The sequence below is a fragment of the Streptomyces lydicamycinicus genome, assembly GCF_000829715.2.
Taxonomy (GTDB): domain Bacteria; phylum Actinomycetota; class Actinomycetes; order Streptomycetales; family Streptomycetaceae; genus Streptomyces; species Streptomyces lydicamycinicus.
Window position 1 is genome coordinate 112,806 of the sequence record NZ_BBNO01000002.1, and the last position, 115,343, is coordinate 228,148.

The following is a 115,343-nucleotide window of genomic DNA, read 5'->3' on the forward strand; positions in this document are numbered from 1 at the left end:
GCCCCGGCGAGGAGCTGGAGCGGAACCTTGCCGATGGCGAGGCAGGGCTTGTTCAGCGAGCCCTGGATCAGGCCGATCTGCGGGCTCATGTAGCCGTACGTGGTCGAATTGCCGAAGTACTGCGCGGCACCGTTGCCGTTGACGGTTGACGTACCGTGCTGGTTACCGATCGCCATCGCCTCGGGGGCGGCAGCGGCGGCCACGCCAACGATGGACGCAGCCGCGGCGGCGGTCGCCAGAGCCTTCTTGATCATTTTGTTCCTTCGTGTTTCAGGATTCCATTGGGCCGGGCAGTCTGCCCAACTCATAAGGATGTTCTTGGTTGTTCTCATTCACTCAAACGGCTGCGTGCCCTGAACTGCGTTTTCCCGACCGGCTTCCGATCGCACCCGGCATTCGGAATGAGAAATGATCGAGGTGTACTGCGGCGCCAGGTCCGCGGCCCTCGCGACTACTTGAGCGGAAGCCCGCCGAGCAGCGAAGTCTTCTTCGTCGCCGCCCCGGTGACACCACGGAGCAGCTTCTTCGCATTAGTCGACCTGACCTTGCTCTCCGTGGCCTTGACCGTTTTGACCAGCGGCGTGATCTGGTGGCCGTCCAGCTGCTTGTTGCTCAGCACGTCGGCCAGCCCACCGTTGAGGCTCATGGACGGAGCGTCGGGCCGTGCGGCGAAAGCGGGGGTGGCGGCGGCCAGCGCCATGACGGAACCGGCGACAACCGCGGCAGACTTTGCGTACTTCACTTCAACTGTCCTTTCTCGGGCGGTGCTTCAACGGTTCGGCGACATCAGCGCCGCGCGAGCAGTCGATGCGCTGCTCGGCTCACCGCTTCAGCGTGACTAAGGAGTGCCTCCGCCCGGAGAAACCCTGAAGTGGTGTTCTTCTCGGTCAATCCGCCCGAAAATCCGGCTTGTTGTGCGTGTGCCCACCGGAGGCGAAGGGCGACCGGCCCCGGTTCGCAGTGGTCCGCGCACCGGGGCCGGGTCACATGGACACAGCTCGAATTTCTTCGAGTCAGTGGTTCAGGCAGGTGTTGCCGAACGCCGGGTTCAGCAGAGCGACGATGTTGATGGTGTTGCCGCAGAGGTTGATCGGGATGTGGATCGGCACCTGGATGGCGTTGCCGGAAAGCACACCCGGGGAGTTCTTGGCGCCACCCGCGGCACCCGCGTCGGCGAACGCAGGCGTTGCCGAGCCCACCGCCATGAGAGTTCCGGCAGTGATCGCTGCGACCTTTGCGTACTTCACTTTCAGCCCTTCCTTGCAGCGGGTCCGTAGCGAACACGACCGTCGTGTCGCTCGGGCGCTGAGCTGCTCGCCCGTAACACCGCTGACGATATTGGTAACGAGTTGCCCTCGGGGACGAAACTCTCGCCCGGAGGTTTTCGGAGGAATCGCCCGATGGGTGCAAGACCGCTTCGAGAGATTGCCACCATGCATACGACGAGGAAAAAACACCGGAGTTCAAACGGACGAGGCACCCGCCGAATACGGATTCCTACCGGTAGGGGGATCGAGAAATTCCGTCCCTACGGTTCCTGACGGGGTGCCGCAGGCGCCGAACCGCTCTGTAGGCGAGAGCCGGCGGTCCGGGCCTGCGGCCCATGGCCGGCTCAGTGGTTGCCGACGCCGTTCCCGGACAGGATCGGGATGTCGCTGAGGATGTGCGACAGCGGGTCGTCGCCCTTTGCCTGAGTCGAATTTTCGGTGCACTGCTGGTTCTGCGAGCTGGACAGCACATTGATGTCCTGCAGCGCGATCGGCACCGCACCGGGAATGACCTGCGCGACCACCTTGCCCACAGCGAGGCAGGGCTTGTTCAGCGAGCCCTGGATGAGCTCCAGCTGCGGGCTCATGCTGCCGTAGGTCGTGGAGTTGCCGAACGCGCTCTTGGCTCCGTTGCCGTTGACGGTCGACGTACCGTGGTGGTTCCCGATCGCCATCGCCTGGGGAGCGGCCGTCGCCGAGATTCCCACGACGGACGCGGCTACGGCCGTCGTGGCCAGGACCTTCTTGATCACGATTTACCCTTCTCGAAGCGGAGTGCCCGTATCCGGAGCGCACTGGTCAACTCGCTTCTGAGGGTGCGGTTTCGCCGTTTCACCCGAATGCCACGAAACCATAGATACATATCACTGCGGATGGCCAACATTGCGGCCCGCACCGGGCTTTGCACGGCAAAGGCCGGTACGAATTCTTCGTACCGGCCTTTGCCGTGGAGTGCGCCGGCTGAAAGCGGCCGGGCCTCAAGAGCTATACGTTCATCAGACGTTGAGGCAGGTGTTGCCGAACGCCGGGTTCAGCAGAGCAACGATGTTGAGGGTGTTACCGCAGACGTTGACCGGCACATCGACCGGGACCTGGATGAGGTTGCCGGAGAGCACACCAGGGGAGTTCTGGGCAACTCCCGCCGCGCCGGCGCCGCCGTATGCACTGGCCACACCGGCTCCGCCCACAACGGCGACGCCCGCCGCGGCGGACAGGACGGCGGCCTTGGAAACAAACTTCACGGTGAACCTCTTCACTTGGCAGCAAGCAGAAATCTGTACGCGCCGCTTAGAGCGACAAGCTGCTCAACTCATCAACCGTGCCGCAGGTAGCGGTTCAATCGGGTGAATGCGCGGGCCCAAGTCCGGGAGGGGTGGGCGGTATTGGCGAGGGGGATATTTCCGTGTCCGGTGACATCCCAACCGGACGCCGGACAAAGCAGATTGTCGGTCGGATCGCGTGTAAGGGCGGCAATGGCGGTGGCCTGTGGGCCGGTAATGGGGCGGCGATTGCGGAAGGGGCGGGAGCAGAGGGTGTCTGGTCTGGTCCGCGGCGTGGGGGCGCGGGCGGCCCCTCGTGGTGGGGCGGGTCCGGTCGTGGCTCCGCCGGAGTGGGCGGTTCGCGGCGGGTGCCGCCGTGGGGGCGTCCGTGCTGGTCAGGGCGATTGTCAGACCCTGGTGGAAGACTCACAGGCATGAGATGGGCGGTGGTGGAGACGGGTGACGGGGGTGCTCGTCTCTGCCCGCTCGGGGCGGACGGGCGAGCTGCGGGGCCGGTGGTGCGGGAGCCGTCGCTCGCGGCGGCGGTGCGGTCCCGGCCCGAGGTGGAGCGGTGGGTGTGGCGGTCCACCGCGGAGATCTACCGGCGGCTGCTGGCGGCGGGGGTGCGGGTCGAGCGCTGCTATGACGTGGAGGCCGCGGAGGCGCTGCTGATCGGCCACGAGGAGGGCCAGTCGGGCCAGCCGCGTTCGCTGGCCGCCGCCTGGGCGCGGCTGCACGGCCTGCCCGTGCCCGTGGACGCGCCGGTCCGTACCGCCGAGACCCAGCCGTCGCTGTTCGATCCGGGCCCGGTGCCGCTGCCGCCCGGCACGGACGAGCTGACCGCGCTGCTGGAGGTCTACGCGGGGCAGGTGGCGCGTGCGGAGAAGGCCGCACACCCGGACCGGATGCGGCTGCTGCTGGCCTCGGAGTCCGCGGGCATGCTGGTCGCCACGGAGATGGGGCGGGCCGGGGTGCCCTGGCGGGCGGATGTGCACCGCGAGCTGCTCGACGGGCTGCTGGGCGAGCGCTATCCGGGCGGGCTGGAGCCGCGCCGGATGGCGGAGCTGGCCGATGAGGTGTCCCGGGCGTTCGGGGCGGGTGCGCGGGTGCGCCCGGATCTGCCGAACGAGATCCTCAAGGCCTTTGCCCGTGCCGGGATTTCCCTCACGTCCACCCGCAAATGGGAGCTCCAGCAGATCGATCACCCGGCGGTGGCGCCGCTGCTGGAGTACAAGAAGCTCTACCGTCTGCACACGGCCCATGGGTGGGCCTGGCTCCAGCAGTGGGTGCACGACGGCCGGTTCCGCCCCGAGTATCTGCCCGGTGGCACGGTCTCCGGCCGCTGGACCGCCAACGGCGGCGGCGCGCTCCAGATTCCCAAGGTGATCCGGCAGGCCGTGCGCGCCGATCCGGGGTGGCGGCTGGTGGTGGCCGACGCCGACCAGATGGAGCCTCGGGTGCTGGCGGCGGTCTCGCGTGACCGGGGGCTGATGGAGGTGGCCGGCAGCGGCGAGGATCTGTACGCGGATCTGGCGGCCCGGGCGTTCGGCGGGGACCGCGCGCGGGCCAAGCTGGGGCTGCTGGGCGCCATTTACGGGCAGACGTCCGGCGACGCCCTCAAGCACATGGCCGATCTGCGCCGCCGCTATCCGGCCGCGGTGGCGTATGTGGACGAGGCGGCGCGCGCGGGGGAAGAAGGACGGCTGGTGCGCACCTGGATGGGCCGTACCTGCCCGCCCGTGTCCGTGGCGCCGCCCGACGAGGCGGGGCTGCCCCAGGAGGAGCCCACGGGGTACGGCGGCAGTTCGGCGGCCGCCCGGGCCCGTGGCCGGTTCACCCGCAACTTCGTCGTACAGGGCAGCGCCGCCGACTGGGCGTTGCTGATGCTGGCCGCGCTGCGGCACTCGCTGTGGGAGGGCGGACTCCGCGCCGAGCTGGTCTTCTTCCAGCACGACGAGGTGATCGTGCACTGCCCCGCGGAGGAGGCGGCGGCGGTTGCCGGGGCGATCTCGGCGGCGGCCGATACGGCGGGGCGGATCGCGTTCGGGGAGACTCCGGTCCGCTTCCCGTTCACCACGGCGGTGGTGGAGTGCTATGCGGAGGCGAAGTGAGGCGGGACGGGGGTGCGCGGCGGGGCGGGAGAACACCGGCGGGGCGGGCCGGGGGGCGTGGCGTGGCGGGAAAGCACCGGCAGGGCGGGGGGTGCGTGCAGAGTGAAGATCGCGAGCAGAAGGCCGCTGTCCGTCCGTCATGAACGAGGAGTGCCCGTATGAGCGCCCAGCCCGAGATGCCGCACCGGACCGCGATGGAGCAGCGGACCGCGATGGAGCACGGGACCGCGATGCGGGTGCATCCCGAACTCCGCCCGGCCTTCGAGTCGTTGCCGCAGTTCTCCGATCCGTACGAGGACATCGAGGCCACGCGCGAGGGGTTCCACGCGATGCTGGCCGCCGTTCCTGCCGACCGTACGGGCGTGGACAGCGAGCGGTTCGAGATCCTGCGGGCGGACGGCAGTGCGCTGACGGTGGAGGTCTACCGTCCGGAGGGCGGGGCAGGCAGCGGCGGGGGCGAGGACGCCGCGGCGGGACAGGATGCGCGGACAGCCGCCCACGGTGCCGGAGGCGCCTTGCCCGCCGTGCTGCACTTCCACGGTGGCGGGTACGCGCTCGGGCGGTCGCTGCCGGGGCAGGACCATGCGGCGATCGCGCTCTGCCGTGAGCTGCCGGCCGTCGTCATCACCGTCGAATACCGCCTCGCCCCGGAGCACCGCTATCCGGCCGGGGTGGAGGACTGCTATCTGGCCCTGGAGTGGGCGGCGGAGCGAGCCGGCGGGCTGGGCATCGATCCCGCGCGGATCGCCCTCGCGGGCAAGTCCGCGGGCGGCGGGCTCAGCGCCGCGGTCGCCCTGATGGCCCGGGACCGCGGCGGCCCGGCGATCGTCCACCAGTCGCTGTACGTCCCGGATCTGGACGACCGGGTCGGGGCGGACGAGACAGCGGATGCCGGAGGGGCGAATGCCGAAGGGGCGTTGAGCGCGCGGGTCTCCACCGGGCGGAGCGTCCAGAGGTCGTGGAAGCACTATCTGCCGGAGGGGATGGTCGCGGCCGATGCGTATGCTGCGGCGGCCCGCGCCACCGATCTGTCCGGGCTGCCGCCGGCCTATGTGCTGGTCTGTGACCTCGATCCGATGCGCGATGCCGGGCTGGCGTATGCCCGGCGGCTGATGGACGCCGGGGTTCCGGTCACCGTCCGCAATGTGCCCGGTGCCTGGCACGGCTTCGAGCTGTTCGCGCCGGAGACGCGGGTGGCGAAGGAGATGACGGCGCACTGGACGGGGCAGTTGCGGGCGGCGCTGTATCCGGTGGTGGGCTGAACTCCTCATCCGGTGGTGGCCTGAACCGGGCGCCGGGCCCCGTCCCGCACGGAGCGCCGGGGCTCAGTCCGCGGTACCCGGCGCTCCGGTGCTCGGGCGCTCGACGGTGGAGATCAGGCCACGGGTGATCCGCGTCATCGTCGCGACCAGCAGCTCGCGTGGCTGCTCGGGGCGCTCCAGCCACCACAGGGCGAGCCCGTAGAGCGCGCTGCGGATCGCCTCGCCGAGGGGCTCCAGCTCGGCCTCGGGGAGACCGGGCACGAACTCACGGAGCAGCGCCATGTCCGTCTCGCGCTGCCGGCGCTGGAGCTCACGGTGGAAGGCCACCACCTCGGCGTCCCCCGTGGTGTCGCGGAACATCATCCGCCAGGTGTACGGGTGGCTCTCCACATACCCGAACCAGGCGTCGTACATCGCCGTCATCCGCGTGTCCAGATCGCCCGCGCCGTGCAGGAGTTCGCGGACCGGGGCGGCGGCCAGCTCATCGCGGTGCCGCTCCAGCAGGGCGAGGTGCAGCTCCTGCTTGGAGTCGAAGTGACGGTAGAGCATCGGCTTGCTCAGGCCCGCCTCTGCGGCGATCTCCCCGATGGTCGTGCCCGCGAAGCCGCGCTCGGCGAACAGCCGGGCCGCGGTGTCCTCGATACGGGTCCGGGCCTCGGCGCGCGCGGCGCGGTTCCGGTCGATCTCGCTCATGGGGTCCCCTCCCTGCGATCTGGCTCATTTTCGATGGTGAATTCGGCTCGCCACGGCCGTTGCGATGAAGGATACTGGGTCGTGTACCGCTTGGTATGCGCAGAAGTAACTTCGAGTTGCGGGGGCTCGTCATGATCGTTTCCGTACACTTCGCCGACGTCGGCGTCCGCACCGTCCGCAGCGTGCTCCGTGAGCGCCCACGGCCGGGTGAGACCCCCGGTCTCCGGTATGCCGAGACCACGCTCACCGGTGCCATCGCGGCCGGTCCGCCCAAGGTCCGCCCCGGTCGCGCCGCGCTGCTCGCCGCGTGGGACGACGATGCCGCGCTCGACCGCTTTCTAGACGAGGCCCCGCTGGCGCGGCGGCTGGCCGGCGGCTGGCATGTGCGGTTGCGGCCGCTGCGGTTCTCCGGTTCCTGGGGCCCGATGCCGGTCGAGGTCGAGCCCGGCATCGCGCGCGACGAGGAGGACGGGCCGGTCGCCGTGATCACCCTCGGCCGGCTGCGGCTTCGCCGCGCGCTGCCGTTCCTGCGCGCCAATTCCCGGGCCGCCGGCCGGGCCGCCGACGACCCCGCGATGACCGCTTCGGTCGCCCTGGCCCGACCGCCCCGCTTCGTCGGCACGTTCTCCCTGTGGCAGAGCACCTCGGCGATGCAGCGCTACGCCTACGGCTCCGCGGAGCCCGAGCACAAGAACGTGATCACGGATCACCAGGCGAAGCCGTTCCACCATGAGGCCGGGTTCCTGCGGTGCCGCCCCTACGGCGCCCAGGGCACGCTGGACGGCCAGGAGCCGGTGTCGGCGGCCGCCATGGCCCCGCGCATACCGTGAGCCGCACCCACGGGCCGGACGGGTCCTACGGGGGTGGGTCCGTGTGCCTGTGGGGGCGGTGCGCGTGGGGTGGTGGCGGTGCCCGGGGGTAGGTCGGGTGCACCGTGCTTGTGAGCCCGAGGGGTCCTACAGCGGTGGGCCCCTCGGACCTGGGGGCGTAGTGGGCGGGGTGGGGCGTGCCCGGTCTGGGCGCCAGTCGGGCGGGGGGGGCCCGGCCCGGCCGTGCCGGGCCGGGCCGTCTGGAGTCGTGCCGTCCGGGCATGTCGTCGCCCACGCCGATCCGCCGGGCAGACCCTAAACTCGCCGGGAGATGCCGAGGCTGGCCGGCGGCAGGCGGCAGGCGGCAGGCGGCAGGCGGCAGGCGGCAGGCGGCAGGCGGCAGGCGGCAGGCGGCAGGCGAGACGATCTTCGCGCCGGACGGGCCGTGAGGGGCCGTGCTCGTGCGGGTGCTCGCCCTCTCGGAGCAGGGCTTCCCCAGGAGGAGCGGAACGCGCTTCAATCCCTGGACGGGCGAGAAGAGTTGGCGGCGGAGGGAGTCGGCCGGATGAGTGCCGGGACCGGAACGAGCGCTGGATCGGAGCGGCCTGCCGAGCACGGGGCGGGTGCGGAAGCAGGCGCGGACGGAGGTGCGGACGCGGAGGCACGCACGGGCACGAGCGGGGCCGCCAACGCAGGCATGACCCCGGAGGCACGTACCGAAGCAGGTGCGGACGCGGAGGCACGCGCGGGCACGAGCAGGGCCGCCAACGCAGGCATGGCCCCGGAGGCACGCACGGACGCGGGGGCAAGTGCGGCCGCCGACGCGGGCACCGGTGACGACTCAGGCACGTACGCCGACGCGAGGCCGGACGGGCGCGGCCGTGGGCTGGAGCGGGTCAATCCACCGCATCTCGCGCCGCCGACCGGGTTCAGTCATGGTGTGCGGGCGGCGGCCGGCACGATGGTTTTTTTGGCTGGTCAGACCGCTCTGGATGGGGCGGGGCGGATCGTTGGCGAAGGCATTGTGGAGCAGTTCGAGCGGGCGCTGCGGAATCTTCTGGATGTCGCGGCGGCGGCCGGGGCCGGGCCGGGCGACCTTGCCAAGCTCACTGTCTTCGCCGTCGATGTCGCGGACTACCGGCGGCATGCCCGGGAGATCGGCCGGGTGTGGAAGCGACTGGTCGGCGGCGAGTATCCGGCGATGGCCGTGATCGGTGCGACCCGGCTGTGGGACGAGACCGCCCTGGTGGAGATCGAAGGTATCGCCGTCGTCCGCTGAGGGCTGGGTCCCGCTGTCCCGTCCCGGTAGCTTCGAGCCTGGCCGGGCGGCTCCGAGCAGGGCCGAACGACACCGAGCCGGGGAGAACGACCCCAAGACCAGCCGGGCGACTCCGAGCCGGGGAGAACGACCCCAAGACCAGCCGAACGACACCGAGCCGGGAAGAACGGCTCCGAGACCAGCCGGGAGACTCCAAGCCGGACCGGGCAACTCCGAGCCGGGCTTTAGCGGCACCACTCCGGGCCTAGCAACACCGCTCCACTACACACCAAGGGCGCCCGTCCCGCCGGTCTTCCGGCGGGGCGGGCGCCCTTGGTGCTGTTCGTGGACGTACGCCCTGTCCTGACGCGGTGACGCGTCACCCCGTGTGGTGCGGTTCACGGCCGTTCAGTTGCGGCTGCGGGCCATTCCCACCGGGTCCTTCTTGAAGGCCCAGGTCATCTTGGGCTCCATCGCCCAGCGGAAGACCCGCTGTACGGGCGGTGTGCACAGCACCGTGACCACGGTGCCCGCGATCAGCGTCAGCACGATCGCACCCCACGGCGTGTGCATCCACGGGTTGTCGTACCAGTCCCAGAAGCGCGACCCCTTGGCGAGGAAGCCGTGCAGCAGATAGCCGTAGAGGGTGCCCGCGCCCAGCGCCGTGCACCACATCGTGCGGCCCGGAATCCAGGCGAAGAAGCAGGCCACCAGCACGAGTGAACAGCCGAACATCGCCAGCGTCATCACCGCACCGCTCCACCACGGGGCGGCGAGTTCCTGTGCGGCGTCGCGGTGGTAGAACCACGCGGCGTTCATCCGCGGGGCCGCCCAGTACGCGAAGACCAGTGCGGCCGCGAAGACCGGTACGGCCAGGATCCGCGCCTTCTTGCGGCGTACGAGCTTGAAGTGCTCCGGCCGCAGCGACAGCCCGATCACGAAGAACGGCAGGAACTGCAGCACCCGCTGGAGGTCCATGTCGTCGCCGATGTCCGGGGACAGCGACGCGAGGACGGCGATGGTCAGCGCCAGCGGGACCGGCCAGCGGACGATCTTCCACAGCGGGGTGGTCAGCCGCCAGACGAACAGCGCCAGCAGGAACCAGGTCAGGTACCAGGGGTCCGTCAGGCTTATCGGGTAACCCGGATCGTCGTCCGCCCACTTCTTGAAGAGCGTGTAGGCGACTTCGAAGAGGATGTACGGCACGGCGACGCCGGTAATGAGCCGCTGCAGCCGGTCCTTGCGCATATCGAAACTGCGCGAGAAATAGCCGGAGATGATGATGAACGCCGGCATGTGGAAGGCATAGACGGTGATGTAGAGCGCCGCCGCGGAGCGGCTGCCGTCGCGCAGCGGCTCCCAGGAGTGCCCCATCGCCACCAGCACGATGGCCAGATACTTCGCATTGTCGAAGAAGGCATCGCGCGGCTTCGCCTTGGCATCGGCCTTCGTGTCGGCCTGCGCTTCGGCCTTCGCACGGTCCTTGCCCCGGCCCCTGGCATGGGCTCTGGGCTTGGCGTGCGCGCTGCCGCCCGCGGCCGGACGGCCGGCCGTCGCCGTGCCGGAGGCGGTCTGTGCCGGGGCCATCGTCGCCGTGGCCGTGGCTCCGCCGGCATCCGACGGCGCCGGTGTGCCCGTCCGGTTCAGCGTGTCATGCGACATCTGCCGCGGCTGGGGAAGCGGCACCCGCCGTTCGCCGTATGCCGGAAATTCGTTGTTCAAGGAGCCTCCCGAAAGGATCCCAGGGGAGGAGCTGGAGCCTGGCCCGCGCCGGGCCGCAAATCGGAACCCAAAAGCCAAATCCTGCGTCTTAGTTCTTTTACGGGGAGTGTGGCGGCGTCGAACATCTCAGGCACCTTAGCCCCGCGGCGGGAATCACGTAAATCCCCGCCTGCCGCTGCCACACACGGCGCATCCGCCCTCCACAGCTCCTTCACGCACCGCGGGCGGCAGGGCGGGCCGCAGCGCGGCCCGGCACCCTCGGAGATCTGGACAATGCTGCCTGAATCTCCGTCCGTTGCCCGCTATTCAATAACACCTTCGACCCCTCTGGCCCGCACGGACCGGGCGGTCGTGTTCTTCGCCACGTCCCACGCATAGACCTCCAACGTCCGGCCGTGCGGCCCGCGGAGCCGGTGCACGGCCGCCAGCCAGCGTGAACTGAGCGCGGAAACACGCGGGTTGATCTGGTCGGCGAACCGCGCATAGCCCGCCAGTTTCCGCACATCGGGCGCGCCGAGAATACCCGTAAGGACCTGTGGCGCCAGTTCATGGACGGTTTTTACGCACATCACACAGAAGCTCTGGACCACCAGCCGGCTCCGGACATGGGCGCGATCCAGCCACCCTCGTGCCCGTAGTTCACGGAGGACCTGCGCCTCGATTCCGGGATACTTCTCGGGGGCCTTGATCTCCAGCAAAAGACGCTGCCCGTTATGGTCCAAACGGCGCAAGTAGTCGGCGAGCGTGGGCACCCGCTCCCCCTTGAAGCGCTTGCCGAACCAGCTGCCGGCGTCCAGCCGCGCGATCTCGGCGGCGGTGAAATCCCCGACCCGCCACGGCGCCCGCCCGGGAAACAGCCGGGCGGCGTCCGTCGTCCGCCGCAGCGTGGTGTCGTGCAGCACCACCAGCCGGCCGTCCTTGCTCCGCTGCACATCGTTCTCGACCCAGACGAACCCGCGGCGGTGGGCGGCGTCGACGGCGGCGAGGGTGTTCTCGGGGGCGTAACGGGAGGCGCCGCGATGGGCGATGACCCGGGTCGCCGCGGTGCCGGGGCCGGCCCGGGTCCCGCTGCGCGCGAATAAATCGGCGAACCCGTCCGGCCCGAACGCCATCGCGGAGGACGACACCGCGGCCGTCAGCAGGTAGGCGGCGCCGGCGGCGGGGATCCGCAGTGATCTCCGAAGCATGCGGCAGCCTCCTGGTCCGCTCACCCGACGGCGCCGGCCGCGTCAGGCATGCCCCCGCAAGGCCCTTCCTCCCGTCCAGGAATGCCGCCGTCTCCTCAACATGCCCGCATCCCACGCCACCCGCCACGCGAGCGGCCGCCGGGGCCGGGCCCCAGAACCCGCCCCGGCAGCAGACTTTGCGCAGGTCAAGAGGGGTGGGAAGGGAGGTGGAGCGGGTGCGCGGCGGCTTCCCTGGCGGCCCTCCATCCGTGCGGTCGGCGGCTTCCGGGGCGGTCCCGGGCGGCGATACCGGGGGCGGTCCCATACGGGCGGGCGGCGGCTCCCGGGACGCCCCCTCCGTCTCCGTACGGGCGGCGATCCGCGCAGCGCGGCCCCCGCCCCGTCCCGTACGGCAGAATCCCTGCCCGTGACGATTCGCTTATTGATCGCCGACGACCAGGAGATGGTCCGCCGGGGGATACGCCGCATCGTGGAGAGCCAGCCCGATATGGAAGTGGTCGGGGAGGCGGCGAACGGGCTGGACGCCGTGGCGATGGGGCACGCGCTGAAGCCGGATGTGGCGCTGGTGGACATCCGGATGCCGCGGATGGACGGCCTGGAGGTGACCCGCCGACTGGCCGACCCCGCGCTGGCCGATCCGGTCCGGATCGTCGTCGTGACCACCTTCGACCTCGATGAGTACGTCTATCCCGCGCTGCGCTTCGGCGCCTCGGGGTTCCTGCTCAAACGCTCGGGGCCGACGCTGCTGATCGAGGCGGTCCGGGCGGCGATGGCCGGCGACAGTCTGATCAGCCCGTCGATCACCGTGCGGCTGCTGGAGCATGTCACCGGCCCCACGGCCGGCCGCCGCCCCCGCCGTCGCGATGCGGTGCTGACCGAGCGGGAGGTGGAGATCGCCGGCAAGGTCGCCGAGGGCAAGACCAATGCCGATATCGCCCGGGAGTTGTTCATCTCCGCGGGCACCGTGAAGACCCATGTGGCGAGCATCCAGCGCAAGCTTCAGGTCCGGAACCGGGTCGGAGTGGCGGTGCGGGCCTGGGAGTTGGGCTACGCGACGGGGCGGACCCCGGGGTGAGGGGCGAGGAGGGCGGCCGGGCGGCCGGGCCCGGGGTGTCGCCGGGCGCCGCGGGTGGCGTCGCCATGACGGGCGGCGTTCCGGCGACGCGGCGCAGACGGGGCAAGGGGTGGTGCGGTGCGGCCGCGGCGGCGATGCTGCTGCCCGCCCTCGTCTCGCCGCCCGGCGCCTGGCTTCCGGCGGTCATGGCGGCACTGGCGCTGGCCGTGGCGATATCGGTGTGGCCGGTGGGCCCGGTCTCGCTCGCGCGGGCGGCCGCCGGGCTCGCGGTGCTCTCCCTCGCCGCGGACACCGTCTCTTTCGGGAAGGCCGGCCTGGCCCTCCTCTGGCTTCCGTTCGAGGCGGTCGCGCTGCTCGTCCTCCTGGAGCGGGTGGTACGGCATGTGCCGGGTCCCCGGGTGGGCCTTGTCGGCGGGCTGACCGGCGCCGCCGTGGTCCTGCTGCCGCTGCGCTTCACCCTGCACGCGCCCCAGACCGGGCTCAGGGAGTCCGTCTTCCTGGCCGCGCTGGCCTTCGTCCCGGCCGCCGGGGCGACGGGCGTCGGGCTCTATCTGCGATCGCTGGACCGGCGGCGGGCCGATGCCGTGGCGCTGGCCCGACGTGAGCAGCGTCTCGAAGTCGCCCGCGATCTGCATGACTTCGTGGCCCATGAGGTGACCGGCATCGTGCTGGAGGCCCAGGCGGCCCAGCTGGGCGAGGACGGCGGGCCCGTCGAGCACCGTGCGCTGCTGCACCGCATCGAGCAGGCCGGGCTGCGGGCGCTGGACTCCATGGACCGGACGGTGGCGACACTCCGCGAGGGGGACGGCCGTACCGAGGAGCCGCCGCCCACCCGGCCGCACGGGCTGGCCGATCTGCCCGAACTCCTGGACCGCTTCGGCTCGATGGCGGCGGCCGAGGTGACGCTCTCCCTGGAGGACGAGGTGGCCGGCGCGCTCTCACGGGAGGCCGAGGACACCGCGTACCGGGTGGTGCTGGAGGCGCTGACCAACGTACGGCGGCATGCGCCGCGGGCCGGGCGGGTCGAGGTGCGCGCCGCACGGGGCGCCGACGGGGCGGTGGAGGTCTCGGTCACGGACGGCGCGCCCGCCGGCGCCCTCCCCCGGGCTCCGCAGGAGCCGGGCGGACGCCCGGGCGGCGGTACCGGTCTGGCGGCCCTGGCCGAGCGGGTCGGCGCCGTCGGGGGCGTCCTGGAGGCTGGCCCGTACGGGCAGGGGTGGCGGGTCAGCTGCCGGCTGCCGCTGCCCGCCGGGCGCTGAACCCGGGTACAGCGGGATCGCCTTCCGTGACGCCACGTTCAAGTCCGAGACGCCCAGGGGCCGCACCGTGAACCGGGAGGGCACGGCGGACGAACCGCCGGTTGCCGCGGCGCCAACGCCCTGACCTGGCCTTTCCCTTGAGCCGACGGCTCAACTGGGGCCGCTCTCCCGTGTGTAGATCAGGTAACAGCGGTCGATGGGCGGCTGTTACACAGCTGACAGGCCACCGAGAAACGTCGCTCCTAGCTTCATTCGTGCCCCAATGATCAACACGATGGAGCGAGAGCTATGAAGCGCACGAGCACCCCCCGGCGTCACCGGACGGCCATCGCCGCGGCACTGGCCTGTGCCGCCGCCCTCGGTACGGTCGCCACCGCCGCCGGGGCGCAGGCCGCCGCGCCGCAGCACACCGTGAAGGCCGACACCCCCTACGTCATGAACCACATCGGCGAGGAGCACGCGGACAAGGGGAAGGCCGAGCGCAAGCCCGAGAGCCTGGTGCTCTCCGAGTTCACCTCGGCCGGGGACCTGCACTGGAAGCAGTGGGACAACAAGAAGGCCGTCGCCACCGGTGACGTCACCGGCATGTGGTGCCTGGACACCTGCCAGGACAAGCCGCTGAAGGCGACCATCACGCTCTCCGACCCCAAGTCCGTGCACGGCAAGAAGGTGTACTCCTCCTTCACCGTGAAGCTGGCCGGCGGCAACGGTGCGTACGATTCCGAGGACCTCAAGGGCAAGCAGCCGCTCGCCACCAGCTGACGGAGAAGGCTCCCGATGAACAAGCCCACGGCCCTGGCCACCACGTGCGCACTGGTGCTGGCGGCCGTGGGCCTCTCGGCGTGCGGCAGCCCCGAACAGCCCCAGGTCGAGGGCCCCGCCCCGAGCCCCACCCAGGCCCGGGGTCCGGTCTATGTCTCCGACACCCTGGGCCATCCGCTGACCCGCCCCACGGGTTTCGGCCTCACCGAATTCTCCTCGGTCTCCGGCTTGAGCTGGCGCTCCTGGGGAGCGGCGAAGGCCGTGGCCACCGGCAGGCTGCGCGGTATGTGGTGCATTCCGCACTGCCCCCGCAACGGCTATCCGGCCACCATCGAACTCAGCCGCCTCCAGCGTCGTGAGAACGTCTCGTACTACACCTTCGCCACCGTGCGGTCCGCCCACCTCCCGCCTCGTGACACCGATGACCTCAGCGCGGTGCGGCTGCCCCTCCCCGAGCCCTAGGGCGTGTCGTTTGGATCAAGGCGGGCTCGCGGGGTCTGGCACGCACGCTCGCCGCGTTGTCGTCCCTCGCCGACGCTCCGCGTCGACTCCCTCCTCCGCCTTGCGATCGCACGCACCAGACCCCGCTCCCGGATCCGCCCTGATCCAAAGGACACGCCCTAGGACGCCCCGATGACCGACGTGCTGCTCGTGGAGGACGACCCGCTGCTGCGGGAGGCCACCCAACTGTCCCTGGAGCGCTACGGATACGAGGTGCGGGCGGTCTCCGACGGGCAGGCCGGGCTGGCGGAGTTCCGGCACCGGGTGCCCGATGTCGCCGTGCTGGACGTCATGCTGCCGCGCCTCGACGGGGTCGCCCTGGTGCGCCTCATCCGGGCGGAGAGCCGGCTGCCGGTGCTGATGGTGTCGGCGCGCACCGACCCGGTGGATGTCGTCGTCGGTCTGGAGGCGGGTGCCGACGACTACCTCACCAAGCCGTACGACATTCCGGTGCTGGTCGCCCGCATACGCTCGGCGCTGCGGCGCGCCACGGACACCGCCCGGAGCGCGCCGCCCGAGGACGACCCGGTGCTGCGGTTCGGCGACCTGAGTGTGGACACCGCCTCCATGGAGGTCCGCCGGGAGGGCAGGCTGCTCGGCCTGCCCCCCACCGAGCGCAGGCTGGTGCTGGAGTTCGCGGCCGAGCCCGGTGTGGTGCTGTCGCGGATGACCCTGCTGGAGCGGGTGTGGGATTACGCGTGCGGTGGTGACCCCCGGGTCGTGGACGTCCATGTGAAGCGTCTCCGCGTCAAGATCGGCCACGAACGCATCGTGACCGTCCGCGGGTTCGGCTACAAGCTGGCGCCCTGACCGCCGTGGGACTCCGTACCAAGACCGCCCTGGTCATCGCCGGTACCGCCGCGCTCGTCGCCACGCTCATCGGGCTGCTGGTGCATCAGCTCACCGCCGAGGACCAGCGGAAGAACGCCGCTCATGCGCTGGACGCCCGGCTCGTCGAAGCGGTGAGCGCCTACGCCTCCGGAGTCGACAACGGTGCCCTGGTGAACCCGCGGGAGCTGCCCGCCACGCTCCGCAGGACGGTCACCGAGCGCCCCGTGCGGGCCACCTGCCTCCAGCACCCCGACGGCGCCGAGCCGGTGTTGTGGGCCGCGACCCGCAGTGGCCGTGACCTCATCGCCGTCCGGCGCTCCTACGCGCCCCAGGCCCGGGCCCTCGCCGAACTCGACCGGGTGCTGGTCGGCTCGGGTGCGGCCGTCACCGCGCTCGGCAGTGTGCTGGGCATCGTCGCGGCGGCCGGCGCGGGGCGGCGGATCACCGCGTCCGCGCGCACCGCGCAGCGGATCGCGGACGGCGATCTGACCGACCGGGTGGAGCCCCGCGGCAAGGACGAGATCGCCCGGCTGGGCGCCGCCGTCAACACCATGGCCGACGCCCTGAGCGCCCGCCTGGAGGCCGAGCGACGGGTCACCGCCGATATCGCGCATGAGCTGCGCACCCCGGTGGCCGGTCTGGTGACCGCCGTCGGACTGCTGCCGCCGGGCCGCCCGGCCGAGCTGGTCAGCGGCGGTGTGGACACCTTGCGCAGCGTGGTGGAGAACGTCCTGGAGGTGGCCCGGCTCGATGTGCCGGGCGTCGAGCGGGCGCAGTGCGAGGAAGTGCTGCCGAGTGCCCTGGCGCACCGGGCGGCCGCTCTGGCGGAGGGGGACGTCGAGGTGCTGGTGCGGGGCGAGTCGACGGTGACGACCGACCACCGCCGGGTCGAACGGATCCTGGTCAACCTGATCGCCAATGCCCGGCTGCACGGCGCCCCGCCGGTGACCCTGGAGGTGGCGGGGTCGGCGGTGCGGGTACGCGACCACGGGCCCGGTTTCCCCGCCGAGCTGCTGAGCCACGGCCCCCAGCGCTTCCGTACCGGCGCCCGCGAGCGCGGTGCCGGGGTGGGGCTGGGCCTGACCATCGTCGACGGTCAGGCGCGGGTGCTGGGCGCCCGGGTGAGCTATGAGAACCCGCCGGACGGCGGCGCCCTGGCCACGCTGGACCTCGCGCCTGACAGCTGACGGACAGGTCCCGCGTCTCCCGGCGTGCGACTGCGGGGGTGCCCGCCTGTAGGCCAAGCAGCCGTACCCGACGCCCTACCGCGGTACGGGTGCGGGGACACCGCCGGGGGGTGACGCGGGTGGGCGCGGGGCGAACTTACTGTCCCGGCATGACGAACCGACCCCCCGCCGCCGTACGGCGTCCGGACCGCTCCTCGGGCCCGCCCCGGCTGGCCGCGGCGGCCCGGCACGCCGGTCTCGCGGTGACCCTGTTCCCCGCCGGTGCCCTGGCAGTCTGCTCCACCCTCACCGGCCACCGGGAGGCCGCCCGGCGGCGGTGGCTGCGCGCCGGACCGCTGCCGCTCGGCGCCCCCGCACCGGGCGCCCTCCGGCTGGTGCTGCACGGCGCGCTGACCATACTTCTCGGCGTGCTGGCCCTGCTGCTGGCCGCCGCGCTCGCGCTGGCGATCGCCCGGGGGCTGCTGTACGGGTTCGTCGACCAGGCCCCGCACGACCATTCCTGGGGTGGCCCCTCACTGGCCGGCGCCTGGCTGGCGCACTTCGCCGTATCACTGCCCTGCGTCGCCCTCGCCCTGGTCATACTGACCGGCCTCACCCGGCTGAACCGCCATACGACGGCTCCGCTGCGCGGCGAGCGCCGCCCGGCCTGGGCGCTGCCCATCGCGGCCGTGTCCTGCGCACTCGGCCTGCTCCTCGTCATCGCCTTCGTGCACCAGCTGCCGTAGCCCCGCACACCACGAAGTCCCCCCTCCCGGCGCCGGGAGGGGGGACTTCGTCAGATGCCGTGAACGGGCTCAGCTCTGCGGGAGGTTGAAGTAGATCATCGGGTTGTGGCGGCTCTCGCGGACCGGCTCGCTGAGTTTCAGCTCCTTCTTCACCTCGGCCAGTCGCGCCGTCACCTCGGGGGCCTTCGCCACGGACGGGGTGAAGTACTCGACGTTCTGGGCGGCCAGCCACTTGATGATGACCGAGCCCTCGCTCATCGGCTTCGGGCGGCGGCCGTGGAAGACGTCGTGGACGCTGGTCGGGGTCCCGGGGCGGACCACCGGGAAGAGGTTGTCGATGTACCAGCGCGCGAAGCGGGCACCGTGGTCGGCGTCGATGAAGAGGTAGTCGGTCTCCGTCGGGACCTTGGCGATGGTGTCCCGCAGGTCGCCCTTGGTGAACGTCCAGCGGCCCTCGGAGAGTTCGGCCGGCACGTTCTTCACGACGTTGTCGACGATGTCGAAGGAGTACAGGTGGCCCGTGCCGTTGTCCCGCAGCGCGCTCAGGATCCAGGTGGTGGACCAGCCGCGGAAGGTGCCCACCTCCACGACGACCTCGGGCGCCAGGTCCCGCAGGAGCAGGTAGGTGATCTCCGCCTCGTAGTCGTCGAGCTGGGCCTTCACCGTCTCCTTGTTGTCCTGGAGGAACTTCCGCTGCTGGTCGCGCACCGCCCTCAAGTCGTCCGCGTACTTCACGTAAAGCGTGCTTATGGATTCGAGCGTGAGGGTGGACATCAATCCTCCGGAGGGGAGACGAGTGCGGGTGGTGCTGACGTACGGACAGAAGGGCTTCGACGGGCCGACGCGGTGGCGAACTACCTTCTCATATCTCGTTATTGTTCAGTTATTGCTTCGGTGTGCGCGGGTGGCGTCCCGGTCCCGGAAGGCCGTTCCGAGCACGACGAGGACCACCGCGAACACCGGAATCCATCCGCACCGCGCCGCGAGCCAGCCCGCGGAATCCGGGCTGGTGTGCAGACCGGGGAAGGTGTGCCCGAGGCCCAGCGAGATGACGGTGGTGGTGAGCATCGCGGTCTGGTGCCAGAGGAAGACGGTGATCGCCGAGAGGTTGAGCAGCGCCACCGCCGCCCAGAGGAACTGCGCCGGGGTCGCGCGGGTCCGGGGCGTGGCGGTGGCGGCCGGAGCGGTCACCGCGCTGCGCAGGGGGGCGCGCAGCAGCAGGGCCGCGCCCGCCTGCGCCAGGCCGAAGGCGACCGCCGCGACGGTGGGCGGGTTGAGGTTGGAGAGGGCGGAGCCCGGGACGCCGACCATGCTCGCGGGATAGCCGCCCCAGACGATCAGCGCCGCCAGGGCACCGCCCCCGCCGAGCAGCAGCGCCACCGCGCTCCGGCGGCGGGCGAACCCGCCGGCCGCCCAGACCGCGCCCAGGCAGTACGGGACCAGCCAGCCCGCCGGGAGGTTCAGCAGGCGCAGGGCGTCGGCCCAGCCGCTGTCCGGGAACGCCATGTGCGAGCCGTCCAGCGCGGCCACGACGAGGCAGGCCGCCACCGCGAGGCGGGCACCTGCCCGGTGCACCAGCGGAGTTGCCGCGATCAGCAGCGCGTAGACGCCGAGGAACCAGAGGGGGGAGTACGCCAGCCACATCAGCGTGTGGATCGTCTCGTGCGCGGTGCCGGCCAGCACCAGGCCCAGCCAGACGAGTCCCCAGGTGAGGGCGAACGCCGTCGCCGGGCGGAGCAGACTCGCCAGCCGCTGCCGCAGCCAGGTCCGGTAGGCGGTCCCGCGGGCCAGCGCCGCCTCATAGCTGCGGGCGCTGACCCGGCCGCCCACCAGGAAGAACACGGCCAGCGGCTGCAATAACCAGGTCACCGGGGCGAGTCCGGGCCGATCGCCCAGCGGGCTGCCCCCGACCAGGTGGCCGCCGGCCTGGAGGACGACACCGCTCACCAGCCAGTGGCCCAGGACCACCCCCGTGATCGCCAGCGCGCGCAGCACATCCGCTGCCCGGTCCCGTCCGGCCGGGGTCGCCGCGTCGATGCGCAGCACCGCCGCGTGCAGGGCCTGCCAGGGGGTGCGCCGCGGGGGAAGGGGGCGCAGGGGGGCCGTGGGCAGTGGGGGCTTTTGGGCCGGTGCCGGTGGGCGCAGTTCCAGATCAGTCATCGGAGACCTCCGTGCCCCGGCCGAGCGCGATCAGGGATATGTTGCGCAGCGGGAGTCCGCCGGGGCGGAGGTAGTCGCTGTGGCTGCCGGGGCCCGCGGGAAAGATCCGCGCTCCGAACGCGTCGGTGACCGGGTCGGTGCCGAACCCGACCTGTTCGCCCAGCAGATCGAGGCTGACGTGGGGCACGCCTTCGATCCAGTCGGTGGCTCCCCGGCCCGCCCAGACCGGGACCCGGGTGCGCAGTTCGGCCCGGGAGCGCACGCCCGTCCCCGGGCTGCCGAAGAGCACCACGTCCGCGAGGGAGGACTCGGCCGGGGCGTCCATACGGCGCAGGGCGGTCGCGCACACCACGGATCCGTAGGAGTGGCAGAGCAGGGTCACGGGGGCCGCGGCATTCACCGTCCGCAGGTCCCCGAGCAGTCCGGCCAGCCGGCGTCCGCCGTCCAGGGCGCGGTCGGTGGACACGATGTCCCGACTCATGGTGCGGGGCGCCGGGTAGCCGTACCAGGCCACCACCGCGGTCTTCCGCCGCGGCTGGAGCTTGGTCATCTCGGCGTGCAGCGCGCGGGCGCCGCCGTTCAGCGAGGCGTAGACGGTGCCCAGTTGGTCAAAGGTGTCGACGGTGGTGTCCGAACCGGGCACCACGACCGCGATCCGGTCGGCGTGGGCGAGGTCGCCGAGCACCTCCACGACCTGACCGTCGCCCCGCGGGCTGAACGAGAGGAAGTGGCGGTCCTTCCGCGCGAGTTGGCCGAGGACCTTCGCCCGGCCGTCGTCGCCCATGTCGCGGGCCGCGCGTTGTGACGCGGCGATGAAGCGGTGGTTGGCCGCGTACCGCGCCGCCAGGTTGTCCGCCCGGACGGCGGGGAGTTCGGGCCGCACCGGCGTGCCCGGCACGGTGGACCGTGCCGCGGCGGCGACCGTCACCACGATGGAGCATGCGGTGAGGGCCATCGCCAGCCCACGCCTGAGACGTGCAGCGCGCATCGCCGGCCGTCCTTCCTGTCCGTTCGGGGAACTGGAAGAGGAGGTTAATGACAGGACCGGCGGGAGGAATCACGCTGAGGAACGCTCTTCGCGGTAGCTCTCAGGTAGGGGGTCGACTACCCGGTGCGGGCCGGGGGCCGCCCCGGCCAGGGCACGGACGGGCCCGGCGAGCGGGCCCCGGGCCCCCTGCCCCGCTGTCACACCCAGTCCTGGTTGCCCAGGGGATACGCGGATACGGCCTGGTGCGGGACGCGGACGGTATCGGGGAACTCTAAGGTGGCGCAGGCGATAAGGGCCGGTGCGAGCACGAGAATGACACGCTGGGTAGTGGCGCCAAGTATCGCAGTCATGATTCCCCCTAGTGAATACGTGCACGAACGGTGGTCGACCGTCGATGCCATGAGGCATAAATTTATCCGGAGACGGCTTCACATCGTTATTGGCCGACTTTCCCGGGTCGGCCGGGAGGAAGCCGTGGGCCTTCAGTCCGACAGGACGGGGCTGCGTGCGGGTGTCGGTACGGTGAACTCCGGTGCAACGAGGCCCAATTCGGAAATTGATCGACCGATGCGGCTTTTGTCAAACGGTTTTGATTGGCCGTCAGTGCCATGCGACTGTCTGCCACCCTCCGGCCGGATCACCCCGCCCGGCACCCGCAGGACACCCTCCCCTCCTCGACGGTGCTCCGCAACGGCGGTTCCCGGCCAGCACCCCGCCGCTGCGATGCCCCGTTCGGCAACAAAAATCACGGCGCGAAAGCCCGCAAAAGTGGTGGAGTAGACCTCTGGCCAGGCCTTCGGCAGGAGCCACGCTCAGTGATCGCGTTACGATCCCTATAGTGGCTGGATCACGGGCCTAGCGGTCGTGCTACACGGGGGGTAACACAGCCATGCCAGAAGACCGTTCCATACCTCGCGCCGTCAAATACTCCGTACTCCGACCGCTATTGGTCATCACCGACAGTGGCCGGATCGTAGGGGTCCACGGTCCCCGGCAGCGCACCATTCTCACCATGCTGATCCTCGCCTGGGGTCGTGTCGTATCGGTCGACAGCCTGGTCGACGCGGTATGGGGAGATGAGCCTCCGGCCACGGCCAGGACACAGGTGGCAATTTGCATCGGGGCGCTGCGCAAGTCCTTCAAACAGGCGGGCGTCGACGGCGATGTCATTCTGACGACCCATCCCGGCTATCGGCTGGAGACCGCCGGGAGCGAACTCGACGCCCTCCAGTTCACCTCCCTCGTCGCCGAGGCCGCCGCGCAGGTCAAGCAGGGCCGCCACGAACAGGGCCGGGTCCTCTACCGGCAGGCCCTCGACCTGTGGAAGGGGCCGGCGCTCGCGGGAGTGACGGGGCGGCCGGTCGAGGACGAGGCGACCCGGCTCGACGAGCGGCGCTACGCGGCCTATGAGGCCTGGTCCGAGGTCGAACTCGCCCTGGGCCACCACCAGGACATCATCTCCGAGCTGACCACGATCGCGAACAGTTCCCCGCTGCACGAACAGCTCCGGTACAACCTCATGCTCGCCCAGTACCGCGCCGGACTCCGGGCCGAGGCGACCGAGGGTTTCCGGATGTGGCGGCGCAACTTCGTCGATGAACTGGGCCTCGAACCGAGCGTGGCAATAAAGGAATTGCACGCGTCCATTCTTCAGGACGACCCGGGACTGACGCTTCCGGTGCAAGTCAAGCCCATGGTGGTGCCCGCGCAGCTGCCGCCGGACGTCGATCTTTTCCAGGGCCGGGCGGCGGAACTCGCGCGGCTCGACCGGCTGCTCGGGGAGAAATCCCCGCGTATCGGCCTGATCACCGGAGTGGCCGGAGTCGGCAAGACCGGCCTCATCGTGCACTGGGCCCATAAGGTCGCCGCGGAATTCCCGGACGGTCAGCTGTACGCCGATCTGGCGCAGTACGACGGCAAGGAGCCGGCCTTCGTCGCGGCCGCCCTTCAGGGGCGTTTCCTGCGGGCGCTCGGTGTGCCCGGGGATCAGATACCGTCCGATCCCGCCGAGCTCGCCTCGCTCTACCGCAGTGTGCTCGCCGACCGGAAGTCGCTCATCGTGCTTGACAACGTTCGCGCGATGCACCAGATCACACCGCTCCTGCCGGGCAGCGGCCGCAGCAGTGTCCTCGCGGCCAGCCGGGAACAGCTCGCGGCCGATTCCGGCACGGTCCGGGTCGATCTGGGGCTGATGACCTCCCACGAGTCCCAGACCCTGATCACCAAGATCGCCGGTGCGGACCGGGCCACCGCGGAGCGGGCCGCGGTCAACGAGCTCTGCCGGCTGTGCGACGGGCTTCCGCTCGCCCTGCGGATCGCCGCCGCCCGTCTGGTCGCCAAGCAGCACTGGTCCGTACAGCACCTGGTGGACCGGCTCCGCGACGAGCACCGCCGGCTCGACGAACTCAGCACCGGCGGCCTGGAGGTGCGCGCCAGCTTCGCCCTCAGCTACCGCGGCCTGACCGAACAGACGGCGCGGATGTACCGCCTGCTCGGTCTGCTCGACGTACCGGACTTCCCGGCGTGGGTGGGCGGCGCGCTGCTCGATGTCTCACCGGCCGACGCCGAGGACATGATCGAGCGGCTGGTGGACGCCCATCTGCTCACCCCGATCGGCAGCGACGCCACCGGCACCATGCGCTACCGCTTCCACGATCTGCTGCGGCTGTACGCACGGGAGCGGGCCGAGTCCGACGAGTCCGAGGACAAGCGCCGCGCCGCGCTGCACCGGGTCTTCCGTACCTATCTCACGCTGGCGGAGCAGGGCCATATCCGGGAGTACGGCGGCGATTTCGCGATCATCCACGGGTCGACGCCGCGCCGGCACCTCGATGCCCCGCTCGTCGCCAGGCTCCTCAGGTCGCCGCTCGACTGGTTCGAGGCCGAGCGCCCGTCCCTGGTCGCCTCGATCCTCCAGTCCTGCACGCTCCGGATGGAGGAGCTCGCCTGGGACCTGGCGATGTCCAGCGTGGTGCTCTTCGAGACGCGCAACTACTACGACGACTGGCGGGCGGTCAGCGAGAAGGCGCTGGAGGCGAACCGGAACGCGGGCAACGTCCGCGGTGAGGCGGCGATGTGCTACGAACTCGCCTCCGTGGAGATGTTCCAGCAGCGCTTCGACGCCGCCATGCCGCTCTTCAACCGGGCCTACCAGCTCTTCGACAGCGTGCGGGAGGTGCACGGGCGCGCACTGACGCTGCGCAACATGGCGATCACCGACCGGGTGCAGGGCGGGCTCCGGTCGGCCATGAGCCGGCTGGACGAGGCACGCAACACCTTCCGGGTGGTGGGCGACGCGTCCGCCGAGGCACACACCCTCAACCAGATGTCCCAGATCGAACTGGAGTGGGGGAACCCGGACGCCGCGGTACGGCTCTCGCTGGAGGCCGTGCGGATCGCCACCGCACTGGGCGAGACCCGCGGCGCCGCCCAGGCGCTCAACCGGCTGGCCGCCGCCTATGTGAAGCAGCGCCGTTTCGAGGCCGCCAAGCAGTCGTACGACGGGGTGCTGCGGATCGTGCGCAGCAAGGGCGACACCCGCGGTGAGGCGTATGCGCTGATGGGTCTCGGGGAGACCCTGGTGGCCTGGGGCCAGTACGTCGAGGCGGAGAGCATTCTGGCGGACGCCCTGGAGATCGCGGAGCGGGTCGACGACCTCTTCCTCCTCGCCAAGGTCCATCTGGCGCTCGGCGCGTGCAGCCAGCAGCTGAACCAGCTCACCCGGGCGAGCCAGCATCTGCTGATCGCGCGCAACACCTTCCACGAGATCGGTTCCGTGTGGGGGGAGTTGCAGGCGAGCGCGGACATCAGCCGGCTGTCGGCGGAGACCTGTGGGGGGCGGACGCTGCCCGGGCGGTGACCCGGGGGGCGGCGGGGGGTGCCGTGCCGATAACGCGCGGAAAACGGTGCGGGGTAGCGTCCGCTGCCGTTCGAGCCGGCACCACCGATAGAGGTTCAGATGACTGTGCGCGACGAGATCGCCGTCCCGGATGCCGACGGCAGCAACGAGTTGTTCGACTGGCTCGGCAGGATGCGGTCCGAGCACCCCGTGTGGCAGGAGGGCGACGGGCCGTATCACGTCTTCCGCTACGAGGACGTGCAGCAGGTCATCTCCGACCCGAAGACCTTCTCCAACGACTCCAGCCGGGTCATGCCCCATCTGAAGCCGCTGACCGAGGGCCACATCAACTCGATGGACCCGCCGGACCACGGCAAGCTGCGCCGGCTGGTCAATCAGGCCTTCACCCCGAAGACGGTGGCCGGGCTCGAACCCCGTATCGCGGCGGTGACGAACGAGCTGCTGACCGCGGTCGACGCGGAGCGGTTCGACCTGGTGGACGTGCTGACGTATCCGCTGCCGGTGATCGTCATCAGTGAGCTGCTGGGGGTGCCCGCCTCGGACCGTGATCTGTTCCGGGTGTGGGCGGACCGGTTCATCGCGCTCGGCGACCAGCCGATCGCGCCGGAGGATTTCGTCGCCACGTTCCAGGCCGCGACCCGCGAGATGGACGAGTATCTGCTGGGGCATTGCCAAAAGCGCCGGACGGACCCGAAGGACGACCTGATCAGCCGGCTGGCCACCGCCGAGATCGACGGGGAACGGCTCACCGACGACGAAGTCGTGAAATTCACCGGAATCCTCTTTCTGACCGGGCATCTCACGACGACACTGCTGATCGGCAATGCCATGCAGTGCCTCGACAGCCATCCGGACGCCTATGCGGAATTGCGCGCCGACCGCTCACTGATCCCCTCCGCGATTGAGGAAGTGCTGCGGTTCCGCTCGCCTTTCACCACGGTCAGCCGGGTCACCGTGACCGATGTCGAGGTGGGCGGCCATCTCATCCCGGCCGACCGGATGGTCACGCCGTGGGTGATTTCGGCGAATCATGACGAGGACCAGTTCCCGGACGCGCACCGCTTCGATATCCGGCGGACGCCCAACCGGCATGTCGCCTTCGGGCGCGGCGGACACTTCTGTGTGGGGGCGCCGCTGGCCCGGCTGGAGGCGGAGGTGGCGCTCAATGCCCTGCTGGACACCTTCCGTGAACTGCGCGTCGACCACGGCCGCGACGTCGCCTATCACGCCCGCGGAATGTATGGCGCGAAGAATCTGCCGATGACGGCCCGGCGTGACTAATATAGATCGCCCGTTTCCCGATAACGAAGTAAAAATGCACCTGTCTAACTTCTGTGCGTGAATCAGCCCACCCGCCCTTCTGAGGCCCGTTCACGAACAACAGGAGTCACAGCGTGATTAATTCAGTGGTCATTGTCGGCGGCGGCACTGCGGGATGGATGAGCGCCTCGTACCTCAAGGCGGCGTACGGTGACCGCATCAACGTCACTCTGGTGGAATCCGACCGCGTCGCGACCATCGGCGTCGGTGAAGCGACCTTCAGCACGGTCCGGCATTTCTTCGACTATCTCGGCCTGGACGAGCGCGAATGGATGCCGGAGTGCTCCGGTTCGTACAAGCTGGGCATCCGGTTCGAGAACTGGCGTGAGCCCGGCCAGCACTTCTACCACCCCTTCGAGCGGCTGCGGACCTCCGACGGGTACACCCTGGCCGACTGGTGGCTTCAGGAGGGCGACCGCAGCGAGCCGTTCGACCGTTCCTGCTTCATCACGCCGGCGCTGTGCGAGGCCAAGCGCTCGCCGCGGCTGCTCGACGGTTCCCTGTTCGCGGGCGGTCTCGACGGCTCGCTGGGCCGCTCGACGCTGGAGGAGCAGCGGGCCCAGTTCCCGTACGCGTACCACTTCGACGCGGCCCTGCTGGCGAAGTTCCTGACCAAGTACGGCACCGACCGCGGCGTCCGCCATGTCGTCGACGACGTGACCCAGGTGGGCCGCGACGAGCGCGGCTGGATCAGCCATGTCGCCACCCGCGAGCACGGCGACCTCACCGGTGACCTGTTCATCGACTGCACCGGCTTCAAGGGCATGCTGATCAACGAGACCCTGGAGGAGCCGTTCGAGTCCTTCCAGGACGTACTGCCGAACAACCGCGCCGTCGCACTGCGCGTCCCGCAGCCCGACCAGGCCACCACGGGGATGAACCCGTACACCACGGCGACCGCGATGGACGCCGGCTGGATCTGGAACATCCCGCTGTTCGGGCGGAACGGCAACGGCTATGTGTACTCCGACGAGTTCTGCACCCCGGAGGAGGCGGAGCGCACCCTGCGTGCGCACGTCGCCCCCGGCCAGGACGACCTGGAGGCCAACCACATCCGGATGCGCATCGGGCGCAACCGCCGCTCGTGGGTCAACAACTGTGTGGCCATCGGTCTGTCGAGCGCCTTCGTCGAGCCGCTGGAGTCCACCGGCATCTTCTTCATCCAGCACGGCATCGAGCAGCTGGTGAAGAACTTCCCGGACGAGCGCTGGGACCCGGCCCTGGCCGACGACTACAACAACCGGGTCGCCGAGGTCCTGGACGGGGTCAAGGAGTTCCTGGTCCTGCACTACAAGGCGGCGCAGCGCGAGGACACCCCGTACTGGAAGGAGGCCAAGACCCGCGCCCTGCCCGACGGGCTCGCCGAGCGCCTCGCCATCGGCACCTCGCACCTGCTCGACGAGCGCACCATCTACCAGCCGTACCACGGCTTCGAGCAGTACTCCTGGATCACGATGATGCTGGGCCTCGGCCACGAGCCGGAGCGGCCGCGCCCCTCCCTCGCGCACATCGACCCGACGAACGCGCGCGCCGAGCTCGCGCGGCTCCGGGCGGACGCGGACGAGCTGGTCGCCGCCCTGCCCAGCTGCTACGAGTACATCGCCTCGCTCAACAGCTGAGCCACCGGGCTCACTTCCGCTGCCGACGCCCCTACCCCCATCCCCCCGGCGGGTACGGGCGTCGGCGCTTCACCCGCCCGTGCGGCCGGGAGTCCGGGGCCGGTCCCGGGACGAACCGGCGCCCAACCGGAGGACGACCTCACCATGGCTAGCCTTCCCCCACCCTCGTCCGCACCGGACACGGCCACCCGCCCGGTGCCGGCCGACGACTTCCGTTCGCTGATGGGCGCCTTTCCCACCGGCGTCGCGGTGATCACCACATACGGGACGGACGACCGGCCCCGCGGGCTGACGTGCAGTTCGCTGTCGAGCGTGACCGCCGCGCCGCCGACCCTCTCGGTCTGGCTGACCACCCGGGGCGAGACCCTGGGTGCGCTGCGCGCCTACGGCGCCTTCGCGGTGAACCTGCTGCACGACCGCGGGGAGCGGGCCGGTGAGGTCTTCGCGCACCAGGTCGCGGACCGCTTCGCCCAGGTCGGCTGGCGGCGCTCGCCGGACGCCGGGCTGCCGTGGCTGGTCGACGACGCCTTCGCGGTCGCCGAGTGTCGGGTGACGAAGCTGGTCGAGGTGAGCGACCACACCCTGGTGGTGGGCGCGGTCACCGGTGTCACCCAGCGCCCCGGGACGCCGCTGCTGTACGGGGCGCGGCGCTTCGCGTCCTGGCCCGGCGGCGAGGTCCCCGCCTCGGCGCTCGCCGTCGGCACCCCGGTGACGTCATGCTGAAGGTCGTCGCAGGCGTCGTCCTGCTGCTCGGTGCCGTGGGGCTGTGGTGGGGCCGGCTGGGCTCCGGAGGGTCGTCGACCGAGGTCGACACGACGGCCAGGTTCCTGCTCGCCGTCATGGTGATCATCCTGCTCAGCCATCTGCTGGGCGCGCTGCTGGGCCGTCTCGGCCAGCCCCTGGTGATCGGGGAGATCCTCGGCGGTCTGCTGCTCGGCCCCTCGCTGCTGGGCTGGTTGTGGCCGTCCGGGCAGTCCTGGCTGCTCTCCCCCGATGTCGTCTCCGCCCTCAACACGGTGGCGCAGCTCGGGCTGATCGTCTTCATGTTCCTGCTCGGCTGCGAGTTGCGCATGGAGAGCCCCAAGAAGGCCGTCGGGACGCTCGGGGTGAGCGTGCTCGGCGCGATGGGCCTGCCGTTCGTGGCCGGGCTCGGGCTCGCCGCGGCGGCCCCCGACATGTTGCAGGGCTCGTCCCCGCACGCCGTCGGCTACCTCTGCTTCTTCGGGCTGGCCCTGTCGGTGACCGCCCTGCCGGTGCTCGCCAGGATCCTCACCGACCTGCGGCTGGACCGCACCCCCATCGGCCAGTTCGCGCTGGCCAGTGCGGCGGTGGGCGACGGGATCGCCTGGCTCGCGCTGACCGTGATCCTCGCCGCGACCGGGTCCGGTGCCGCCTCCGACATGGGCAGCACCATCGCGCTGGTGGTGGCCCTGGTGGTGTTCACGGCGCTGGTCGTGCGTCCGCTGCTGGCGACCGCGGTGCGCCGGGCGGAGGAGCGGCCCGGCAAGGGGACGCTGCTGCCGCTGCTGCTGGTCGGCGCCATCAGCTATGCCGTGCTGACGCATCTGCTGGGGCTGCACGCGGTCATCGGGGCGTTCCTGTTCGGTACGGCGATCCCGCGTGACTCCAAGGTCACCGAGCGGATGAACCAGCAGCTCCAGGGCTTCACGCTGACCGTGCTGCTGCCGCTGTTCTTCGCCGGTGTGGGGCTCAATGTGTCGGTCGGGGCCCTGGGGCGGGACCCGTGGCACTGGCTGGTTCTCGCCGCTGTCATCGTCGTGGCGACGCTGACGAAGCTCGTCGGTGCGGGGGGCGCCGCCCGGATGATGGGCTACCGGCCGAAGGAAGCGCTGCGCTTCGGCACGCTGATGAACTGCCGCGGCGTCACCGAGCTGGTGGTCGCCGGCATCGGCTGGCAGCGCCATCTGATCAGCACGACGGGCCTGACGGTGCTGGTCCTCATGGCGGTCGGCACCACCGCGATGACCGGCCCGATGCTCAAACTGCTGGGCACGAAACCGCCGGAGCCCCCGCCCGGGGAGAGCGACGGTCCGCCCGCGGATTCCGACGGCCCGGCCGTCCCCGCCCTCCAGGGCGCTCCGCTCCGGGCGGACGGCTGAGGCGGGCGCCCGCGCGGCCGGTCGCCTTTTCCCGGCCCGTGCCCTTCGGAGTATCGCCTGTGGTCGGCGGCACGATATCTGGCCAATAAGCCGCCGACCTAGCGTCTTGTTCGCTCATGGACAGTACCGAGCCATGACAACCGGCATGGCCACAAGGGAGGTTGCGGTGACGGCTGCGGACCGCGCATTCTGGCAAAGAGTTCTCGGCGGCGGATACACCCCCTTGCCCCGGTGGTCGAGGAATCCGGCGGATTCCCCTGCCGTATGCCGCACCGCGATACCCGCCGGCACCGCGAAAGCCCTGCTTCTCCGGTCGGAACGGCAGGGCCTTTCCCCCGACACCCTGCTGCTGACCGCCTATGTACGGGTGCTGGCGGCGGTCACGGGTGATTCCTCCGTGGTGACCGGATATCTGCCCGGAAAGGGAGCGCGGAAAGACCGGCAAGAAGCCCCGGAGAACGGCCCGTTGCCGCTCTGGGCCGCGCTTCCCGGCGGCTCGTGGGCGGAACTCGCCACCGAGGTCGCCCAGTGGGCGGACGGGGTGCGGCGGCACTCCCCGCGGGTCCTCGACGAACTGCGCACCGAGACGGGCCGCACGGAGCCGCTGTTCGACACCGTCCTGGTCGACGGCCGGGCGGCCGGCCCCGAGGACCTGACCGCCGGCACCGTGCTCGCCGCCGGCCTCTCCCGGACCGGGGACCGGCTGGACCTGGTGCTGAGCCACCGCCCCGGCGCACTGGACGGCGAGCAGGCCGGCCGGTTCGCCGGCTATCTGCTCGCCGCGCTGCGCGAACTGGCCGAGCGGCCCGAGGCGGACCACCAGGAGTGGAGCCCGGTGCCGGAGCGGGAGATCGCCCAGCAGCTGGCCGAGTTCGCGGGCCCGCGGCGGGAGCTGCCCGACCGCCGGGTGCATGAACTGTTCGAGGACCAGGTGCGGTTGCGGCCGGACGACATCGCCGCCGTCCACGGCACCGAGTCCTGGAGCTACCGGGAACTCAACGAGCGCGCCAACCGCGTCGCCCACGCGCTGCGCCACGGCGGGCTGCGCGACGAGGACGTCGTCGCGGTGGTCACCGAGCGCAATCTCCCCTGGCTGGTCGCCGTGCTGGCCGTCTTCAAGGCGGGTGGCGTCTATCTGCCGGTGGAGCCGCACTTCCCGGCCGACCGGATCACCGGCATGCTGGTGCGCGCCGACTGCCGCCGGGTGCTGACCGAGCGGGACGCGTCCCCGGGCCTGGCCGAGGCGCTGGCCGGGCTGCCGGGCGTGCGCGCGGACCATCTGGCGGAGCTGCTCGCCGGGGACCATCCGGTCACCGACCCCGGTGTGCCGGTGGCCGCCGGGCAGAGCGCGTACATCTACTTCACCTCGGGCTCGACCGGGGCGCCCAAGGGTGCCGTGTGCGAGCACGCGGGTTTCCTCAACCATCTGCTCGCCAAGATCGACGATCTGGAGATCACCGAGGGCCGGGTGGTCGCACAGACCGCGCCGCAGTGCTTCGACATCTCCCTGTGGCAGCTGGTGGCCGCGTTGGCCGTCGGCGGACGCACCCTGATCATCGGGCAGCCGGACATCCTGGACACGGCACGCTTCATCGAGACGCTCGCCACCGGCGGTGTCGAGGTCCTCCAGGCCGTGCCCTCCTATCTCGAAGTGGTGCTGACGGAGCTGGAGCGCAGCCCCCGCGCGCTGCCCCGGCTGCGCCATGTGTCGGCGACCGGCGAGGCGCTCAAGAAGGAGCTGGTGGAGCGCTGGTTCGCCACGTTCCCCGACGTCGCGCTGGTCAACGCGTACGGCCTGACCGAGACGTCGGACGACACCAACCACGAGGTGATGCGCCGGGTGCCCGAACAGGCCTCGGTGCCGTTGGGCCGGCCGGTCGCCAATGTGCGGATCCATATCGTCGACGAACGGCTGCGTCCGGTGCCGCTCGGCTCCCCGGGCGAGATCCTGTTCTCCGGCGTCTGCGTCGGCCGGGGGTACGTCAACGACGAGGAGCGCACCCGGGCCGCCTTCATGCCCGATCCGCTGCTGCCCGGTGAACGGATGTACCGCTCCGGGGACTTCGGCCGGTGGCTGCCGGACGGGCGGCTGGAGTTCCTCGGCCGCCGGGACGCCCAGGTCAAGATCCGCGGCTTCCGGATCGAGATCGGCGAGGTGGAGAACCAGCTGCTCCGGGTCGACGGGGTGCGGGACAGTGCCGTCGTCGTCACGGGGGAGGGCGAGAGCCGGCAGCTGGTGGCCTTCCACAGCGGCGAGGAACTCTCCGACGAACGGCTCCTGAAGGCACTCGGCGCGGCGCTGCCCGGCTACATGATCCCCAGCCGGTTCCGCCGGCTCGACGTACTGCCGCTCACCGCCAACGGCAAGATCGACCGCAAGGCGCTGACCCGGCTCGCCGGGCAGGAGGAGTCCGCGGACGGCGGCGTGGAGCTGCGCACCGGCACCGAGCGGCGGCTCGCCGAGCTGTGGTCCCAGGTCCTGAAGGTGCCGGCCGGCCGGATCGGCCGGGACTCCCATTTCTTCGACAGCGGCGGGACCTCGCTGTCCATGCTGCGGCTGGCGATCGCGCTGGACCGTGTGGTGACGCCCGTCGAACTCCAGCAGCACCCGGTTCTCGCGGACTGCGCGGCGTTGCTCGACCGCCGGGCCGCCGAGGCTCCGAACCCAGGAAGGCAGCCAGTTGACAGCCACGTTTGACGGCCCGGCCGTCCCCGAAACCCTCGGCGAAGGCGCCGAGTTGCTCCTCGGCGAGGGCCGGACGCCGGTCCTCCGGCTGACCGGTCCGGACCTCCCCGACGGGACCGTCCGCGATCTGCTCGCCCGGCACGGCGCCCTGCTCGTCCGGGGCCTGGGTCTGGCGGCCCCCGCCGATCTGGGCCGCGCCGCGCGGGCGCTCGGGGTGACCCCGATGACCGAGCGGGAGGGCTTCACCGGCCGGACCGACTTCGGCGACGGGGTGTACGGCGCCTCGGAGTGGCCGGCCGACGAGCCGATGTGCATGCACCATGAGCGCAGTTACGGCGACGAGGTGCCCGGCATCGCGCTGTTCGGCTGTCTGACGGCGCCCCGCTCCGGTGGCGCGACCGCCGTGGCCGACGCCCGGACGGTGCTGGCGGCACTGCCCGACGGCCTGGTGGAGCGCTTCGCCCGCGACGGCTGGCGGCTGGCCCGCAACTACCGTGACATCGGCGTCAGCTGGAGCGAATCGTTCGGCACCGAGGACCCCGGGCAGGTCGACGCGTACTGCCGGGCGCACGCCCTGGACCACGAGTGGCTGCCGGACGGCTCGCTGCGGACCGTGCAGCACCGCGCGGCGGTGGTGCGCCACCCCGCCACCGGCGAGCGGCTCTGGTTCAACCAGATCGCCTTCCTCAACGAGCTGACCATGGACCCGGCGGTGCGCGAGTACCTGGTGTCCCTGTACGGGCCGGACGCGCTGCCGTTCACCACCTTCCACGGCGACGGCGAGCCGGTCCCGGCGCAGGTCGTCGAGACCATCAACGAGGCGTACACGGCGGCGACCGTACGGGAGCCGTGGCAGGCCGGCGACCTGCTCGTGGTCGACAACCTGCGGATGGCGCACAGCCGCGAGGCGTACGAGGGCGACCGCGAGATCGTGGCGCTCTTCGGCGACCCGGTGCGCCTCGACGGACACGTCCTGCCGTCCGCCACCTGACAGGCCGGGCCGGGCCGGAAGACCGGCCCTCCCTCCTCTCCTCTACGGTTCCACGGAGCTTCACATGCCCCAGCAGCACGCTGCGCCTTCGTTCTCCGTCATCTCCGGAGCCCAGGTGCACCGGGTCCTCGACGCGCACCACCAGGGCGTCGTCGACCTGATCGAGACGGCCTACCGGCTGCACGGCGGAGGCGAGACGGTGAACCCGCCGTCGTACTTCCTCCGCTTCCCCGACCGCCCGTCCTCCCGGATCATCGCGCTGCCCGCCTCGATCGGCGGCGAGCGGCCCACGGACGGCCTGAAGTGGATCTCCAGCTTCCCGGAGAACGTCGGGGCCGGTATCCCGCGCGCCTCGGCGGTACTGATCCTCAACGACCATGACACCGGCTACCCGCTGGCGTGTCTGGAGAGCTCCATCATCAGCGCGGCGCGCACCGCGGCCTCCGCGGCGCTCGCCGCCGACCGGATCTCCGCCGCGCGCGGCACCCGGCCGGCCCGGATCGGGTTCTTCGGCGTCGGGCTGATCGCCCGCTACATCCACACCTATCTGGCGCGCACCGGCTGGGAGTTCGACGAGATCGGGGTGCACGATCTGTCAGCGGCACACGCGGGAGGCTTCGCCGACTACCTCCGCCAGTCAGGCGAGTCCGGCACGGTCACCGTGCACGGCTCCGCCGAGGAGCTGATCCGCTCCTGCGACCTCGTGGTCTTCGCCACCGTCGCCGGCACCCCGCATGTCACCGAGCCCGGCTGGTTCGCGCACAACCCGCTGGTACTGCATGTCTCGCTGCGCGATCTGTCACCCGAGGTGGTGCTCGGCGCGGCCAACATCGTGGACGACGTGGAGCACTGCCTGAAGGCGGACACCTCGGTGCACCTGGCGGAACAGCGGGTGGGCCACCGGGACTTCCTCGACGGCACGCTGTACGACGTCCTCACGGGGAAGGTGCAGCCGCCGGCCGACCGGCCGGTGATCTTCTCCCCGTTCGGCCTGGGAGTGCTGGATCTGGCACTCGGCAGGCATGTCTACGAATCCGTGAAGGAATCCGGCGAGTTGCAGATCGTCGACGATTTCTTTCACGAGATGCGCCGTTACGGCTAGGGCGGGAGGCACCCGTGCCGACTATTTCGGCTCCACAGGAATTCAACGAGGAAGACCTGTACGTCGATCTCGACGCCGTACTCGGAATCCCGCTCCACCTCAAGTGCGAGGGCTTCAATTTCACCGGATCGGTGAAGCAGAAGGCCGCGCTGGAAATGGTCGAGGCCGCGGAGGAGGCCGGGCGGCTGTCCCCCGGTTCCGTTCTGGTGGAATCCTCGTCCGGCAATCTGGGCGTCGCACTGAGCGTCATCGCGGCCAGCAAGGGCTACCGCTTCGTCTGCGTCACCGACTCCCGGTGCAATCTGGCCTCCAAGCGGCTGATGGAGGCGCTCGGCGCCACCGTCCACACCATCGCGGAGCCCGCACCCGAAGGGGGCTTCCTCGGGGCGCGGATCGCCTACGTACGCAAGCTGTGCGAGGAGGACGCGCGGTACGTCTGGCTCAACCAGTACGTCAACCCCGCCAACTGGCGGGCGCACTACCGGTACACGGCCCCCGGCATCCACCGCAGTTACCCCGAGCTGGACGTGCTCTTCGTCGGGGCGGGGACCACCGGGACCCTGATGGGCTGCGCCCGCTGGTACAAGGAGCACCGGCCCGGGGTCCGCATCGTGGCCGTCGACAGTGTCGGCTCGGTCGCCTTCGGCCACCCGCCGTCCCCCCGGATGATCCCGGGCCTGGGCTCCGGGGTCCGTCCGGCGCTGCTGGACGAGGACTTCATCGACGATGTGGTGCTCGTCCCGGAGCCGGACACCGTGCGCATGTGCCACCGGCTGGCCGGGCGCGGCTTTCTGTTCGGCGGCTCCACCGGGACGGTCGTCAGCGGCGCCGACCGGTGGCTGGCGGAGCGCGGCGGACCGGCGGGGCTCTCCTCGGTCGCCATCTCGCCCGATATGGGCGAGCGCTATCTCGACACCGTTTACCACACCAACTGGGTGCAGGGCGTCTACGGCGAGGACACGCTCGGGCCCGCGCACCCCAGTCATGAGACGAGAGAGGCAATACGATGACCAACCCGTTCGAGGACGCCGAGGGCCGCTACCTGGCCCTGGTCAACGACGAGGGCCAGTACTCCCTCTGGCCGGCGTTCGCCGAGGTCCCGGACGGCTGGAAGGCCGCCCTGCCCGAGACCGGCCGCGCCGAGGCCCTGGAGTACATCGCCGCGCAGTGGACCGATATGCGTCCGCTGAGTCTCGTCCGTGCGATGGAGGACTCCGCCGGCACCGCGAAGGCGGCCTCCTGATGACCGTGACCCTCGATACCGGGGCGGCGGCGCGGGTCGCGTCGCTGACCCCGGACGAATCCGTGGCGGCGGAGCAGGCCGCCCGCCGGGTGATGTCCGCCGGTGCCGCCCTGGTGGACAGCGCCGAGTGGGTCGATGCCGCGCGCACCGGCTGGTCGGAGCTGCCGCTCGGGCTGCGCCGGCCGCTGCACGAGTTCCGCCGCGACTCCGGGCGCAGCGGTGTGCTGCTGCTGCGCGGTCTGCCGGTGGACGAGGCCGCGCTGCCCGACACCCCGTCCGGCGCCGGTTCCGTACAGCGGGCGGGCTCGGTGGCCGCCGCGGTGCTGACGATGGTGGCCTGCGGTCTCGGCGACCCGGCCGCCTTCCGGCCGGAGAAGACCGGCGCCCTGGTGCAGGACGTGGTGCCGGTTCCGGGGAAGGAGGAGTTCCAGGGGAACGCGGGCTCGGTCCTGCTGACCTTCCACAACGAGAACGCCTTCCATCCGCACCGCCCCGACTTCGTCATGCTGCTGTGCCTGCGCGCCGACCACGAGAAGGTCGCCGCGCTGCGCACCGCCGGTATCCGCGCGGCGATGCCGCTGCTGAGCGAGGAGACCCGGGCGGTGCTGGCCGCACCGGAGTTCGTCACCGCTCCCCCGCCGTCCTTCGGTGGGTCGGACGGCGGCACCGCACCGCACCCGGTGATCTTCGGGGCGCCCGAGGACCCGGATCTGCGGATCGACTTCGCGGCCACCAAGCCGGTCACCGACCGGGCCCGCCGGGCGATGGACGAGCTCGGGGACGCCTTCGAGCGGACCGGCCAGAGCACGGTGCTGGCCCCCGGCGATCTGGCGATCGTGGACAACCGGGTTACCACCCATGGACGCAGCGCCTTCCAGCCCCGCTACGACGGCCGCGACCGCTGGCTCCAGCGCACCTTCGTCCTCACCGATCTGCGCCGCTCCCGCGGGTCCCGGTCCGGAGACGGTTACGTCCTTGACTGACAGCCTCCGTACCGCAACTCCCGAAAGGACCTGGAGCACATGACCCCTGCCATCCGGATCGAGAATCTGGCGAAGAACTTCGGCAGTACGCCGGCGATCCGGGGGGTCAGCCTGGAGGTCCCGGCCGGCCGGGTGCTCGGGCTGCTGGGCCCCAACGGCGCCGGCAAGACCACGCTGGTGCGCATGGTCTCGACGCTCATCCGGCCGGACAGCGGGCGCATCCTGGTGCACGGGCACGATGTCGTGCGCGAGGCCGCCCGGGTGCGCCCGCTGATCGGACTCACCGGCCAGTACGCCTCGGTGGACGAGGACATCTCCGGCTGGGAGAACCTCTATCTGATCGCCCGGCTGTTCAATCTGCGCGGGCGCAAGGCCCGGGCCCGTGCCGACGAGATGCTGGAGCGGTTCAGCCTGACCGAGGCCGGCAAACGGCCCGTCGGCGGCTACTCGGGCGGGATGCGCCGACGGCTCGACCTGGCGGCCAGCCTCACCGGCGACCCCCGCGTCCTGGTCCTCGACGAACCGACCACGGGCCTCGATCCGCACAGCCGCAACAGCCTCTGGGCGGAGGTGAACCGGCTCGCCGGACAGGGCACCACCGTGCTGCTCACCACCCAGTACATGGAGGAGGCGGAGGCGCTCGCCGACGCCCTGGTGGTGATCGACAGCGGCCGGGTCATCGCGTCCGGCTCCACCGCCGAGCTGCGGGCGCGCCTGGGCGGCCAGATGCTCCGCATCCAGCCCGAGGCACCCGGCGATCTGGCGCGGATCCGGCAGGTCCTGGTGGCCGCCGGTCACACCGAGGCCACCGTCATGACGGACGAGGGACGGCTCCAACTGCCGCTCACCGGCGGGGGCAGCCAGCTCACCGCCGTGGTCCGCACCCTCGGCGAGGCAGATATCCCGCTCGCCTCACTGGACACCCACATTCCGAGCCTTGACGAGGTCTTCCTCAAGCTCACCGGACCCGCGGCCAGGGAACCCGTCGCCGCTAGGAGCGCGGCATGAGTTCACTGGTACGTCACTCGCTGGCGCTCTCGCGCCGCAATCTGCGCAAGTCGCTGGCCAGCCCGGGGCAGGTGCTGGACACCGCCCTGATGCCGGTCGTCCTCTCCGTGATCTTCATCTACGCCTTCGGCGGCGCCATCGCCGGGAACAGCGCGGACTACCGGCAGTACCTGATGCCCGGCATCATGGCGCTGAACCACACCATCGTCTCCCGCACCGCGGGCATCGCGCTCAACACCGATTTCTCCTCCGGGGTGATGGACCGCTACCGGTCGATGCCCGTCGCCCGCTCCGCCGTCCTCATCGGCCGGGTCTCGGCGGACACGGTACGGCTGCTGATCAGCCAGCTCGCGGTGTTCGCGTTCGCCCTGCTCATCGGCTTCCGCGCGGACAACGGCCTGCTGCCCACCCTCGCCGCCTTCGGTCTGCTGCTGCTGTACGGGATCGCGCTGTGCTGGGTGAACGCCTTCATCGGCCTGGCCGCCCGGAGCATCGACACCGTGCAGAGCGTGAGCACCATCGCCATGCTGCCGCTCCAGTTCGGCAGTTCGGTGTTCGTCGCGCCCACCACCATGCCCGACTGGCTGCGGGTCTTCGTCGAGCACAACCCGATGACCCTGGTCGTCGACGCGTCCCGGAACCTGATGATCGGCGGCCCCGTTGCGGCCTCCGCCCAGGGCGCCCTGCTGTGGATCGCCGGACTGATCGCGGTGTTCCTGCCGCTGTCGGTGTGGAAGTACCGGTCCCGGGTCTGAGCGGGCCGCGCGGGGGGGCCGTCGCCGGCCTGACACCGGCGACGGCCCGTCCACACAGGGATTACTCGCCGTCCCCGCCCTGCGGCTGCGGCTCGCGGGGTGCCTCCGGGGGCATGGGCCCGCCGTCGTGCTTGCCGCCGTCCGCCTCCATGTCCGCGGGGTGCCGGAACGGGACTCCGCGCCAGCCTTCGGCGTCGGGCGTGCGCGTCTCATACGTCTCGACAGCCAAGGCGCTCATCTACCAGCCTCCTCTTTCGTAAGGGGCCATGCCGCCGTACGGTCGAGGGCATGACCCGTGGGCCGCGGAGGTTTTCCTCCGCGGTTGGTCACCCGTCCCGGCGCTCACCTGTCCAGGGTTTTGGACGCCGGGGCGGGAGTCACTGCCCCTCGTGCTCGGGGTGGTTCCTGAGCTCGATGTTCAGGTCAGCAACCTTGCTCTTGTCGCCCCGTGCCTCTGCCAACTGCCGCTCGTTTACCAGCACCTGGCAGATATCGCACTCTGCCGCGGGTTTCGGGGCGGGCCGGGGTTCGCCGAGCTGTACGGGTGGGGTCAGGCTGCCGGACACGGCTACTCCTCTCCGTAGTGGTTCCACTACCAGGAGTCCTCAGCGTGGCCTACAGTCAGGGGCCATTCAACGTGTCACTTGCGGACGGAAGGACAGTGAAGGCCCTTTGAATCGCAACGACTTGAACCCGGACGCCTCCCCTGAAGCGGCCTACGGGGCACGTCTGCGCAGCCTGCGAGAGGGGCGCGGGTGGACTCAAGAGGAGCTGGCCGAACGCGCGGAGTATTCGAGCGTGCATGTTTCGGCCGTCGAAAACGGTCGGAAACCTCCAACTCTCCGGTTCGCGCGTAGCGTGGACCGTGTCTTCGGCCTTGAGGGCACAGCGGACTCGTTCGAGCGTGAGTACCGCGAGATCAAACACGGCAGCCTGTTGGAAGGATTCCCCGAGTACGTCGGGTACGAGGGCCGGGCGGTAGAGATCCGGCTTTACAACATCGGGATCATCCCCGGCTTGTTGCAGACACCGGAGTACGCGCGCGTGCTGGCGGACAGCGCCGTGCGGCGGGGCGCCATCACGCCCGAACAGGCTGATGAACGTGTCGGGTTCCTGGCAGAGCGGCAGGCGGCGCTGGAGCGCCCCCGGCCGCCCATGGTGTTTGTGACCATGGACGAAAGCTGCATCCGTCGGCCGGTCGGCGGCTCCACTGTCATGGACGCACAGTTGGCGCGGCTGGTCGAGTTTGCCGACCTGCCGAACACGCTCTTGCAGGTGGCACCGTACGACATAGGGGAGCGCCGCACGTTTGACCTGCCCGTCAACCTCTTGACGCTGCCGGACCGGTCCCTGATTTGTTACGCCAAATCTCAGGCTCAGGGAAACCTGGACCGGGAAAGTACCTCCGTGGTGCCCGTGTTGACGGCATACCATCAATTGCAGGCCGAAGCGTTGTCGCAGGCGGCATCTGTGGCCATGATCGAGCAGGTACGAAAGGGCACCCCGTGACAACCGACTCCCTCCGCTGGTTCAAGTCCTCCTACAGCAACAACGGCGGCGACTGCATCGAGGTCGCCGGCAACGTCCCCGGCGCTGTCCCCGTCCGCGACAGCAAGGACCCCAACGGCCCGGCGCTCACCTTCTCCGTGAACGGCTGGTCGTCGTTCGTCGCTGCCGTCAAGGATGGGGAGTTCCCCGCCTGATCCCGCACCAGTCCCTGAGTAACCGGCCCTCGCCACGTGGCGGGGGCCGTTGTCATACGCGGAGAAACCCCAGCTCAGCAAGCGAAATGGCTTCAATAGCGCACTGAAACCCGAGGTTCTTAGCCTCCCGTCGGTGATGTGCCGCGTTTCTGCTGATGCACAAGGAGTTCCCCGATGAGTGGTCCGAAGGCCCAGGCGCAGTGGCAGGGAATGGAGCGGCCGTTCGCCGCGCTGACGCTTCCCGAGCTCTTCGAGGACCAGGTGCGGCGTACTCCTGACGCCCCGGCCCTCGGCTGTGGTGACGAGCAGCTCAGCTACCGGGAGTTGAACGCCCGCGCCAACCGGCTGGCCCGGCTGCTGACGGAGCGGGGCGTGGGCCCCGAGCGGATCGTCGCGGTCCTGGTGCCCCGGTCCGTCGATCTCGTGGTGTCGCTGCTGGCGGTGGCGAAGACCGGGGCCGCCTATCTGCCGATGGACACCGACTACCCGGCGGACCGGGTGGCGTTCATGCTGTCCGACGCCCGTCCGGCCTGCCTGCTCACCACGGCCGGGGCCGGGGCGGCGGCGGAGGGCTTCGCCGGGCAGGCGGTGCTGCTGGACGCTCCGGACGTGGCGCAGGCGCTGTCGCGGGCCGCGGAGAACGACCTCGACGACGGGGGGCGGACCACCCCGCTGCGTCCGGCGCACCCGGCCTACGTCATCTACACCTCGGGCTCGACCGGTGTGCCCAAGGCGGTGGTGATCGAGCACCGGGCGCTCGCCGACTATCTCGGCTGGTCCCGGCAGACGTACCCGAGCGCCCGTGGCACCTCGCTGTGGCACTCGTCGGTGTCCTTCGACATGACCGTCACCTCGCTGTGGGTGCCGCTGGTCAGCGGTGGCCGGGTGCTGGCGGGCCCGCTGGAGGAGGACGCGTTCGGCGGCACGCCGGAGTGCACCTTCCTCAAGGCCACCCCCAGTCATCTGCCGCTGCTCGATGTGCTCCCGGAGGGCTTCTCCCCCACCGAGGAGCTGATGCTGGGCGGTGAGGCGCTGATCGGTTCGGTGCTGGACGTGTGGCGGCGGCGTCACCCGGCGGCCACCGTGCTGAATGTGTACGGGCCGACCGAAGTGACCGTCAACGCGGCCGAGTTCCGGCTGGAGCCCGGTGAGCCGACCCCGGACGGTGTGCTGCCGCTGGGCCGGCTGATGGACAACGCCCGCGGCTATGTCCTCGATGCCGGTCTGCGGCCGGTCGGGGAGGGTGTCGCGGGTGAGCTCTACATCGCCGGGCCGGGGCTCGCACGGGGTTATCTGGGGCGGCCGGGGCTGACGTCGGAGCGGTTCGTGGCCGATCCGTACGGTGCGCCGGGCAGCCGGATGTACCGCACGGGTGACCTGGCGCGCTGGCGGGCCGACGGGCAGCTGGAGTTCCTCGGCCGCACCGACCACCAGGTGAAGGTGCGCGGGCACCGGGTGGAGCTGGGGGAGATCGAGGCGGCGCTGCTGCGGCATCCGCTGGTCTCCCGGACCGTGGTGCTGGTCCGCGAGGACCGTGAGGGCGACCAGCGGATCGTTGCCTATGTGACGGGGACGGGCGGTGCGGAAGCGCCCGATCCGGCGGTGCTGCGGGAGCTGGTCGGGGAATCGCTGCCGGACTACATGGTGCCGTCGGCCGTGGTCGTGCTGGAGCAGTGGCCGCTGACGCCCAATGGCAAGGTGGACCGGGGCCAACTGCCCGCTCCTGACTACGCCGCGCACGCGGAGAGCGGCGGCCGGGCGCCCCGTAACGCCACCGAAGAGACCCTCACCGCGCTCTTCGCCGATGTGCTGGGCCTGCCCGCCGTCACCATCGACGACAACTTCTTCCACCTCGGCGGGCACTCCCTGCTCGCCACCCGCCTCATCAGCCGGATCCGCGCCACGCTGCACGCCGACCTCACCGTCCGCGCGCTCTTCGAGCACCCCACCGTCGCCGCGCTCGCGCCCGAGCTCCCCACCGCCCCCACCACCCGCAGCCCGCTCGCGCCCGTCACCCCGCGTCCGCCGCATCTCCCCCTCTCCCCCGCGCAGCGCCGGCTGTGGTTCGCCTACCAGCTCGAAGGCCCCAGCCCCACCTACAACATCCCGCACGCGTTCCGGATCGGCGGTCCGCTCGACCACCCGACGCTGGCCACCGCCCTGGCGGACCTCACCGGCCGGCACGAGATCCTCCGCACCCGTATCGCCGAACACGACGGGGAGCCCCACCAGATCGTCCTGCCGGCCGAGCAGGCGCGTCCCGAGCTGCCGCTCGTCGGCACCACCGAGGACCAGCTCCCCCGGCACCTCGCGGAGCAGGCCGCCCATGCCTTCGACCTCACCCACGAGCACCCGCTCCGCGCCGTGCTCTACCGGCTGGCCGAGGACGAGCACGTTCTGCTGCTGCTGACCCACCACATCGCCAGCGACGGCTGGTCCACGGGCCCGCTGCTCCAGGACCTCGGCGCCGCCTACACCGCGCGCCGGGGCGGCACCGCGCCCGCCTGGCAGCCCCTCACCGTCCAGTACGCCGACTACACCCTGTGGCAGCGGGAGATCCTGGGCTCCGAGGACGACCCCACGAGCCTGGCCGGGCGTCAACTCGACTTCTGGCGTGAGCAGTTGGCGGGTCTGCCGGAGCTGTTGGAGCTGCCGCTCGACCGGCCCCGGCCCGCTGTCGCCAGCCACCGCGGCGCGAGTGTGCGCTTCGCCCTGGACAGCGAGCTGCACCAGGGGGTGGCACGGCTGGCCCGGCAGTGTGACGTCACCGTCTTCATGGTCTTCCAGGCCGCGGTCGCCGCGCTGCTGTCGCGGCTCGGCGCGGGCACCGACATCCCCCTGGGCACCGCCGTCGCCGGACGTACCGATGACGCCCTCGACGACCTCGTCGGCTTCTTCGTCAACACGCTGGTGCTGCGCACCGATGTCTCCGGCGACCCGACCTTCCGCGAACTCCTCACCCGGGTCCGGGACACCGACCTGGCCGCCTACGCCCACCAGGACGTGCCCTTCGAGCGCGTCGTCGAGGCGGTCAACCCGGTGCGCACGCTCTCCCACACCCCGCTGTTCCAGACGATGCTCACCTCGCAGAACACCCCGGACCACGGCGCCGCCACGGCCGGGCTGAACGCCGTGCCCGAGGAGGTGCCGCGGCGGACCGCGCGGTTCGATCTGTCCTTCCACACCTGGGAGCGCCAGGCCGCCGACGGCTCCTGGACGGGGGTGGACGGTCTGCTGGAGTACGCCACCGACCTCTTCGACGAGGCCACCGCCGAGGCGCTGGCCGCCCGGCTGGTCCGGCTGCTCGGCGCGGCGGTCGCCGGGCCCGATCTGCCGGTCGGGGAGCTGAATCTGCTGACCGCCGACGAGCGGGACCGGCTGCTGCACGCCTGGCAGGGCGAAGCGCGCGAGCTGTCCGGGCGGACGGTGCCGGAGCTGTTCGAGGACCGGGCCGCGCAGCTCCCGGACGCCCCCGCCGTCGTGCACGAGGGCACCGCGCTGACCTACCGCGAGCTGAACGAGCGGGCCAACCGGCTGGCCCGGGTGCTGGCCGCGCGGGGTGTGGGACCGGAGAGCTATGTCGCCGTGGCGATGCCGCGGTCGGTGGAGCTGGTGGTCGCGCTGCTGGCCGTGCTGAAGGCAGGCGGCGCGTATCTGCCGCTGGACCCGACCTATCCGGCGGACCGGCTCGGCTTCATGCTGGCGGACGTCGACCCGGTGCTGGTGCTGACCGGGCGCGGGGTGATGGAGGAGGTCCCGGCCCCGTGCCCGCTGCTGCGGCTCGACGATCCCGGTACGGCCGCCGAGGTGGCGGCGGTGTCCGCCGCCGACCTCACCGACGCGGACCGGGGCGGCCCGCTGTCGCTGGACAACGCCGCCTTCGTGATCTTCACCTCGGGCTCCACCGGCCGCCCCAAGGGCGTCACGGTCCAGCACCGCTCCCTCGACGGCTATCTGTCCTGGACCCGGTCCGCCTACCCCGGCGTCGCGGGCACCGCGCTGGTGCACTCGCCCGTCGCCTTCGACCTCACGGCGACCGGTCTGTTCGCCCCGCTCACCTCGGGCGGCTGTGTGCAGCTGATCGAGCTGGACGCGTCGAGCGCGGCGGCCGAGGGCCAGCGCAGCCCCAGCTTCGTCAAGGCGACCCCGAGCCATCTGCCGCTGCTGATCGAGCTCCCCGACGCGTTCTCGCCCGACGAGCAGCTGGTGCTCGGCGGGGAGTCGCTGATGGGTGAGGTGCTGGACGAGTGGCGGGGCCGGCACCCCGGGGCGACCGTCATCAACGAGTACGGGCCGACGGAGACCACCGTCGGCTGCTCGGAGTACCGGATCGAGCCGGGGGACACCGTTCCGGCGGGTGTGGTCACCATCGGCCGGCCGGTCTGGAACACCCAGATGTTCGTGCTGGACGCGCGGCTCCAGCCCGTCCCGGTGGGCAGCCCCGGTGAGCTGTACATCGCCGGGGACCTGGTGACCCGCGGCTACCACCGGCGCCCCGATCTGACCTCCACCCGCTTCGTCGCCAACCCCTTCGGTCCGCCCGGCAGCCGGATGTACCGGTCGGGCGACCTCGGCCGCTGGCGGGCGGACGGACAGCTGGAGTTCATCGCCCGGGTCGACGACCAGGTCAAGCTCCGGGGCTTCAGGATCGAGCTCGGCGAGATCGAGGGCGTCCTCGGCGCCCACCCCGAACTCGCCCAGGCCGCGGTGATCGTGCGGGAGGACCGGCCCGGCGACAAGCGGCTGGTCGGCTATGCGGTCCCGGCCCCCGGCTGCTCCCCGGACCCGGCGGAGCTGCGCCGGTACGCCGCCCGGCAACTGCCCGACTACATGGTGCCGGTGGCCTTCGTGCTGCTCGACGAGCTGCCGCTGACCGTCAACCGGAAGCTGGACCGCCGGGCGCTGCCGGTGCCGGACTACGGCTCGGCGCGCGCCCCGGGCCGGGGTCCGCGCACCGCGCACGAGGAGATCCTGAGCGGTGCGTTCGCCGAGGTCCTGGGCCTGCCGCGGGTGGGCGTGGACGACAACTTCTTCGATCTGGGCGGCCATTCGCTGCTGGCGACCCGGCTGATCGCCGGGCTGCGCGGCACGCTGGGCGTGGAACTGTCCATCCGGGCGGTCTTCGAGACGCCCACGGTGGCGGGGCTCGCGGCCCGGCTCGACGAGGCCGAGCGGGCCCGTCCCGCGCTGGTGGCGGCGGACCGCCCGGAGCGGGTGCCGCTGTCGTTCGCCCAGCGGCGGCTGTGGTTCATCCACCGCCTCCAGGGCTCCAGCGTCACCTACAACATCCCCACCTGGATACGGCTGTCCGGCCCGCTGGACCACGACGCGCTGCAGGCCGCGGTCGCGGACGTGGTGGCCCGGCACGAGGTGCTGCGCACCGTCTACCCGGAGGCGGACGGTGAGCCGTATCAGCAGGTCCTGCCGGCCGGTGAGCTGACGCCGGAGGTGTCCTTCGTCCCGGTGGCGGGGGAGGCGGGGCTGACCGAGGCGCTCGCGCAGGCCGCGCTGCACCCCTTCGGGCTGGTCGGCGAACTCCCCCTCCAGGTCAGTGTGTTCTCGCTGAACGAGCGGGAGCATGTGCTGGCGGTGGTGATGCACCACATCGCCAGCGACGGCTGGTCGATGGCGCCGCTGGCCCGCGATCTGTCGGAGGCGTACGGCGCGCGCCTGGCGGGCCGGAGCCCGGAGCGGGACGCGCTGCCCGTCCAGTACGCGGACTACGCGCTGTGGCACCGGGAGCTGCTGGGCTCGGAGGACACCCCGGGCAGTGTGATCTCGCAGCAGCTGGCGTTCTGGGAACGGGAGCTGGCCGGCGCGCCCGAGCTGCTCGCCCTGCCGCTGGACCGGCCCCGCCCCGCGGTGGCCAGTCACCACGGCGGCAGTGTGCAGCTGGAGCTGGACCCCGAGCTGCACCGTCAGCTGGTCGCGCTGGCGCAGAGTTCCGGTGCCACGCTGTTCATGGTGCTGCACGCGGCGATCGCGGCGCTGCTGTCGCGGCTCGGGGCCGGTACCGACATCCCGGTCGGGACCGCCGTGGCGGGCCGTACGGACGAGGCGCTGGACGACCTCGTCGGCTTCTTCATCAACACGCTGGTGCTGCGCACCGATCTGTCCGGCGACCCGACGTTCCGCGAGCTGCTGGCCCGCGCCCGGAAGACCGACCTGGCGGCCTACGCCCACCAGGACGTGCCCTTCGAGCGGGTCGTCGAGGCGGTCAACCCGGACCGGGTGCTGTCCCACTCCCCGCTCGTCCAGGTCGTGACGACGCTCCAGAGCTACCAGCGGGGCGCGCTGGACTTCCCCGGCACCGAGGCGACCGCACCGAAGGTCACCAATGAGATCGCCAAGTTCGACCTGATCTTCTTCTGGGAGGAGCGGCAGGACGCGGACCTGGTCCCGGACGGGATCGGTCTCGAAGTGAAGTACGCGACCGACCTGTTCGACCACGGGACCGCGGTGACCCTCGCGGACCGGCTGCTGCGGGTGCTGCGGGCGGCCGTCGCCGACCCGGACCGCACGGTCGGGCAGATCGAGATCCTCGCGCCGCAGGAGCGCGACCGGCTGCTCTCCGGCTGGAACGACACCGCCCGCGGCACGGCCGCGGCGACCCTGCCCGCGCTCTTCGAGGAGCGGGTGGCGCAGGCTCCGGACGCCCCGGCACTGGTCCACCGGGGCCGTACGTACCGGTACGCGGAGGTGGCGGAGCGGGTCAACCGCCTGGCGCGGCTGCTGATGCGGCACGGGGTGGGCCCGGAGCGGGTGGTGGCGCTGGCGCTGCCGAAGTCGGCGGACCTGATCGTGGCGATGCTGGCGGTGGTCACGGCGGGCGGGGCGTATCTGCCCGTCGACCCGGAGTACCCCGCCGAGCGGATCGCCTACATGCTCGACGACGCCCGCCCCACCTGCCTGCTCAGCCTCACCGGCACCCCCCTCCCCGAAACCGACTGCCCCCGCCTGCTCCTGGACGACCCCACCGTCGTCGCCGGCCTCAACGACCTGCCCGCCACCCCGCTCGACGCCCGCGCCGGCCTCCAGCACCCCGCCTACGTCATCTACACCTCCGGCTCCACCGGCCGCCCCAAGGGCGTCGAGGTCACCCACGCCGGAGTGGCCGATCTGTCCGCCTCCGCGCGGGAGAACTACCTGCTGGACGGCGACAGCCGGGTGCTCCAGCTCTCCTCGCCCAGCTTCGACGCCTCGGTGATCGAGCTGGTCATGGCGCTCACCACCGGCGCCGCCCTGGTGGTCCCGGACGGCCAGCCGCTGGCCGGTGAGGCGCTGGCCGAGGTCCTGCGGGACACCCGGATCACCCACGCGCTGATCCCGCCGGCCACCCTGGCGACGGTCCCGGACGGTGCCTTCCCGGACCTGCGCACCCTGGTGACCGGCGCGGACGCGGTGAGCGTGGAGCTGGCGGGCCGCTGGGCCACCCGGTACCGCATGATCAACTCGTACGGTCCGACCGAGTCCACCGTCGCCGCCACGATGAGCCGCCCGCTGTCCGGTGAGGGCGTGCCGCCCATCGGTGTCCCGGTCGCCAACACCCGGGTGTACGTGCTGGACGCGGGGCTGCGGCCGGTGCCCGCCGGTATCCCCGGCGAGCTGTACCTCGCCGGGAACGGCCTCGCACGGGGCTACCGGAACCGGGCGGCGCTGACCGCGGAGCGCTTCGTGGCGAACCCGTACGGGGCGCCCGGGGAGCGGATGTACCGCACCGGGGACCTGGTGCGCTGGCGCGCCGACGGCGAGCTGGAGTACGTCGGCCGGACGGACGCCCAGGTGAAGGTGCGCGGTTTCCGTATCGAACTCGGTGAGATCGAGGCGGTGCTGGACGCTCACCCGCGGGTCAAGCAGACGGTGGCGCTGGTCCGTGAGGACAGCCCCGGCGACAAGCGCATCGTGGCGTACACCGAGCTGCTGCCGGACCTGTCCGGTCCGCTGCCCGCCGAGGAGCTGCTGGAGCAGATCTCCGGCAGTCTGCCCCGGCACATGGTGCCGTCCGCGGTCGTCGTGGTGGAGCAGTGGCCGCTGATGCCGAACGGCAAGGTCGACCGCAAGGCGCTGCCCGTGCCGGGCCGTCCGGCGCCGTCCGCCGGATCCGAGGGACCACGGACCCCGCGCGAGGAGACGCTCTGCGGCCTCTTCGCCGAGCTGCTGGGGCTCCCGGAGGTCGGCATCCACGACAGCTTCTTCCGGCTGGGCGGGCACTCCCTGCTGGCGACCAGGCTGATCAGCGGCATCCGGGCCGAGCTCGGCGCCGAGGTCACGGTCCGGACGATCTTCGAGAATCCGACGGTCGCCCAGCTCGCGCAGCAGCTCGACGGTGCCCGCAGGGCCCGCCCGTCCCTCCGTGCCATGCGCCGCCGGCCGTCCTGAACCACCGGTGGTGCAGTCCGCCCGGCCGGTCCCCTCTTCTGTGAGTTCCTGAAGGAGTCCCTTTGTTCCCCATGTCGTTCGCCCAGCGCCGGCTGTGGTTCGCGTTCCAGCTGGAGGGACCCAGCCCGACGTACAACTGCCCGCTGTACGTGCGCCTGTCGGGCGAGCTGAACCGGGACGCGCTGGTGGCCGCGGTCGCGGATGTGACCGGCCGGCACGAGGTGCTGCGGACCCGGTTCGCGGAGGAGGCCGGCGAGCCCTGCCAGGTGGTGCTGTCCCCCGAGGACGGGCGCCCGGAGGTCCGGTTCGTGGAGCTGGCCGGGGAGGCGGCGCTGACCGGGGCGCTGGCGGAGCAGGCGCGCTACTGCTTCGACCTCACCGCCGAGGTGCCGCTGCGGGTCACCCTCTACCGGGTCGCCGAGCGGGAGCACGTCCTGCTGCTGCTGATGCACCACATCGCGAGCGACGGCTGGTCGATGGCGCCGCTGGCCCGGGATCTGTCGGAGGCGTACGCGGCCCGGTGCGCGGACGCCGGGCCGCAGTGGGAGCCGCTGCCGGTCCAGTACGCCGATTACGCGCTGTGGCAGCAGGACGTGCTGGGCTCCGAGGACGACCCGGAGAGCCTGCTGTCGGAGCAACTCGGTTACTGGAAGGAGCAGTTGGCGGACGCGCCGGAGCTCCTCGAACTGCCGCTGGACCATCCGCGTCCGGCGGTGGCGAGCCACCGGGGCGCGACCGTGCGCTACACCCTGGACGCGGACCTGCACCGGCGGCTGGTGGAGCTGGCCCGCGGGTGCGACGCCACGGTCTTCATGGTCGTCCAGGCCGGGCTCGCGGTCCTGCTGTCGCGGCTGGGGGCCGGGCGGGACATCCCGGTCGGGACCGCCGTGGCGGGCCGTACGGACGAGGCGCTGGACGACCTCGTCGGCTTCTTCGTCAACACCCTGGTGCTGCGCACCGATCTCTCCGGCGACCCGACCTTCCGCGAACTCGTGGCCCGGGTCCGGGAAACCGACCTGGCCGCCTACGCCCACCAGGACGTGCCCTTCGAGCGGGTCGTCGAGGAGGTCAACCCGAGCCGGTCGCTGTCCCACACCCCGCTCTTCCAGGTGCTGCTGACCCTCCAGAGCAACGCGGACAGCACCTTCTCCATCCCGGGCGTCGAGGCCTCCTTCGGCGATGTGGCGACCGGGGTGGCCAAGACGGATCTCACCTTCTACCTGGAGGAGCGGTACACCCCCGAGCAGACTCCGGCGGGCATGGTCGGCGAGATCCAGTACGCCGTCGACCTGTTCCGGGAGGAGAGCGCGGAGATCCTGGCGCAGCGGCTGATCCGGGTGCTCGATGCGGTGACCGCGGCCCCGGACCGGGCCGTGAGCCAGGCTCCGGTGCTCGACGCGGCCGAGCACCGGCAGCTGATCGTGGAGCGCAACGCGACCGGCCACCCGGTGCCGCCGGCGACCATGCCGGAGCTCTTCGACACCTGGGTGGGCACCGATCCGCAGGCGCCCGCCGTGGTGTTCGAGGACCTCGTGCTGAGCTACGCGGAGGTGGCGGAGCGGGCCAACCGGCTGGCCCGGCTGCTGATCCGCCACGGCGTGGGCCCGGAGCGGGTGGTGGCGCTCGCCGTGCCGCGCTCACCGGAGATGGTGATCGCGGCGCTGGCGGTGCACAAGGCGGGCGCGGCGTATCTGCCCGTCGACCCGGAGTACCCCGCCGAGCGGATCGCCTACATGCTCGACGACGCCCGTCCCGCCTGCCTGCTCACCGTCGGCGGCGTCGCCCTGCCCGAAACCGGCTGCCCCCGCCTGCTCCTGGACGACCCCGCCGTCGTCGCCGAGCTGAACGACCTGCCCGCCACCCCGCTGGGCCCCCGCGCCGGCCTCCAACACCCCGCCTACGTCATCTACACCTCCGGCTCCACCGGCCGCCCCAAGGGCGTCGAGGTCACCCACGCCGGAGTGGCGTCGCTGGCGGCCACCCACGCCGAGGCCTTCGCGGTGGGGCCCCGGTCCCGGGTGCTCCAGTTCGCCTCGCTGAGCTTCGACGCCGCGGCCTGGGAACTGATCATGGCGCTGACCACCGGCGCCGCCCTGGTGGTGGCCCCCGCGCCCCGGCTGGCGCCCGGCGAGCCGCTGGCCCGGCTGCTGGCGGAACAGCGGGTCACCCATGCCACGCTGCCGCCCGCCGCGCTCGGCGTCCTGCCGCCGGACGGCCTGCCGGCCGGGATGACGCTGGTGGTGGCGGGCGAGGCCACCGCCCCGGAGCTGGTGGGGCGCTGGTCGGCCGGGCGACGGATGGTGAACGCCTACGGCCCGACCGAGGCCACCGTCTGCGCCACCATGAGCGAACCGCTGTCGGGCGCCCAGGTGCCGCCGATCGGCGGCCCGATCCGCAATGCCCGGGTCTATGTCCTGGACGCCTCGCTGCGCCCGGTGCCCGCGGGGGTCGCGGGCGAGCTGTATGTCACGGGTCCGGGGCTCGCGCGGGGCTATCTCGGGCGGCCGGGGCTGACGTCGGAGCGGTTCGTCGCCGATCCGTACGGTGCGCCGGGCAGCCGGATGTACCGCACGGGCGACCTGGCGCGCTGGCGGGCCGACGGACAGCTGGAGTTCCTGGGCCGCACCGACCACCAGGTGAAGATCCGGGGCTTCCGCATCGAACTCGGCGAGATCGAGGCCGCGCTGAGCGCCACCGGGCGGGTGGCCGAGGCGCTGGTCACGGTGCATGAGGACGCGGCCGCCGGGCGCCGGCTGGTGGCCTATGTGACGGCCGCGGGCGGTGCGGACGCACCCGAGCCCGCGGCGTTGCGGGAGGTGGTCGCGGAGTCGCTGCCGGACTACATGGTGCCGTCCGCCGTGGTCGTCCTGGAGCAGTGGCCGCTGACCCCGAACGGGAAGGTGGACAGGGACCGACTGCCCGCCCCCGACTACGCCTCCCGCGCCGGGAGCGGCGGCCGGGCGCCCCGTGACGCCACCGAGGAAACCCTCACCGCGCTCTTCGCCGAGGTCCTGGGCCTGCCCGCGGTCACCATCGACGACAGCTTCTTCCACCTCGGCGGCCACTCCCTGCTCGCCACCCGCCTCATCAGCCGGATCCGCACCGCCCTGCACGCCGAGATCCCGCTCCGCGCGCTCTTCGAGCACCCCACCGTCGCCGCGCTCGCCCCTCAGATCACCGGCGCCCACACGGCACGCACCCCCCTCACGGCCGCCGACCCGCGCCCCGCGCACCTCCCCCTCTCCCCCGCGCAGCGCCGCCTCTGGTTCGCCTACCGGCTCGAAGGCCCCAGCCCCACCTACAACATCCCGCACGCCCTGCGCCTGACCGGGCCGCTCGACCACGCCACCCTCACCCGGGCCCTCGCCGACCTCACCGACCGCCACGAGACCCTGCGCACCCGCATCACCGAGTACGACGGGGAGCCCCGGCAGACCGTCGTCCCCGCCGACGAAGCGCGTCCCGGGCTCCCCCTCGTGACCACCACCGAGGACCGGCTCCCCCACCACCTCGCCGAACAGGCCGCCCACGCCTTCGACCTCACCCACGAGAACCCGCTCCGCGCCACCCTCTACCGCCTGGGCGAGCAGGACCACGTCCTGCTGCTCCTCCTGCACCACATCGCGGGCGACGGCTGGTCCATCGCCCCGCTCCTCAACGACCTGTCCACCGCCTACACCGCCCGCCACCGGGGCACCGCCCCGGCCTGGCAGCCCCTCGCCGTCCAGTACGCCGACTACACCCTGTGGCAGCGGGAGGTGCTGGGCTCCGAAGCCGACCCCGACAGCCTGATATCGCAGCAACTGGACTACTGGCGCGCACAGTTGGCGGGCGCCCCGGAGCTGCTGGAGCTGCCGCTCGACCACCCCCGGCCCGCCGTCGCCTCCCACCGGGGCAGCACGGTCGGGCTGGCCGTCGACGCCGAGGTGCACCAGGGGCTGGTCGCGCTCGCGCAGGCCACGGACTCCACGCTGTTCATGGTGCTGCACACGGCGGTCGCCGCACTGCTGTCGCGGCTCGGCGCGGGCACCGACATCCCCCTGGGCACCGCCGTCGCCGGACGCACCGACGACGCCCTCGACGACCTCGTCGGCTTCTTCGTCAACACGCTGGTGCTGCGCACCGATGTCTCCGGCGACCCGACCTTCCGCGAACTCCTCACCCGGGTCCGGGACACCGACCTGGCCGCCTACGCCCACCAGGACGTGCCCTTCGAGCGCGTCGTCGAGGCGGCGCAGGTCTCCCGGGTGCTCTCACACATCCCGCTCGCCCAGGTGATGCTGCACCTCCAGAACAACGCGGACGCCCCGCGCAGCCTGCACGACGACGTGCGGATGGCGACCGAACCGACCACGCTGGAGGCGGCCAAGTCCGATCTGTCCTTCGGGCTGCGCGAGCGGTTCACCGAGGCCGGCGCACCCGCGGGCCTGACCGGCTCCCTGGAGTACGCCGAGGACCTCTTCGGCCGCGACGGGGCGCGGGCGATCGCCGAGCGGCTGGAGCGGATGCTGACGGCCGCCGCCGCAGCACCGGACCGCCCCGTGAGCGAGGCCGACCTGCTGGCGCCCGGTGAACGGCACCGGCTGCTGGTGGAGTGGAACGGCGCCGCCGGGGAGGCGGCCCCGGCCTCGCTGCCGGAGCTGTTCGAGGCTCAGGTGGCGCGTACCCCCGATGCCGTGGCAGTGGTGTACGAGGGCGCGTCGCTGACATACCGCGAGCTCAACGCGCGGGCGAACCGGCTGGCCCGGCTGCTGGTGGCGCACGGCGCCGGCCCGGAGCGCTTCGTGGCGCTGGCGCTGCCGCGGACCGCCCAGCTGGTCGTGGCGCTGCTGGCGGTGGTGAAGTCCGGGGCGGCGTATGTCCCGGTGGACCCGTCCTATCCGGCGGACCGGACCGCGTACATGCTCGCCGACTCCGGCCCCGAGCTGCTGCTGACCACCGCCGGAGCCGCGGCCGGACTGCCGGAGTCCCGGCCCCGGACCCTGCTGCTGGACGACCCCGGCACCGCCCGTGCGCTGGCGGGGTACGGCGACGGCGATCTGACCGACGCGGACCGCGGCGGCCCGCTGTCGCCGTCGAACGCCGCGTATGTCATCTACACCTCGGGCTCCACGGGCCGCCCCAAGGGCGTCGTCGTCCCGCACCGCAATGTCGCGCGGCTCTTCGCGGCGACCGAGGAGTGGTTCGGCTTCGGCCCGGACGACGTGTGGACGCTGTTCCACTCGTACGCCTTCGACTTCTCGGTGTGGGAGCTGTGGGGTCCGCTGCTGTACGGCGGCCGGCTGGTCGTGGTGCCGTACGCGGTGAGCCGTTCCCCGGAGGACTTCCTGCGGCTGCTGGCCGACGAGCGGGTGACGGTCCTCAACCAGACGCCGTCGGCCTTCTACCAGCTGATGCAGGCCGACGCGGAACACCCCGGCCTCGGCGCTCAACTGACCCTGCGCCGCGTGGTGTTCGGCGGCGAGGCGCTGGACCTGGGCCGGATGGCCGAGTGGTACCGCCGCCACGGGGACACCGCGCCGGTCCTGGTGAACATGTACGGGATCACCGAGACCACCGTGCACGTCAGCCATCTGCCGCTGGACGAGCGGGCGGCGGCCGGGCAGACCCGGAGCCTGATCGGCCGGGGCATCCCGGATCTGCGGATCTATGTGCTGGGCGACCGGCTGGAGCTGCTGCCGCCGAACGTGCCCGGCGAGATGTACGTGGCGGGCGCGGGCCTGGCCCGCGGCTATCTGCACCAGCCCGCGCTCAGCGCCGGGCGGTTCGTGGCCGACCCGTTCGGCCCGCCGGGCTCCCGGATGTACCGCACCGGCGACGTGGCCCGCTGGACGGCCGACGGGCAGCTCGAATACCTCGGGCGCGCCGACGACCAGGTGAAGGTGCGCGGCTTCCGGATCGAACTCGGCGAGATCGAGGCCGCGTTGGAGTCGCATCCGGCGGTGGCGCAGGCCCGGGTCGTCGTCCGGGAGGACGGGCCCGGCGAGAAGCGGCTGGTCGGCTATGCGGTCCCGGAGGCCGGGCCGGGCGGGCTGCCCGCCGCTGGCGTGCTGCGGGAGCACCTGTCCGGCGCGCTGCCGGACTACATGGTCCCGGCCGCCGTCGTCGCCCTGGACGCCCTGCCGCTGACCGCCAACGGCAAGCTCGACCACAAGGCGCTGCCCGCGCCCGAGTACACCGGCAGCACCACCGGGCGGGCCCCGCGCACCGCCCGCGAGGAGACCCTGTGCCGGGTCTTCGCCGAGGTGCTCGGCGTCGCGCACGCCGGGATCGACGACAGCTTCTTCGAGCTCGGCGGCGACAGCATCAGCTCCATCCGGCTGGTCTCCCAGGCCCGTGCCGCGGGGCTGGACGTGACGGTCCGGCAGGTCTTCGAGTGCCGTACGGCCGCCGCGCTCGCCGCCGTCGCCACCGAGATCACCCAGGACGCCGGACCGCGCCCGGCGGACGACGGTTTGGGCGGCTTCCCGATGACGCCGATCATGCACTGGCTGTACGAGCAGGACGGACCCACGGCGGGCTTCAACCAGTCGGTGACGGTCCGGGTCCCGGCCGGGCTCGGGGAGCAGCGGCTCACCGACGCCGTACAGAGCTGGCTCGACCACCACGACGTGCTGCGGCTGCGGATGGCGGGGGACGGGGACGGTGCGGACCGGCCCACGGTCGGCGCGCCCGGGTCCGTCCCCGCGGACTCCGTCCTGCACCGGGTGGAGATCGCCGGACTGGCGGCCGACGCCCGGGACCTGGCGCTCGCCGAGCACGGGGAGAAGGCCCGGCTGCGGCTCTCCCCGCACGACGGCGCCGTGATCCAGCTCGTCTGGTACGACGCCGGGGACGCTACGCCGGGGCTGCTCCAGATCCTGATCCACCACCTCGCGGTGGACGGTGTCTCCTGGCGCATCCTGCTGCCGGATCTGCGCACGGCATGGGAGGCCGCCGCGGACGGGCGGGTACCGGCGTTCGCCGAGGTGCGCACCTCGTTCCGCCAGTGGGCACACCGGCTGAACGAGAGCGCGCAGGAGCCCCGTTGGGAGGACGGCCTCGGGGTGTGGACCTCGGTCCTGAGCGACCCGGCGGCGGCCGCGCTGCCCGGCGTACGGCCGGTGGACCCGCGGACGGACACCGCGGAGACCGTGCGCCATCTGACCCTCGGCCTGCCGGCGGAGCGCCTCGAACCGCTGCTGACGACGGTCCCGGCCGCGTTCCACGCGAACGTGAACGACGTGCTGCTGACCGGCTTCGCACTCGCCGTCCTGGAGTGGCGCCGCCGGCGCGGCGACCGCTCGGCGGCAGGTGTCCTGGTCGACCTGGAGGGCCATGGCCGCGAGGACATCCTCGAAGGCGCGGACCTGTCCGCCACCGTCGGCTGGTTCACCAGCCTCTACCCGGCGCTGCTGGCCCCCGCGGCCGTCGACTGGGCGGAGCTGCGGGCGGGCGGCCCCGGCGTGGGCGCGGCCCTGAAGGCGGTCAAGGAGCAGCTGCGCGCGCTGCCGGGCAACGGGGTCTCGTACGGCATGCTCCGCTACCTCAACCCGCGTACCGCACCGCGCCTCGCCGAACTCCCCGCCCCCCGCCTCGGGTTCAACTACCTGGGCCGGTTCGCGGCGGCGGGCGGGAGCGACGGCGGGCTGTGGACCATGGCGAACGGGCTGCCCTCCCCCGCCCCGCGGGACGCCGGGGCCGCGGTCCCGCACGCGCTGGAGGTCAACGCCCTCACCGAGGACCTGCCCGGCGGTCCGCGGCTGAACGCCACCTGGTCCTGGCCGGCCGGCCTCCTCCCGGAGCCGGCCGTGCGCGAACTCGCCGAGCTCTGGTTCGAGGCGCTGGACGCCCTGGTCGTCCACACCGCCGGCGCCGAAACCGGCGGTCACACACCCTCCGATCTCTCCCTCGGGCTCTCCCAGGACGAGATCGACGCACTTGAAGCAGAACTGGGGATGCTCTGATGAAAAAGCAGTCCGCGCTGGAAGACGTCCTTCCGCTGACGCCGCTCCAGGGAGGCATGTTCTTCCACTCCTGGTACGACGACGAGGCGGTCGACGTCTACGGCGTCCAGATGGTCCTCGCCCTCGACGGACCGCTGCGCCCGGACCTGCTCAAGGCATCGGTGGCGGCGCTCCTGACGCGCCACCCCAACCTGCGGGCGGGCTTCCGGCAGCGGGCGAACGGCCAGCCGTTCCAGGTGATCCACCGCGAGGTGCCGCTCCCCTGGGAGGAACTCGACCTCACGGCACAGGACGACGCCCCGCGGCGGCTGGCGGAGTTCCTCACCGCCGACCGCGCCCGCCGCTTCCCGCTCGACCGCCCGCCGCTGATGCGGTTCACCCTGGTGCGGCTCGGGCCCGACCGGCACCGGCTGGTGGTCTCCAACCACCATCTGCTGCTGGACGGCTGGTCCACCCCGATCCTCGTACGGGAGCTGTTCACCCTGTACGAGCACGGGGGCGACGACCGGGCCCTGCCGCCGGTCGTGCCGCAGCGCCACTACTTCAGCTGGCTGGCCGCCCAGGACGACGCCGGATGCGAGCGGGCCTGGCAGCAGGCGCTCGACGCGCTGCCCGGCCCCTCGCTGGTGGCGCCCGCCGACCCGGGCCGGGTGCCGGTCGCGCCGGAGCGGGTGGCGGCCGCGTTCCCCGAGGGCTTCGGCGGGGACCTCGACCACTTCGCCCGGCAGCGCGGGCTGACCGTGAACACCCTGGTCCAGGGCGCCTGGGCGGTGGTCCTCAGCCGGCTCACCGGCCGCGACGACGTGGTCTTCGGGACCCTGGTCTCCGGCCGCCCGCCGGAGATCGCCGGGATCGAGTCGATGGTCGGGATGTTCATCAACACCGTCCCGGTCCGGGTACGGCTCGACGCGGGCGCCCCGGTCGCGGACAACCTCGCACGGCTCCAGGACGAACAGACGGCGCTGCTCAGCCGGCACCACCTCAGCCTGGCCCGGATCCAGCGCCTGGCCGGGACCGGCGATCTCTTCGACACCTTCGTGGTGTTCGAGAACGCTCCCGGGGACGACGGCACCCGGCCCTCGTACGCGGGGGTGCGGGTCGAGGTCGCCGAGGGCCATGACTCCGCGCACTACCCGCTGCGGGTGGTCGCCGGTCTCACCGGGCAGCGGCTCCAGATCGAGCTGGAGTACCGTCCCGACCTCTTCGACCGGGACGAGGCCGCGGCCGTACTCAGCGCGCTGGAAGGCGTACTGGGCGAGATCGTCGCCGGTCCCGGGCAGCCCGTGGCCGGCCTCGCCTGCCCGCTGCCGGCCGCCTTCCGGCGACTGGACGCCGCCGCCCCGGCTCCCGAGCCGGGCGCCGACGACGACGCCGAGGTGCTGCCCCCGGTCGCCAGGACGGCGTTCTCGGCCACCGAGGAAATCCTCCGCGGCCTCTTCGAGAGTGTGCTGGGCCGCCCCTGCCCGGGTGTCGACGACAGCTTCTTCACGCTGGGCGGGCAGTCGCTCACCGCGATCCGGCTGCTCAGCCGGATCCGCGCGGCCTTCGGCGTGGAGCTGCCGGTGCGGTCCGTCTTCGAGTCGCCGACCGTGGCCGGGCTGGCCGCCCGGCTGGCGCGGGCGGACACCACCCGCCCGGCCCTGGTGCGGGCCGCGCGCCCGGACCGGCTGCCGATGTCGTACGCCCAGCGCGGTCTGTGGTTCGCCTTCCAGCTGGAGGGCACGAGCCCGACGTACAACATCCCGCTGCCGCTGCGGCTGCGCGGAACCCTGGACCGGGACGCGCTGCGGGCCGCGGTGGGCGATGTGATCGAGCGGCACGAGGCGCTGCGCACCCGCTTCGCGGAGGTGGCCGGAGCGCCCTGCCAGATCGTGCTCCCCGCCGAGGACGCCCGTCCGGAGCTGGAGTATGTGACGCTCGACGGCGAGGAGCAGCTGGCCGCCGCCCTGGCCGCGCGGACCGGGCGCGGCTTCGACCTGGCCGGGGAACTCCCGCTGCGGGCCACCCTGCTGCGGATCTCGGACCGGGAGCATGTGCTGTTGCTCCTCATGCACCACATCGTGAGCGACGGTTCCTCGCTGGCGCCGCTGGTCCGGGACCTGTCGGTGGCCTACGGGGCGCGGCAGCGGGGCGGCGCGCCCCGGTGGCAGCCGCTGCCGGTGCAGTACGCCGACTACGCGCTGTGGCAGCGGGAGCTGCTGGGTGCCGAGGACGACCCGGACAGCCTGCTCGCGCAGCAACTCACGTACTGGCGTGAGCAGTTGGCGGGTGCGCCGGAGCTGCTGGACCTGCCGCTGGACCGGCCCCGCCCGGCGGTCGCCAGTCACCGCGGCGCGACCGCGCCGTTCACCCTGGACGCCGCGACGCACGAGCGGCTGGTCGAGCTGGCCCGGCGGTCCGACGCCACGGTCTTCATGGTGCTCCAGGCCGGACTCGCCCTCCTGCTGTCGCGGCTCGGCGCGGGCAGCGACATCCCGGTCAGCACGGTGGTGGCGGGGCGCACCGACGAGTCGCTGGAGGAGCTGGTCGGCTACTTCGTCAACAACCTCGTGCTGCGCACCGATGTGTCCGGCGACCCGACCTTCCTGGAGCTGCTGGGGCGCGTCCGGGAGACGGATCTGGCCGCGTACGCGCACCAGGACGTGCCCTTCGAGCGGGTCGTCGAGGCGGTCAACCCCACCCGGACGCTGTCCCACGCACCGCTCGCCCAGGTGGCGCTGATCCTCCAGAACACCGGCAGCGCCACGCTCGAACTGCCGGGCCTCGACGTCTCCTTCGAGGGCGAGGCCGAAGGGGCCGCCAAGGTCGACCTCGCGTTCAACCTGAGCGAGTCCCGTACGGCCGAGGGCCGCCCGGCGGGGATCGGCGGTCTGCTCGAATTCGCCGCGGACCTCTTCGACCCGGCGACCGCCCGGCTGCTCACCGCACGTCTGGCCCGGGTGCTGGCCGAGGCCTGTGCCGGCCCCGAACTGCCGGTCAGCCGCCTGGAGGTGCTCTCCCCCGACGAGCGCGACGCCCTGCTCCAGGACGGGCCGCACCGGCGCCCGGCCCCGCCGGCCGCCACCTTCGCCGAGCTCTTCGAGCGCCAGGTGCGCCGCACCCCGGACCGTCCCGCGCTGGAGACGGACCGCGTCATCGGCTACGCGGAACTCAACGAGCGGGCCAACAGGCTGGCGCGGCTGCTCGCCGCGCGGGGCGCGGGTCCCGAGCGTGCGGTCGCGGTCGCGCTGCCGCCGTCCGGGCACCTCGCGGAGGCCGTCCTCGCCGTGCAGAAGGCCGGTGCGGTGTATCTGCCGCTGGACCCGGGCTATCCGGCCGAGCGGCTGACCGCGATGGTCTCGGACGCCGCGCCCGTCCTGCTGCTGACCACGGCCGCGCTCGCGGACCGGCTGCCGGAGACCGGTGCTGTGCCGGTGCTGCTGGTGGACGACGCCGCCACCGCGGCCGCGTGCGCCGCACTGTCCGGCGCGGACCTGACCGACGCCGAGCGGACCGCCCCGCTGCGGCTCGACCACCCGGCGTACACCATCTTCACCTCCGGCACCACGGGCCGTCCCAAGGGCGTCGTGGTCACCCACACCGGGCTGGCCGCGTTCGCCGCCAACCAGGCCGCGCACTACGGCGTCGAGGAGCGCAGCCGGGCGCTCCAGCTCGCCTCGCCCAGCTTCGACGTCTCGGTGGCGGAGTTCTTCTGGTCGCTGCTGTGCGGCGGGTGCCTGGTCGTACCGGAGGGCACTCCCACGGGCGCGGAGCTGGTCGAGGTGCTCCGGGAGCGCCGGATCACCCATCTGATGATCCCGCCGTCGGTGCTGGCCGAAGTGCCCCGGACCGCGCTGCCGGAGCTGCGGGTGATGATCACCGGCGCGGAGGTGCTGCCCGCGGAGCTGGCCGCGTTCTGGGGCCGGGACCGGACGCTGATCAACGCCTACGGCCCCACCGAGGCCACCTGCGATGTCAGCTTCGCGATCCGCGACCCGCGGACCGCGGACGGCACCGCGGTGATCGGGCGGCCGATCGACGGCGCGCGGGTGTATCTGCTCGACGCGGCCCTTCAGCCGGTGCCGTCCGGCGTGGTCGGCGAGCTGTATGTCTCCGGCACCGGCGTGGCCCGCGGGTATCTGCACCAGCCGGCGGTGACCGCGGACCGCTTCGTCGCCGACCCGTTCGGTGCCCCGGGCTCCCGGATGTACCGCACCGGTGACCTGGCGTACTGGGACGGCGATGGACAGCTCCGCTTCTGCGGCCGGGCCGACAGCCAGGTCAAGGTGCGCGGCTTCCGGATCGAACTCGGCGAGGTGCGGGCGGCGGTGAGCCGGTGCGCCGGGGTGGGCCGCGCCGTGGTGACCGTACGCGAGGACCGGCCGGGCGACCGGCGTCTGGTGGCCTATGTCCAGCAGGCGCCGGACGGACCGCCGTTGAGCCCGGCCGCCGTACGGGACGAGACCTCCACGCTGCTCCCCTCGTACATGACGCCCTCGGCGTTCGTCGTCGTCGACAGCTGGCCGCTGACGCCGAACGGCAAGCTCGACCACCGGGCGCTGCCGGCGCCCGCCCCGGTCACCGGCCGGGCCACCCGGCCGCCGGCCTCCCCGCAGGAGGAGCTGCTGTGCCGGCTCTTCGCGGAGGTCCTGGGGGCCGAAGAGGTCGGCGTGGACGACAACTTCTTCGAGCTGGGCGGCCATTCGCTGCTGGCCACCCGGCTGGTGAGCCGGCTCGCGGCGCTGCTGGGCGGCGCCCCGGCGCTGCGCGATGTGTTCGCCGCACCGACCCCGGCCCGGCTCGCCGCCCAGCTCGACGGCGGCGGCAGCAGCGCGTTCGAGGTGATGCTGCCGCTGCGCACGGCGGGCAGCACCGCGCCGCTGTTCTGTGTGCACCCGGTCGCCGGATTCAGCTGGCGCTACTCGGCGCTGCTCGGCGCCCTGAGCACCGACCACCCGGTGTACGCCCTCCAGTCCCGGGGCCTGGACGGCACACAGCCGCCCGCCCGTTCCCTCGACGCGATGGCCGAGGACTACGTCCGCGAGATCCGCCGGGTGCAGCCGGAGGGCCCGTACCACCTGCTGGGCTGGTCGCTCGGCGGGATCATGGCGCATGCGGTGGCCACCGCGCTCCAGGCACAGGGCCAGGAGGTGGCGCTGCTCGCGGTGCTCGACGCCTACCCGGCGCCGGCCGACGGCCCCGGCACCGGCGGCCCCGAGGAGATCCTCACGCAGATGTACGAGGGCTACGCCGGGATCTACGGCCTGCCCGAGGGCGCCTCGCCGGAGCTGCCGGACACCGAGGTGATGCGGGCCCGGATCACCGACTGGCTGGGCCGCGGCGAGAGCGAGCTGCGCCATCTCGACGACGCGCAGCGGGCCGTGGCGCTGGACATCATGGTGAACAACGTGACGCTCACCAACGCGCGCCGGCTCGACCGGTTCCGCGGCACGATGCTGCTGGTGGTGGCCACGCAGAAGCAGCAGGAGTGGACCAGCCCGCAGGCCTGGAAGGAGTTCCTCGACGGCGAGCTGGAGATCCACGAGGTGGACTGCGAGCACTCCAGGATGCTGGAGCCGGAGCCGGCCGCCGACATCTGCGCCCTCCTCGCGCCGCGGATCGCCGGGCCGCGGGACGCCACGGCCGGCCCGGTGGCGGGGAGTACCCGATGACCACCCCGGTGCTCCCCGCCGCGGCGGTCCTCGGCGTCCTGGGCGGGATGGGCCCGCTGGCCTCGGCCGAGTTCCTCCGGACGCTGTACGCGGGCGAGTGGCACGGGCCGGAGCAGTCCCGCCCGCGGGTGCTGCTGGACTCCGATCCGGCCTTCCCCGACCGCACCGAGGCCATCCGGCAGGGCAGGGCCCGGGAGATGACCGAGCGGCTGGAGGACCGGCTGGCGCAACTGCTGGAGCGGGGCGCCGATCAGGTGGTCGTGGTGTGCTTCACGGCGCACCACTTCCTCCCGCTGGTCGATCCGGCGCTGCGCGGGCGGGTGGTGTCCCTGGTGGAGACCACGGCGGCCGAACTGGCCGGTGCCACCGGCCGGTTCCTGATGCTGTCCACGGAGGGCAGCCGCCGGGCGCGGATCTTCGAGTCGCAGCCCGGCTGGGACGCCGTGGCCCACCGGGTGGTGCGCCCCGACGAGGACGCGCAGGCCCGGGTCCACCGGCTGATCTACCGGATGAAGCGCTACGGTCCGCTGCCGCACGAGGCGCTGCCGGAAGTGGAGCACCTCATGCGGCGCCATGACTGCACCGGCGTCGTGCTGGGCTGCACCGAATTCCACCTGGTGTCGCGGGATCTGACGGAACGGTACGGCCCGGACCGGACGGTGGACGCCCTGCGCACCCTCGCGGTCCGCTTCTCGGCGGGTCTGCCGGCCCCTCAGCCGCTGGTGAGCAGCCTGCCCACCTCGGCCACCAGAGAGGGCGCCTGCTCCAGCAGGTAGAAGTGGTCCCCGGAGCGGACCCGCAGCCCGAAGTCCCCCTCGGTCACCTCCGCCCAGGCCCGCATGTCCGCCTCCTGGACATGCGGGTCCCGGTCGCCGAGCACGGCGGTCACCGGCACCCCGAGCCGGGGCAGCGGAACGGGCGGCCGGTAGTCGTCGATCAGCCGGTAGTCGGCGCGGATGGCGGGCAGCAGCAGCTCCCGCAGACCGGGGTGGTCGAGGGCGGCGGAGAACGTCCCGCCGAGCGCCATGACATCGGCCACCAGCACCTCGTCGCTCTCCCGGGAGATCCCGGAGGGCCGCAGCCGGGACGGTGCGCTGCGGCTGGAGACCAGCAGCCGGCGCAGCACGCGCCCGTGCCGCCGCTCGATCCGCAGCGCCACCTCGTGCGCGACCGACGCCCCCATGCTGTGTCCGAAGAAGGCCAGCGGCCGGTCCAGGGCTGGCACCAGCTCCTCGGCGATCCGGCCGGCGAGCTCGTCCATCGTCTCGACGGGGGGCAGCGCTATCCGGTCCTCCCGGCCGGGATAACAGACCGCGACGACCTCGATATCCGCCGGCAGCCACTGCGGCCAGTCCCGGAAGAAGCTGGCCGCGCCGCCGGCGTGCGGAAAGCAGACCAGCCGCAGCCGGGGGTCCGGCACCGGCCGGGGACGGCGGAACCACTCCTGGTCGAGGGCGCGGTGCGCGCCCCTCGCGGCACGGGAAACAGTCATGGTCAACCCTTCGGGGAGATACGGCACAGGGGAGGTACGACCGGGGCCGGACTCGGCCGGGACGCTAGCGGGCGCCCCTATCGACGCCGTATCAAGACCCCGCCGGCCGCACGGAAACCGGCCAGGAATAACGACACAATGACGCGGCGATTGCCGCCCTCCCTAACGTCCCGGTCAGGAACTCGGCCCGCCCAACCGCGGGTCACGAGCGGGTCAGGGAGTCGACTGTGTACGACGTCATCGTGGTCGGGGCGCGCTGCGCCGGGGCTTCTACGGCCATGCTCTTCGCACGTGCCGGATATCAGGTGCTGATGGTGGACCGCGCCGAGTTCCCCCGGGACACGCTCAGCACGCTCTACATCCACCAGCCCGGCGTGGCGCTGCTGCGGCGCTGGGGGGTGCTCGACAAGGTGATCGCCACCGGCTGCCCGCCGCTGGACCGGGCGGTCTACCGGATCGCGGACATCCGCATCGAGGGGTGCTCGATCCCGGTCGACGGCCACCGCGCCGCGTACGCCCCGCGCCGCTATCTGCTGGACGAGATCCTCGCGGACGCCGCGGTCGCCGCGGGCGTGGAGTTCCGCCAGGGCTGCACCGTCACCGAGGTGCTGTCCGACGAGGAGGGCCAGGCCATCGGGGTGCGCTGCCGTACCTCCGACGGCGGGACCACCGAGGAGCACGCCCGGCTGGTGGTCGGCGCCGACGGGATGCGCTCCCGTTTCGCCACGATGGTCGACTCCCGCATCACCACCGAGCACCCGCCCGCGACCTGCGCCTACTACACGTACTGGGAAGGCGTCACCGACCGCTTCGAGCTCTACGAGGCACCGGGCCGCTGGGTCGGCACCGTGCCCACGAACGACAACACCACGCTGATCGCGGCGTACTTCCCGCAGTCCGAGTTCGAGCGGGTCCGCAAGGACGCGATGGGCGCCTACCTGGAGGCGGTCCGCGGCACGGCTCCGGAGCTGTACGCGAAGATCGAGTCACAGACCCCGCTGGAGCGGCTGCACGGCACCGGCGACCAGCGCAACTACTTCCGGGAGGCGGCCGGGCTCGGCTGGGCGCTGGTGGGCGACGCCGGGCACCACAAGGACTCCATCACCGCCCGCGGCATCACCGACGCCTTCCGCCAGGCGCAGCTGCTGGTGGACTGCGTCGGCACCGGTCTGCGCGACCCGGAGAAGCTGCTCGACGGGCTGGAGGAGTACGCCTACCAGCGCGACGAGATCCTCATCGACGCCTACCACTCGACGCTGTCCGTCGCGGAACTCGAAGTGCCCGAGCACCGGCTGTCCATGCTGCGCACCGTCGCCGGTGACCAGGAGCTGATGGACCGCTACTTCGCCACGCTGGCCGGTGTCATCGGGGTGGAGGAGTTCTTCACCCCCGAACTGGAAGCGCGCCAGGAACTCACGCGCCAGTAGGAGCCCGCCACCCCGGCGCGCTCCCCGCCAACATCCGTCCGGCAGCGGCCCGTTCACCTCACCACGAACCGCACCGGACGGCTGCTGAAACGTCGTGCCCCGCTCAGAGCGGGGCACGCACGGACACCTCGGCCGGGATCGGTCAGCAGTGTGCTCAAGACCCGGCAGAGGTGCCGACTTACCGCAGGTGGCCGCATGTCCACCTGCTTTCACTGAAGGAGGCTGTGATGGAAGAGCAGAACGAGCTGTCCACCGTGGAGCCCTACGCCGCCCCGATGCTGGTCGAGGTCGGTGAGTTCAACGAGGACACCCTGGGCTTCATCGGCTGGGGCAAGGACATCTTCGGCCACTACGGCGGCTGACCGTCCCGTCCCTGATCACTCTCAGGAGTAGATGTAGATGACCGGTGCCGGATTCGTGGTCCTGCCGGACACGGCGGCCGCCGCCGAGGCTCACACGGTGGCGCCCTGGGCGTCCCCGCGGGTGCTCTCGCATGCGTCGGGGCGGCCGTGGCTGGTGGGTGTCTGGTCACCCGCGGAACTGCGGGTGGCCACCGCGGGCCCGGTGCAGGTGGCGGTGGCCGGGGTCTGCCCGGTCACCGCCACCCGGTTGTCCGAACTCACCGCCCGGATACGGACGGTGTCCGACGTGGACGCGCTGGCCGCCGCCCTGCCGGGCGCCTGTCATGTGGTGGCCTCGGTCGGCGGACAGGTCCGCGTCCAGGGCAGCCTGACCGGACTGCGCCGGGTCTTCCACACCCGGATCGCCGGGGTGGACATCGCCGCGGACCGGGCCGATGTGCTCGCCGCGATGACCGGTGCCGGAATCGACACCGGCGCCCTGGCCGTACGCATCGCCTGCGGCGGCCTCCTCCCGTCCCCGCTCGCCGATCAGCCCCTGTGGTCCGGCATCGACGCCCTGGCCCCGGACCACTGCCTGGTCTGGGACCGTGAACGGGCCCGCACGCTGCGCTGGTGGCGGCCGTCCGCCCCCGAAGCCCCGCTGCCGGCAGGGGCGGAAGCCGTGCGGGACGCGCTCACCACGGCACTCCACGACCGCACGCCCGACGGGGGCCGGCTCAGCAGCGACCTCTCCGGAGGCATGGACTCCACCTCCCTCTGCTTCCTCGCCGCCCGGAACACCCCGGAGTTGCTGACGTTCCGCTGGGGCGAGGCCGAGGCGGGCAACGACGACGCCGCCTTCGCCGCCCACTCCATCAGCGCCCTCGACCGCGCCGAACACCTCGTGGTTCCCCCCGGCGACCTCCCACCGCTGTTCGCCGACCCGGACGCCCTCATGGACACGGAGGAGCCCTACCCCTTCGTCCGCACCGCCGCGCGCACCCGGCACACCGCCCGGCTCCTCGCCGATCGCGGCGCCCGCCGCCATCTCGCCGGCCACGGCGGCGACGAACTCTTCACCCCCTTCCCCGGCTATCTGCACCCGCTGCTCCGCCGCCGTCCACTGACCGCCCTCCGGCACGTCCGCGGCTACGCCGCCCTCAAACGCTGGCCCGTGCTGCACACCCTGGCCGCGCTGACCCGCCCCGGCGACGAAGCGGCCTGGTGGCGCGCCCAGGCGGAGCACCTCACCGACCCGCCGCTGCGCAAGCGCCGCCCCAGCCTCGGCTGGGGCCTGTGGCCGCTGCGCGCACCGTCCTGGGCCACCGGCACGGCCACCGACGCGGCCCGCGAGGCACTCCGGCGGACCGCCGACCGGTCCCGCCCCCTCTCCACCGACCTGGGCCAGCACCAGACCCTGGTCGCACTGCGCACCAGCGCGCCCTGGTACCGCCTGCTGGCCCGCCCGTTCGCCGAGGCCGGAGTGCAGCTGGACTCCCCCTTCTTCGACGACCGGGTCGTCGAAGCCGTCCTGGGCGTCCGGGTGCACGAGCACGCCGGCCCATGGCGCTACAAGCCGCTGCTGGCCGACGCGATGCGCGGCATCGTCCCCGCGAGCGTGCTGGGCCGCGGCACCAAGGGCGAATTCAGCGACGAGGCGAGCACCGGGCTGCGCCGCAACCTCCCCGCGATCCTCGACCTGTTCACCGACTCCGCCCTGGCCGCCCACGACCTGATCGACCCGGGAAGGCTGCGCACCCAACTCCTCTCCCCCCAGGCCGACAACGCCATGGGCATCGCGCTGGAGCCCTTGATCGGCTGCGAACTCTGGCTGCGCGCCGCCACCCGCCCCACCCCTGCTTGGAGGTCCGACGATGCCCGTACGCCTGCACCCTGACGTGGTGTCCACCGACACCGACGACGGCACAGTCCTGCTCAACGAACGCACCGGCCGGTACTGGCAGCTCAACGCCACCGGCGGCCAGGTCCTGCGCCAACTGCTCGACGGCCACGAGGCCCCCCGGATCGCCGCCGAGGTCGCGGCCCGGCACCGCATCGCCCTTCACCGGGCCGAGCGCGACGTGACCGCGGTGATCGAGCAACTCCGCACCGCCCAGCTGGTGATCGCGTGAGCCTGCCCGTCGCCCTGTCCGAACGGCGCAGACTCCCCCTGCACCGCCGCCTCCTCCCCCTGCTGGCCGTCGGCATCGCCCGCCTGCTGGCCAAGGCCAAACCCGCGCGACTGCGGAAGGTCCTGGAATTCGCCCGCCGCGGCGCACCCCCGGCCACCCCCGACCAGGCCCTCGCCGCCCGCGACGCCGTCGTCTCGGTAAGCCTGCGCTGCGCCGGCCAGGGCTGCCTTCAACGCTCCATCGCCACCGCCCTCCTCTGCCGCGCCCACGGCACCTGGCCCACCTGGTGCACCGGCATCCGCACCCACCCCTTCGCCGCCCACGCCTGGGTAGAAGCCCACAACCACCCCATCGGCGAACCCCACCCCAAGGGCCACTACAAGCCGCTGATCGCCATACCGGCGGTGGGGGTGGGGGGCGGCGAGCGCGAGGAGGGCGCCGCTGCCTAGCAGTCACGGCCCGGGACGCTGCTGATGCGGGGCGGAGCCGACGGCCGGGGTCGCCACCGCTCCGCCCCGATGTCACTGCCGCAGGTAGGCCAGAACCGCCAGGACGCGCCGGTGATCGGCGCCGCTCTCGGGGAGACCGAGCTTGTCGAAGATGTTCCCGATGTGTTTCGACACCGCTGCCTGGCTGACGGACAGGGAGTTCGCTATGGAGGCGTTGGAGCGGCCTTCGGCCATCAGGGCCAGCACCTCCTTCTCACGCGGTGTCAGACTCTGCACCGAGGACTGGCCCCTGCGACGGCCCAGCAGCCGGCGGATGATCTCCGTGTCGATGACGGTCTCGCCGTCGGCCACGCGCTGCACCGAGCCGAGGAATTCCGGGATGTCGCCCACCCGGTCCTTGAGGAGGTACCCCACTCCCGACGGGTTCGTCTCCAGCAACTCCGCCGCGTAGTCCGCGTCGAGGTACTGCGAGAGCACCAGCACGCCGAGGCCGGGGTGCTCCGCGCGCAGGGCGATGGCCGCGCGCAGGCCCTCGTCCTTGAAGCCCGGCGGCAAACGGACGTCCACCAGGGCGAGTTCAGGCCGGTGTTCCCGCACCGCGGCGATGAGGGACGGCGCATTGTCGACGGCGGCGACGACCTGGTGACCGAACTTGGTGAGGATCTGCACCAGGCCCTCCCTGAGCAGGGAGGAATCCTCAGCCATCACGATCCGCATGGAATCTCCACATGCAAGAGGGTCGGCCCGCCGACCGGGCTCGACAGATGAACGGTTCCGCCGAAGACCGCGACCCGGTCCGCAAGCCCCAGCAGACCGGTCCCGGACTCCGCGTCGGCGCCACCGACGCCATTGTCGCGCACCTCCAGCACGAGCCCGGTGCCCGTCCGGCGCAGCGACAGCCGGACCTCGGTGGCGGCGCTGTGCTTGGTGACGTTGGTCATCGCCTCGCACGCCACGAAGTACGTCGCGGCCTCCACGGCCTCCGGCGGACGCTCGGCCAGCTCGACCTCGGCCTCCACCGGCAGGACGGCATCCTCCGCGAGTTCGGCGAGCGCGGCGGACAGGCCCCGGTCCGTGAGCGTCGCGGGGTAGATGCCGTGGACGAGTTCCCGGAGTTCCCGAAGGGTGGTCCGCGCCTCCCCGGCCGCCTTGTCGACGAGTTCACGGGCCGCGGCGTCGCCCCCGGCGAGCTCCAGCTGCGCGAGACCGAGCGTCATGATCAGGCCGGTGAGGCGCTGCTGGGCACCGTCGTGCAGATCACGCTCGATCCGGCGGCGCTCCGCATCGTAGGCGTCCAGGATGCGGGCCCTGGACCGGACGAGTTGGCCGATGCGTTCGTCGTGATCGGCACCGGCGCCGCCGTCACGTCTCGTCAGGACCCGAGTGGCCAGTCGGGCACGGGCGGCCGCGTACCTGGTCAGCGTCAGGTAGGTCAGCGCCAGCAGGACCGCGCCGCACAGCACCAGCAGGACGGCCTGCGCGTCCGAGTGCGCCTGGAAGACAGCCATCCGGACCTGCCCGTCCGGGGTGAAGCGGCGCAGGAGCGGCGCGGCGAGCAGTGCCAGGGACAGCGTCAGGCTTCCCGTCACCAGGACGAAGTCGCAGACCGACAGCGCACAGTGGACCACCGCGTAGGCCAGTTCCCACCACGTCGCCCGCTCGGTCGCTCGCTGCCGGAGCCAGGCGCGCGGCCCGCCACCGGAGACCGGGGCGTGCGGCGAGGGAACGGCGGTGCCGGTGAACATCCGCAGCCGGGCCCGCTCGACCGCACCCAGCGGGATGCCCGACAGCAGCACGGCAGCGATCAGCGGAATGCCCACGAGGAACAGCACGGTCGCCAGACCCAGCACCAGCAGGACCGCGCAGCAGATCAGCCACACCAGCCCGACGGGGAAGCCGCAGACCAGATAGAGCACCGACCGGGCCGGCCGCGCGCTCCCGATGCGTAATCGCCCGTACACCGCCTCGTACCGCTGCCGGTCCGCCATCCGTCCCCAACTCGCCCTCGCCGCCGTCCCTTTGCCCTTCGCCGGCAGAGGAGTGGACCGAGGGTAGACCTCGCTCTACCCCGGCTGTCCAGCTCACTCCACCGACATCGCCCCCCGGGAAGGATTGACTCGTGCCATGAAGACAACGCAGCCGCCCCCCACCGTCCACAGGCCGGCGACCGGCAGGAGTCCGGCCGTCGACCTGCGGTCCCTCCAGAAGACGCACGGCAGGGGCCGGCAGGCGGTCACCGCCCTGCACGGCATCGACCACGCCATCCCCAGCGGGTCTTTCACGGCGGTGATGGGCCCTTCGGGCTCCGGGAAGTCCACGCTGCTGCACTGTGCGGCAGGCCTTGAGCGCCCGTCCTCCGGCTCTGTGACGCTGGCCGGGCAGAATCTCGCCGGGCTGTCCGAGCGGCAGTTGACGCTGCTGCGGCGGGACCGCATCGGGTTCGTCTTCCAGGACTTCCACCTGGTCCCCGCGCTGAGCGTCGCCGCCAACGTGGCGCTGCCGCTGCGCCTGGCGGGGCGCCGGCCGGACCCGCACCGGCTGGAGGAACTGCTCACCAACGTGGGCCTGTTGGACAAGCGCCACCGCCGGCCGGCCGAGTTGTCGGGCGGTCAGCAGCAGCGTGCCGCCCTGGCCCGGGCACTGGTCACCCACCCCGAGGTGGTCTTCGCGGACGAGCCGACCGGCGCCCTGGACCGGGCCTCGGGCCGCGACGTGCTCAACCTGCTGCGGGACGCGGTCGACGACCTGGGCACCACCGTGGTCATGGTGACGCATGACCCGCAGGCGGCAGCCTGGGCGGACGAGGTGCTGGTGCTCGCCGACGGCCGGCTCGTGGACCGCCTCACCGGACCCGAGGTCACCGCCGAGACCATCGCGGCCCGCATGGCCGCTCTGGGGGTCTGACGGTGTTCTTCCTCGTGCTGGGTTCCCTGCGCACACGGCTGTGGCAGTACGCCGGAGTGCTCGTGGTGGTGGTGATGAGTTCGGCGCTGGTCACCACGCTGGCGACGGTGCTGGACCGGGTGCACCAAGTGAGTGCCGAGGGCGGTGCCGAGAAAGCCGCCGGGTCGTTACTGGGCCTTGTGGGCGGCACCTCCGGGCTGACCGCCTGGCTGCTCGTCGTCAACACCATGTCCCTGGTGGTGCAGCAGCGCCGCCGTGAGATCGGGGCACTGCGGACCATCGGGGCCACGCCCCGGCAACTGCGGCTGGAGATCGTCGGCGAGTCCTTGGTGATCTCTCTCGCCGGAGCTGCGGCGGGCGCCGGCATCGGCCTGGCCACGGCCGGGCCCACGCTGGCCTGGCTCATCCGCAACGGCATTCTGGAGCCCGGGCCCACGGGCGGGCCGTCCCTGCCGGGCTTCACCGCGGGCGTGCTGGGCACGACGTGCATCGCCGTGCTCGCCGCGTGGGCCGCAACGAACGGCCCGATGCGGATCTCGCCGATCGCCGCCCTGCGCGAGGCCGAGGTGGAGCGGCGCGCGATGCCGACCGGGCGTGCCGTCGGCGCGCTCGTCATGCTCGGGCTCGCCTGGGCGTCCTGGGACTGGTACGGGCGCCGCAGCGGCCCGCACGAGGCGATCAACGGCACCATGGCGCTGTGCCTGCTGCTGATCCTGTCCGCCTGGCTGCTCCTCCCGCTCCTCGTCCGCCCGATCGCCGCACTGAGCGCCGTCCCGGGCCGCCTGCTCTCCCGTTACTCCGGCACCCTGGCCGCGGCGAACAGCGCGGCGGCCACCCGCCGCGTGGCCGCCATGGCCGGCCCCGTACTCATCGCCGCGGGCCTCAGCGCGATACTGCTGTGCGGCAACTCCGTTTCGCAGCACACGGATTCCCGCCCGGCCGTCGTGTCGGCATCGACCCGGACCACTGAACCGGCGGCTCCGGAAACAGCCAACGAACGTGCCGCCAAGGAAACCCGACAGCACCAGGCACCGGCCGACACCCGCCAAGAGCGCAACGCCGTCGGCCTGCGCATCCTGATGGTCCCCCTCATCACGTTCTCCGCCATCGGCATCCTGAACACCCTGCTGCTCGCCACGCGCCGGCGCCGACAGGAGTTCGCCACCCTGCGGCTCACCGGAAGCACCCGCGGCCAGCTCCTGCGCATGCTCGGCTGGGAGTCCGCAGCCGTCGTACTCAGCGGACTCAGCACCGCCACCGCAGTGGTGTCCGTCTCCCTCGCGGGCCTCGCCTCGCGGCTGTCCCTCCCGACGCCGGACCTACTGACCCTCCTCCCGTGGGGCCCCCTGGCCCAGGTAGCCCTCGGCTGCGCCGCCCTGGGCCTGCTGGGCGTCCTCGTCCCCGGCCTGCTCGTCCTGCGCGTACACCCTTCCCAGGTGGCGCGCGCCGACTGAGGCGCTGCGGGGGTCGGGTCGCCGAGGTCCGAGGTGTCCGCCGATAGTCCGTCAAGGTCTCCCCTCGACGCGAGATTGGACCGCCGTGCGTCTGCCCCCTCGGTACGTGTCCGCTCCAAGACTCCAAGACTCTCCATATCCCTGCTACCCCCGCAGCCATGTATCGGGAGGTGAGCAAGTGAGCCTGCGAACCAACGAGCAGGACCGCTTCCCACGTCGGCAAGGCCGACGCCGGGGCGTGACGCGAGCGGCTCGCCGACGACGCGCTCGACGGCGCCCTCGCTCAAGCCGAACGGGTCGGCGCCGCCGGTCCCGCCCGTGACCAGGCGACCGGCGCCCGAGCCCTGACCGAGGTGCACGCCAAGGTCGCCGAGCTCGCCAAGAACACCAAGCCGACGAGCGCCGGTATCGGGACTGATCCTGACCGTGGGACGGTCGCTCGCCACGACCAAGCGGAACGTGATCGAGCCACGGCAAGACCCCGAGCCCCCATTCAGGAGCCCACTGAGACCAGAACTGAGACCGCCGACACCCGCGCGACCGGTTCCCGCCGACGTCGCCGCATCCACTGAACGACAAAACCCCAGGTCGGAGTCGATCCGACCTGGGGTTTCAGGCAGAGCCGCCTTCGGGATTCGAACCCGAGACCTACGCATTACGAGTGCGTTGCTCTGGCCAACTGAGCTAAGGCGGCTTGGTGCGCGGCCCAGTCTACACATCGTGGCGGGGTGCTCTGTAACCGGATGATGAGCTGGTCAGGGGTTGGCGGGAGAGCGCGGGGGCGGGTGTGCTGTGGGTCACTTGCAGTGTTTGCCCTTGGGGGGAACGGTGCCGTTGAGGAGGTAGTTGTTGATCGTCTTGTCGATGCAGGTGCTGCCGCGGCCGTAGGCGGTGTGGCCGTCGCCGTCGTAGGTGAGGAGGGTGGCGCTGGAGAGCTGGGCGGCGAGGGCCTTGGCCCAGACGTAGGGGGTGGCCGGGTCGCGGGTGGTGCCCACGACGAGGATCGGGGCGGCGCCCTTGGCCTCGATGCGGTGGGCCGTGCCGGTGGGCTTGACCGGCCAGTACGCGCAGTTCAGGGCGGCCCAGGCGAAGTTTTCGCCGAAGACCGGGGAGGCCTTGCGGAAGCTGGGCAGGGCGGCGCGGACCTGCGCGGGGCTGTTGAAGGCGGAGGCGAGGTCGAGGCAGTTGACGGCGGGGTTGGCGTACATCTGGTTGGCGTAGGTGCCGTTCGGGTCGCGCTCGTAGTAGCTGTCGGAGAGCGTGAGCAGCCCGCGGCCGTTGCCGTCCTCGGCCTGGGCGAGGTATTCGCGCAGGACGGGCCAGGCGCGCTGGTCGTACATGGCGGCGACGACGCCCGTGGTCGCGAGGGATTCGGTGAGCTTGCGCTCCTCGCCCGTGGCCGCCGGGTGGGCGTCCAGCTTCTTGAAGAGGGCGGAGAGCTGCCGGCCGGCGTCGTCGACGCTCTTGGTGCCGAGCGGGCAGTCCTTGTGCTTGATGCAGTCCGCGGCGAAGGCCCTGAAGGCGGTGTCGAAGCCGGCGGTCTGGTTGAGGTTGACGGTGCGGGAGTCGAGCTCCGGGTTCATCGCGCCGTCCAGAACCATCCGGCCGACGCGGGACGGGTAGAGGCCGGCGTAGGTCGCGCCGAGGAAGGTGCCGTAGGAAGCGCCCACGTAGGTGAGCTTCTTGTCGCCCAGGACGGCGCGCAGCACGTCCATGTCGCGGGCGGCCTCGATGGTGGAGACATGGCGGAGCAGTTGGCCGGCGCGAGAGGCGCAGCCCTTGGCGAAGCTGCGGTAGGCGCTGGTGAGCTGATTGACCTCGGCCGGTGAGTCCGGGGTCACATCGGTCTGGGTGTAGCGGTCCATCTGCTTGTCGGTCAGGCACTCGACCGGTTCGCTGCGGCCCACGCCGCGGGGGTCCATCGCCACCATGTCGTAGCGCGCGCGGACCGCGGCGGGCTGGGGCGCGTACCGCTGGAGGTACTCGATCGCCGAACCGCCGGGGCCGCCGGGATTGACCTGGAGGGAGCCGATCTTGCTACCGGGGCCGGTGGCCTTCTTGCGGGCCACCGTGAGCTTGAGGTCGGTGTCCGCACTGGGCTTGGAGTAGTCCAGGGGCGCCTTCATCGTGGCGCACTCGAAGCCCGCCACCCCACAGGGATGCCAGCTCAGCTTCTGGTCGTAATACGGGCGAAGGGTGGCCGGGGTGGCGGCCGGGAGGGGCGCGAGGGAGGCGGCCTCGGCGGGGCGCTGGGCGCCGGCCGCCGTCCCGCGGCCCGGGGACGCCTCACCGTCGGGGGACGAACTCCCCGAGGAGCAGCCGGAGATCAGCAGAGCGGTGGCCGCGAGGGCGGCGGCAGAGGTGCGGAGCGGGCGGCTGGTGGCCATTGGGCGGTCCCTTGGTCTCGGTCCCTGGAGAGTGGGGTGGAGTGTGCTGTGCGGTGTCGGTCCTTGGGGTGGGGTGCGGTGGAGCCCGTACGTACTGGCGGCGGGTGGAGCGTGAGGTGGCGTGCGGGGCGGGCGCTGAGCGGTGGCCCGGCCGGGGTGGCGGCCGGGGAACGGCTCGGCAGGAGTCGGCTGAGGAGAGGGAGGCGGATGCGGGAGGTGGAGGCGGAAGGCAGCGGGCGGGTGGCGGTGGCAGGTGGCAGGTGTTCGGCGAGGCTCTCGCACGGAGAGTATCCGGCCGAGGACGTGGTGTGTGCGGCTCGTGGAGTGAAGGCTCGGGCAGCCGGCGGGGGCCGGTGCCGTGGACCGTGTGGGGTCGGGCGGGGGCGGGCGGCCGGCGGGGGCCACCGCGGTGAGTCGGGATCGGGCGGCCGGCGGGGGCCACCGCGGTGGGTGGGGTCGGGCGGCCGGCGGGCCGGCGCCATGGATGAGTGGGGGGTCAGCCCGCCCGGAGAGCCACCGTCATCGCCTCGACCGCGAGGAGGGGGGCCACATTGCGGTCCAGGGCCTCCCGGCAGGCGATGACGGCTTCTATCCGGCGGAGGGTGCGTTCGGGGGTCGAGGCGGTGGCGATGCGCTGGACGCTGTCGCGGACCTCGTCGTTGGCGAGGGGTACCGAGGCGCCCATCTGGAGGGCGAGGACGTCGCGGTAGAAGCCGGTGAGGTCGACCAGGGCCAGATCGAGGCTGTCGCGCTGGGTACGGGTCGAGCGGCGCTTCTGCTTGTCCTGGAGTTCCTTCATGGCGCCGGCCGTGCCACGCGGCAGCCGTCCGTTGGTGCCGGCTGCGGCGCCGAGCGCGGCGCGCAGCTCCTCGGTCTCCTTGGTGTCGACCTCCTCCGCGACCTGCTTGGCGTCCTCCCCCGCGGCGTCGATCAGCTCCTGGGCGGCCTTGAGGCAGCCGCCGATGTCGTCGACGCGGAGGGGGAGTTTCAGTACGGCCGTCCGGCGGGCCCGGGCGCGCTCGTCGGTGGCGAGGCGGCGGGCCCGGCCGATGTGCCCCTGGGTGGCGCGGGCGGCCCGGGCGGCGGCGTCCGGCTCGATGCCGTCCCGCCGGACGAGGACGTCGGCGACCGCGTCGACCGGTGGCGTACGCAGCGAGAGCAGGCGGCAGCGCGAGCGGATGGTGGGGAGGACGTCCTCCACTGAGGGGGCGCAGAGCAGCCAGACCGTACGGGGCGCGGGCTCCTCGACGGCCTTGAGGAGGACATTGCCGGCGCCTTCGGTGAGGCGGTCGGCGTCCTCCAGGACGATCACCTGCCAGCGGCCGCCGGACGGGGAGAGCGAGGACCGGCGGACCAGGTCGCGGGTCTCCTTGACGCCGATGGACAGCAGGTCCGTACGGACGATCTCGACATCGGCGTGGGTGCCGATCAGGGCCGTGTGGCAGCCGTCGCAGAAACCGCAGCCGGGGGCGCCGCCGAGGGCGCGGTCCGGGCTGACGCACTGAAGGGCGGCGGCGAAGGCGCGGGCCGCGGTGGCCCGGCCGGAGCCGGGCGGGCCCGTGAACAGCCAGGCGTGCGTCATCTGGGAGGCGCCGCCGGGCTCAGCGGACGGCGGCTCCTCACCGCGCGCGGGCTCCGGCCCCGCCTGCTCCGCGGAGACCAGGGCGTCCGCATCGCGCGCGGCCGCGGCCAGCTGCGCCGTCACCCGGTCCTGGCCGACCACGTCGTCCCATACCGCCATCGCTGTCCGCCGTTCCTGTGCCGTTCCGTCCTGCCCGTGCCGCGCCGAGTGCGGGTGTGCCCGGCCCCGCACACCGCGCAGTGCTCCGCGCCCGACCCATTGTGGTGCAACCCACTGACAAACGAATCCGGAAGCCGGCGCCGGGCGGCCGGACGGTGCCCTCCGGAAGCGGAAAACGGCCGTGGCCGCAGCGGGGAGGCTGCGGCCACGGCCGTTCGTACGAGGGCGTCCCGGCCGGCTAGCCGCGCCGCCCTTGGCCGCCGCGACGGCCGTCCTCGCCCCTGCCGTCCGCGTCCTCGTCGGCGCGCGGGCCCAGCAGCTCGTCGGCGAGCGTGGGCAGATCATCCAGCGGGGTCTCCTCCGCCCATTCGGGGCGGCGGCGGGCGCGCTGCGGGATCTCGACGGGGTGACCGGTCTCCGGGTCGATCTGCGGGAGTTCGCGGGTGCGCTCGGCGCGCGACTCCGCGGGGGCGGACGCCGCGCCGTTCCTCCCGGCCGCCGCGTCCGGCGTCTCCTTGCGGAACATCCACGGCGGCACCCGGTCGGCGGGGTCACCGCTCCGCCCGTGTTCGCCGCGTGCGTCGTCCCGTACGGGCGGCAGCACGGCGGTCTCCTCGGCGTCCCGTACGGGCGGCAGCACGGCGGTCTCCTCCGGGTCCGCGCCGGTGTCCAGCCCGTGCCAGGGGTCCTGGGCGTCCCGCACCGGAGGCAGCACCGCCGTCTCGTCCGCCGCACGGGAGCCCGCGTCGCCCGCCGTTCCGGGCCGCGGCAGTGACTCCTCGGTCCGCTCGCCGTCCGAGCCGGAGCCGGAGGACGGGGACGCCTCGTCGGGGGCGCTCTCGCCGAGCCGCTTGCGCAGATCCGCGACGTAGGTCTCCGCCGTGGGCGCGTCGGCCGCCTCCGCCGCCTCGGCCGCGGCCTTGGCCTCCGCCGCCGCAGCCGCCTCGGCGGCCGCCTTCCGCGCCTCCTCGGCACGCACCAGCGCCGCCTCGGCCTTGCGCTGCTTCTCCAGGCGGCGCTCCTCGGCCTCCTTGCGCAGCCGCGCCTCTTCCTCGTGCTGCTTGCGCAGCCGCTCCTGCTCGGCCTGGCGGGCGCGTTCCTCGGCCTCGCGGCGGGCCCGCTCCGCCTCCGCGGCCTGCCGGGCCTCCTCGGCGCGCTTGCGGGCCTCCTCGGCCTGGCGGGCCTCCTCGCGCGCCCTGGCCGCCTCGGCCTCCTGCCGCTTGCGCTCTTCCTCCTCGGCGCGCAGCTTGGCCAGCTGCTCCTGGCGCTCGCGCTCCAGGCGCTCCTCCTCCGCCTTGCGCGCCGCTTCCTCCTCGGCCTTGCGGCGGGCCTCTTCCTCGGCGGCCTTACGGGCCTCGGCCTGCGCCTGGACCTCGGCCTCGGACAGCGGGAGCACCTGGTCGAGGCGGTGCCGTACGACGGTGGTGACGGCTTCCGGTTCCTGGCCTGCGTCGACGACCAGATAGCGGGCGGGGTCGGCGGCGGCCAGTGTGAGGAAGCCGGACCGTACCCGCTCGTGGAATGCGGCGGGCTCGGACTCCAGCCGGTCCGGCGCCTCGGTGAAGCGTTCCCGCGCGGTCTCCGGGGAGATGTCGAGCAGCACCGTCAGATGCGGCACCAGACCGTCGGTGGCCCAGCGGGAGATCCGGGCGATCTCCGTGGGGGCGAGATTGCGCCCGGCGCCCTGGTAGGCGACCGAGGAGTCGATGTACCGGTCGGTGATGACGACCGCACCGCGCTCCAGGGCCGGCCGGATGACGCTGTTGACGTGCTCGGCCCGGTCGGCGGCGAACATCAGCGCCTCGGCGCGGTCCGAGAGCCCGGACGTCGAGACGTCCAGGATGATCGAGCGCAGCCGCTTGCCGATGGCGGTGGCGCCCGGCTCGCGGGTCACCACGACCTCGTGGCCCTTGCCGCGGATCCACTCCGCGAGCGCCTCGACCTGCGTGGACTTACCGGCGCCGTCGCCGCCTTCCAGGGCGATGAAGAAGCCGGTGGGGGCGGGCGCCTGCGCCGGTTCGCCGCCGCGCAGCGCCTCCCACAGATCGCTCCGCAGCGGTACGCCCTGCCGGTCGTCGACCTTGCCGAGCACCAGCGCGGCGACCGGCAGCAGCAGCGCACCGGCCAGCATCAGGGTGTAGGCGGCGCCGCCGTACGCGAAGTTGAATTCACCGTCGCCGAGGTGGTGCGGGCCGATGACAGCCGCGAGCAGCGGCGCGACGATGGCGGCCACGGCGATGGAGAGCCGTACGACGGCGTGCAGATGCTCGGTCGTACGGGCGGCACGGAATTCCTCGGACTCCTGGTCCAGGAGCACATGCCCCGTATTGGCGGCGATCCCGGCACTGACGCCGGCCAGCAGGGCGAGCAGCAGCACCGTCGTCTGGTCCGGGACCAGGCCCATGGCCAGCAGCGCGAGGCCGGTGGCGGCCACCGCGAGGGCGAGCAGCCGGCGCCGGGAGAGCGTGGGCAGCACCCGGTGGGCGCCGCGGATGCCGACGGCCGTACCGCCGGTGAGCGCGAGCACCAGCAGCGCGTAGGCGGCCGGGCCGCCGCTCAGGTCGTAGCCGTGCAGGACGGCCAGCGAGACGGCCGCGGCGAGGGCCGCCGCCACCGCGGCGCAGGCGGTCACCAGCAGCGGGATCGCGCCCGTGCGGCCCTTGTCGGCGGTCGGCCGGGCCGGGCCGCTGTCCGCCTTCTCGCCCTGGGCCGGCTGCCCGGAGGCCGCTCCTGCGGCCTTGGGGCGGCGCAGTCCCTCCAGAGGGGAGCGCGGCCGCGGCGTCGGCACACCGGGGAGCTCGATGAAGTAGAGGATCGATACGGAAGCGGCGAAGAGCCCGGCGGCGACATAGGAGCCGAGCGCGGCCTGGTGGAGGCGGAACCAGTCGATGCCGGTGCCCAGCAGCTTGCTGATGAGCGTGCCGACCACCAGGACGGCGGCCGCGATCGGCAGCGAGACGAAGGTGGTGCGCAGCGAGAGGCGGCGCAGGGCGTCCATGTTGTCGGGCAGCGGGCGGACCGCGGCGCCCTCGGGGGGCGGAGTGGGCAGCAGCCCGGGTGCGGCGCTCTCCCGTACGACGGTCCAGAAGCGTTCGGCGACGCCGGTGACGAAGACCGTGACCAGCAGCCAGGCCAGTGCGTTGTCCGGCGTCCAGTCGATCCAGAGGGGGGCGATGACCAGCAGCGCGAGCCGCAGCACATCCGCGCCGATCATCGTCCAGCGCCGGTCCAGCGGTCCGGCGGGTGCGGTGAGGGCGGACAGCGGGCCCAGCAGGACGGCTCCGAAGAGGAGCATCGCCAGCATCCGGGCCGCGAAGACCACGGTGACCGCGAGGGCGGCTCCCCGATAACCGCCGCCGAAGGCGGCCTCGCCGCCCAGGGGGACGTACAGCGCCGCCTGTAGGGCGAGCAGTACGAGGACAAGCATGGACAGGGCATCGCCGATGCCCCCGACAAATTGGGCGCTCCACAGTCGCTTCAGTGGGGGGAAGCGGAGCAGGGCTCGCACGGCGCGCTCGCGGGAATCCGCCGCTAGGGCGCCTGAAGTGGGGGTCACGACCGTTGGCTGCTCGGCACGCGTCATCTCGCCAGCCTATCGATACGGTGCGGGGCGTCGAGCGCCTGCCCGAACAAATGGGCGGGCACGACGGAACGTGTCCGCCTTGCCCGCCCTTGTCCTGCGGCTTCGCCGGCCGGGACCGGCCGGTGCCGCCTCAGTCCTCGGCCGACACCGCCGTCTTCTTTGCCGCCGCCGTCTTCGCGGTGGCCTTCTTGGCGGTCGTCTTCTTCGCCGTGGTCGTCTTCTTCGCCGCGGTCTTCTTGGCGGCCGTCTTCTTCGCGGTGGTCTTCTTCGCCGCCGTCTTCTTGGCCGGCGCCTTCTTGGCCGCCTTCTTCGCGGTCTTCTTCGCCGGCCCCTTGGCGCGCTTCTCCGCCAGCAGCTCGTAGCCCCGCTCGGCGGTGATCGTCTCGACGTCGTCGTCCCGCCGCAGCGTCGCGTTGGTCTCGCCGTCGGTGACATACGCGCCGAAGCGGCCGTCCTTGACCACCACGGGCTTACCGCTCACCGGGTCCGTACCCAGTTCCTTCAGCGGCGGCTTGGCGGCGGCCCGCCCACGCTGCTTGGGCTGGGCGTAGATCGCCAGCGCCTCCTCGACGGTGATCGTGAAGAGCTGCTCCTCACTCTCCAGGGAGCGCGAGTCGGTGCCCTTCTTCAGATACGGGCCGTAGCGGCCGTTCTGCGCGGTGATCTCCACGCCCTCGGGGTCGGTGCCGACGACGCGCGGCAGCGACATCAGCTTGAGCGCGTCCTCCAGCGTCACCGTGTCCAGGGCCATCGACTTGAAGAGCGAGGCGGTGCGCGGCTTGACCGCGTTCTTGCCGGTCTTCGGGGTGCCCTCGGGCAGGATCTCGGTGACGTACGGGCCGTAGCGGCCGTCCTTGGCGACGATCTGGTGGCCGCTGACCGGGTCCATCCCCAGCTCGAAGTCGCCGCTCGGCTTGGCGAGCAGCTCCTCCGCGTACTCCACGGTCAGCTCGTCGGGCGCCAGGTCGTCGGGGACGTCGGCGCGCTGGTGGCCCTCGGCGTCCTTCTCGCCGCGCTCCACATACGGGCCGTAGCGGCCGACCCGCAGCTTGATGTCGTCGCTGACCGGGAAGGACGAGATCTCCCGGGCGTCGATCGCACCGAGGTCGGTGACCAGTTCCTTGAGCCCGCCGAGGTGGTCGCCGTCGCCGTTGCCGGCGTCCGCTGCACCGCCCTCGCCGTGGCCCTCGCCGAAGTAGAAGCGCCGCAGCCACGGCACGGACTGCGCCTCACCACGGGCGATGCGGTCGAGGTCGTCCTCCATCTTGGCGGTGAAGCTGTAGTCGACCAGCCGGCCGAAGTGCTTCTCCAGGAGGTTGACCACCGCGAAGGACAGGAAGGAGGGGACGAGCGCGGTGCCCTTCTTGAAGACATAGCCGCGGTCGAGGATCGTGCCGATGATCGACGCATAGGTCGACGGGCGCCCGATCTCGCGCTCTTCCAGCTCCTTGACCAGCGTGGCCTCGGTGTAACGGGCGGGCGGCTTGGTGGCGTGCCCGTCGGCGGTGATCTCCCGCGCGGCCAGCGCATCGCCCTCGGCGACCTGCGGCAGCCGGCGCTCGCGGTCGTCGAGCTCGGCGTTCGGGTCGTCGGCGCCCTCCACGTAGGCCTTCAGGAAGCCGTGGAAGGTGATGGTCTTGCCGGACGCGCTGAACTCGGCGTCCCGGCCGTCGCTGGCCCGGCCACCGATCTTGACCGTGACGGAGTTACCGGTCGCGTCCTTCATCTGGGAGGCGACGGTCCGCTTCCAGATCAGCTCGTAGAGCTTGAACTGGTCGCCGGTCAGCCCCGTCTCTGCCGGGGTGCGGAAGCGGTCGCCGGACGGGCGGATCGCCTCGTGCGCCTCCTGGGCGTTCTTGACCTTGCCGGCGTAGGTGCGCGGCTTGTCCGGCAGGTAGTTCGCACCGTACAGATGCGTCACCTGCGCCCGGGCCGCGGCGACCGCGGTGTCCGAGAGCGTGGTGGAGTCCGTACGCATATAGGTGATGAAGCCGTTCTCGTACAGCTTCTGCGCCACCTGCATGGTGGCCTTGGCGCCGAAGCCGAGCTTGCGGCTGGCCTCCTGCTGGAGGGTGGTCGTACGGAACGGGGCATACGGCGAGCGGCGGTAGGGCTTGGACTCGACCGAGCGCACCGCGAAGTCGGTGTTCTCCAGGGCGGCGGCGAGCGCGCGGGCGTTCGCCTCGTCCAGATGGAGCACATCGTTCTTGAGCTGCCCGTTGGAGCCGAAGTCACGGCCCTGGGCGATACGGCGGCCGTCGACGGTGTTCAGCCGCGCGGTCAGCGTCGAGGGGTCGCTCGCGTCCCCGGCCCTACCCGTGGCGAAGGTGCCGGTCAGGTCCCAGTACTCGGCGGAGCGGAAGGCGATGCGCTCGCGCTCCCGCTCGACGACGAGACGGGTCGCGACGGACTGCACCCGGCCGGCCGACAGCCGCGGCATGACCTTCTTCCACAGGACCGGCGAGACCTCGTAGCCGTAGAGGCGGTCGAGGATCCGGCGGGTCTCCTGGGCGTCGACCAGCTTCTGGTTCAGATCGCGCGGATTGGCGACGGCCTCGCGGATCGCGTCCTTGGTGATCTCGTGGAAGACCATCCGGTGGACGGGGACCTTGGGCTTGAGGATCTCCTGGAGGTGCCAGGCGATGGCCTCGCCCTCGCGGTCCTCATCTGTGGCGAGATAGAGCTCATCGGACTCGGCCAGCAGCTCCTTGAGCTTCTTGACCTGGTCCTTCTTGTCACTGTTGACGACGTAGATCGGCTGGAACTCGGCGTCGACGTTCACGCCGAGGCGGGCCCAGGGCTCGCCCTTGTACTTCGCCGGGACCTCTGCGGCGCCGTTCGGCAGGTCGCGGATGTGTCCGACGCTGGCCTCGACCACGTAGCCAGGGCCGAGGTAGCCCTTGATCGTCTTCGCCTTGGCAGGCGACTCGACGATGACGAGTCGGCGGCCGCCGCCGTCTGTGGTCTCGCTGGTCGGGGACAACTTCGCTCTTCTCTCCGGTCGACGCTGGGATTGCCTCCCGGCCGGACGCCGGGACGCACTGCGGTGACGCTTGACGCTGCGGAGTGTGACGGTACCTCCCGGCCCCGTGTCAAACGGAAAAACCCCGCAACGCCACTCGAACGGTAACCCGACTACATGCCTTCATGTCGCCTGGACCGCATCAGGCGCCTGCCACGGGCCCCGGGGGCGGTCCTATGGATCATGACGGGGCCGACCTGCTCCCCGGTGTCCACGCCGGCCGTTCCCCGCGCGCCGCAGCCCCGGCACCTTCGGTGATCTCACACAGTGACGGTTCCCCGACGGTTCATCGCTCGCCCGGGGCCGCGCACCGCACCGTCCGCCGGCCGGCGACTGTCACAAGGCGGCGCCGGATGCCGTCATTGCCTTGATACAGCACGTGAGCGGGCTGGCAGGATGGACACGGCACGGCTCGCCGTTCGAGCCGGGTACTGCCGTCGTCACGCACACTCGGGGGGATCACCACCCATGGCCAACCAGCACCCCGGACCGCCTCCGGAACAGCCGCCCGGCCAGCCCGGTCAGAACCCTTACGCCACACCGGAGAGCGGCAAGCCCGCCGACCCCGGTTACGGCTATCCGCAGGGCGGCCGCCCCGGGGAGCCCGGATACGGCTATCCCCAGACGCCCGCGCAGCCGCAGCCGCAGCCCGGTTACGGGTACCCCCAGGCCGGCGCCCAGCCGGCACCCCCGCCCGGTTTCCCGCCGGGCGCGCCGCCGCAGCCGGCGCCCGGCGGCTTCCAGCCCGGGGCCCAGACCGGCGGGATGGCGCTGTCGCTCGGCGATATCGCGGTGACCGGCGACACGGTCATGACGCCGGCCGGACCGATGCCGCTCAAGGGCGCGGTGTGGACGGCGACCGATATGTCGCGGACGGAGGAGAAGATTCCGGCGCACGCGGTCGTGCTCGCCATCGTCTTCTTCCTCTTCTGTCTGCTCGGCCTGCTCTTCCTCCTGATGAAGGAGCGGGTGACGACCGGGTTCGTACAGGTCACGGTGAACAGCGGCGGCCGGCACCACTCCACGATGATCCCGGTGCAGTCCCGCGAGCAGGTGATGTTCGTGCTCAACCAGGTCAACTACGCCCGGTCGCTGAGCGTGTGAGCACCGGGGAGTCCTGGGGTCCCGCCGAGCCCGCGGGACCCACGGGGGCGGCGGTCCGGAAGCGCGCCCTCCGCCGGGCGGCGGTCGCACTCGGCGGCGGCGCGGCGGCCGCCGTCTACCTCTGGCACACCGATCCGCACCAGCCGGGGCAGCTGCTGATCCCCTGCCCCTTCAAATGGGCCACCGGGCTGCTGTGCCCGCTGTGCGGCGGGACCCGGATGGCGTACGACCTGATGCACGGCGAGGTCGTGACGGCCTTCCACGACAACGCCGTGCTGCTCACCCTGGGCGGGCCGGTGGTGGCGTACGCCGTCGGACGCCGGCTGGTCGCCGGCCTCCGCGGCCGGGTGTACCGGCCCCGACTGTCGGGCCGCGGCAATGCCGTGGTGCTCGGCATCGCCGCGGTGTGGATGCTCGCCCGCAATCTCGTCGGCTAAGGGCTGTCCCGTAGGCGACGCGCCACAGGGCGGCCTGACGGTCCGGCAACGGTCCGGACCGTCAGGCGTCCGTGCGCCGTGTCAGGGCGTCAGCACCTCAACGCGGCAGCGCCTCAGCGCACGGTGACCGAGACCACCGGCGAGACGGTGCTGCCGGTGGCCATGCGGAGCTGGTTGACGCCCTTGATGCCGAGCTTGACCCGCACCGCGTACGCGCCGCTGGAGTTGACCGGCGTCTGCGCGGGCAGCGAGACCCACTTCTTGCCCTGCTTCTGCTGGACGGTGAGCTTGGTGCCGGCCTTGATGCCCTTGGCGATGCCGGTGATCCGGAACTGCTCCCAGGCCTTGACCGTCGTCGCACTGGCCTTGGCCGTCAGGGAGGCGGCGGCCGGCGCGGTGGCCACGGTCGGCGCGGGCGTGTGCAGGTCCTGCGGTGCGGCGAAGGCCGCGGCCGAGCCGCCGGCGAGCAGGGAGACAGCGATGACACCGACGGTGGCGTAGCGGAGTGCACGGTTCATTGGGGTTCCTCCCTGAGGGGGCCGGCCCATGGGCCGACCGGCCTGTTGGTGACCTTCACTGAGGGAGATGCCCTGATGGCACCGAAAAGTTCCCGCGTACCGGCACACACCGGCCATTTATGACAGAACTGGCCGGAAGTGAACGGAACGCCTTCCTACGGCAGTTGAGGACGACGTCCCGGCACCAGGGTGCCGACGCGGCGGGCGGCAGGACGACGGGGCGACGCGGGCGGCTACAACGCCATCAGCAGCCAGCAGCCGGTGGCCAGGAACGCCACCCCGGACAGCAGCGCGGTCACGGCGGCGACCGGACGGCTGACACCGTCGGCGACCGGGGAACCGGTCCGCGCACACACGCCCGTCCACACCAGAAGTCCGGCGCCGAACAGCGCGAACGCCACACCGGCGAATGCCTCGGGTCCACTCTCCATGCGGGCAGCGTGGCACCCCGGGGCGGCATCCCGGCGAACGCCGGATGAACGCCACCGGTATGTCGCCCGCCGCTCCCCCGTCCGCGTCAGCCGCCCGCGTCAGCCGCCCCCGTCAGCCGTCCGCGTCACCCGGCCGCGGCCACCGGCTCCAGGAACCCCTGCTCCACCAGCATCCGGATCGAGGCCGGGGTGCGGTCCCGCAGCAGGACCGGGTCCTCGCCGACGAGTTGGGCGATGGCGTCCAGAATCCGCCCGGCGGGCAGGGTGCCGTCACACACCCCGGCGAAGCCCGCGCCGACCGTGTCCACCTTCGTGGCGCGCCGCATACCGCGGTTCTGACGCAGCACCACATGCTCCGGGTCCTCCGCCCCGGGCAGCCCGACCTGCTCCTGGACCACCTCGTCGGCGAGCTTGAAGTGGCCGGCCAGCAGCGCCGCGTCATCCGTGGCCCGCAGATAGTCCTGGCGGTCGAAGTGCGCCACGACCGCCTCCCCGAGCGGCTGCTCGACCGGATGCGGCCATTCCTCGACGGTGATGGAAGAAGCCTCCGAACCGGACTTGCGCAGCGTGATCCAGCCGAAGCCGATGGCCTTGGTCCCGCGCGCCTCGAACTCGTCGAGCCAGGCGTCGTACCGCGCGGCGTATGCCTCGTCGCCCGCCCGGTGGTCGCCCGCGTCGCGCAGCCACAGCTCGGCGTACTGGGTGATGTCCTGCACCTCGCGCTGCACGATCCAGGCGTCACAGCCCTGCGGCACCCAGGACCGCAGCCGGTCCTGCCACTCCTCGCCCGCCACATGCTGCCAATTGGCCAGCAGCTGGCAGTAGCCGCCGTCGTTGAGGTACGCGGCGGACTGCTGGACCAGCGTCCGGCACAGGTCGTCGCCGCCCATGCCGCCGTCCCGGTAGGTGAGGCGGGCGCCCGGGGAGATCACGAACGGCGGGTTGGACACGATCAGGTCGTACGTCTCGTCACCGGCCGGCTCGAACAGCGAGCCCTCCCGCAGGTCCGCCGCCTCCGCCCCGGAGAGCGCCAGCGTCAGCGCGGCGATCCGCAGCGCCCGGGGGTTGAGGTCGGTGGCCGTGACGCGGGTGGCGTGCTGGGCGGCGTGCAGCGCCTGGATGCCGGAGCCGGTGCCGAGGTCGAGCGCCTTGCCGACCGGGCGGCGCACGGTGATCCCGGCCAGGGTCGTGGACGCCCCGCCGACGCCGAGCACCAGCTCCGCGCGGTCCGCCTCCCCGACGCCCCGGATACCGCCGGCCCCGCCGACCGCACAGCCCAGGTCGGAGACGATCCACCAGTCCTGCCCCTCGGGGCCGCCGTACGGCCGCACGTCCACACTGGCGCGCAGCTCGTCGCCGTCCTGCACCAGCCAGCCGTCGGCGAGGCAGTCCGCGACCGGCAGCGCGGCCTGCGCGCGCCGCCGCTCCACCGGGCGCTGGAGCAGGAACAGCCGCACCAGGGTCTCCAGCGGGCTGTCACCGCGCGTCGCCCGCAGGGCGGGGACGGTCTCGCTGCGCGCCAGCGCGGCATAGGCGGGCGCGCCGAGCAGCTCCAGCAGCCCGTCGGCGGTGAAGGCGGCGGCCAGCAGGGCCTCGCGCAGCCGGGCGGTACGGGCGTTGCTCTCGGGGTCCTGGGCATCTGCGGTGGGGAGGTGCGTACTCACGCCCACCATTGTCGGCCCTGCCACTGACAAACGGCGACGGCCCGGCGCCACGCCCGCTCCGGGCGCGTCGCCGGGCCGTCGGAGCCCGTGCCGGTCCGCGGCCACCGCGGCGTCCCGGCCCGTCCGACTCCCGTGGCCGCTACGACTTCTTCGACTGCGTCGGCGCCGGGGAACCGGACGCGGCGGGGTTCTGACAGCCCTTCTGGGCGGCCATCGCCGTGCCGACGTCACCGGCCTCCAGGTTCTTGAAGGCGGCCTCGCTCTGCTTGTTGAGCTTGTTGATGCCGTTGGACAGGTCGCGCAGCCCGTCCGCGAACTTGAGCTTGTCCTTGGTGTCGAGGCTGTCGACCTGCTTCTGGAGGTCCGCGTAGCCCTTGGAGAGCGAGTTGAGCTCCTTGACGGCGTTCTGCTGGGCCTGCTTGCCCTGGTCGGTCGGCGGGGGCCCGGCCTTCTCCAGGGACTTGGCCAGCGAGGCGTAGGCGCCGGAAATCTTCTGGAAGGCGGCCGAGTCGGTCTGCTGGACCTTCTTGGAGTCCGTGCTGCCGTTGTCGGCCGTCTGCATGGCGCCGTTGGCGTCCTGGATCTTCTTGAACTGAGCCTGCGCAGGGTCGCAGAAACTCTTCGCCCAGTCATTGAGCTTCTTGCTGCTGTCGTCGCTGCAACCGGTCAGCGCGAGTACCAGTGCGGCACCGCCGGACAGTGCAGCCACAAGCTTCTTGTTCACCGGATTGGTCCCTTCCATGGCTCTCGGCCCCGGAACATACACGCCGAAAGGGCCCGGCCCACCGGTCGGGCATCCCGCCCTGCCCTCATTGCAGCCATTTGCACCAAGGACCGCAGGGCCACCCGGGCACACGGAAGGCGGGTGGCCGGCGTCCGCAAAATACGCCGTCCACCCGCCCAGTTGAGCGGTCCGCGCGCCCTGTTGGTGCTCCTCGGCGGCTAGGACGCCACCGCCGTCTTGGCCGACTTGGCGATGCTTTCCGGATCTTCGGAGTTGTCTTCGTCACCCACGGCGATTCCGCGCCGCTTGGAGACGTAGACCGCACCGACGATGACGGCGATCGCCAGCAGCGCGACCACGAGCCGGACGCCCGTGCTCTTGTCCTGGCCGTAGGAGAACTTGACCACCGCGGGGGCGATCAGCAGCGCCACCAGGTTCATGACCTTCAGCAGCGGGTTGATCGCCGGGCCCGCGGTGTCCTTGAACGGGTCGCCGACGGTGTCACCGATGACCGTCGCGGCATGCGCCTCGCTGCCCTTGCCGCCGTGGTGCCCGTCCTCGACCAGCTTCTTGGCGTTGTCCCACGCGCCACCGGAGTTGGCGAGAAAGACCGCCATCAGCGTGCCGGTGCCGATCGCACCCGCCAGGAACGAGCCGAGCGCGCCGACGCCGAGCGAGAAGCCGACCGCGATCGGGGTGAGCACGGCCAGCAGCCCGGGAGTGGCCAGCTCACGCAGCGCGTCCTTGGTGCAGATGTCCACGACCCGCCCGTACTCGGGCTTCTCGCTGTAGTCCATGATCCCGGGGTGCTCCCGGAACTGCCGGCGCACCTCGAAGACCACCGCGCCCGCCGACCGCGAGACCGCGTTGATCGCCAGCCCGGAGAACAGGAAGACGACCGAGGCGCCGAGGACCAGCCCGACCAGGTTGTTGGGCTGCGAGATGTCCAGGCTGAGGCCCATGCCGGTGGCGGCGTTGCCGACCTCCCGTACGGCGGTGGCGATCGCGTCCCGGTACGAGCCGAAGAGCGCGGCCGCGGCCAATACGGCCGTCGCGATGGCGATGCCCTTGGTGATGGCCTTGGTCGTGTTGCCGACCGCGTCCAGGTCGGTCAGCACCTGCGCGCCGTCACCGGTGACATCACCGGACATCTCGGCGATGCCCTGCGCGTTGTCGGAGACCGGGCCGAAGGTGTCCATCGCCACGATCACGCCGACAGTGGTCAGCAGGCCGGTGCCGGCCAGCGCCACCGCGAACAGCGCCAGCATGATGGAGGCGCCGCCCAGCAGGAACGCCCCGTAGACGGCCAGACCGATCAGCACCGCCGAGTAGACGGCCGACTCCAGGCCGATCGAGATACCGGAGAGCACGACCGTGGCCGGTCCGGTCAGCGAGGTCTTCCCGATGTCCCGTACGGGCCGGCGGTTGGTCTCGGTGAAGTAGCCGGTCAGCTGCTGGATCAGCGCGGCCAGCACGATGCCGATGGCGACCGCCACCAGCGCCAGCATCCGCGGGTCGCCGCTGGTGCTCAGGATCTCGACGTCGGTGACGCCCTTCAGGCCCTGGTAGCTGGACGGCAGGTAGATGAACACCGCGGCGGCCACCAGGACCAGCGAGATGCCCGCGGAGATGAAGAAGCCGCGGTTGATGGCCGTCATGCCGCTGCGGTCGCTGCGCCGGGGCGCGACCACGAAGATGCCGATCATCGCGGTGAGCACACCGATGGCCGGGACCAGCAGCGGGAAGGCCAGCCCGGCGTCGCCGAAGGCCGCCATGCCCAGGATGAGCGCGGCGACCAGGGTCACCGCGTACGACTCGAAGAGGTCGGCGGCCATACCGGCGCAGTCACCGACGTTGTCGCCCACGTTGTCCGCGATGGTCGCGGCGTTGCGCGGGTCGTCCTCGGGGATGCCCTGCTCGACCTTCCCGACGAGATCCGCGCCGACGTCCGCGGCCTTGGTGAAGATGCCGCCGCCGACCCTCATGAACATCGCGATCAGCGCGGCGCCGAGACCGAAGCCCTCCAGCACCTTGGGCGCGTCGACCGCGTACACGAGCACCACGCAGGAGGCACCGAGCAGTCCCAGCCCCACGGTGAACATTCCGACGACGCCACCGGTACGGAAAGCGATCTTCATCGCCTTGTGCGAGACGGCCGTAAGATCCTTTGTCTTGGTTTCACCCTCGGCCGGAGTGGCTTCCCGGGCGGCCGCCGCGACGCGCACATTGCTGCGTACGGCGAGCCACATGCCGATATAGCCGGTGGCCGCCGAGAATCCGGCGCCGATCAAGAAGAAGGCGCTGCGTCCGGCGCGCTGCGTCCAATTGTCCGCAGGCAGCAGCATGAGCAGGAAGAACACCACGACGGCGAATACACCGAGGGTCCGCAACTGCCGGGCCAGGTAGGCATTTGCGCCTTCCTGCACGGCCTCCGCGATCTTCTTCATTCTGTCGGTTCCCTCACCGGCCGCGAGCACTTGGCGGACCAGCACCGCCGCGACAGCCAGCGCCGCCAGGGCGACCACGGCGATCACCAGCACGATGCCGCGGTTGCCCGCCGTAAGGGACGGCCCGGCCAGAAAAGTGGGGGTGTCAAGCAACTGAGGGGTGTAAGGCCCCGCCATTCGTCCTCCTTGACGTTTGGCACATGGGCGCGCGGAAGCACGCTCAGGCGTCCTGAGCAAGATGTGGACGGATTGTAGGGAGCCGCGGTTGATCAAAACAGTACGCGTCAAAGGGAATTCGCCGGTAGCGGCGAAGATCAAAAGGCCGACGCGGTACGGAATTCGCCCGGACGAAGGAAAGCCACGAATTCGCTGACCACTGCACGATGATCTCTCTGTCGTACTGATCGCCTTTGGACCGCCCACTGATCGCCGCTGCTCAAAGACGCGGCCTCGGCGACTGGGCCGATTGAGGTGCGCGTGATACCGGAGAGAATTGATCCACCCGCCTACCGCCGAACGGGTGACCCGGGCCGCACGGCCCCCTCCCCGGCACCCCATGAAGCGCCGTCAGATCGAGTCCGGATCGCAACGCCTGAGACGGAAGCGGAGACCGGGACGAGCCGGTACGGGGGAGGCTGTGGCGGGGGCTGTGGGGACTGCGGGGACGGGGCTGCGGGGGCGGTCCGGGGGGTGTGCGCCGGGCATCCGGGGTGGGGACGGTCCTGGGCGGGCGCGCGGCGGTCCTGGGCGGGCGCGGGAGCAGCAGCGCCCGAGCGCCTCAGGCGAACGGGGGCAGAGCCCTCACCGGGCGGAGCCGTCATGAGTCCTCAGAGGAGACCGGCGACCTCATGGGGCCTGAGCGCGGCAGAAGGCCGTACGCACGCCTCTCCGGCGATCTCGCGGCCCGGGGCGTCGCCCTCGTGAAGCAAGGCCGCCACAGCCGCCGTCATCGCCCTCGGGGCGTCGGCGCGTGGATGAACCATGGACTGCAGATGTGACGTGACGTGACGGTTCGTGCCGCCTCACCTACGGACAGCACGGCTGGGAGACGTCTCGCTGACGGGGCCGCCGGACCGGAGCCCTACGGCAGGACCGCGGTCGTCGTGGTGGGCCAGGTCATGCGGATCAGCCCGCCGTCCTTGCCGGCGGTCACCTCGACATCGTCGACCAGCCCGCTGATCACGGCGAGGCCCATTTCGTCCTCGCCCTCGGCGTCGCTCTCCGCGACACCCTCGGCCGCGTCGGCGCCCCGCGCCGTACCGGAGTCGCCGGTCACCCCGTCGCCCACCTCGATCGAGAACTTCTTCTCGTCCTCGATCAGCAGGACCCGCACGGGCGCGGCGATGTCATGGCTCTCGTGCAGGCCCACGGCCCGGCTGCACGCCTCTCCGACGGCGAGCCGCACCTCGTCCAGCACGGCCTCGTCCACTCCCGCGCGCCGTGCCACGGCAGCCGCGACCAGACGCGCGGTGCGGACATGCTCGGGAAGGGCGCTGAAGCGAAGTTCGACGGTGGCCATGCCATCCCCCTCGTTATGCGGGCGTGCGACGCAGGGGGCCGGACCTCCGTCCGGTACCCCCCACTTCTTCCTCCCCCGCGCCTGGTGGCGCGGGGGAACCGGCAAGACCGTCAGTCAGTCGCCGAGACGGCTTCCTCGACCGAGGTGTGAATCGGGAACACCTTGGTCAGTCCGGTGATACGGAAGATCTTGAGAATGCGCTCCTGGTTGCAGACCAGGCGCAGCGAGCCCTCATGGGCACGCACCCGCTTGAGTCCGCCGACCAGCACGCCGAGCCCAGTGGAGTCCAGGAAGTCGACACGTTCCATGTCCACCACGAGGTGGTAGCTTCCGTCGTTCACAAGCTCGACCAGCTGCTCCCGCAGCTTGGGCGCGGTGTATACATCAATCTCGCCACCGACCTCGACGACCGTACGGTCGCCAACGGTCCGGGTCGACAGGGACAGGTCCACGGATCCTCCAGCACCTTGCTATCGAGCGGTCGCCCCCCTGGGGCCTCCCCACCGAAGGTAGGGGCGGATCTGGCAGCCGCCATGGCATTCAATCACTTACCAGCGGGCGTGCACGACGCCCTTTCAGCATTGTCCGTCACTCCGGTGACACACTCGGTGCCGATGGCCTCCAATCCACTCCCGCCGGATGCGGGTGCGCGCCCGTCCCCAGGCATGATTCTCGAACGTCTCGCCCGGGGCGCGACCCGCGCTGCGCGCATCACTCATACGGAGCACTTGCCCCCACGCATCGGCAGCCATGCCGACTGGCCGGAACAGATCCGGCCGGAAGTGATCGCCGCCATCCGCTCGGCCGGAATCGAGCGTCCCTGGGCTCACCAGGCACGGACGTCCGAACACGCACTGCGCGGCGAATCGGTCGTCGTCGCCACCGGCACCGCCTCGGGGAAGTCCCTGGCGTATCTCGCGCCGGTCCTCTCCACGCTCCTGGACGGCTCCGAGGCCCCGAACGGGAGAGGGGCCACGGCCCTGTATCTGGCCCCCACGAAGGCGCTGGCGGCCGATCAGCGGCGCGCCGTACGCGATCTGGCCGCCCCGCTGGGCTCAGCCGTCCGGCCGGCGGTCTACGACGGCGACACCCCCGTCGAGGAGCGCGAATGGGTCCGCCAGTACGGCAACTACGTCCTGACCAACCCCGACATGCTCCATCGCGGCATCCTGCCGTCGCACCCCCGCTGGTCCTCCTTCCTGCGGGCGCTGCGCTATGTCGTCATCGATGAATGCCACAGCTACCGCGGTGTCTTCGGCTCCCATGTCGCGCAGGTCGTCCGCCGACTGCGCCGTATCTGCGCCCGGTACGGCTCCGAGCCGGTCTTTCTGCTCGCCTCCGCCACGGCCGCGGAGCCGGGCCGGGCCGCGACCCGGCTCACCGGGCTGCCCGTGGTGGAGATCACCGAGGACACCTCGCCGCGCGGCGAGTTGGTCTTCGCGCTGTGGGAACCGCCGCTGACCGAACTCCACGGCGAGCAGGGTGCCCCGGTCCGCCGGACCGCCACCGCCGAGAGCGCGGATCTGCTCACCGATCTCGCCGTCCAGGGCGTACGCACCGTCGCCTTCGTCCGCTCCCGGCGCGGCGCCGAACTGATCGCGCTGATCGCGCAGGAGCGGCTCGCGGAGGTGGACCGCTCGCTGCCCGGCCGGGTCGCCGCCTACCGGGGCGGATATCTGCCCGAGGAACGCCGCGCCCTGGAACGCGCCCTGCACAGCGGTGAGCTGCTCGGGCTGGCCGCCACCACCGCGCTCGAACTGGGCGTGGACGTCTCCGGTCTGGATGCCGTGGTCATCGCCGGATATCCGGGGACCCGGGCGTCCTTGTGGCAGCAGGCCGGACGGGCGGGCCGCTCCGGGCAGGGCGCGCTCGCCGTGCTCGTGGCCCGCGACGACCCGCTGGACACCTATCTCGTCCACCATCCCGAGGCGCTCTTCGACCAGCCCGTCGAGTCCACCGTCCTGGACCCCGACAACCCGTACGTGCTCGCCCCGCACCTGTGCGCGGCCGCCGCCGAACTCCCGCTCACCGAATCCGACTTCCCGCTCTTCGGGCCGGCGACCGGCGGGCTGATGCCGCAGCTGGAGGCCGCGAGCCTGCTGCGCCGGCGGGCCAAGGCCTGGCACTGGACGCGCCGCGAGCGCGCCGCCGACCTCACCGACATCCGCGGGCAGGGCGGCTCGCCGGTGCAGATCGTGGAGGCCGGGACCGGGCGGCTGCTGGGCACCGTGGATGCCGCCGCCGCGCACACCACCGTCCACGACGGCGCGGTGCACCTCCACCAGGGCCGTACCTATGTCGTGCAGCAGCTCGATCTCGCCGACGACGTGGCGCTGGTCGAGGAGGCCAGCCCGCCCTATTCCACGACCGCCCGGGACACCACCGCGATCACCATCCTGGAGACCGACACCGAGATCCCCTGGGGCGACGCCCGGCTCTGCTTCGGGTCCGTCGAGGTCACCAACCAGGTCGTCTCCTTCCTGCGCCGCAAGCTGATCACCGGCGAGGTCCTGGGCGAGACCAAGCTCGATCTGCCGCCCCGTACGCTGCGCACCCGCGCGGTGTGGTGGACGGTCACCGAGGACCAACTCGACGCCGCCCGGGTCAATCCCGAGCAGCTGGGCGGCGCCCTGCACGCCGCGGAACACGCCTCCATCGGCATGCTGCCGCTCTTCGCCACCTGCGACCGCTGGGACATCGGCGGCGTCTCCGTGCCGCTCCACCCGGACACCCTCCTGCCGACCGTCTTCGTCTACGACGGCCACCCTGGCGGCGCCGGATTCGCCGAGCGCGCTTTCCACACGGCCGCCGACTGGCTCACCGCCACCCGTCACGCCATCGCCTCCTGCGAATGCGAGGCCGGCTGCCCTTCCTGCATCCAGTCGCCCAAGTGCGGCAACGGCAACGACCCGCTCCACAAGCGGGGAGCCATCCGGTTGTTGAGCGAGCTGCTGCGCGGGGCGCGGCAGGGGGCGTAGGCGGGGAGCCGGCACGGCGGGGCGTCGTGGGGGTGCCTGCGCCACGGGGCGTCGCCGGGGCGGCGGTGTGGCGGGACGGAGCCGGGGTGGCGGGCGGAGCCGCGGGGCCGGTGTGGCCCGGGCTCGGACCGTGGTGGCCGGGGCCGGTTCGGTTCGGGGCCGCGCCGGGTCGCCGCGCCCCGGTGGCCCGGCCCGGGCCCGTACCCGGGAGGTGAACGGGCGGCTGCCGGCCTCGGCCGAGACATCGGCGACCTGCCCGGTCACCGCGCAGCGCACCAGGCGGGTGTGCTGCGCGGCCGCCACCCGACGGGCCGCCGCGCAGGCCACGGCCGGGCCCTGAAGGGCATGATCCGCGGCGGCCAGCGCCGCCAGGTCCGCGGCGCCACCCGCCCGGTGTCGCGCCGCGACGGCCTGGCCCACGCCCATCAGGGCCACGAAGACCGCGCAGAGCGCCGCCGCGGCGAAGACCGTCCAGACCGTCGCCGAGCCCTCATCGCCGTACCGTCTCTTCCGCAAGAGCCACCGCCTCCCCCGTGACCTGCGCCGTCAGCCGCCACACGCCGGGCAGCTCGGCCGCGACCCGTACGCGCACCAGCGCGCCCTCCCGTGCCAGGGCGATCCGCGCGCCCCGTGGAGCCGCGCTCCGGGCCGCCGAGATCACCGCCGCCCGTGGTTCCGACCGCGCCGCGGCACGCGCCCCGGCCCGCGCCGCGTCCACACACTCGATACGGGCGCAGACCGCCATCAGCCCCCAGATGAGCGCCGCCACCACCGCCACCAGGACGGGTATGACCACTGCCGTCTCCGCCGTCACGAATCCGGCGTCGTGAGCCCGCGGGGTGCCCCGGGCCCGCAGGCCCGGGGCACCGCCGTCAGAACTGCACATTGATCGCCCTCTCGAGCGTCGACCGCAGCAACGCCTGGACCGGTCCACTCGTCACGACCTTGTAGAGCACCGCGGCGAGAGCGCAGGCCGCGAGCGTCCCGACGGCGTACTCCGCCGTGGTCATCCCCCGGTCGTCGCCCCCGATCGCGCGCAGCTTCGCCCACCACCGTCGCAACATTCCGCCCCGAAACATTCGAACCCCCTTTGAACGGCCCCTAGGAAGGGCCACTGATCTTTGACTTCTGGTGCATGGCTTCTTCTGGTTCTGGTGAATGGCTTCTTCTGATGAGTGACTTCTGAGGAACGGTCTGTGAGGACCGCTTGTGAGGAGCGGCTTCTGACATGCCGGTGGCTGGGCTTCCGGCGTGTCCGGTGAGCCGGTTTGCCCGTGCCGGCCCACCCGGCAAGTCGGCCCACCCGGCAGGTCGGCCCGACGGCCCGGCGGCCCGGCGGCCCGGCGGCCCGGCGGCCCGGTACATCGGTACGGCCTCGCCACCCCACCCCGCCGCGCGCCCCCGCACCGGCCCACGAACGCCACGCGTCCGCCGCTCAGTTACGTCCCAGCAGGCCGCCTGCCAGGCCGATCAGCACGGGTGCCACCCCGAGCGTCAGGAACGCCGGCAGAAAGCACGCCGACAGCGGCAGGGTGACGAGCACCCCGGCCCGTCGGGCCTGTGCGGTCGCCGTCCGGGCCTGCTCCGCCCGGAGTTCGGCGGTGATCCGGGACGCCGACTCGACGGCCGGTACCCCGGATATCCCGGCGCGCTCCATACAGCGCGCCAGCCCTTCGGCGCCGGGGAGCGCGGCCAACCGTGGCCATACGACCGCCGGTTCACCACCCAGGCGCAATTCCGCCGCCACCTGGCGCAGCCGCTCGGCGACCGGCCCGTCGAGCGACCGGCCCACCGCCTCGGCCGATTCCCGTGGTCCGGCCCCGGCCGCGAGGCAGGCCGCCAGCAGATCGCCGGCCGGCGCCAGCTCCGCCCGTACCTCCGCGGCCGCCGACCGAACCGCCTCCGCGCCCCGTTGCCGGACCAGGTGACGGTGCGCCCCGTAGCCCACGGCGAGTCCCACCAGGACTCCCGTCATGCCACCGACGAGGATGAAGACGAGTAGGGCCGCCGCCAGGGACCCGACCCAGTCCAGCGGGCGGCCGTTCCGTGGTGCGCCGTTCGTCGCCCTCGCTGTTCGCCGCCGCCATCGGCCTCGGGCAGACGGACCCGTCCGGGCCCCGTCCCTGTCGCGCCGGACCTGTCCACCGGCCCACACCACCGAGAGCCGTCTCCGTACGGCACGTCCGGCGCGCGCCTCCCGTACCAGCGCCAGGGCGCACCACACCGCAACCATGGCGGCGACTGCCATCCCCACCCTGTGGACAACTTCCGCACTCACACCGATCCCCTCCTACGCGCCTTCCGCTGCCGCGACGATCCGGGCCGTCCAGGCCACCCCGCCCCACTCCAGGAGCCCGCCGACCACCAGGCAGCCCCACCCTGCGGGCGTGTGCAGCAGCACCCGCAGCGGGTCGGCGCCCAGCGCACTGCCCATCAGGAGCCCGGCCGCCGGCAGCAGTGCGAGCATCAGCGCGGTGGCCCGGGGCCCGGCCAACTGGGCGCGCAGCTCGTCGCGTTGATCCCGCTGCGCCCTGAGGCCGGCCGCGATCCGCTCCAGCCCCGAGGCCAGCCCCGCGCCGCCCTCCACGGCCACCTGCCAGCACGCCGCCATACCGGTCAGCCCCGCTGCCCCCGGCTGCCGCGCCGCCACACGCAACGCCTGGGGGACGTCCCCGCCGTACCGCGCGGCCGCCAGCACCGCCGAGCCCGCCGCTCCGAGCCCCGGCGCGCCCGCGGCGAGCAGGGCCTGCGCGGGCTGCCACCCGGCCCGCAGCTCCCCCGCCACGGCCGCGCACAGCGCGATCACCGCGGCCGCCCGCCTCTCGCGCACCCGCCCCGCGCCGCGGGTGGCCAGCCACCGGCGGACGAGGAACGCCGCGACCACGGAGGCTGCCACCGGGAACACGGATCCGCCCAGAACCCCCAGCACCAGCCCCACCGGCAGACACCAGACCTCCCGCCCGATGTCTCCCCGGAGGCCGAGCCGCCAACGGCGCCCCGCGTCCCCCTCGACCAGCCGCCCCGCGCACCACTTCCGCACCCCCTCGCCGCGCAACCGGGCCGGCCATCCCCGTTCCGGGTCCGCTGCCCCGTCCCCGCCGAGCAGCGCCCGGGCCCGTCGCCGTACGTCGTCCGGCCGGCCACCGGCCGACCGGAGGGCGGCGCCCGCGCAGAGCACCGCGACCACCAGCGCCACTCCGGCCAACGTCATCCGGACGCACCCCCGCCCCGCTCACACAGCTGCCTCAACCGCCCCCAGCCGCGCCCTTCCTGGAAGCCGCCCGGGCCCCAGACGGCGGCCGGCACGGTCACCACGAAGCCGTCGCGGTCCCGCTCCAGGACATGGACCTCGGCGATCCGGCGCCGCCCGGTCCGGTCGCGTACGAGATGCAGCACGACCGAGAGCGCGGCCGCCAACTGGCTGTGCAGCGCGGCGCGGTCCAGGCCCGCGGTCGAACCGAGGGCCTCCAGTCGCGCGGGCACATCGCAGGCGGCGTTGGCATGGACCGTGCCGCAGCCGCCCTCATGGCCCGTATTCAGAGCCGCGAGCAGGTCCGTCACCTCGGCACCGCGCACCTCCCCGACCACCAGCCGGTCCGGGCGCATCCGCAGCGCCTGCCGTACGAGGTCCCGCAGCGTCACCCGGCCGACGCCCTCCTGGTTGGCGGGCCGGCTCTCCAGCCGCACCACATGGGGGTGGTCCGGCCGCAGCTCCGCCGAGTCCTCGGCCAGGACGATCCGCTCGGCGGGGCCTACCAGGCCGAGCAGCGTGCTGAGCAGCGTGGTCTTGCCGCAGCCCGTACCGCCGCTGATCAGGAAAGACAGCCGGGCCGCCAGCAGCGCCCGGAGCAGCCGGTCGCCACCCGGCGGGACCGTGCCGGCCGCCACCAGCTCCGCGAGGTCGAAGGCCCGCGGCCGCAGCACCCGCAGGGACAGACAGGTCCCTGCGACGGCCACCGGGGGCAGCACGGCATGCAGCCGGGTGCCGTCCGGGAGGCGGGCGTCCACCCATGGCCGGGCATCGTCCAGCCGCCGGCCGGCCACCGCCGCCAGCCGCTGGGCGAGTCTGCGCACCTCCGCCGCGTCCCGGAAGCGGACGTCCGTACGCTCCAGCCCGCCACCGCGGTCCACCCACACCTCGTCGGGCGCGGTGACCAGGACGTCCGTGACATCGGGCGCGGCCAGCAGCGGCTCCAGCGGCCCGCTGCCCACCATCTCGGACCGCAACGCGGCCACCACGCCCAGCACTTCGGCATCTCCCAGCAGCCGCCCCTGCTCGCGCAATGCCACAGCCACCCGCGCGGGCGTCGGCTCCGCCCCGGCCTCGGCGAGCCGCCGGCGCACCACCTCCAGCAGATCCGGCCCCTGGCTCATCCCCGGCCTCCGCCCCGGCCGACCGCATGGGAAGCCATCGGCGCATTCGCCGGCCCGGTCGCACCGGTCCCGGGCCTTGTGCTCCACCCCGGCCCACCGCCCGGTCCCGTCCCGGTGGCGGACGCCGGCCCGCCACCGTCGCCCCCGCTCTCGGTCATCCGCTCCCAGAACGCCGTGCAGAACCTCGCCAGCGGTCCGCGGACCTGCGCCCCCGGTGGCACCCCTCGCGACAGATCGGCCAACAGACCGGGCTCCCAGGGCACTTCACCGGCCAAGGGCAGCTCCATGAGGCGGGCGATCTCGTCCGGCGGCAGGCCGTGTCCATGCCGTCCGGGAGCCCCACGCGCCACGACGCGCAGATCACCGAGCACTTTCTGCACCCCGGCGGCCACCCGCTGCGCCGCCGCGACCGCGCGCAGCTCCGTAGGGACGAGCAGCAGTCCCATGTCCACCTGGGCCAGGGCCTCCATCACCGCCACGTCGACCCTGCGCGGCAGGTCCACCACCACGACACCGCCGCGCCGGCGCGCCGCGGCCATCACCGCGCGCATGGCCGGGGGCGGGATGGTGACATCGGAGCCCCGGTCCCAGCTGAGGACCCGGAACGAGTGGAGGCGCGGGAGCGACTCGGCCAGGGCACCACAGGCGACCCGGCCCCGTGATTCGGCGAACGCGGGCCAGCGCAGACCCTTCTCCCTTTCGCCGCCCAGCAGGACGTCCAGCCCACCGCCCAGCGGGTCTCCGTCGACGAGCAGCGTGCGCCGTCCCGTACGGGCCGCGGTGACGGCCAGTGCGCCGGCCAGGGTGCTCGCTCCGGCGCCGCCGCAGCCGCCGATGACGCCGACCGTCAAGGCCGGCGGCCCGACGCCCTCGACGGCATCGGCGATCCGGTCCGCAAGCCAGCGCTCACCGTCGGGGAGGGCCAGGACCCGCTCGGCGCCAAGGGCGACGGCCAGCCGCAGTACTGCCGGGTCGTCCGCGTCCTGCCCGGTGAGGATCACGCCCGCCCGGCGTCCGGCCCCGCGCATCCGGGGCGCGCAGTCAGCGCCGATGATCACCAGGGGCGGCGCTTCCCAGTCCCCTTTACGGGCCGGCAGGCCGTGCGCCACTTCGGGCAGCGCCCCGGCCGCCGCACACAGCCGCAGAAGATCGTCGAGGAGTCTTTCGTCCTCGGTGATGATCAGCGGACCGCCCCGCTCCTCGCCGGCATGGACCGGCCGTTCCGATGGCGTCATTCCGGCCACGTTCCGTCCCCCTATCGCTACACAACTCGCGCATCCGCGAACTCGCGGACTTTTACGCTGCACCGATCGGGGAAATCTTGTGGATCTTGACCCAAAATTGTGGACAACTCCGGGGCTGTGAATATCCCTGTCACCTATTCCAGCGACGGGCGGCCACTTCTGGGGTTCAGGAGAGCCTTCCGCAGAGCAGCAGACTGACTACGGTGCGTAATGATCCGCAAGCAGAGAGGCTGCGGGCGCCGAGCAGGCAAGGAGAAGTGCGGATCAGCGTCCGGTGGCGGAAAATGCGTCCGGACATGCGACGACCCCCGCCGGGGGGGAGAGCGGGGGTCGTCCCCACGGCCGACTCGGGGGGGGAGGAGCCGGACCGGGTTAGCACGGTCGCGAACGATCCGTGACTTCCATGGTGTACCCGAGAGGCTTCTCAGGCAAACCCACGCGCCACACCTTACGCCGAATGGTGGGCGCCTATGCTCGCCCCGTGGAAAACCACTCCGTGCCTCACTCGACTCCCCGTACTGCCGCGTTCTTCGACTTGGACAAGACCGTCATTGCTAAGTCAAGCACGCTGACCTTCAGCAAGTCGTTCTACCAAGGCGGCCTGATCAATCGGCGGGCCGTACTGCGCACCGCGTACGCCCAGTTCGTGTTCCTGGCGGGCGGCGCCGACCACGATCAGATGGAGCGGATGCGGGAATACCTCTCCTCACTGTGCCGCGGCTGGGACGTGGCCCAGGTGCGGGAGATCGTCGCCGAGACGCTGCACGATCTCATCGACCCCATCATTTATGACGAGGCGGCCTCGCTCATCGAGGAACATCATGCCGCGGGGCGGGACGTCGTGATCGTCTCCACCTCCGGTGCCGAGGTCGTCGAACCGATCGGTGAACTCCTGGGCGCGGACCGGGTGGTGGCCACCCGCATGGTCGTCGGCGAGGACGGCCGCTTCACCGGCGAGGTGGAGTACTACGCCTATGGCCCGACCAAGGAAGAGGCCGTACGGGAACTCGCCGCGTCCGAGGGCTACGACCTCGAGCGCTGCTACGCCTACAGCGATTCGGCCACCGATGTCCCGATGCTCTCGGCGGTCGGCCACCCCTTCGCCGTCAACCCGGACCGGGCGCTGCGCCGCGAGGCGGTCGCGCGGGGTTGGCCGGTTCTCTCCTTCAGTCGGCCGGTCCCGCTCAAGCAGCGGCTGCCGACGCTGTCGATGCCCTCGCGACCGGTGCTCGCCGCGATGGCCGCGGTGGGAGCGGCCATGGCGACGGCGACGCTGGTCTGGTACGCGAGCCGACGGAAAACCACAAAGCCACGCCTCGGCCTTATTGGCCGGAGCGGCCGCATCGCCCGTAATGCCCGCGTTTGAAGTCAAACGTAAAGATCTGAGGCACGGGGTTCCGCTTCCCTCGCCCGAGGAGTACAAAGGACTTAACGGCCCGCGAGACCAAGGACATCCGAGAGGAACACCTTTAACGCAGGAAGTGGCCCACGGACCGATGCATGAATGTCGGGCACCCACGCGACGCCGACCCGTCGATTACGGGCCAGCCGCACCAGGCAACCGGACAAAGATTCCGGCCTGATGGGCAAATATTCGAGCACGCTTGGTAACCCGGCAGACATGCCAGCGGCGGTACCACCGATTGGTACCGCCGCAACCCTTGTTCAGGGGCGAATGAAGCAATCCTTCCGGAATTCTTCGAGCGCCACCCAAAGGGTTTCGTCCCGCCGCCCGTTATGCCGCGCCGCGCTGGAGCGCCTCACAGACGGCGGTGCTCTCCCGTACGCCGAGTTCCACGGCGCGTCCACAGTGCGCGATCCACGCCGCGACGCCCTCCGGGGTACCCGAGACATAGCCCTCCAGGGCCGCGACATACGCCGCGCGCCCCAGTTCGGCGTGCCCGACCTCGGCGGGGCAGATGGACTTCGGGTCCAGTCCGCTGCCGATCAGCACGATCCGCTCCGCGGCCCGCGCGACCAGCCCGTTGCACGTGGCGAACGGCCGCAGGGCGAGCAGCTCACCGTGCACCACCGCCGCGGTGACCAGCGCCGGCGCCTCACTGCCCGCGAGCAGCAGCCGCGCCAGCCCGTCCAGCCGACCGGCGACCTCGTCGGCATCCGGCAGCGGCAGCTCGATGAGCGGTTCGTCCACCGGCTCCTTGCCCAGCCGGGGCCGCCCCACCGTCTCGTCGGCCGCCCGGCCGGCCTCATCGGCGCTTCGCCCCCCGCCGGACGCGGCCACCAGATGGAGCCGCGCCAGCACCCGCAGCGGCGACTGCCGCCACACGCTGAGCAGCTGCCCGGCCTCCGCGGTCAGCCGCAGGGCCGCGCCGACCGTGCGCGGCTCGCCCTCGACGCCGAAGTCGGTGCGGCGCCGGACCTCTTCGAGTGCCCAGTCGGCCCCTGAAAGAGCCGCGGAACCACGCGCTCCGCGAAGCGCCGCCTCGGACGTCACCTCGTTGCTGCGGCGTCGCATGACCCGATGCCCGTAGACCCGGTCGACGCCCTTGCGTACGGAGTCCACGGAGTCGGCGACTCCCGGAAGCGAGGCCAGGGTCACGAGCGGGTCGGCGCTCGCCTGCGGGGGTTCGGGGGGCGTCCCCCGGGAGATTCCAGCCATGGGTACGACCCTACGCACCACCAGGCCGGACCCCTCGAAGGAGTGGTCTTCCTCACGCAGCCCTCTCACCCTGAGCGAGATCAAGATTACCCTTGGTGAACATGAAGATCGCTTTCGTAGGCAAGGGCGGCAGCGGCAAAACCACCCTGTCCTCCCTGTTCATCCGGCATCTCGCCGCCTCCCGGGTCCCCGTGATCGCCGTGGATGCCGACATCAACCAGCATCTGGGCGCTGCCCTCGGCCTCGACGAGGCGGAGGCCTCCGCGCTTCCCGCGATGGGTGCCCAGTTGCCACTGATCAAGGACTACTTGCGGGGCAGCAATCCCCGGATCCCGTCCGCCGAGTCAATGATCAAGACCACCCCTCCCGGCGAGGGCTCGCGACTCCTGCGGGTCGGCGAGGACAACCCCGTCTACGACGCTTGCGTCCGGACGGTGGAGCTCGACGCCGGTGCCGTGCGGCTGATGGCGACCGGCCCGTTCACCGAGTCCGATCTCGGCGTGGCCTGTTACCACTCCAAGGTCGGCGCCGTGGAGCTGTGCCTGAACCACCTCGTGGACGGCCGGGAGGAGTATGTCGTCGTCGACATGACGGCCGGTTCCGATTCCTTCGCCTCCGGGATGTTCACCCGCTTCGACATGACCTTCCTGGTCGCCGAGCCGACCCGTAAGGGCGTCGCCGTCTACCGCCAGTACAAGGAATACGCACGGGACTTCGGCGTCCCCTTGAAGGTCGTGGGCAACAAGGTGCAGGGCCCGGAGGACCTGGCGTTCCTGCGCGACGAGACCGGCGACGATCTGCTGGTCGCCGTCGGCCACTCGGACTGGGTGCGCGCCATGGAGAAGGGCCGCCCGGCCCGCTTCGCCCAGCTGGAGGAGGCCAACCGGCACGCCCTGGAAACGCTGCACCACACTGCCGACGCCGCCTACGGACGCCGCGACTGGGAGCGCTACACCCGGCAGATGGTGCACTTCCACCTGAAGAACGCGGAGAGCTGGGGCAATGCGAAGACCGGAGTCGATCTCGCCGCGCAGGTCGACCCCGCCTTCGTGCTCTCCGAGGGAGCAGCCACCCCTCAGCCCGCCTGACCTGCCGGACGACGCGGGCGGGCGCCACCGGCCCGGCCGGTGTGCCCGGGCGGCAGCCCGCTCCGCGTCGCGACTCCGCGGCCGGCGACGTCATGCGCAGCGCCGGTGAGCGCCATCCCGGTGAGGGACCGGACTCACCGCGCACCACCTTCACGCGCCAAGAAAAGGACGGAAAACCACAAGGCGGAAGTCACCATATTCACCGGATAGAGGGATGCATTGCGGCGAATGACCGCAAAAGCTTCTCCCTACCTTTACCTCTCATTACGGTTCATTTACCGATGCTTGAGAGTCACCGGACCATCACCCGATATTGATGCCCGCCGGTCGGCTCACGTCCCGCCGCAGTACACCGCCGCCCCACGATCGCGCCCCGCGCGACCGCGTCGCCCCGGAGGAGACGGGAATGTCGCAGACCGAGAAGCAGCCGCCGCGCACATCGCACCGCACCGAGATCCCTCCCGAGCCCCGTACGCCGTCCGAGCCCGGCTCCCCTGTGGAGAGGGGCCGGGCCGCCCGCCGGGACCTTTCCGCCTCGATCGTCGTCTTCCTGCTCGCCGTCCCGCTGTCCCTCGGCCTCGCCCTGGCCACCGGCGCCCCGCTCCAGGCCGGGCTGGTCTCCGCGGTCGTCGGCGGCATCGTCGCCGGGCTCCTCGGGGGCGCCCCGCTCCAGGTGAGCGGGGCGGCAACCGGCCTCCTGGTGGTCACCGCCGATCTGGTCCAGCGCTACGGCTGGCGCGCCACCTGCGCCCTCACGATCCTGGCCGGCCTCACCCAACTCGCCCTGGGCGCCCTGCGGGTGGCCCGCGCGGCGCTGGCCATCAGCCCGGCGATCGTGCACGGCATGCTGGCCGGCATCGGGGCCACCATCGCCCTCGGCCAGCTCCATGTGGTGCTCGGCGGCAGTCCGGACAGCTCGGCGCTCGACAACGCCGCCGCACTGCCGGGCCAGTTGGCGCACCCCCACGCCGTCGCGCTGCTGATCGGCGCCGTCACCGTCGCCGTGCTCCTCGGCTGGGGACGGCTGCCGGGCCGCGCCGGGCGCTGGGCGCGGGTGCTGCCCGCCCCGCTGGCCGCCGTGCTCGCCGCGACGGCCGTCAGCGCGGGGACGGAGGTGGCGCGGGTGGAGCTGCCGTCCTGGCGGATGCCCGAGCTGCCGGTGCTTCCGGACGACTCCCTTCCGGCCCTTGCCGCCGCGGTGCTCACCGTCACCCTCGTCGCCAGCATGGAGTCACTGCTGTCGGCGGTGGCCGTGGACCGGCTGGCGGCCGACCGTCCGGGCGCGCCCACCGGGCGCGCGCAGCTCAACCGTGAGCTGGCCGGCCAGGGCGTGGCCAATACGGTCTCCGGGCTGTTGGGCGGGCTGCCGATCTCCGGGGGCGCGATCCGCGGCTCGGCCAATGTGCGGGCCGGCGCGGTCAGCCGCCGCGCCACCGTGCTGCACGGCGTATGGGTGCTGCTGTGCGCGGGCCTGCTGGCCACGGCGCTGGAGCTGATTCCGCTGGCCGCGCTCGCCGCGCTGGTGATGGTCGTCGGCGTACGGATGGTGAGCTTCGCGCACATCCGGCATGTCCAGCGGCACCGCGAATTCCCGGTGTATGCGGCCACGTTGGGCGGCGTCGTTCTCTTCGGGGTGCTCCAGGGAGTGGCGACGGGCATCGCGGTCGCGGTCTTCCTGGCGCTGCGCCGGCTGACGCACACCCGTGTCACGGTCACGGAGGAGGCGGACGGCCACCGGGTGCGGGTCAGCGGGCAGTTGACGTTCCTGGCGGTGCCGCGGCTGAGCCGGGCGCTGGCGCAGGTGCCGGCGCACACCGATGTCGTCGTCGAGCTGTGCGGTTCGTTCATGGACCACGCCGCCTACGAGGCGCTTCAGTCATGGTCGGCCACCCACCGGGCGCACGGCGGCCGGGTGACGCTCGGTGGCCGCTCGGGCCGACCGCTCGCCGCGCAGGCCGGTGCGCACTCCTGCCGGCCGTGGACGCCCTGGCGGAATCATCACTGCACCCGGCCCGCCCCGGACCCGGCGGCGGTGCCGGAGAGCAGCGGCAGCCAACTACTGGGCGGGGTCTCCGCATTCCAGCGCCATACGGCTCCGCTGGTGCGCGAGGAGTTGTCCCGGCTGGCGCGTGAGGGTCAGCGGCCGACCCAGCTGTTTCTGACCTGTGCCGACTCCCGGCTGGTCACGAGCATGATCACGTCCAGCGGGCCAGGCGATCTGTTCACCGTGCGCAATGTCGGCAATCTGGTGCCGCCGCCCGGCTCGGACTCCTCCTGCGACTCCGTGGGCGCGGCGATCGAGTACGCGGTGGAGGTGCTGCGGGTCGGCTCGATCACGGTCTGCGGCCATTCGGGGTGCGGTGCCATGGGGGCGCTGCTGGGCGCCGCCGCACCGGAAGACGCCGAGCCGACCCCGCTCTCCCGCTGGCTGCGGCACGGCCGGCCGAGCCTGGCCCGTATGCAGCGCATCGGACGGCTGGGCCGGGGTGAAGTCGCCCTCAGCGGGCGGCCGGTGAGTGATGACCAGGAACGGCTGGCGCTCGTCAACGTCATGCAACAGCTCGACCATCTCCGGGCCCACCCGTGTGTGGCCCGCCGGGCGGCCGAGGGCACACTGACCTTGCACGGCATGTATTTCCATGTCGGCGAGGCCCAGGCATATGTGCTCGACGAGTCCGCCGGGCGGTTCTGCGCGGTGCGCGGCGAACCTGCGCCGGTCACGGTCTGACCTGCGCGGCGTCTCCTCAACAGCCCCTGAACACACCCTGAACGAAAGGTCTACACCAATAATTGTCCACAGCCCTTGTCAGGGCCGGGCGCGGGCTGATGAGCTATGACCTGGGGACACATCGGACGCCCTGGGAATGGGAGATGTTGTGAGCAACGAAAGCCTGGCCAACCTGCTCAAGGAGGAGCGGCGGTTCCCGCCGCCCGCCGATCTGGCCGCGAACGCCAACGTCACGGCTGCCGCGTATGAGCAGGCCGCGGCAGACCGGCTGGGCTTCTGGGCCGAGCAGGCCGAACGCCTGTCCTGGGAGACCGCGCCCACCCAGACCCTCGACTGGTCCAACGCACCCTTCGCGAAGTGGTTCGCCGACGGCAAGCTGAACGTCGCGTACAACTGTGTGGACCGGCATGTGGAGAACGGCCTGGGTGACCGGGTCGCCATCCACTTCGAGGGCGAACCCGGCGACACCCGCGCGATCACCTACGCCGAGCTCCAGCGCGAGGTCTCCAAGGCCGCCCACGCGCTGACCGAGCTGGGCGTGCGCAGCGGCGACCGGGTCGCCATCTACCTGCCGATGATCCCGGAGGCGGTCATCGCCATGCTGGCCTGTGCGCGCCTGGGTGCTCCGCACTCGGTCGTCTTCGGCGGCTTCTCCGCGGACGCCCTGGCGACCCGCATCAACGACGCGGACGCCCGTGTGGTGATCACCGCCGACGGTGGTTACCGCCGCGGCAAGCCATCCGCCCTCAAGCCCGCCGTCGACGCCGCACTGACCAAGCCCGGCACGGAGAACGTCCGCAGCGTCCTCGTCGTACGCCGCACCGGCCAGGAGGACGTCGACTGGCACGAGGGCCGCGATGTGTGGTGGCACGAGATCGTCGACCGGCAGAGCGACCAGCACACGCCCGAGGCCTTCGACGCCGAGCACCCGCTGTTCATCCTCTACACCTCCGGCACGACGGGTAAGCCCAAGGGCATCCTGCACACCACCGGCGGCTACCTCACCCAGGTGTCGTACACCCACCACGCCGTCTTCGATCTCAAGCCGGAGACCGACGTCTTCTGGTGCACCGCCGACGTCGGCTGGGTGACCGGCCACTCGTACATCACCTACGGCCCGCTCTCCAACGGCGCGACCGAGGTGCTCTACGAGGGCACGCCCGACTCCCCGCACCAGGGCCGCTGGTGGGAGATCGTGCAGAAGTACGGCGTGACGATCCTCTACACCGCGCCGACCGCGATCCGCGCCTGCATGAAGTGGGGCGACGACATCCCCGCGAAGTTCGATCTGTCGTCGCTGCGCGTACTCGGGTCGGTGGGCGAGCCCATCAACCCCGAGGCGTGGATGTGGTACCGCAAGCACATCGGGGCCGACAAGACACCGATCGTCGACACCTGGTGGCAGACCGAGACCGGCGGGATGATGCTGAGCCCGCTGCCGGGCGTCACGGCGACCAAGCCCGGTTCGGCTCAGGTGGCACTGCCCGGTATCGCCGCGACGGTCGTGGACGACGACGCGCGCGAGGTCCCCGACGGCGCCGGCGGCTACCTCGTCCTGACCGAGCCCTGGCCGGCCATGCTCCGCACGATCTGGGGCGACGACCAGCGCTATCTCGACACGTACTGGTCGCGCTTCGAGGGCAAGTACTTCGCCGGTGACGGTGCCAAGAAGGACGACGACGGCGACATCTGGCTGCTCGGCCGGGTGGACGATGTGATGCTGGTGTCCGGCCACAACATCTCCACCACCGAGGTGGAGTCGGCGCTGGTCTCGCATCCGAAGGTGGCCGAGGCCGCGGTCGTCGGCGCCGCCGACCCGCAGACCACCCAGGCCATCTGCGCCTTCGTCATCCTGCGCGGTGGTGCGGCGGAGGACGAGGGCCTGGTCGAGGAGCTGCGCGCCCATGTCGCCCAGCAGCTCGGCCCGATCGCCAAGCCCAAGCGGATCCTGCCGGTCGCGGAGCTGCCCAAGACCCGGTCCGGCAAGATCATGCGGCGGCTGCTGCGCGATGTCGCCGAGAACCGTGACCTCGGTGATGTCACCACCCTCACCGACTCCTCGGTCATGGACCTGATCCAGGCGAAGCTGCCGAGCGCGGCCAGCGAGGACTGAGCGCGACGGCGCACGGAGGGGGCATCCGGCCGACGCGGCCGGATGCCCCCTTGCCTTGAGCCCGGCCGCCCGCCTTCCCGGCGGCATCGCGGCGAGGAGCACCCCGACGGTGCCCCGTCCCTCCGGCGGCCCGGCGCCCGAATTGACCGTAGTGTGAGACCACCGGATAGCCGCTCGCGCCCGCCCGGTACAGTGGGACACGCGTCAATGACACGCTAAAACTCTGGGTGCGCCGGGAAGTCTGGTCGGCAACTGCAACAGCCGTACACAGCTGCCGAAAGCCGGAGGTCCCCCAGTGAGCGCGCGAAGCAATCAAACGATCAAGAAGTGTGCGCCGCGCGCCCACCGTCCCGCCGAGCGCGGCGAGGCCCGCGCATGAGCGCCCCCCGGAACCGCCGCACCCCCTTCCTGGGGCGGATGTCCCTGCCCGAGCGGAACTTCATCGCGGAGGCGCTACGCGCCGAAACCGTCGGCGGCATCCTCCTCCTCGCCGCCGCCGTAGCCGCTCTGATCTGGGCAAACACCCTCGGCAAGAGCTACGAGACGGTCCGCGGTTTCCACCTGGGACCGGCCGCGCTGGGTCTGGACCTGTCCCTCCAGCACTGGGCCGCCAACGGGCTGCTCGCGGTCTTCTTCTTCGTCGCCGGTATCGAGCTCAAGCGCGAACTGGTCGCCGGTGAGCTCCGTGACCCCAAGGCGGCCGCACTCCCCGTGGTCGCCGCGCTCTGCGGGATGGCGATGCCGGCGGTCGTCTACTTCGCGGTCAACAGCATCGGCGGCGGCTCGCTCCAGGGCTGGGCGGTCCCCACCGCCACCGACATCGCCTTCGCGCTCGCCGTACTCGCCGTGATCGGCACGTCCCTGCCCGCCGCGCTGCGCGCCTTCCTGCTCACCCTCGCCGTCGTCGACGACCTCTTCGCGATCCTGATCATCGCGATCTTCTTCACCTCGAAGATCGACTTTCTGGCGCTCGGCCTTGCCGTCGCCGGCCTGGTGATCTTCTATCTGCTGCTGCGCAAGGGCGTCCGCGGCTGGTACGTCTACGTCCCGCTCGCCTTGGTCATCTGGGGCCTGATGGAGAACAGCGGGGTGCACGCCACCATCGCCGGCGTCGCCATGGGCCTGATGCTGCGCTGCACCCGGCGCGACGGCGAGACGCAGTCCCCGGGCGAACACATCGAGCATCTGGTCCGCCCGCTCTCGGCCGGCTTCGCCGTGCCGCTGTTCGCCCTGTTCTCCGCGGGCGTGTCCCTATCCGGCGGTGCGGTCCACGAGGTGTTCACCCGGCCGGAGACGCTCGGGGTCGTGCTCGGCCTGGTGGTGGGCAAGGCGCTCGGCATCTTCGGCGGCACGTGGTGCACCGCCCGCTTCACCCGGGCCCAGCTCAACCCCGACCTCAAGTGGCCGGATGTCTTCGCCGTCGCCTCTCTGGCGGGCATCGGCTTCACGGTCTCCCTGCTCATCGGCGAACTCGCCTTCGCCGGAGACCTGGTGCTGACCGATGAGATCAAGGCGTCGGTGCTGATCGGCTCGCTGCTGGCGGCCGTCCTCGCCGGCATCCTCCTCAAGGTCCGCAACACCAAGTACAAGAAGCTGTGCGAGGACGAGGAGCGGGACGAGGACCAGGACGGCATCCCCGACATCTACGAACTCGACAAGCCGGAGTACCACCTGCGGATGGCAGCGATCCACGAAGCCAAGGCCGCTGAGCACCGGCGACTGGCCGAAGTGGCCTCCGACTCGCATGCCGGAGACGATGGTCCGGCATGATCTGAGAGGCTTTGCATCCGGGTGAAGAGATGAGGGAGACGGCGATGAGCGCAGTGCACGACGGCACGGACCGCAGCCTCGGACAGCTGGTGGCCACGGCCACGGCCGAAATGTCCGCGCTGGTGCACGACGAGATCGCGCTGGCCAAGGCGGAGTTCCGGCAGGACGCCAAGCGCGCGGGCATCGGCAGTGCCGCGTTCATGGTGGCCGGCGCACTGGCGCTGTTCGCGCTGCCGGTGCTGAGCTTCGCGGCGGCGTACGGCATCCACAACCTCGGCCTCGGGCTCGCCTGGTCCTTCCTGATCGTCGGGGGCGCCTTCCTGGTCCTCGCCGGACTGCTGGCCCTCATCGCGATGGCCAAGATGAAGAAGATCAAGAAGCCGGAGAAGTCGATCAACTCCGCCAAGGAGACCGCGGCCGTACTCCAGAAGGCCAAGCCGCACCCGCGGGTGGCGCCCGTGGAGCACCCGGTGCTGGAGTCTGTGACACGCTCATCGGTATGACAGCCCCTGACAGCACCGCCTCGGTCGTACGGATCGACCTCCCCAGCGGGGACGAGGTGTCGCACCGCGACGTCGCGGCCAACGGCGCCCGCTTCCACATCGCGGAGATGGGCGACGGCCCCCTGGTGCTGCTGCTGCACGGCTTTCCACAGTTCTGGTGGACCTGGCGGCACCAGATGCCGGCGCTCGCCGAGGCGGGCTTCCGGGCGGTCGCGATGGATCTGCGGGGCGTCGGCGGCAGCGACCGCACCCCGCGCGGCTACGACCCGGCGAACCTCGCTCTGGACATCACCGGCGTCATACGGTCCCTGGGAGAGCCGGACGCCGCGCTCGTCGGCCACGATCTGGGCGGCTATCTCGCCTGGACGGCGGCGGTGATGCGGCCCAAGCTGGTGCGCCGGCTGGCGGTGTCCTCCATGCCGCATCCGCGACGCTGGCGCTCGGCGATGCTCTCCGATGTCCGGCAGAGCGCCCGGAGTTCGCACATCTGGAACTTCCAGCGCCCCTGGCTGCCGGAGCGCGCCCTGACGGCGGACGACGCGGCGCTGGTGGGCCGGATGATCCGCGACTGGTCCGGCCCCCGGCTGCCGGACGACGACGCGCTGGCGGTCTACCGACGGGCGATGAGCATCCCCTCGACGGCGCACTGCTCGATCGAGCCGTACCGCTGGATGGTGCGCTCGATGGCCCGCCCCGACGGTCTCCAGTTCAACCGCCGGATGAAGATGCCCGTACGGGTCCCGACGCTGCATCTGCACGGCTCGCTCGACCCGGTGATGCGCACCCGCAGCGCGGCCGGCTCCGGCGAGTACGTCGAGGCGCCGTACCGCTGGCGGCTCTTCGACGGTCTGGGGCACTTCCCGCACGAGGAGGACCCGGTGGCGTTCTCCACGGAGCTGATCAACTGGCTGAAGGACCCGGAACCGGACCGGTGACGGGCCGCCGTCCCGGGGCCGGGCAGGGAGCAACGGTGCCCCCGGGGCGGACTGTTGACTCACCGCGTGAACCGGTTCGTCCCTGCCCTCCGCGGACCGCTGAGCGGGCTTTCCGTACCGCTCGGCGGAGCAGCCGCACAACGGGCTCGAACGTGCGTATGACGAACAGCCACTTGCCCGGCGCATAGGCCAATTGGCGGTCCCCGGGGCGGTTACGGACCTTGGGCCACGGGCAGAGTCGAGGGTATGGGCTGGACGCACGACTACCGTGACGTGGCACGCAACCGCCGCAGCAGTACCGTTTCCGTGGGTACTCAGGAAAGGGGAACCCCGGACCTCAGGTCCGACGCATCCCCCGACCCGGCGCACCCGATGGGGATTCCGCGCATCCTGCGCCGCAGAGCGCGCTGGATGAGCGCGCGACTACGCCATCCCCGCACCTGACTCCTCGGCCCGCCGACGGGGCGCGGGACTTCCCGCACCGGACGTCGGCGGGCAGCAGTGATCCTCCGGACCGCCAGGGCCTGTCCGGTGGCCGGGCCCAAGACCCGCCCACCGGAGTGGCCCTAGATCGCGCAGCCCTGGCTGTCGACCTGCTGCTGGGCCTTGCGCCCCCTGATGACGTCCTCACGGACCTCGTCGGCGGTCAGCGCATAGCCGGTGCGCGAGTCGTCCCGCGACTTCGCGAAGACGACACCGTAGACCTTGCCCTGCGGGGTGAGCAGCGGGCCGCCGGAGTTGCCCTGCCGGACCGTGGTGTAGAGGGAGTAGACATCGCGGCCGACCGTGCCGCGCTTGTAGATGTCCGCGCCGTTGGCCTGGACGCGGCCGCGGACCCGGGCGGCGCGGACGTCATAGCCGCCGTTCTCCGGGAAGCCGGCGACGATGGCGCTGTTGCCGCTCTCCGCGTCCCCGTTGGTGAACTGGAGCGCCGGGGCCTTGAGCGAGGGCACATCAAGGACCGCGATATCGCGTCGCCAGTCGAAGAGCACGACCCTGGCGTCGTACGTACGGCCCTCGCCGCCTACCTGGACGGTCGGTTCGCGCACTCCGCCGACGACATGGGCGTTGGTCATCACACGGTGCCGGCCGAAGACGAAACCGCTGCCTTCCACGACCTTGCCGCAGCTGGGGGCCGTGCCGACGACCTTGACGATGCTGCGCTTGGCCTGCGCCGCGACCGGGCTGGTGGCCAGCTGGGGATCGGGCGCCGGGACGTTGTTGATCGGCTCGTTGGAGAACGGTGTGAAGACCTGCGGGAAGCCGTTCTGGGCGAGGACCGAGGAGAAGTCCGCGAACCAGGTGCCGGCCTGCGGGGGCAGCACCCGGGACACCCCGAGCAGCACCTTGGAGTTACGGACCTCCTTGCCGAGCGTCGGCAGGGAGGTGCCGGCCAGCGCCGAGCCGATCAGCCAGGCGACCAGCAGCATCGCCAGGACGTTGACCAGCGCGCCGCCGGTGGCGTCCAGCGCTCTCGCCGGTGACCACGTGATGTGGCGGCGCAGTTTGTTGCCCAGATGGGTGGTGAGCGCCTGGCCCACGGATGCGCACACGATCACGATGGCCACCGCCGCGATGGCCGCGAAGGTGCCGGGGGTCGCCTCCCCGGTGATCTCGTTCCAGATCACCGGCAGCAGATAGACCGCGATCAAGCCGCCTCCGAGGAAGCCGATCACGGACAGGATGCCGACGACAAAGCCTTGCCGATAGCCGATGATGGCGAACCACACGGCCGCGACCAGCAGCAAAATGTCCAGGACGTTCACGCCGGACACCGTCTCACGAGCGCCAGTCGAGCGGGACGGCCTTGTCACGGTCCCACGGAATCTCCCAGCCCGCGTAGTGCAGGATCCGGTCGATGACTCCGGCCGTAAACCCCCAGACCAGGGCGTTCTCGACAAGGAAAGCAGGCCCGATGTGGCCGCTGGGATGGCGCGTTGTCACGCGGTGGGCCGGGTTCGTGAGATCCGCCACGGGAACCGTGAACACCCGGGCGGTCTCCGCCTGGTCGACCGCGCCGACCGGGCTGGGCCGGCGCCACCACCCGAGGACGGGCGTCACCACGAAGCCGCTGACGGGGATGTAGAGCCGCGGCAGCACGGCGAAGACCTGCACACCGGAGGGATCGAGCCCGGTCTCCTCCTCGGCCTCCCGCAAGGCGGCCCGGACCGGACCAGAACCCTCCGGATCGCCGTCCTCCGGGTCGAGGGCGCCACCGGGGAAGGAAGGCTGGCCGGCGTGTGAGCGCAGGGTGCCGGCGCGCTCCATCAGGAGCAGCTCGGGGCCCCGGGGGCCGTGGCCGAAGAGGATCAGTACCGCGGACTGCCGGCCACCGCTCTCGGGCGGCAGAAAGCGGCTGAGCTGGGGCGGCTCGATGGTGGCGGCCACCCGGGCCACCGGGTCCAGCCACTCGGGCAGGCCCTCGGCCGTGACCGCCCCCCGGCCGGACGCCTCCCCGGCGTCCTCCTTGTCGTACTGCTGCTCCCGTGCACTCCGCATCCGCGCCCCCTCAGGCCTGGCATCGATCGTCGGTCACCTCTGGGCGGCGGTCGTCAGGAAGCGGCCACCGGGGGCGTCATCGGCGGCGCGGGCCGCCCCGGATAGTCGGCCGGTGGCTTCAGGCGCTGCCCCGGCTGGCCGCCCAGCTCGTACTTCAGCAGCTTCCTGGCCTTCTCCGGGTCCGTCTCGCCCTCGCCGTACGCGGGGCAGAGCGGGGCGATGGCGCAGGCTCCGCAGGCGGGCTTGCGGGAGTGGCAGACGCGGCGGCCGTGGAAGACGACCCGGTGCGAGAG

Annotated in this window: 85 protein-coding genes, 1 tRNA gene and 1 pseudogene (2 of these 87 cut by a window edge); 48 read left to right on the plus strand and 39 right to left on the minus strand. The window is 72.0% G+C overall.

Translation table 11 applies throughout. The features are described from left to right. The 5 genes from TU31_RS05955 to TU31_RS05975 all read right to left on the minus strand — a co-directional run. On the minus strand, positions 1-254 hold the 5' portion of the coding sequence (locus TU31_RS05955; RefSeq protein ID WP_042150393.1) for a rodlin. Its footprint begins 154 nt before the window's first position; the window shows 254 of its 408 coding nt (coding positions 1-254); its start codon is at positions 252-254; the stop codon falls past the left edge of the window. 197 nt (positions 255-451) lie between these two features. Continuing rightward, a complete protein-coding gene (locus TU31_RS05960) occupies positions 452-742 on the minus strand; it encodes a hypothetical protein (protein WP_042150395.1) in 291 nt (96 codons plus the stop codon). A 271-nt stretch (positions 743-1,013) separates the two neighbouring features. Next, positions 1,014-1,247, minus strand: a complete 234-nt coding sequence (locus tag TU31_RS05965; RefSeq protein ID WP_042150398.1) for a chaplin — start codon at positions 1,245-1,247, stop codon at positions 1,014-1,016. A gap of 365 nt (positions 1,248-1,612) precedes the next feature. After that, positions 1,613-2,020, minus strand: coding sequence for a rodlin (locus TU31_RS05970; protein ID WP_042150401.1), 408 nt, complete (start codon positions 2,018-2,020; stop codon positions 1,613-1,615). Between the two features lie 243 nt (positions 2,021-2,263). After that, positions 2,264-2,509, minus strand: coding sequence for a chaplin (locus tag TU31_RS05975; protein ID WP_042150406.1), 246 nt, complete (start codon positions 2,507-2,509; stop codon positions 2,264-2,266). 452 nt (positions 2,510-2,961) lie between these two features. Between TU31_RS05975 and TU31_RS05980 the strand changes: the two genes are divergently transcribed. Together TU31_RS05980 and TU31_RS05985 are read left to right on the plus strand one after the other, a co-directional pair. Then, a complete protein-coding gene (locus tag TU31_RS05980) occupies positions 2,962-4,638 on the plus strand; it encodes a bifunctional 3'-5' exonuclease/DNA polymerase (protein WP_042150411.1) in 1,677 nt (558 codons plus the stop codon). Positions 4,639-4,796: 158 nt separating this feature from the next. Then, complete coding sequence (locus TU31_RS05985; RefSeq protein WP_078885575.1) at positions 4,797-5,900, plus strand: alpha/beta hydrolase; 1,104 nt, start codon at positions 4,797-4,799, stop codon at positions 5,898-5,900. Between the two features lie 63 nt (positions 5,901-5,963). Here the strand turns inward: TU31_RS05985 and TU31_RS05990 are convergent, their stop codons facing one another. After that, entirely contained in the window at positions 5,964-6,593 is a 630-nt protein-coding gene (locus tag TU31_RS05990; RefSeq protein WP_042150413.1) for a TetR/AcrR family transcriptional regulator, read from the minus strand. A gap of 131 nt (positions 6,594-6,724) precedes the next feature. Here TU31_RS05990 and TU31_RS05995 point away from each other — a divergent pair, with 131 nt between their 5' ends. Both TU31_RS05995 and TU31_RS06000 read left to right on the plus strand, forming a co-directional pair. After that, the gene (locus TU31_RS05995; protein WP_042151697.1) at positions 6,725-7,423 is read left to right on the plus strand and encodes a hypothetical protein; all 699 of its coding nucleotides are present in this window, start codon (positions 6,725-6,727) and stop codon (positions 7,421-7,423) included. Positions 7,424-8,288: 865 nt separating this feature from the next. Then, a complete protein-coding gene (locus tag TU31_RS06000; protein ID WP_042151700.1) occupies positions 8,289-8,681 on the plus strand; it encodes a RidA family protein in 393 nt (130 codons plus the stop codon). A gap of 387 nt (positions 8,682-9,068) precedes the next feature. On the opposite strand, the gene TU31_RS06005 is transcribed toward TU31_RS06000, so the two are convergent. Both TU31_RS06005 and TU31_RS06010 read right to left on the minus strand, forming a co-directional pair. After that, positions 9,069-10,247, minus strand: a complete 1,179-nt coding sequence (locus tag TU31_RS06005; RefSeq protein WP_370682711.1) for an acyltransferase family protein — start codon at positions 10,245-10,247, stop codon at positions 9,069-9,071. A 437-nt stretch (positions 10,248-10,684) separates the two neighbouring features. Further along, on the minus strand, positions 10,685-11,569 hold the full coding sequence (locus tag TU31_RS06010) for a glycerophosphodiester phosphodiesterase (RefSeq protein WP_042150416.1): 885 nt from the start codon (positions 11,567-11,569) through the stop codon (positions 10,685-10,687). Positions 11,570-11,975: 406 nt separating this feature from the next. Here TU31_RS06010 and TU31_RS06015 point away from each other — a divergent pair, with 406 nt between their 5' ends. The 7 genes from TU31_RS06015 (at position 11,976) to TU31_RS35800 (ending at position 17,909) form a co-directional block, all read left to right on the plus strand. Further along, the gene (locus TU31_RS06015; protein WP_042150419.1) at positions 11,976-12,644 is read left to right on the plus strand and encodes a response regulator; all 669 of its coding nucleotides are present in this window, start codon (positions 11,976-11,978) and stop codon (positions 12,642-12,644) included. Next, entirely contained in the window at positions 12,641-13,903 is a 1,263-nt protein-coding gene (locus TU31_RS06020) for a sensor histidine kinase (protein ID WP_245698433.1), read from the plus strand. The genes TU31_RS06015 and TU31_RS06020 overlap by 4 nt, the downstream gene beginning before the upstream one ends. Before the next feature lie 288 nt (positions 13,904-14,191). Beyond that, complete coding sequence (locus TU31_RS06025; protein ID WP_052718828.1) at positions 14,192-14,665, plus strand: hypothetical protein; 474 nt, start codon at positions 14,192-14,194, stop codon at positions 14,663-14,665. Between the two features lie 15 nt (positions 14,666-14,680). Beyond that, on the plus strand, positions 14,681-15,127 hold the full coding sequence (locus TU31_RS06030) for a hypothetical protein (protein ID WP_042150422.1): 447 nt from the start codon (positions 14,681-14,683) through the stop codon (positions 15,125-15,127). 171 nt (positions 15,128-15,298) lie between these two features. Beyond that, complete coding sequence (locus tag TU31_RS06035) at positions 15,299-15,976, plus strand: response regulator transcription factor (RefSeq protein ID WP_042150424.1); 678 nt, start codon at positions 15,299-15,301, stop codon at positions 15,974-15,976. Between the two features lie 5 nt (positions 15,977-15,981). Next, positions 15,982-17,184 (plus strand): ATP-binding protein, encoded by a 1,203-nt coding sequence (locus TU31_RS06040; protein WP_042150426.1) that lies wholly within the window; start codon positions 15,982-15,984, stop codon positions 17,182-17,184. A gap of 149 nt (positions 17,185-17,333) precedes the next feature. Then, complete coding sequence (locus TU31_RS35800; protein ID WP_052718829.1) at positions 17,334-17,909, plus strand: hypothetical protein; 576 nt, start codon at positions 17,334-17,336, stop codon at positions 17,907-17,909. 69 nt (positions 17,910-17,978) lie between these two features. On the opposite strand, the gene TU31_RS06050 is transcribed toward TU31_RS35800, so the two are convergent. From TU31_RS06050 to TU31_RS06060, 3 genes are all read right to left on the minus strand, one after another. Beyond that, complete coding sequence (locus TU31_RS06050; RefSeq protein WP_042150429.1) at positions 17,979-18,683, minus strand: class I SAM-dependent methyltransferase; 705 nt, start codon at positions 18,681-18,683, stop codon at positions 17,979-17,981. 105 nt (positions 18,684-18,788) lie between these two features. Beyond that, positions 18,789-20,069, minus strand: a complete 1,281-nt coding sequence (locus tag TU31_RS06055; RefSeq protein WP_042150431.1) for an acyltransferase family protein — start codon at positions 20,067-20,069, stop codon at positions 18,789-18,791. Further along, on the minus strand, positions 20,062-21,057 hold the full coding sequence (locus TU31_RS06060) for an alpha/beta hydrolase (protein WP_042150434.1): 996 nt from the start codon (positions 21,055-21,057) through the stop codon (positions 20,062-20,064). Before TU31_RS06060 ends, TU31_RS06055 begins: the two co-directional genes overlap by 8 nt. An 889-nt stretch (positions 21,058-21,946) precedes the next feature. Here TU31_RS06060 and TU31_RS06065 point away from each other — a divergent pair. The 13 genes from TU31_RS06065 to TU31_RS06125 all read left to right on the plus strand — a co-directional run bounded on the left by TU31_RS06065 (position 21,947) and on the right by TU31_RS06125 (position 38,743). Then, the gene (locus TU31_RS06065; protein ID WP_275451770.1) at positions 21,947-24,916 is read left to right on the plus strand and encodes an AfsR/SARP family transcriptional regulator; all 2,970 of its coding nucleotides are present in this window, start codon (positions 21,947-21,949) and stop codon (positions 24,914-24,916) included. Positions 24,917-25,015: 99 nt separating this feature from the next. Then, positions 25,016-26,197 (plus strand): cytochrome P450, encoded by a 1,182-nt coding sequence (locus TU31_RS06070; RefSeq protein WP_052718830.1) that lies wholly within the window; start codon positions 25,016-25,018, stop codon positions 26,195-26,197. 113 nt (positions 26,198-26,310) lie between these two features. Then, positions 26,311-27,855 carry a tryptophan halogenase family protein gene (locus TU31_RS06075; protein ID WP_042150437.1) on the plus strand — a complete coding sequence of 515 codons (1,545 nt, stop codon included), beginning with the start codon at positions 26,311-26,313 and terminating at the stop codon, positions 27,853-27,855. 144 nt (positions 27,856-27,999) lie between these two features. Next, the gene (locus TU31_RS06080) at positions 28,000-28,578 is read left to right on the plus strand and encodes a flavin reductase family protein (RefSeq protein WP_078885577.1); all 579 of its coding nucleotides are present in this window, start codon (positions 28,000-28,002) and stop codon (positions 28,576-28,578) included. Beyond that, positions 28,572-29,975: a cation:proton antiporter gene (locus TU31_RS06085; RefSeq protein ID WP_052718832.1), complete on the plus strand. Its 1,404-nt coding sequence runs from the start codon at positions 28,572-28,574 to the stop codon at positions 29,973-29,975. Before TU31_RS06080 ends, TU31_RS06085 begins: the two co-directional genes overlap by 7 nt. 166 nt (positions 29,976-30,141) lie before the next feature. Continuing rightward, on the plus strand, positions 30,142-32,673 hold the full coding sequence (locus TU31_RS06090; protein ID WP_245698434.1) for a non-ribosomal peptide synthetase: 2,532 nt from the start codon (positions 30,142-30,144) through the stop codon (positions 32,671-32,673). Next, entirely contained in the window at positions 32,657-33,652 is a 996-nt protein-coding gene (locus TU31_RS06095) for a TauD/TfdA family dioxygenase (protein WP_181018551.1), read from the plus strand. Before TU31_RS06090 ends, TU31_RS06095 begins: the two co-directional genes overlap by 17 nt. A gap of 64 nt (positions 33,653-33,716) precedes the next feature. Beyond that, on the plus strand, positions 33,717-34,754 hold the full coding sequence (gene sbnB / locus TU31_RS06100; protein WP_042150442.1) for a 2,3-diaminopropionate biosynthesis protein SbnB: 1,038 nt from the start codon (positions 33,717-33,719) through the stop codon (positions 34,752-34,754). Positions 34,755-34,768: 14 nt separating this feature from the next. Further along, positions 34,769-35,764: a 2,3-diaminopropionate biosynthesis protein SbnA gene (gene sbnA / locus TU31_RS06105; RefSeq protein WP_042150444.1), complete on the plus strand. Its 996-nt coding sequence runs from the start codon at positions 34,769-34,771 to the stop codon at positions 35,762-35,764. Beyond that, positions 35,761-35,997 carry an MbtH family protein gene (locus TU31_RS06110; protein ID WP_042150449.1) on the plus strand — a complete coding sequence of 79 codons (237 nt, stop codon included), beginning with the start codon at positions 35,761-35,763 and terminating at the stop codon, positions 35,995-35,997. Before sbnA ends, TU31_RS06110 begins: the two co-directional genes overlap by 4 nt. Beyond that, positions 35,997-36,980, plus strand: a complete 984-nt coding sequence (locus TU31_RS06115; RefSeq protein ID WP_042150452.1) for a clavaminate synthase family protein — start codon at positions 35,997-35,999, stop codon at positions 36,978-36,980. The genes TU31_RS06110 and TU31_RS06115 overlap by 1 nt, the downstream gene beginning before the upstream one ends. 39 nt (positions 36,981-37,019) lie before the next feature. Then, positions 37,020-37,988: a daunorubicin resistance protein DrrA family ABC transporter ATP-binding protein gene (locus TU31_RS06120; protein ID WP_042150454.1), complete on the plus strand. Its 969-nt coding sequence runs from the start codon at positions 37,020-37,022 to the stop codon at positions 37,986-37,988. Next, a complete protein-coding gene (locus TU31_RS06125; RefSeq protein ID WP_042150456.1) occupies positions 37,985-38,743 on the plus strand; it encodes an ABC transporter permease in 759 nt (252 codons plus the stop codon). Before TU31_RS06120 ends, TU31_RS06125 begins: the two co-directional genes overlap by 4 nt. A gap of 61 nt (positions 38,744-38,804) precedes the next feature. Here the strand turns inward: TU31_RS06125 and TU31_RS39035 are convergent, their stop codons facing one another. Together TU31_RS39035 and TU31_RS06130 are read right to left on the minus strand one after the other, a co-directional pair. Continuing rightward, entirely contained in the window at positions 38,805-38,981 is a 177-nt protein-coding gene (locus tag TU31_RS39035) for a hypothetical protein (protein ID WP_181018552.1), read from the minus strand. Between the two features lie 139 nt (positions 38,982-39,120). Further along, positions 39,121-39,309 carry a hypothetical protein gene (locus tag TU31_RS06130; protein WP_042150459.1) on the minus strand — a complete coding sequence of 63 codons (189 nt, stop codon included), beginning with the start codon at positions 39,307-39,309 and terminating at the stop codon, positions 39,121-39,123. 106 nt (positions 39,310-39,415) lie between these two features. Between TU31_RS06130 and TU31_RS06135 the strand changes: the two genes are divergently transcribed. The 6 genes from TU31_RS06135 to TU31_RS06160 all read left to right on the plus strand — a co-directional run bounded on the left by TU31_RS06135 (position 39,416) and on the right by TU31_RS06160 (position 63,198). Continuing rightward, positions 39,416-40,252: a helix-turn-helix domain-containing protein gene (locus TU31_RS06135; RefSeq protein ID WP_042150462.1), complete on the plus strand. Its 837-nt coding sequence runs from the start codon at positions 39,416-39,418 to the stop codon at positions 40,250-40,252. Beyond that, positions 40,249-40,446: a DUF397 domain-containing protein gene (locus TU31_RS06140; RefSeq protein WP_042150466.1), complete on the plus strand. Its 198-nt coding sequence runs from the start codon at positions 40,249-40,251 to the stop codon at positions 40,444-40,446. Before TU31_RS06135 ends, TU31_RS06140 begins: the two co-directional genes overlap by 4 nt. Before the next feature lie 174 nt (positions 40,447-40,620). After that, complete coding sequence (locus tag TU31_RS06145) at positions 40,621-48,825, plus strand: non-ribosomal peptide synthetase (protein WP_042150468.1); 8,205 nt, start codon at positions 40,621-40,623, stop codon at positions 48,823-48,825. Positions 48,826-48,896: 71 nt separating this feature from the next. Beyond that, entirely contained in the window at positions 48,897-56,771 is a 7,875-nt protein-coding gene (locus TU31_RS06150; protein ID WP_042150470.1) for a non-ribosomal peptide synthetase, read from the plus strand. Further along, on the plus strand, positions 56,771-62,422 hold the full coding sequence (locus tag TU31_RS06155; protein ID WP_042150472.1) for a non-ribosomal peptide synthetase: 5,652 nt from the start codon (positions 56,771-56,773) through the stop codon (positions 62,420-62,422). The genes TU31_RS06150 and TU31_RS06155 overlap by 1 nt, the downstream gene beginning before the upstream one ends. Next, entirely contained in the window at positions 62,419-63,198 is a 780-nt protein-coding gene (locus TU31_RS06160; protein ID WP_042150475.1) for an aspartate/glutamate racemase family protein, read from the plus strand. Before TU31_RS06155 ends, TU31_RS06160 begins: the two co-directional genes overlap by 4 nt. On the opposite strand, the gene TU31_RS06165 is transcribed toward TU31_RS06160, so the two are convergent. Further along, the gene (locus TU31_RS06165) at positions 63,135-63,914 is read right to left on the minus strand and encodes a thioesterase II family protein (protein WP_042150477.1); all 780 of its coding nucleotides are present in this window, start codon (positions 63,912-63,914) and stop codon (positions 63,135-63,137) included. The two genes, TU31_RS06160 and TU31_RS06165, sit on opposite strands and share 64 nt — an antisense overlap. Before the next feature lie 227 nt (positions 63,915-64,141). Here TU31_RS06165 and TU31_RS06170 point away from each other — a divergent pair, with 227 nt between their 5' ends. The 5 genes from TU31_RS06170 (at position 64,142) to TU31_RS06185 (ending at position 68,263) form a co-directional block, all read left to right on the plus strand. Then, complete coding sequence (locus tag TU31_RS06170; protein ID WP_042150479.1) at positions 64,142-65,341, plus strand: NAD(P)/FAD-dependent oxidoreductase; 1,200 nt, start codon at positions 64,142-64,144, stop codon at positions 65,339-65,341. Positions 65,342-65,568: 227 nt separating this feature from the next. Beyond that, the gene (locus TU31_RS37835) at positions 65,569-65,703 is read left to right on the plus strand and encodes a keywimysin-related RiPP (RefSeq protein ID WP_018090024.1); all 135 of its coding nucleotides are present in this window, start codon (positions 65,569-65,571) and stop codon (positions 65,701-65,703) included. A gap of 37 nt (positions 65,704-65,740) precedes the next feature. Next, positions 65,741-67,579: a lasso peptide isopeptide bond-forming cyclase gene (locus tag TU31_RS06175; RefSeq protein ID WP_042150481.1), complete on the plus strand. Its 1,839-nt coding sequence runs from the start codon at positions 65,741-65,743 to the stop codon at positions 67,577-67,579. Positions 67,580-67,583: 4 nt separating this feature from the next. Further along, positions 67,584-67,814: a lasso peptide biosynthesis PqqD family chaperone gene (locus tag TU31_RS06180; protein WP_306304251.1), complete on the plus strand. Its 231-nt coding sequence runs from the start codon at positions 67,584-67,586 to the stop codon at positions 67,812-67,814. Beyond that, positions 67,811-68,263 carry a lasso peptide biosynthesis B2 protein gene (locus TU31_RS06185; protein WP_042150486.1) on the plus strand — a complete coding sequence of 151 codons (453 nt, stop codon included), beginning with the start codon at positions 67,811-67,813 and terminating at the stop codon, positions 68,261-68,263. Before TU31_RS06180 ends, TU31_RS06185 begins: the two co-directional genes overlap by 4 nt. Positions 68,264-68,335: 72 nt before the next feature. On the opposite strand, the gene TU31_RS06190 is transcribed toward TU31_RS06185, so the two are convergent. Both TU31_RS06190 and TU31_RS06195 read right to left on the minus strand, forming a co-directional pair. Then, positions 68,336-68,980 carry a response regulator transcription factor gene (locus TU31_RS06190; protein WP_042150487.1) on the minus strand — a complete coding sequence of 215 codons (645 nt, stop codon included), beginning with the start codon at positions 68,978-68,980 and terminating at the stop codon, positions 68,336-68,338. Further along, positions 68,968-70,251 carry a sensor histidine kinase gene (locus TU31_RS06195; protein WP_052718835.1) on the minus strand — a complete coding sequence of 428 codons (1,284 nt, stop codon included), beginning with the start codon at positions 70,249-70,251 and terminating at the stop codon, positions 68,968-68,970. Before TU31_RS06195 ends, TU31_RS06190 begins: the two co-directional genes overlap by 13 nt. 136 nt (positions 70,252-70,387) lie before the next feature. On the opposite strand from TU31_RS06195, the gene TU31_RS06200 reads away from it, so the two are divergent. Then, entirely contained in the window at positions 70,388-71,167 is a 780-nt protein-coding gene (locus TU31_RS06200) for an ABC transporter ATP-binding protein (protein WP_042150490.1), read from the plus strand. 2 nt (positions 71,168-71,169) lie between these two features. Further along, positions 71,170-72,621: an FtsX-like permease family protein gene (locus tag TU31_RS06205; RefSeq protein WP_042150493.1), complete on the plus strand. Its 1,452-nt coding sequence runs from the start codon at positions 71,170-71,172 to the stop codon at positions 72,619-72,621. A 620-nt stretch (positions 72,622-73,241) separates the two neighbouring features. On the opposite strand, the gene TU31_RS06210 is transcribed toward TU31_RS06205, so the two are convergent. From TU31_RS06210 to topA, 5 genes are all read right to left on the minus strand, one after another. Beyond that, positions 73,242-73,315: transfer RNA gene (locus TU31_RS06210), tRNA-Thr, on the minus strand. 103 nt (positions 73,316-73,418) lie between these two features. Further along, positions 73,419-75,008, minus strand: coding sequence for an alpha/beta hydrolase (locus TU31_RS06215; RefSeq protein WP_042150495.1), 1,590 nt, complete (start codon positions 75,006-75,008; stop codon positions 73,419-73,421). 496 nt (positions 75,009-75,504) lie between these two features. Further along, positions 75,505-76,749, minus strand: coding sequence for a DNA polymerase III subunit delta' (locus TU31_RS06220; protein ID WP_042150497.1), 1,245 nt, complete (start codon positions 76,747-76,749; stop codon positions 75,505-75,507). A 238-nt stretch (positions 76,750-76,987) separates the two neighbouring features. Continuing rightward, entirely contained in the window at positions 76,988-80,332 is a 3,345-nt protein-coding gene (tmk, locus tag TU31_RS06225) for a dTMP kinase (protein WP_042150500.1), read from the minus strand. A 130-nt stretch (positions 80,333-80,462) separates the two neighbouring features. Next, positions 80,463-83,315, minus strand: a complete 2,853-nt coding sequence (gene topA / locus TU31_RS06230) for a type I DNA topoisomerase (RefSeq protein ID WP_042150501.1) — start codon at positions 83,313-83,315, stop codon at positions 80,463-80,465. A gap of 507 nt (positions 83,316-83,822) precedes the next feature. On the opposite strand from topA, the gene TU31_RS06235 reads away from it, so the two are divergent. Together TU31_RS06235 and TU31_RS06240 are read left to right on the plus strand one after the other, a co-directional pair. After that, positions 83,823-84,458: a hypothetical protein gene (locus tag TU31_RS06235; RefSeq protein ID WP_042150504.1), complete on the plus strand. Its 636-nt coding sequence runs from the start codon at positions 83,823-83,825 to the stop codon at positions 84,456-84,458. Beyond that, entirely contained in the window at positions 84,455-84,895 is a 441-nt protein-coding gene (locus tag TU31_RS06240) for a DUF2752 domain-containing protein (RefSeq protein ID WP_042150507.1), read from the plus strand. The genes TU31_RS06235 and TU31_RS06240 overlap by 4 nt, the downstream gene beginning before the upstream one ends. A gap of 113 nt (positions 84,896-85,008) precedes the next feature. Here the strand turns inward: TU31_RS06240 and TU31_RS06245 are convergent, their stop codons facing one another. From TU31_RS06245 to bldG, 7 genes are all read right to left on the minus strand, one after another. Then, the gene (locus tag TU31_RS06245) at positions 85,009-85,413 is read right to left on the minus strand and encodes a hypothetical protein (protein ID WP_042150510.1); all 405 of its coding nucleotides are present in this window, start codon (positions 85,411-85,413) and stop codon (positions 85,009-85,011) included. A 233-nt stretch (positions 85,414-85,646) separates the two neighbouring features. Next, the gene (locus tag TU31_RS06250) at positions 85,647-85,844 is read right to left on the minus strand and encodes a hypothetical protein (RefSeq protein WP_042150514.1); all 198 of its coding nucleotides are present in this window, start codon (positions 85,842-85,844) and stop codon (positions 85,647-85,649) included. 125 nt (positions 85,845-85,969) lie between these two features. Next, positions 85,970-87,517: a DUF7059 domain-containing protein gene (locus TU31_RS06255; protein WP_370682712.1), complete on the minus strand. Its 1,548-nt coding sequence runs from the start codon at positions 87,515-87,517 to the stop codon at positions 85,970-85,972. 130 nt (positions 87,518-87,647) lie between these two features. Continuing rightward, on the minus strand, positions 87,648-88,232 hold the full coding sequence (locus tag TU31_RS06260; protein ID WP_042150517.1) for a hypothetical protein: 585 nt from the start codon (positions 88,230-88,232) through the stop codon (positions 87,648-87,650). Between the two features lie 218 nt (positions 88,233-88,450). Continuing rightward, positions 88,451-90,856, minus strand: coding sequence for a sodium-translocating pyrophosphatase (locus tag TU31_RS06265; RefSeq protein ID WP_042150520.1), 2,406 nt, complete (start codon positions 90,854-90,856; stop codon positions 88,451-88,453). 904 nt (positions 90,857-91,760) lie between these two features. Then, positions 91,761-92,198: an ATP-binding protein gene (locus TU31_RS06270; protein WP_042150523.1), complete on the minus strand. Its 438-nt coding sequence runs from the start codon at positions 92,196-92,198 to the stop codon at positions 91,761-91,763. Positions 92,199-92,308: 110 nt separating this feature from the next. Continuing rightward, the gene (gene bldG, locus TU31_RS06275; protein WP_018089983.1) at positions 92,309-92,650 is read right to left on the minus strand and encodes an anti-sigma factor antagonist BldG; all 342 of its coding nucleotides are present in this window, start codon (positions 92,648-92,650) and stop codon (positions 92,309-92,311) included. 81 nt (positions 92,651-92,731) lie between these two features. On the opposite strand from bldG, the gene TU31_RS39040 reads away from it, so the two are divergent. Next, positions 92,732-95,176, plus strand: a complete 2,445-nt coding sequence (locus TU31_RS39040) for a DEAD/DEAH box helicase (RefSeq protein ID WP_078885578.1) — start codon at positions 92,732-92,734, stop codon at positions 95,174-95,176. A 243-nt stretch (positions 95,177-95,419) separates the two neighbouring features. Here TU31_RS39040 and TU31_RS39045 read toward each other — a convergent pair. The 7 genes and pseudogenes from TU31_RS39045 to ssd all read right to left on the minus strand — a co-directional run. Continuing rightward, positions 95,420-95,611: pseudogene (locus TU31_RS39045) on the minus strand (Rv3654c family TadE-like protein); the annotation flags it as partial. 55 nt (positions 95,612-95,666) lie between these two features. Continuing rightward, positions 95,667-96,062: a TadE family type IV pilus minor pilin gene (locus TU31_RS06285; RefSeq protein WP_078885579.1), complete on the minus strand. Its 396-nt coding sequence runs from the start codon at positions 96,060-96,062 to the stop codon at positions 95,667-95,669. Then, on the minus strand, positions 96,049-96,240 hold the full coding sequence (locus tag TU31_RS06290; RefSeq protein ID WP_078885580.1) for a DUF4244 domain-containing protein: 192 nt from the start codon (positions 96,238-96,240) through the stop codon (positions 96,049-96,051). Before TU31_RS06290 ends, TU31_RS06285 begins: the two co-directional genes overlap by 14 nt. Positions 96,241-96,611: 371 nt before the next feature. Then, positions 96,612-97,151 carry a type II secretion system F family protein gene (locus TU31_RS06295; protein WP_052718836.1) on the minus strand — a complete coding sequence of 180 codons (540 nt, stop codon included), beginning with the start codon at positions 97,149-97,151 and terminating at the stop codon, positions 96,612-96,614. 315 nt (positions 97,152-97,466) lie between these two features. Further along, positions 97,467-98,387 carry a type II secretion system F family protein gene (locus TU31_RS06300; RefSeq protein WP_042150531.1) on the minus strand — a complete coding sequence of 307 codons (921 nt, stop codon included), beginning with the start codon at positions 98,385-98,387 and terminating at the stop codon, positions 97,467-97,469. Next, the gene (locus TU31_RS06305) at positions 98,384-99,550 is read right to left on the minus strand and encodes a TadA family conjugal transfer-associated ATPase (protein ID WP_042150533.1); all 1,167 of its coding nucleotides are present in this window, start codon (positions 99,548-99,550) and stop codon (positions 98,384-98,386) included. Before TU31_RS06305 ends, TU31_RS06300 begins: the two co-directional genes overlap by 4 nt. Further along, the gene (gene ssd, locus TU31_RS06310; RefSeq protein ID WP_042150535.1) at positions 99,547-100,785 is read right to left on the minus strand and encodes a septum site-determining protein Ssd; all 1,239 of its coding nucleotides are present in this window, start codon (positions 100,783-100,785) and stop codon (positions 99,547-99,549) included. The genes TU31_RS06305 and ssd overlap by 4 nt, the downstream gene beginning before the upstream one ends. A 466-nt stretch (positions 100,786-101,251) precedes the next feature. On the opposite strand from ssd, the gene TU31_RS06315 reads away from it, so the two are divergent. Beyond that, on the plus strand, positions 101,252-102,160 hold the full coding sequence (locus TU31_RS06315) for an HAD family hydrolase (protein ID WP_042150537.1): 909 nt from the start codon (positions 101,252-101,254) through the stop codon (positions 102,158-102,160). A gap of 369 nt (positions 102,161-102,529) precedes the next feature. Here TU31_RS06315 and TU31_RS06320 read toward each other — a convergent pair whose 3' ends face one another. Then, complete coding sequence (locus TU31_RS06320; protein WP_042150539.1) at positions 102,530-103,414, minus strand: Fic family protein; 885 nt, start codon at positions 103,412-103,414, stop codon at positions 102,530-102,532. 101 nt (positions 103,415-103,515) lie between these two features. Between TU31_RS06320 and TU31_RS06325 the strand changes: the two genes are divergently transcribed. The 7 genes from TU31_RS06325 (at position 103,516) to TU31_RS39560 (ending at position 112,995) form a co-directional block, all read left to right on the plus strand. Further along, positions 103,516-104,502, plus strand: coding sequence for an ATP-binding protein (locus TU31_RS06325; RefSeq protein WP_042150541.1), 987 nt, complete (start codon positions 103,516-103,518; stop codon positions 104,500-104,502). Between the two features lie 406 nt (positions 104,503-104,908). Beyond that, positions 104,909-107,230, plus strand: a complete 2,322-nt coding sequence (locus TU31_RS06330; RefSeq protein ID WP_042150542.1) for a bifunctional SulP family inorganic anion transporter/carbonic anhydrase — start codon at positions 104,909-104,911, stop codon at positions 107,228-107,230. 148 nt (positions 107,231-107,378) lie between these two features. Further along, positions 107,379-109,343, plus strand: coding sequence for an acetate--CoA ligase (acs, locus tag TU31_RS06335; RefSeq protein ID WP_042150544.1), 1,965 nt, complete (start codon positions 107,379-107,381; stop codon positions 109,341-109,343). Between the two features lie 375 nt (positions 109,344-109,718). Further along, positions 109,719-111,113, plus strand: coding sequence for a Na+/H+ antiporter NhaA (nhaA, locus tag TU31_RS06340; protein WP_042150546.1), 1,395 nt, complete (start codon positions 109,719-109,721; stop codon positions 111,111-111,113). Between the two features lie 44 nt (positions 111,114-111,157). After that, positions 111,158-111,616 carry a phage holin family protein gene (locus TU31_RS06345; protein ID WP_018089969.1) on the plus strand — a complete coding sequence of 153 codons (459 nt, stop codon included), beginning with the start codon at positions 111,158-111,160 and terminating at the stop codon, positions 111,614-111,616. After that, entirely contained in the window at positions 111,613-112,551 is a 939-nt protein-coding gene (locus tag TU31_RS06350) for an alpha/beta fold hydrolase (protein WP_042150549.1), read from the plus strand. Before TU31_RS06345 ends, TU31_RS06350 begins: the two co-directional genes overlap by 4 nt. Positions 112,552-112,797: 246 nt before the next feature. Beyond that, positions 112,798-112,995, plus strand: coding sequence for a hypothetical protein (locus TU31_RS39560; RefSeq protein WP_078885583.1), 198 nt, complete (start codon positions 112,798-112,800; stop codon positions 112,993-112,995). Between the two features lie 122 nt (positions 112,996-113,117). Here TU31_RS39560 and TU31_RS06355 read toward each other — a convergent pair whose 3' ends face one another. The 3 genes in view from TU31_RS06355 to nth are tightly spaced (at most 53 nt apart) and all read right to left on the minus strand, a layout consistent with a single transcriptional unit that may run on beyond the window. Next, positions 113,118-114,317: a MarP family serine protease gene (locus tag TU31_RS06355; RefSeq protein ID WP_042151732.1), complete on the minus strand. Its 1,200-nt coding sequence runs from the start codon at positions 114,315-114,317 to the stop codon at positions 113,118-113,120. A gap of 13 nt (positions 114,318-114,330) precedes the next feature. Further along, a complete protein-coding gene (locus TU31_RS06360) occupies positions 114,331-115,050 on the minus strand; it encodes an NUDIX hydrolase (RefSeq protein ID WP_042150551.1) in 720 nt (239 codons plus the stop codon). 53 nt (positions 115,051-115,103) lie between these two features. After that, positions 115,104-115,343, minus strand: the 3' portion of a protein-coding gene (gene nth / locus TU31_RS06365; protein ID WP_042150553.1) for an endonuclease III. 771 nt of this gene lie beyond the right edge of the window; the window shows 240 of its 1,011 coding nt (coding positions 772-1,011); its start codon lies beyond the right edge, outside the window; it ends in the stop codon at positions 115,104-115,106.

Bases quoted from the DNA above. Each gene is read 5' to 3' on its own strand.
- ssd (WP_042150535.1), bottom strand. From the start codon at position 100,785: ATGACGCCATCGGAACGGCCGGTCCATGCCGGCGAGGAGCGGGGCGGT.
- TU31_RS39040 (WP_078885578.1), top strand. From the start codon at position 92,732: ATGGCATTCAATCACTTACCAGCGGGCGTGCACGACGCCCTTTCAGCA.
- TU31_RS06080 (WP_078885577.1), top strand. From the start codon at position 28,000: ATGGCTAGCCTTCCCCCACCCTCGTCCGCACCGGACACGGCCACCCGC.
- TU31_RS06155 (WP_042150472.1), top strand. From the start codon at position 56,771: ATGAAAAAGCAGTCCGCGCTGGAAGACGTCCTTCCGCTGACGCCGCTC.
- TU31_RS06265 (WP_042150520.1), bottom strand. From the start codon at position 90,856: ATGGCGGGGCCTTACACCCCTCAGTTGCTTGACACCCCCACTTTTCTG.
- tmk (WP_042150500.1), bottom strand. From the start codon at position 80,332: ATGACGCGTGCCGAGCAGCCAACGGTCGTGACCCCCACTTCAGGCGCC.
- TU31_RS06030 (WP_042150422.1), top strand. From the start codon at position 14,681: ATGAACAAGCCCACGGCCCTGGCCACCACGTGCGCACTGGTGCTGGCG.
- TU31_RS06350 (WP_042150549.1), top strand. From the start codon at position 111,613: ATGACAGCCCCTGACAGCACCGCCTCGGTCGTACGGATCGACCTCCCC.
- TU31_RS05990 (WP_042150413.1), bottom strand. From the start codon at position 6,593: ATGAGCGAGATCGACCGGAACCGCGCCGCGCGCGCCGAGGCCCGGACC.
- TU31_RS06025 (WP_052718828.1), top strand. From the start codon at position 14,192: ATGAAGCGCACGAGCACCCCCCGGCGTCACCGGACGGCCATCGCCGCG.
- TU31_RS06115 (WP_042150452.1), top strand. From the start codon at position 35,997: ATGACCGTGACCCTCGATACCGGGGCGGCGGCGCGGGTCGCGTCGCTG.
- TU31_RS06110 (WP_042150449.1), top strand. From the start codon at position 35,761: ATGACCAACCCGTTCGAGGACGCCGAGGGCCGCTACCTGGCCCTGGTC.
- TU31_RS06195 (WP_052718835.1), bottom strand. From the start codon at position 70,251: ATGGCGGACCGGCAGCGGTACGAGGCGGTGTACGGGCGATTACGCATC.
- TU31_RS06305 (WP_042150533.1), bottom strand. From the start codon at position 99,550: ATGAGCCAGGGGCCGGATCTGCTGGAGGTGGTGCGCCGGCGGCTCGCC.
- TU31_RS06235 (WP_042150504.1), top strand. From the start codon at position 83,823: ATGGCCAACCAGCACCCCGGACCGCCTCCGGAACAGCCGCCCGGCCAG.
- TU31_RS06055 (WP_042150431.1), bottom strand. From the start codon at position 20,069: ATGACTGATCTGGAACTGCGCCCACCGGCACCGGCCCAAAAGCCCCCA.
- TU31_RS06330 (WP_042150542.1), top strand. From the start codon at position 104,909: ATGTCGCAGACCGAGAAGCAGCCGCCGCGCACATCGCACCGCACCGAG.
- TU31_RS06315 (WP_042150537.1), top strand. From the start codon at position 101,252: ATGGTGGGCGCCTATGCTCGCCCCGTGGAAAACCACTCCGTGCCTCAC.
- TU31_RS06145 (WP_042150468.1), top strand. From the start codon at position 40,621: ATGAGTGGTCCGAAGGCCCAGGCGCAGTGGCAGGGAATGGAGCGGCCG.
- TU31_RS06050 (WP_042150429.1), bottom strand. From the start codon at position 18,683: ATGTCCACCCTCACGCTCGAATCCATAAGCACGCTTTACGTGAAGTAC.
- TU31_RS39560 (WP_078885583.1), top strand. From the start codon at position 112,798: ATGGGCTGGACGCACGACTACCGTGACGTGGCACGCAACCGCCGCAGC.
- TU31_RS06035 (WP_042150424.1), top strand. From the start codon at position 15,299: ATGACCGACGTGCTGCTCGTGGAGGACGACCCGCTGCTGCGGGAGGCC.
- TU31_RS35800 (WP_052718829.1), top strand. From the start codon at position 17,334: ATGACGAACCGACCCCCCGCCGCCGTACGGCGTCCGGACCGCTCCTCG.
- sbnB (WP_042150442.1), top strand. From the start codon at position 33,717: ATGCCCCAGCAGCACGCTGCGCCTTCGTTCTCCGTCATCTCCGGAGCC.
- TU31_RS06060 (WP_042150434.1), bottom strand. From the start codon at position 21,057: ATGCGCGCTGCACGTCTCAGGCGTGGGCTGGCGATGGCCCTCACCGCA.
- TU31_RS06220 (WP_042150497.1), bottom strand. From the start codon at position 76,749: ATGGCGGTATGGGACGACGTGGTCGGCCAGGACCGGGTGACGGCGCAG.
- nhaA (WP_042150546.1), top strand. From the start codon at position 109,719: ATGAGCGCCCCCCGGAACCGCCGCACCCCCTTCCTGGGGCGGATGTCC.
- TU31_RS06255 (WP_370682712.1), bottom strand. From the start codon at position 87,517: ATGGTGGGCGTGAGTACGCACCTCCCCACCGCAGATGCCCAGGACCCC.
- TU31_RS05995 (WP_042151697.1), top strand. From the start codon at position 6,725: ATGATCGTTTCCGTACACTTCGCCGACGTCGGCGTCCGCACCGTCCGC.
- TU31_RS06345 (WP_018089969.1), top strand. From the start codon at position 111,158: ATGAGCGCAGTGCACGACGGCACGGACCGCAGCCTCGGACAGCTGGTG.
- TU31_RS05980 (WP_042150411.1), top strand. From the start codon at position 2,962: ATGAGATGGGCGGTGGTGGAGACGGGTGACGGGGGTGCTCGTCTCTGC.
- TU31_RS06295 (WP_052718836.1), bottom strand. From the start codon at position 97,151: ATGACGGGAGTCCTGGTGGGACTCGCCGTGGGCTACGGGGCGCACCGT.
- TU31_RS06215 (WP_042150495.1), bottom strand. From the start codon at position 75,008: ATGGCCACCAGCCGCCCGCTCCGCACCTCTGCCGCCGCCCTCGCGGCC.
- TU31_RS06360 (WP_042150551.1), bottom strand. From the start codon at position 115,050: ATGCGGAGTGCACGGGAGCAGCAGTACGACAAGGAGGACGCCGGGGAG.
- TU31_RS06285 (WP_078885579.1), bottom strand. From the start codon at position 96,062: ATGTGCAGTTCTGACGGCGGTGCCCCGGGCCTGCGGGCCCGGGGCACC.
- TU31_RS37835 (WP_018090024.1), top strand. From the start codon at position 65,569: ATGGAAGAGCAGAACGAGCTGTCCACCGTGGAGCCCTACGCCGCCCCG.
- TU31_RS06160 (WP_042150475.1), top strand. From the start codon at position 62,419: ATGACCACCCCGGTGCTCCCCGCCGCGGCGGTCCTCGGCGTCCTGGGC.
- TU31_RS39035 (WP_181018552.1), bottom strand. From the start codon at position 38,981: ATGAGCGCCTTGGCTGTCGAGACGTATGAGACGCGCACGCCCGACGCC.
- TU31_RS06070 (WP_052718830.1), top strand. From the start codon at position 25,016: ATGACTGTGCGCGACGAGATCGCCGTCCCGGATGCCGACGGCAGCAAC.
- TU31_RS06320 (WP_042150539.1), bottom strand. From the start codon at position 103,414: ATGGCTGGAATCTCCCGGGGGACGCCCCCCGAACCCCCGCAGGCGAGC.
- TU31_RS06175 (WP_042150481.1), top strand. From the start codon at position 65,741: ATGACCGGTGCCGGATTCGTGGTCCTGCCGGACACGGCGGCCGCCGCC.
- TU31_RS06125 (WP_042150456.1), top strand. From the start codon at position 37,985: ATGAGTTCACTGGTACGTCACTCGCTGGCGCTCTCGCGCCGCAATCTG.
- TU31_RS06245 (WP_042150510.1), bottom strand. From the start codon at position 85,413: ATGAACCGTGCACTCCGCTACGCCACCGTCGGTGTCATCGCTGTCTCC.
- TU31_RS06325 (WP_042150541.1), top strand. From the start codon at position 103,516: ATGAAGATCGCTTTCGTAGGCAAGGGCGGCAGCGGCAAAACCACCCTG.
- TU31_RS06065 (WP_275451770.1), top strand. From the start codon at position 21,947: ATGCCAGAAGACCGTTCCATACCTCGCGCCGTCAAATACTCCGTACTC.
- TU31_RS06120 (WP_042150454.1), top strand. From the start codon at position 37,020: ATGACCCCTGCCATCCGGATCGAGAATCTGGCGAAGAACTTCGGCAGT.
- TU31_RS06300 (WP_042150531.1), bottom strand. From the start codon at position 98,387: ATGACGTTGGCCGGAGTGGCGCTGGTGGTCGCGGTGCTCTGCGCGGGC.
- TU31_RS06250 (WP_042150514.1), bottom strand. From the start codon at position 85,844: ATGGAGAGTGGACCCGAGGCATTCGCCGGTGTGGCGTTCGCGCTGTTC.
- TU31_RS05985 (WP_078885575.1), top strand. From the start codon at position 4,797: ATGAGCGCCCAGCCCGAGATGCCGCACCGGACCGCGATGGAGCAGCGG.
- TU31_RS06270 (WP_042150523.1), bottom strand. From the start codon at position 92,198: ATGGCCACCGTCGAACTTCGCTTCAGCGCCCTTCCCGAGCATGTCCGC.
- TU31_RS06005 (WP_370682711.1), bottom strand. From the start codon at position 10,247: ATGGCCCCGGCACAGACCGCCTCCGGCACGGCGACGGCCGGCCGTCCG.
- TU31_RS06290 (WP_078885580.1), bottom strand. From the start codon at position 96,240: ATGTTGCGACGGTGGTGGGCGAAGCTGCGCGCGATCGGGGGCGACGAC.
- TU31_RS06190 (WP_042150487.1), bottom strand. From the start codon at position 68,980: ATGCGGATCGTGATGGCTGAGGATTCCTCCCTGCTCAGGGAGGGCCTG.
- TU31_RS06200 (WP_042150490.1), top strand. From the start codon at position 70,388: ATGAAGACAACGCAGCCGCCCCCCACCGTCCACAGGCCGGCGACCGGC.
- TU31_RS06010 (WP_042150416.1), bottom strand. From the start codon at position 11,569: ATGCTTCGGAGATCACTGCGGATCCCCGCCGCCGGCGCCGCCTACCTG.
- TU31_RS06085 (WP_052718832.1), top strand. From the start codon at position 28,572: ATGCTGAAGGTCGTCGCAGGCGTCGTCCTGCTGCTCGGTGCCGTGGGG.
- TU31_RS06150 (WP_042150470.1), top strand. From the start codon at position 48,897: ATGTCGTTCGCCCAGCGCCGGCTGTGGTTCGCGTTCCAGCTGGAGGGA.
- TU31_RS06165 (WP_042150477.1), bottom strand. From the start codon at position 63,914: ATGACTGTTTCCCGTGCCGCGAGGGGCGCGCACCGCGCCCTCGACCAG.